A 115343-nucleotide genomic window follows, 5' to 3' on the forward strand; every position below is an offset into this window, starting at 1 on the left:
GAGCCGGGTAAAGCGATCCCATAGCCGCTTCCAGCTTTGGTTACATCATTGTCTCCGATATACGTTTTCCCGGTTGTTTTATCGTAGCCTGTAAAGTTCATTGGCTTGATACTCTCCGCATTTTTAATTGTCGGATTGACAGTGAGTACTTGAAACGCTTTTGTCGAGCCAAACCACGTACCATTACTTGCCACCATTGCCGACGCTGCCGGAGAGGTAGCAATCCACGTTAAGCGATCTTTTGACTCATCTGGTGTTTCAAAATCAGAGATATTGATTTTCCCAGTGCCAGGAGGGGACTCAATAGTTCCTTCATCCTCCACAGTCAACTTCCCAATGGAAATCAACCCTGTCGTTGTAGAAATTCCTAATCCGCCACCTTTTGATAAGTGAACATCGCCAAATTCATTGTAGGTTGTTCCGTGATTTGCTGCAGTTGCACTACTTCCGTTTTTAACATTTCCACCAGAAGCCATCAACTTAAGCCCATTCGTAATATTCATCGAAGTAAAATTCAGTACTCCTATTCCTGAACTATTAATTGGCTCTTTTTGATAGACACCTAGTCCATCTACATTTGCACCAATCGTAAAGACAGACTTGTTCGTACTTGCAGCGACAATCGCATTCGTAAAGTTATCAGATTGATTTCCCCCAGATAATCCATTGATGCTTTTTGCCCCCTGCAGATTAACTTCTACATCTCGAAGAATTTTAGAGTTTGAGAGGTTGGAATACTGTGTTGCATACAAATTCCCAATCGTAGAACCATCAGCTTGAATATTCATGATGATTTTTCCACTTTTCGTGTTTGCCGCATTTGTCCCGCCATCGCCATAAATATTGGCTCCAGCAAGTGAATCTACTCCAGGTTTTGCATAAATGTTTAACGTAATTGTATTGTTTTCGTCAGTTCCAAGGTTAGTGTTAACCCCAGCAGGACGTCCGCCAGTGACAGAAGTTCCGGTTGGCAATTTAAAATCGCCATCGTAATTTCTTAAATCAATCGTTAAATTCGCGTTTCCCGCAATGGTTCCACTATTAGTTACACCGCCTGAGAAACCATTGTTTCCTGAACGTGTTCTCCCAGAAAAATCACCGCCATAAACGTAATTATCTGAGTTTCCAGTAACCAAATGACTCCCAACTCCATAGGTTCCTCCCATAGATGCATTGATTACGCCATCGTAAACTTCCACGCCAACGTTTCCTACAATTTTACTATCGCTCCAGCCACCGCCAGATAGGAACCAGTCGACTTGACCATTCATTACGGTTGCATGCGTGTCACCGAAGATTCTATCGGTTTCAAAACCGCCACCTTCAAGAGTATCTACAAGACCTGCATTCATGATATTGGATGTGTTTCCTTCAACAACGCCAGAAAATCCACCGCCATAGGTCCAACGTGCAAACGTATTATTTTGAATGGTCTTCGTATTTCCTTTAATGTAAATTGGATAACGAACGCCTACATTGCCACCTGCACCCACAACGTCTAGCGGTACACCAAAAGGACGAGTATTCGTAGAGTTAGAATAGGCCATATTAGATGGCATAGAGCCTCTGTATACAAGTCCCTCTCCTCCAGCAGTTCCATCACCCTTGTATGTCCCAAGCTCGATGGTTGTATTTCCTTCGATATAGCCTGCACGACCTGCCGCAGTAACATAGTAACCAGCGCCATTACCAATTGAGCCTTTGGTAACCTTTGTATAAATGTTCCCATAGAGCTTAAATTTAGCAGCATCTTCCGCAAGCTGTTGTCGTTGCTCTGGAGTATAGGCATCGTAAGTAGTCAAATTGCTGGCGCCCATCGTTGATTGCGTTAATCTTGAGGCAGATTCCCCTGCTCCACCATTGAAATAGTTAATTCCTCCGTTACTTGCCGTTGGACCAGCCGTAACCGTACTTGTAATATTTCCTTTAATCGTTCCTGAAATATTATTAGCACCTTCAAATTGATCTAATGTTCCAGAATATAAGCTGATATCTAATAGGCTTGTGATGACATCTTTGCTTACATCCGTTCCAATATCGCCAGTACCAGAACCACCAGTAAATCGAACAGTTGTCCCTCTAAATCCGCCATATCCGGAGATACGAGAATTGATTGGTCCTGTGATATTCCCAAAAAGCGTTCCGCCAAAGAATTTATTAAATAAAAATCCTGAAGCTGAATCTTTAATATCTATGGTTGTATTAACTGTCCCCTCAGTATTCGCAGGAGCTGCACTTGTTCCCACACCTGCTCCATAAATTTCATTAATATATCCTTTTGTGTTTGTTACGGTTGTTGTAATATTTCCTTTGACTGTTCCAGATTTTGCGCCGCCACTAAGAGTTGCAATGTTTCCAGTGGTATTATTAATGACAATACTTGGATTTCCGGTTAAGGTTCCTCCAGCTTCATTCCCACCATAGAACTCCCACGTACCAGAGCCTGTCGCATCCAAGGTTAACGTCGGATTTCCCGTAATATCTTCATTATCTGCTCCGCCATATACACTAAATCCATTCCCTGAAGAACCACCTGTCAGAGTTAGATTGTGGCCATTCATGTACATCTTCGCACCTGAATAAGAGATATTCCGAAAAATAACTGACGTTCCAAAATAAACACTATTTGCTGTACCTGTACCAAATGTCAATGTTTTACTATTTGCAGGTACTGCAGTATCTGTTGTAATTGGATCATCTGAATTTCCAGTAATAGTCAATGTGCCAACTTTTCCAGCCAACGCATAAAACGTTGCATTTGTTGCATCTACTGTCGCAGGTACAACTTTTGCCTGAATACCAGTGCCAGTAAGAGATACGTTTGCACCTATGTATAAAACGTAGTCGCCACCTGCACCGTTTTGATAAAGATCATTTAATGCTGATCGAACGCCTGCGCTACTTGCTGCGTATTCTTTGTACGCATTGTTTGCATCCGTTGGGTCAGGCACAACAATCACTTTCGTTTTATCTGCTGCACTAATCACATCTTTAATAGAAGTGTTTACTGCAAGCTTTGCTGATCTCGCTTTTACTTCTTTAAACACAGAAATAATTGTTAAATCACTAGTAATTTTCAACGATTGTAGCTCTTTCGTTGAATAAAGTTCATCGCCAATTTTCCACCCTAAAAAATCCTCTAACTGGTCTGCTGCAGGAATTTCTTCAGAGGTTAGTTGGCTTGTATCCTCCTTTTCTACTTTGATTTCTGTAACATTTGACGAGAAATTGTGTTTAGCGTCTGTTAGAAATGTCACATGATGAACAAGTGTTTTTTCACTTTCATCAACCATTTCTTGTGAAGACTCTTCACTGCCTCCAACTATAGATTCGCTTGATTCCGAAGAGCTTGTAGAATTTGTAGATGATTGACTCGATACTGTTTTTTCTTCGGTTTCTATTACAGATGACTCGTCAACCGTTTCATCTGATGTAACAGTTTCGGCTACTGCAGTCGCAGACATCCAAACTGGACTTATCACCAAAACCAAGCTAAAAAATATTGTTGCGATTTTCTTCACTTTTTCTCCTCCTTTTTAAAAAATTTTGAAGTATATAAACAAATATCGTTATCAACGAACTCATCTACATTATTAGTCTATACTTTATGATGGATAAAATTTTAAACGTTTTTTTGTAAAAAAATCAAATTTCGTTTTTTTTTCAATATTTTTTGATTAAAAAACACCTATAAAGCTTATGGATAAGCGATTAATTTTTTTTTGAAAAATAATTCAATAACAAAAATATTTTTTATGAATTTTCAAAAAATTGATTATTTTCATTAAGTTGAACCGGTCTTACATTATATCTAGACATGAAGACATAACCATTAATAAAACAAAATCTTAATTTAAAATTGGCAAAAATTTGAAGAAAATTTAAGAAAACGTACGTTTTTAAAGAGATTTTGTTTAAAAAAAGAAATATTTTGTCTAAATTTTAAAAAAGTTGATTATCTCTACTTTCGATTACATATTTAAAAACAACTAAAATCGTCATTTTTTTAATTTTTACTATTAGAAGACACACACTATGAAAAAGTCATCCTTCAATTTAGTCAAAAAAAAAACAGTATCTCTGTTAAGAATACTGTTTCTCTTCTAATTTATATTTTATCTGTTTAGTTTTACTCTGCATCTAAAGGTAATTCTTCTTGTCCTTCTTCTACAAGCGTTGAGCCATCACCAATTCCATACGCTTCACGAACGCGCGCTGAAATTTCAGCCATCATTTCAGGATGCTCCGACATGTAAATCTTCACATTTTCACGACCTTGACCAATTCGTTCTTCTTTATAAGAGTACCATGCACCACTCTTATCAACGATGTCCTTCTCAACAGCCATATCTAATAGCTCACCTTCTTGAGAAATCCCTAAGCCATACATCATATCGACTTCAGCAACTTTGAATGGTGGAGCAACTTTGTTTTTTACCACTTTAATTTTCGTACGGTTACCTACGATATCCGTTCCTTGTTTTAATTGTTCTGCACGACGGACTTCTAAACGAATCGTTGCATAAAATTTTAATGCACGCCCGCCAGGAGTCACTTCTGGATTACCGAACATAACACCAACTTTTTCACGAATCTGGTTGATGAAAATAGCAATTGTCTTTGTCTTATTAATTGAGCCTGATAGTTTACGCAAAGCTTGTGACATTAAACGTGCTTGAAGCCCCACGTGACTATCACCCATTTCTCCATCAATTTCTGCACGAGGAACTAAGGCTGCTACCGAGTCAATAACAACAATGTCTACTGCACCACTCGATACCAAGGCATCAGCGATTTCCAGTCCTTGTTCTCCTGTATCCGGCTGAGAAAGTAGTAACTCATCAATATTTACCCCTAATTTTTGTGCATATTGAGGGTCTAGCGCATGCTCCGCATCAATAAATGCTGCTGTTCCTCCATTTTTTTGCACTTCAGCAATTGCATGGAGGGCTACGGTTGTTTTCCCTGAACTTTCTGGTCCATAAACTTCAACAATTCTTCCTCGAGGATATCCGCCAACGCCTAAGGCAACATCAAGGGCTAATGAACCACTTGGAATTACAGAGATTTGTTGGTCAATTTTTTCGCCTAGCTTCATAATAGAGCCTTTACCATAATTCTTTTCTATTCTTTTTAGTGCAGCATCTAAGGCTGCTTTACGATCATCTGCCAATCGGATAATCCTCCTTATAGTTTAAACATACTGTTTACATTTCTTTTCAATAAATCAATAATAGCTTTTTTTTTCAAAAAAATCAAGAAAAACCGAACAAATATTCGCATTTTTATTTTTCTGTTAAAATTGCCCGCCGAATTAAGTCTAAGCCTTTCATGACTGCACTTTGTTGGACGTACTGACGGTTTCGATTAAAGTGATAACAGCGTGCTTCCACTTGTCCATCCCTTTTTGCTAAGCCAATCCATACGGTTCCTGCTGCTTGTCCTTCCAATTCATCTGGGCCAGCAACACCCGTAAAGGAGAGCGCAAAATCCGTTTGTCCAAGTGCTAAGCTATTTACTGCCATTTCTTTTGCACATTCTTCACTCACTACGCCATATTTTTCGATAGTCTCCTCTTTCACCCCTAGAAGTGCAATTTTTAGTTTGGGTGAATAGGTGACAAGTCCTCCTGGGAACACTTCGGAAACACCAGAAATACTGCCTAAGGTTGACTGAAACATTCCAGCAGTCAGACTTTCCGCTGCTGTCACTGTTTTTCCATGGGCCCGCAATAAATCAACAACTACTTTTGCTAAACTATTATCATCACCATAGCCATAGAAAAATTCACCCACTCGCTGAAGTATTTTTTGCTCTAGCTCTTTAAGCAATTTTTCTGCTTCATTCTCATCGCCTGTTTTTACAGTGATTCGCAACGTGACTTCGTTTTCCTTAGCGTAAGGAGCAATTGTAGGATTCGTTTGCCCATCAATTAAATCAGCGAGATCAGTCACTAACTGCGATTCGCCAATGCCGTAAAAACGTAGAACTGTTGAATAGAGCTTTTCCTCTGTCGGAAAGACCTTTTGTAATTCTGGCACTGCATTTTGGCGAAACATTGGTTTTAATTCGCTTGGGGGACCCGGTAATAATAAATAGGTACTCTTTTCTCCTTGATACAATGACCCTACTGCCAAACCATTTGGATTTTGTAACGTAATACTATCTTGGATTGTTAACGCCTGCTGTAAATTATTTTCAGTCATCACTCGCTGTGAGTTTTCAAAAAAGTGTAGAAGAATCTGATAGCCCTTAGGATCCTGTACGAGAGACTTGCCTACATGCCTTGCGACAACCTCTTTTGTCAAATCATCCTCTGTTGGTCCCAAACCTCCGCATAACACAATCAAATCACTTCGTTTATCTGCTAAATTTAACAGCTCCTCTAATCGATTCCGATTATCTCCTACAACGGTTTGATAGTAGACCTCCATCCCCAAATCAGCGAGCTGCTCCGATAAAAATGTTGCATTTGTATTAACAACTTGCCCTAACAATAATTCTGTTCCAACTGCAATAATCTCTGCCTTCATTACTTTCCCTCTTCTCTAGTAACATACGCCTTTTCTACTTTTCTCTTTTATTTTATCAAAAAAAAGAAGCTAATACATGATTTAGCTCCTACTTCTCTTCATTCAATAGATAAAATGAATAGTTGCAAATGAATCTGCACCTTATTCATTCCGTATTACATTGATCCCTTAAACACATCACTATTTTTGGCAAAGTAATCTACTCCTGAGTAAATAGTAAATACTAAGCAAATATATAACATAATTTGTGCAACTGGAATTCCTGTAAGATTAAATGGTACATTGTCAATTAGTAATAAAATAATTGCCACCATTTGTGTAGCCGTCTTTACTTTTCCTGGCCATGCTGCAGCCATGACTTCGCCACCTTCGACTAACAATAAACGTAGCCCTGTTACTGCTAATTCACGACAAACAATAATTGCAACAACCCAACTCGGCGCTTTATCTTGCCCAACTAACATAATAAACGCCGTCATAACAAGCATTTTATCAGCTAATGGGTCTGCAAATTTCCCGAAATTCGTCACTAGCCCTTGGGAGCGAGCTATTTTTCCATCTAGCCAGTCGGTGATGCTTGCCACTGCAAAAATAATCGCTGCGACTAGTTGTGTAACCGCTAGATTCACCTCTCCCACATGGAGCGTTCCCCAGTCCAGATTAAGAACCATAATCAAAATAAAAACAGGAATCATAAAAATACGTAAAACCGTTAATTTATTTGGTAAATTCACTACAATACCCCTCTCTTACTCCCTATTATTCTACGTTAGGAAGTTAAAACTTTCCACTAAAGTCATTTTATTCATGTAAAAAATAAGAAAAGTCTGGGACATAACTATACTAGTTACTTCCAGAACTTCTAAAATATTGCTAAAGGTTGGAGAAGGAAGGGACTCAGCTCCACTTCGTTTCACTCTCAACAACTTCGACGCATGGAACATGCTGGAGTTGAAGGTATCGGAAACAAACTGAAAGTACCTCTCTTCATCTTTTTCTTTCAAAAGCAGATGAAGAGCTGTACCTGATGGGTTCTCAGAGCTGAATGCCGCTATCCCAATCTCTTAATTGTTTTCCTGGTAGGTGATTGTCATATTCACATTTTTTCTTAACGCTGTATTGGTTGGATTAAAGGCTAAACTCTCACCATTGGCTTTTATTTTAACATTTGCACCGGCACCAATAATTATCGTTGCGTTAGCTACATTGGCTGGCAATGTCGTTGATTGTTTTTCATCTGGTTGCAGTGTGTACTGATAAATATAGGCGCCATCAACCATTACCCCTAACCAGCAAGGACCCGTTTGACCTTCAAAATCAAGTTTGATTGGCTCTTTTACTTCGGCTAACGTCATGTTCACATCATCCCCAGATTCACTGTCCAGGCTAATCTTCATCTTAGATTCTTTCGATTCTTCTGTAGACGTTTCTTGTGTTGAACTTTCTGTCGATTCCACCGTTGAAGATTCAGTCGTCTGGCTTGATGTTTCTTTTGTTTGTGTATCAGAAATGCCATCCACACTAATAGAAGTGTTCGGACTTGCAATCATCGGATCAGATTGACGGTTTTGCCAAGTATAATAAAACACAACAATCAAGATAGCAAGTGCCACTAAGCCCAAAGCAATTGCAGGAAGACTTCGTATCAGTCGATTGGGTGTATGCTCTTCTTCATAAATATCTTTTCTTGAACCATTTGCAAGTTCAGGCTCAGGACGTTTGATACGTTCTACGGGATATAAATCCTCTTCCCCATTAAATACCGCTACTAGGTGTTCACCGTCTTCTCCTACTGCATTCGCATACTGTCTAATAAACGCGCGAACATAAAAAGTGCCGGGTAAAGAATCATAATTGTCTGATTCAATTGCCTCTAAATAGCGTTTTTGAATTTTCGTCATTTGCTGTAGTTCATCTAACGAAATATTTTTATCTAAACGGGCTTGCCGTAATTTTGCTCCTATATATCCATTGGCCACTCGCTCATCTTCTCCAGTCTATTTTTCGTTCAATCAGTTCCCCAAAAGGCAACTTCTGTCATTTAATTTGTCGTTTCAATCATGTTTCATTCGCATCGTATGCGGTTTTTTCTCACGATTTTTTTCTTTGTTTCCTATTCCATATAGCTATTGTCTAGCTTCTCAGCTTTCGTAACATCCATCAGCTTCTTAGTTAACAACGGCTATTTTTACTAAGTAATAGTTACGACTATCATCCAGTAACTCTTTTGAATAAAACATCTGTAAAATATAATAGCAGATAATGCAGGAATGCCAAAATCATCTACTTGTTTTTGATTTTTTTCTAAATGTCTTATCTCTGCAGATTCACCACAAGACAAGCTTGTTGACCGCTCAGAAAACAACTAATTCTCTATTTCCAACATCTCTAAGGATACCACAAAAAATTCTTGATTGGGATAGGTTTCTTACAAGTCTAAAACGAAACTTAATAGTTTTTTCTGGTTTGTAAGAATAGATGGAAAAAGATTGGAACCGAAGTGTTCAGCTTCGGAAACTGCGTAGAGACTGTGCATCATTAGAGGTGAACTATCATGGTTTGCAACACCAAATAGGGCCATCTCTTCCCAGCTTTTATTAAGATTTTACGAGGGTGGGTTATAACTATCCAAGTTATAGCCCACCCTCCTTGCTTCACTTATCACTCAACACGGTCTTCAAAGAATCAGTTTTTACAGGCACATGCTTCCTTGACTTTCATTTACTCGAAAAAAACGGTCTATCGACTAACTTATTTTTTAGGATACATAAAAAATCGGCTAAAGTTTTCTGGCTGAATAAATGAGTCTGCTACAGTGAATATATCGGACAATTCAATTGACTGAATAACCTCAGGCATGTCAAACAAGGTCGTTTCACCAAATAAACTTTGTGTGAATTGATTGGCAATATATTCCAACGAATTTAATGACTGGAAATATTTTCCCAGCATTTTTTTCTTCAAAAGAATTAAATTTTCTTCGTTAATTTCTGTATTTTCTTTATAATTTACTAATACACGTTCAATTTCATCGGCTGCTTCTTTAGGTAATTCCGCATCACCGCCAAAATCAGCAAAATAAAAGCTTCGATCTAAATTAAATTCAAAACCAAAGGAATCATCGATTACTCCAGAATTATATAACGTTAAATAATTTTGAGAGGTATTTCCTAATAGCAACTGCATGAGCAGACTCATCGCCAACTTAAATCGAAGAAGTTCACGCCCTTCTTCTGGCAGCTCCGCTGTTCCTTTTATGCCTAAAATAAACTTAGGTCGTGTGATGGCCATCTCAAGCTGACTCTCTTTTATGATGTCCGTTTTTTCTTCTTTTGGAAAGTGACGAACTAGCTCTTTTGCCGGAGCAAACTCTTTACTTGCCTGATTTTTACGAATGGTTTCCATCATTATCTCAGGCTCCATTTTTCCCACAACAAATAAAGTCATATTACTTGGGTGGTAAAATGTATGGTAACAAGTGTACAAATCTTCCGCCGTTATTTCTGCAATACTTTCAACTGTTCCAGCAATATCAATATGAAGCGGGTGTTTGGGATACAAATTTCCTAGTATGCCAAAAAAAAGGCGCCAATTAGCATCATCCTCATACATTTGAATTTCCTGCCCAATGATTCCTTTTTCCTTTTCCACGGTCTCTTCCGTAAAATAAGGCGCTTGAACAAAATCAATCAGCGTTTCCAAATTCTTTGTCACTTGATCTGTTGTTGAAAATAAATAACTGGTTTTCGTAAAACTGGTAAACGCATTGGCTGAGGCCCCTTGTTGTCCAAAAAGCTGAAAAACATCGCCTTCTTCTTTTTCGAACATTTTGTGCTCTAAGAAATGAGCAATACCATCTGGAACTTTTGTAAGTGCTGTTTCACCTAAGGGAATAAATTCATTGTCAATGGAGCCATAATCTGTCGTAAAGAGCCCATAGGTTTTATGGTAGTCATTTTTTGGTAATAAAAAGACACGTAAGCCATTGGGTAATGTTTCTTCATACAATACTTCATTTATTTGTTCATAGTAAGTTTTATTCATGGATTTTCTCCCCATCTAAAAAGAATATCGCTTGCAGTTTTACTTGTTTCGCTACGGCTTGAACTTCTTCAATCGTGATTTTATTCAAACGGTTTAACCATTCTTCATCAGTTAATGCGGTCTCTGGCAGCCAGTGATTTAAATAATTGGTTTCAATTGCTGACTGTGGACTATCTAAAGATAAAAGATACTGGTTTTTCAACATGGCTTTCGTTTGAGCTAACTCCAGCTCAGACACTTCTCCTTGACGAAGACTCTCTAACTGTTCGGCAACCAAATGCATCACTTTGTTTCTATTCTCACCATCAATGCCTGTTTGAACCGTCATATACCCTCTAAATGTGTCAACACTACTAGAAGCATAATAAGCCAGACTCTCTTTTTCTCGAACATTCATAAACAGCTTGGAGTGAGGAAATCCCCCAAAAAGTCCATTAAAGACCATCAAAGCAAACCGTTGGGCTTCCCCATAATAAATATTCGTTGTATAAGCAAGATTCAGCTTCGCTTGCGTAATTGGCTCCTGTTCTTGACGTTCGGCAATAATATTCTCAATTGGTTGACGGTAAAAAATGTCTGGACGACTCACTTCTCTTGGGGCAAAAGGTAGCTGTTTCATCAGAGAAGTCACTTCTTTTTCGTCTACATCACCTACGACAAATATATCTACCTGATCTTTCGTTATCATTTCTTGATAGTAGTCTGCCATCTCGTGTGCAGTCAGCTTTTGTAATGCTTCCACCGTACCAAAACTTGGTATTTTCTGGTGCTCATCTTTTCCAAAATATAACTCCTGTAGCGCGTAAGAAGCATAGGTTTGCTTGTCTTCTTTTAAGCTTTCCAAATAAGAGCGTAAGTTTTCTTTCTCTAGCGCAAATGTTTTTGGTTCAAAGGTTCCCTCTTGTATATTCGGGAAAAATAAAACCTCTTTCAGAAAATTAACGACCTCTGGTAACAGCTCTGTATCAGAAACATATTTTCCATTCACCACATTTAAACCAGCATTTAACCAGTGAAGATTTCCTTTTTTTCCAACATTTAGCCCAAAACTTGCGCCATAAAGCTCCGCTAACTGCGCACTTAATTTCGTTTGATCTGGGTAATGTAAGCTGTTGGTTTCCAATAAACTGCTAAGCAGCGTTCTTTTGGTTATAGTTGATTGGTCTAGTCTTGTCGTAAAGCGGACAAAGACTCGTAAGGTTTTATATTTTTCAGTAGGTAAAATATGAAGATTTACCCCATTTACTAATTCAGTCATCATCTATTTAAAAGCTCCTTTACACTTCTTTCAAGTATCATTAATTATAGCATAGCTAGACAATCTTTTATGAATTTCTGAACTATTTTAAATGTTTATTAGTTCAACTTTTTTCGGTTGTTAGTTATACTTAAACCAACGATTGTAAAGGAGGAAACAACGTGCTTAAAGAATTTAAAGAGTTTATCACTAAAGGGGATGTACTAGATTTAGCTGTTGGGGTTGTGATTGGGAGTGCTTTTACTGCTATTATTAATAAAATTGTTGAAGGCCTGATTACACCATTAGTTGCTTTATTCATTTCTTTGTTTACAAATGGCAAAGACTTACAAGAAGCAACTTCAATACTTGATTATTCACCAGTCAAGGGGGTAAAATTTGCCTTTGGTGATGTCATTACAGCGATTATTACCTTTATCTTAACCGGATTTGTTTTATTCTTAGTGGTTAAAGCAGCCAATCGAGCGAAAAATCTTCGTAAGAAAACAGAAACTGAAGAAGTAATTGAAGAAACACCTGCTGTTGAAATCTATTTAAGTGAGATTCGTGACTTGCTAGAAAAACAAACAGCAAACGAAACAGCTACACGCGAAAACTTACCAAAAGAATAAAACCCAAAAAATAAAAAAAGAACCTTAGAGTGATTCTACAATGTGATTTGTAAAATGACGGCTAAGGTTCTTTTCTTGCTTAAGGACGGATTTCCATATCAATGTGTGGAATATCATCTTCTAAATACACTTCAGAAGTTGGCTGAAACCCAAATGTACGATAAAAATTTTGCAAGTGGGCTTGGGCGCCTATAATGATTGGCGTATTAGGAAATACGGACTGAATCCAGTCTAATGTTAACTGGACAATCTTTCTTCCTAGTTGCTGATTTCGATAATCTTCCTTTACAAGTACACGACCAATGTGTACCCCATCGTTACTTTTATATACACGAGTATAGGCACATATCTCTTCACCGTTTCTCAAATACGTATGCCAAGCAACTGGATCTAACGCATCTACTTCCTGATAGGCACAATTTTGCTCGACAACAAATACAGCAATTCTTGTTTTGATTAATTGATAAAACTCTACTGTGGTTAATTCATCAAATGTTTTTACGGTATATTCCATAAAAAGGCCCCTTTCAAAAGAAAAAAAAGAAGAATGGATTCTCACACCCACTCCTCTAGTTTATATTGCTTCAGATAAGAATTCGATTTCGACAGTTCTTGTCAGTACATCAGAATAGCTGTAAGAAACACGCTCAAAAGAGTTTTCATCTGGATCTAAATCCACTACAAAAACAGAAGGATACGTTTCTGTAAGCACACCCTTACGTTCTGTTTGGCGCTTTCTCCCTGTTTGAGCAACTAACATAATTTGACTCCCGATACGTCCCTCTAAATCCTTTTTAATCGTTGCTAAAGTTGTTGGCATAAAAGTTCACCTCAAGTAACATACTATCATATATTATGAAAAATTACAAGTTTACCACAGAAAAAAACGAATTGCAATATTATTTTCTTTACAAAAAGATGAGGGACTCTTTTCTTTTTTTCATTTTCTATCGAGAGTCATTCATTTGATTGCCTATTTTTCTTTTCGCACGGTCATATGCACTACGAATTTTTTTAATATCCATAGATTTTTTTTCAGCAATATCTTCTAAACTTTCTCCTAACAGATAGGCATTTAGTACTTCTTTCTCAAAACTTGAAAAGATAGACTCATAGTCTCCTAAGGCTTCTCTAATTAATAAATTTTCAAGTGCATACGGTTCTTCAAAACCGCTACTCACTAGAAACTCTGACCCTTCAACTTCCATCTTTTCTTCCAATGATACTGATAACTCTGCTGTCCGTCTCTTTAATGCATGCTGTCTGCGCAGTAAACTGCGAATTCGATTTTCCATGGCCCGCTTAAAAAAACTGCCAAAGGTTGCACCATTTTTTTCATCAAATGCCTTCAGGGATTGATAACAAATGATTTGCCCCTCTTGTAACCAGTCATCCGAATCAAAATCCCGTATATAATACTTTTTCTGCAGATGATAAACAATTGGGCGATATTGTTGAAATAGTTGTGCAAAAGCATCCTCGTCCCCCTCCTTTGCCGCCTTAATAATGTCCATAAAAAAAGTGCTCCTTCCAAGTTTATTTCAGAAGAAGCATACCATTTAATTTTATTAGGAAAATTTGCTTATATTGGGTTTATTTATCTTTTGATAAATCTTCCAACTTTTCGGAAAGTTTTTTTAATTGGTCTTCATTCCACGGAGAGTTTCGTCGGAAGTCAATAAAATGCATATCTTTACTATCCTGAGCAATTGATTTTTCTGTTTTTTTAATGCTCTTATACAATTCATTGGCAGAGGTTCGCAAAGCGCCTTGTGAAAAGACTACCCATTGTTCTGCCAAGTCACTTGTCGCTACTGTCACTTGTGTTAATCGTGTATTTAATTCTCCGGCAATCCGTTCAATATAACTATCAGCTGTTTCCTCTTCTTTTGTAAAAACAACGGATAACTGATATTTCTTGTAATTTTGTTGAATACCAGGAACTAACTGAGCATCAAAAACAACAATAATTTTTATTCCTTCATATTTTGCATAATTTGATAAACGATTGAGCAAAGCCTCTCGTGCGTCTTCCAGCAGATCCTGCTTTTTTAGCTGTACTAGCTCAGGCCAAGCACCAATCATATTGTATCCATCCACAATCAGTAATTGACTCTTCATACTCGTTAGCCTCCATGGCGCTTTCGCACAACTTCATACATCAATAAGCCTGCTGCAACTCCTGCATTCAAACTTTGCACATGACCCACCATTGGTATTGTGAGCATTTCGTCTACCTCTTTTTTCAGCCCTTGACTCATACCACGTCCTTCATTTCCAACAATCAAGGCAATCGACCCTTTTGTATTCCATTTTTGGTAGTTTGTACCTTGCATATCCGTACCAAAAATCCAAAAGTTCTTTTCCTTCAATTGTTGAATTGCATGCGTTAAATTCGTCACACGAGCAATGGGTACATATTCAACTGCTCCCGTAGAAGCCTTGGTTACTACTGGTGTAATTCCTACTGCACGATGTTTGGGAATAATTACGCCTGTAACCCCGCTTGCATCGGCTGTTCTTAAGATTGAGCCAAAATTATGAGGATCTTCCAAGCTATCCAAAATTAAAAAGAATGGTTCTTCTTCTTTTTCTCCCACTTCTAGTAATTCTTCTAGAGAAAGGTATTCATAAGGGGTAATAGCCAGTACCATTCCTTGATGCACACCATGATCGCTCAAGGTCTCCAGCTTTTGTTTAGGTACCCATTTTACAGGAACAGATTGCTCTTTAGCTAATGCCTTCAATTCTTCTATTTTTTCTCCACGGGCATCCTCTTGTAAAAAGAGTTTATTTCCACGACCTTGCTGCAATGCCTCTGTAGTTGCATGGAAGCCAAAGACAAAATTATCTGCTAATTCTTCAGAACTTCCTGCAAGTTCTGAAGACTGATACGTTTCTTTTGGACGTTGCTGTTTAGTTTTCGTCTGGTAAGATGTCTGCTTTCGTTTCTCATCTTTTCCATGGAAACCACTTGATTTTCTTCGGTCATTTCCTCTATTTTTTGACTGCGCGTGCTCACGTTCATTCTTTCTTTTTTCGTTTTTCATTTTTGCTCACCCACCTTTTCTATACACCAGCCTACTAGCTCTTCTAACCGTGTCGTTTGTTTTGTTAAATGAAGATAGCCCATCAAGGATTCAAACCCTGTCGCAACTCGATACGTAGTAATATCCGCATTTTTTGCACTGGTATGACTCTTTGCATTTCGTCCACGCTTATAAAAAAGCTCTTCTTCTCCAGTTAACAGATTCTCTGCTAACATCGCTTGAATAAGCATCGCCTGTGCTTTTGCAGAAACATAGTGTGTCGCTGTTCGATGAAGCTGATTAGGCTTTGTTAACCCCTCTTCTACAAGGTAGTCCCGAATATAAATTTCATAAATTGCATCACCGACATAGGCTAGTGCCAAGCCATTTAGTTGTGTATGATCTCTCATAGCTCTCTTCTCCATCTCGTTCCTTGAGGCGTGTCTTCCAAGATAATCCCTTGTTCTTTTAGCTGATCGCGAATCTCATCACTACGAGCAAAATCACGATTCTTTCGTGCTTGAATACGTTCTTCAATCAATTGATCTACTTCTTCGTCCACTAATTCATTAGACAAAAATTCAATACCGAAAATACTGAGCCACTGACGATATTTTTCCAATCCTGCAGACAAAACAGTTTTAGATACCACCGCTTCCTCACTATACGTATTTAACCATTTTGCAAACTCATAAACAAGTGTGATGCCATTTGCAGTATTAAAATCATCATCCATCTCTTCTGTGAAACGATTCTCTAGTACGGTTAATTCTTCTAGCTTTTGTTCATCCTCAGGAGTAGTTTCTACTGCTGAAGCTAAGCGAAATTGACTATTTTCAAATGCTGTACGAAGTTTTTGAAGATTTGTTGCAGCTTCTTTTAGCGTCGTCTCACTGTAGCGAATTGGGCGTCGATACTGGGTAGTCGCCATGAAAAATCGCAGGACTTGCGGATCAACTTTCTTCACCAATTCATGTACTGTCACGAAATTCCCCAGAGATTTGCTCATTTTTTCATCGTCTTCACCAATCGTCACATATCCGTTATGCATCCAGTAATTGGCAAAAGTTTTCCCTGTTTTCGCTTCACTTTGTGCAATTTCATTTTCATGATGAGGAAACTCCAAATCTTGTCCGCCTCCATGGATATCAATTGTATCGCCAAGATGCTTTGTCGCCATAACAGAACATTCGATATGCCAGCCTGGACGTCCTTTTCCCCAAGGCGAATCCCACGAAATTTCTTCTGGCTTCGCTGATTTCCATAAAGCAAAGTCTAATGGATCTTCTTTTAGCTGTTGCTCTGCACCCATACGTTGACTTGCTCCTATCTCTAATTCATCGACAGATTGATCGCTTAGCTGCCCATATTGAGGGAATTTACGCGTACGATAATAGACATCTCCTGATGATTCATACGCATAGCCCTTTTCAATTAAAGCGTCAATAAATGTGATAATGTCAGGCATATGATCCATCACACGTGGATGTAAATTTGCAGGAAGAACATTCAATGCTTTTGTATCTTCTTCAAATGCTTCAATAAATCGATTCGCTACTTCTGGTGCAGTAAGGTTCAATTCTTTTGCTGCCCGGATAATTTTATCATCTACATCTGTAAAATTAGAGACATAGTTTACTTCATATCCACGATATTCAAAGTAGCGGCGAATAGTATCAAACGCGATTGTACTGCGCGCATTTCCAATATGAATATAGTTATAAACCGTCGGACCACAAACATACATGCCTACTTTGTTTTCTTGAATCGGTTGAAAGACTTCTTTTTCTCTTGTTAATGTATTATAAATTTGAATCATCTGTGTTCCTCACTTTCTCTCCATTTATTCGTACTACCTTTGCAGGAATGCCCACAGCTGTCGCTCCGTCTGGTATATCTTTAATAACAACCGCACTTGCTCCGATTTTTGCCTTTTCTCCAATTGTAATAGGTCCTAATATCTGTGCATTTGCTGAAATCAATGCGCCTTTTTTTACGGTTGGATGTCTTTTCCCGTGATCTTTTCCTGTTCCCCCCAAGGTTACGCCGTGGAAAAGAACTACATCCTCTTCAATCTCAGCTGTCTCTCCAATAACGACACCCATCCCATGATCGATAAACACACCTGCAGCAATTTTTGCACCGGGATGTATTTCAACTCCCGTAATGAAACGCCAAAATTGTGCATGCATCTTCGCCAAAAGATAGAAATGACGACGATAAAGAACATGAGAAACCCGATGCCAAAAAAGAGCGTGAAATCCTGGATAGGTCAACACGATTTCCATCGTTGAACGAGCAGCCGGATCATTTTTCTTTGCTGCTTCTATTCCTTTTTTAAACCAGCTCATCCTCTGACTCCTTTCTTTGTCACCACCGAGAGTGCACATAACTCAATTATTTATCCTACGCGTTTTACTGATGAATGGCGGGAACAAAGTCTGTGATTTCCTCTTAGTATTCCATTTTTTAATCGCTAAAAAATTCTAATAAAAAAAACGCCTTTTAAATAAGTCTCCTTATCTAAAAGACGCACTTTTCCTGCGTGGTTCCACTTTTTTTTACAGCTATCCATTTTTACAGCTGCCTCTAAGCGTGTAACGACGCCAATCGTTTTGAGCTACCTCTATTTCGCCCAAACCACTTCCAGATGCATTTCACAAAATCGTCACCAACTGTTTTCACCAACCACAGTCTCTCTAAAGGTGCTGATTTTGCTACTTCTTTCTGTTCATTGTGTTTATTAAAGAACTTTATTTAAATGATCTAACGCTTTTTCTTTTCCTAATAATTCGATCGTTTCTCCTAATTCAGGACCATGCATTTGTCCTGAAACAGCAACACGAATTGGCATAAAGAGATTTTTCCCTTTCACGCCTGTTTCTTTTTGAACCGCTTTGATGGCCGCTTTAATGCTTGGTACATCCACAACTTCTAGTGCTTCAAGCTGAGCTTTGAATGCTGCTAAAACAGTCGGCACGGTTTCTCCTGCCAATACTTCTTTTGCTGCTTCATCCAACACAGGATGTTCAATGAAGAATAGATTAGAGACATCGACGATTTCTGCTGCATAGCTCATTTGAGGTTGATACAAGCTGACAACTTTTTTCAACCATTCTAATTTTTCAGGTGTTAGCTCTTTTTCAATTCGTCCATCTGCTGCAAGATAAGGAATACACATGTCTGTTAAAACATCTAAATCCATTTCTTTGATGTAATGATTGTTTACCCACTCTAATTTTTTCGCATCAAATGCAGCAGGTGATTTGCTTAATCGACTTGGATCAAACATTTTAATCAATTCTTCTTGATTGAAGAGTTCTTCTTCTCCCACTGGTGACCAGCCTAATAGAGAAATAAAGTTAAACATTGCTTCTGGTAAATACCCCAGTTCGCGATACTGTTCAATAAATTGAAGAATAGACTCATCGCGTTTACTTAATTTTTTCCCAGTTTCTGTATTAATAATTAACGTCATATGACCAAACACAGGCGGTGTCCAACCAAATGCTTCATAGACCATCAATTGTTTTGGCGTATTGGCAATGTGGTCGTCTCCACGCAATACGTGTGTAATTTTCATCATGTGATCATCTACTGCTACGGCAAAGTTATACGTTGGCATGCCATCACGTTTTTGGATAACAAAATCGCCGCCGACATTATCTGATTCAAAAACAATTTCTCCTTTGACCATATCATTAAATGTAAATGAAGAGTTTCTAGGAACACGGAAACGAATCACTGGCTCTAATCCTTGTGCTTCTTTTTCTGCTTGTTCTGAAGGTGTTAGGTTGGCACATTTTCCAGCATAGTGGGGCATTTCTCCACGTGCACGCTGCGCATCTCTTTCTGCTTCAAGCTCTTCTTCTGTACAATAGCATTTGTAAGCATGGTTGCTCGCTAACAACTGATCAATTAGCGGTTGATAAATTTCTTTTCTTTCTGATTGACGGTAAGGACCATATTCCCCAGGATTTTCTGGTGATTCATCCCAATCCATTCCTAACCAAGCTAAGTTTTCTAGTTGGCTTTTTTCGCCATCTTCAATATTTCTTTTTTGGTCAGTATCCTCGATACGGATAATGAAATCTCCATCATTGTGACGGGCAAATAGATAGTTGAATAATGCTGTTCGCGCATTTCCAATGTGTAAATGACCGGTTGGACTTGGTGCATAACGTACACGTACTTTCGTCATAATTCTTCCTCTTTCCTTACTTTTCTCTAAGTATCTTTACAAAGAGAACGATAGATTCTTGTCAATAAAAACCTTTTCTTCCATTCAGATAGCAGTAAATAAAAATCGAGTTTTCTTTCCACTTATTCTTGCATGTTTCTCATTGACTGTTCAGCTAAAATTGTACAATCAATACGCAAATTAGTAAAGCTAAGTCTCTGAACTTTTCCTTCCTAATGAAGATTATTTTTCTTTTTTGTTCGCAGACCCTTTTGCTCCGTCAATCCCCCGACCAGAATGTGCAGGCTTTGCAAAAATCATTCGACCTGCTGCCGTTTGAAGTGCGCTTGTTACCACTACTTGAATACGTTCATTCATATAGTGCTGCCCATCTTCAACCACAATCATTGTTCCGTCATCCAGATAAGCAACTCCTTGCTGTCGCTCAGTTCCGGCTTTCACTAATAAGACTTCCATCGTTTCTCCCGGAATCACTACAGGTTTGACTGCATTGGCTAACGCATTGATATTTAACACCGGAACATTTTGAAACTCTGAAACTTTGTTCAAATTATAGTCATTAGTTACTACTACACCATCTAAAAGCTTCGCTAATTTGATGAGCTTACTGTCCACTTCTGTGATGTCCTCAAAATCTCCGTCGTACATTTCAACAGTGATTCCCTCTTCTTTTTGTAAAGAATTTAGGATATCCAGTCCCCGACGACCACGTACACGCTTTAAGCTATCTCCTGAATCTGCGATATACTGCAGTTCATATAAAACAAAGTTTGGAATCAATATCACGCCCTCTAAAAATCCTGATTTCGCAATATCATAAATTCGTCCGTCAATAATGACGCTTGTATCTAAGATTTTATATTTGTGGAAATGATCCTCCACTTTTCTGTCTAGCAGTTGGCTTTCTGGTGCGCTGTCTGTCTTTTTTTGTTTAGGAGTGAAAATTTTCTTCCATTCTTCAATTCGTGTTGTCCCCATTCTAAAGCCTAAATAACCCAAGATAATCATTAGTAAAATAGGAACCACGCTATTGATGAATGGTAGTTCTAAATTGTATAGGGGAGTAGAGAGTATCACTCCTAATGTTAAGCCAATGATGGCACCTACCGCACCAAACAACAGATAAGTTAAACTTACCTCGCTTAATTTTGTTTCAATACGTCTTAGTCCTGTCACAATGTATTTTGCCAATAGTAAAGATAATAAAAAGAAAATAAGTGCACCAAGCAAGCTATTGACTAAATAATTGTTGAGCCAGTTATTATTGCTGTAACCTAACGCTTTCCAAGCCGTTGGTAAAAAAGAAATGCCTAAACTTGCGCCGGCAATGACCATTAACAATGTAATTACTCGTTTTTGCATATTCATCCCTCCAGTTTATTTTTTATTGTATACGAAAACGCTCAATGAGTCTTTTTTCTATAGAAAGAATCAGAGGTTGGGACAGGATTTTCTTCTATTCCCAACCTACTAGTTAGATTTTAGAAGGTCTGGAGTAACTAATAACAGGTATGTCTCCGACTCTTCAACTGATTCATTTTACATTTTGTCTATTTCTTTAATTTGAAGCGCCAAAAACTTTTCTAAGGGTTTCTCCTATCGTTGCGACACCCACAACTTCAATTCCTTTAGGAGGCTCCCAACCGCTTAAATTATTTTTGGGCAGATAGACTTTTGTAAAGCCTAGCTTTTGAACTTCACGTACTCGTTGTTCAATGTGGCTTACCCGACGAATTTCTCCTGTCAGTCCAATCTCGCCAATAAAACATTCGGTCGTTTTGGTTCCTTTTTCCCGATAGCTTGAGGCGATACTTACCGCCACCGCCAAATCAATTGCTGGTTCATTAAGCTTTACGCCACCTGCTGCTTTTAAATAAGCATCCTGATTTTGCAACAGCAACCCTGCTCGCTTTTCAAGAACTGCCATGATTAACGAAACTCGATTAAAATCTAAGCCAGTCGTCGTTCGTTTCGCATTTCCAAACATGGTAGGAGTAACCAGTGCCTGAACTTCCACCAAGATAGGACGGCTTCCTTCCATCGCAACCACAATAGCAGAACCCGTTGCTCCTGCTAGACGCTCTTCTAAAAAGACTTGTGAAGGGTTCGCCACTTCGACTAGCCCTTGCTCGCGCATTTCAAAAATTCCAATTTCATTGGTGGAACCAAATCGGTTTTTGACTGCCCGCAAAATTCGAAAGCTGTGATGCTTTTCTCCTTCAAAATATAAAACAGTATCAACCATATGCTCTAACATCCGAGGACCTGCAATGGAGCCTTCTTTTGTAACATGTCCCACAATAAAAATGGCAATACCATTTGTTTTTGCAAGCTTTAAAAGTTCTGCGGTTGTCTCACGAACCTGACTAACACTCCCCGCAACGCTTGTAATATCTGGCTGCGTCATGGTTTGAATGGAGTCAATAATGACATAATCAGGCGCCATATTCTCGATTGCCCTGCTAATTTCATGCATATCTGTCTCTGCATACAAATAAAATTCATTATCAATCGCACCCAGACGCTCTGCACGCATCTTGATTTGATCCGCACTTTCTTCTCCTGATACATACAGGACTTTCCCACCTGTGGCTGCTAATTGCTGTGACACTTGTAAAAGTAAGGTTGATTTCCCAATTCCGGGATCCCCACCAATTAAAACAAGTGAGCCTGGAACAACTCCGCCGCCTAACACACGATTTAATTCAGAAAGCTTTGTTTTTACTCTAGGTTCCTTCTTAGGAATAACATCAGTCAGCTTTGTTGGCTGTGCTTTTTGTCCTGTTATACTTGTACGCACTCGGCGATCGGTTGTATCTTGAATAATCTCTTCTACCATGGAGTTCCATTGCCCACAGTTTGGACATCGTCCTAAATATTTTGGTGATACATACCCACAAGATTGACAAACGAATTGTGCTTTTGCTTTTTTAGCCATCTCTCGTCTCCTCACCTTTTGGATGTCTCTTTATTCTATCATATTCTTACTATAAATTACGCTTTAAACCCATTTTCTTCTTATTTATTTGATGAACCAAAGCCACCTGTCCGAACGTTTCCAGATACATCTTGATCTGCTTTTAAAAACGGCAGGAAAATCCCTTGTCCAATTCGTTCTCCCTTTTTAATTTGAACATCTCTGAGACCAAAATTAGTAAATTGAAACATAATGTGTCCTTCATTATCTGGATTATTGTAATAGTCGCTGTCAATCACGCCTACCCCATTTGATAAAATTAAAAAACGTTTCAATGGATTACTTGAACGATTGGCTAACTGTAAATACTCCTCGTCTCCCATATAAGACTTAATTCCAGTTGGAACTAATACTGGTTTCAGCTTCTTTTCTTCTTGGGTAATAGATTGTTCGTCTTTTCCCAAAAGTGTTTTTAATCCTTCAAAAATTCCCGACTTCCATATACTTGGGATCGTCACATCACTTGCTGCTTCAAAGTCATAGCCAGCCGCATGTTTTGTTGCTCTTTGTGGTAAATTTAACCCTTTATCTTCAAATGTAGAAACAATCTCAAATCCTCTTTTTCTCATTAATGTCCCTCCTAATTTCTCTTAAAATTATTTTAACATAGAGAGGTTACATTTCTAACTGCCTTAAGTAAATATTCAGTAAGTTTTCTTTTTTAAGACAAAATTTCCTCATTCTCTCTCTTTTTCTCGAGGAAAATTAGACTGTTATCATCTAACGCTTTCTGTTATAATTGTTTTCACATTTATTTTTATTCAATTTTAATTGAATAATGACAAAAAAGGAGAGATAGATGTATGAAAACTGTGTATAATTTTTCTGCCGGTCCCGCCGTTTTACCTAAACCTGTATTGGAAAAAGCAAAATCCGAACTTTTGAATTACCAAAACAGCGGAATGTCCGTTATGGAACTGAGTCATCGCTCCTCCTTATTTGAATCAATTATTCAAGATGCTGAGCAATTGTTAAGAGAGCTTATGCAAATTCCAAACAATTATCGCGTGCTATTTTTACAAGGAGGGGCAAGCCTTCAGTTTACAATGATACCATTAAATCTCGCACAAAATAAAAAAGCACAATATATAAACACAGGAACTTGGTCAAAAAAAGCAATTTCTGAAGCGAAGAAACTATCAAACGTCACTGTTGAAGTGATTGCCAGCAGTGAAGAAAAAAATTTCACTTATATTCCGGAAGTTACTGAAGAGATGATTGATCCAGATGCTGCCTATGTTCATATCACAACAAACAATACAATTGAAGGAACTGCCTTTACAACCCTGCCTAAAACAGGAAAGGTTCCTTTGGTCGCAGATATGTCTTCAAATATCCTAGCTAATGAATACAATGTCGAAGATTTTGGCGTCATTTATGCCGGGGCTCAAAAAAATATTGGTCCTGCAGGATTGACCGTTGTCATCATTCGAGAAGATTTACTAGGTCTTTCAGAAGTTCCAAGCGCCATGCTTGATTACAAAATCCAAGCAGAGAGTCATTCTCTTTATAACACGCCTCCGACATTTTCTATCTATATGGCAAAGCTTGTTTTTGAATGGATAAAAGAACAGGGAGCAGCTGCAGGAATGTTCAAACAAGATCAAGAAAAAGCTGCACTTCTTTATCAAGCGCTTGAGCGTTCTTCTCTGTTTTCAAGTCCTGTCAATCCCGCTAATCGCTCGCTAACCAATATTCCATTCATCACAGGAAATGAGACTTTGGATAAAAAATTCATTGCCGAAGCTACAGAAATGGGCTTAGAAAATTTAAAAGGACATCGTTTAGTTGGCGGGATGCGTGCCAGTCTATATAATGCATTTCCAATAGCAGGTGTCCACGCGCTCATTGATTTCATGCAAGCCTTTGAAAAAGAAAATGGAGGAAACTAACATCATGTATGATATTAAAACGTTTAATGAAATTGCCCCTGAAGGTTTAAATCGTTTTCCATCAGATGCATTTACTATGAATCAAACAGAGACCCCAGCAGGAATAATCCTGAGAAGCCAAAATTTACATTCATACGACTTTCCAACCTCAGTTTTAGCTGTTGCTCGTGCAGGTGCGGGAACCAATAATATTCCTGTAAAAGAATGTGCAGAAAAAGGAATCGTCGTATTTAACACACCCGGTGCAAATGCAAATGCTGTAAAGGAACTTGTACTAGCGAGTCTTTTGGTTTCTGTTCGCCCTCTTGTTCAAGGTGCTCAATGGGTACAAACACTTACTGGTGATGATGTAGAAGAACAAGCAGAGGCAAACAAAAAACAATTTGCCGGCCATGAGCTTGAAGGTAAACATCTGGGCGTTGTCGGCTTAGGCGCTATTGGTGCCATGGTTGCAAATGATGCCTATCGTTTAGGTATGGAGGTCACAGGGTACGATCCTTTTGTTTCTGTTGATACTGCATGGAGTATTTCACGACGTGTGAATCGCGCAAATTCGTTAGAGGAAATTTTTGCAAACTGTGATTTCATTTCTATCCATATTCCATTAAATGAAGAGACTCGTCATTTAATAAGTACGCAAGAATTACAGAAAATGAAAAAAAATGCCGTTCTTTTAAACTTTGCCCGTGGAGAGCTAGTAGATACATCTGCTGTTTTAGAAGCAGTAAACACTGGAGAAATCGCAAGCTATGTCACTGATTTTGCTGATGAACGTTTGCTTCATAATGATAACATCTTAGTTTTGCCCCACTTAGGTGCATCTACAGAAGAGGCAGAAATTAATTGTGCAAAAATGGCTGCACGAACCTTGAAAAAATTCCTTGAAACAGGAGAAATTAAGCGTTCGGTCAATTTTCCAACAGTAGAGATGTCTTTTAACTCTCCCTATCGATTTACTATTATTCATAAGAATGTTCCAAACATGCTTGGTCTCATTTCTTCAGGGATTGCCAACTTAGGGATTAATATTGATACAATGATTAATAAAAGCCGAGATGATTATGCCTATACGCTCATTGACATTGCGGAAACCGATGAAAAAAAGATTGCGTCTGTTGCTGAAAAAATTCAAGATTCTGATAAAATCATCCATGTACGTACAATTAAAAATCAGGAAGGGGTGCATTATTAATGGTTGTTGTTCGTCCATTTAACGCCATCCGCCCTAATGAAACATATGTCTCAAAAATAGCGACACTTCCTTACGATGTATTAAATTCTAGTGAAGCAGCGACACTGGCAAAAGACAATCCTTACTCTTATCTTCATATTGATAAAGCGGAAATTGACCTGCCTAGTGACATTTCTGCTTACGATAAACGAGTGTACCAAAAAGCAGCGGAAAATTTATCTCTTTTTCTAAAAAAAGGCTGGCTTCAAAAAGAAGAACACCCAATGCTCTACCTTTATCAGTTAACGATGAATGGAAGAAGTCAGACAGGGATTGTTGCCTGCACATCTATTCAAGACTATGAAGCAGGAAAAATAAAAAAACATGAATATACTCGTCCTGAAAAAGAAGTGGATCGCATCAACCACATCGATGCCTGTGATGCAAATACCAGTCCGATTTTTTTGACGTATCGAAAAGAAGACACGATTCAAGCATTGATGGATCAGTGGAAAGCACAGCATCATCCACTTTATCACTTTACTAGCTTCCATGATGTCACTCATCAAGTATGGGGGATTGATGACCCAGCAGTCATTCAAACTATTTCTCAAACTTTTGACACACAGGTTCCAGCTTTATATATTGCTGACGGTCATCATCGCACAGAATCTGCGGTAAAAGTTGGACAAAAAAGACATGAAGAATTTCCTGAAGCTGGTAAGGACGCTGCCTTCAACTTCTTTTTATCTGTTATTTTTCCAAAAGAAGATTTAGAAATACTCGATTATAACCGTGTATTAAAGGTCCCAATTCCTGAAAACTTCTTCCAACAATTAGAGAAATCATTTATTATAAAAAAAGTAGAGGAAGGAAAACCTGCTAAAGCGAAAACGTTTGGCCTGTATCTCAAAGGGGAATGGTATGCTCTTTTTGTAAAAGAAGCACTTATTCCAAATGATCCTGTTGAACAGCTGGATGTTTCTCTTTTACAAAAAATAGTCTTTGAATCTATTTTTTCAATCACGGACATTCGAAATGATCAACGAATTGACTTTGTTGGTGGTATTCGTGGAATGGGCGAGTTGGAAAATTTAGTGGACAGTGGTGAATGGACGCTAGCTTTTTCTGTCTTTCCAACTACAATGGATGACTTACTTTCTGTAGCAGATGCAGGACAGATTATGCCGCCAAAATCAACTTGGTTTGAACCAAAGCTATTAAGTGGACTTTTTTTACACGACTTAGAAAGTAACAAAAAATAATAAATTGAGAGCTGGGTACATCATTTATCCCAGTTTCTTTTCTGTATAAAGAGGTGTATCTATGCGAAAACAATTACAACAAGCCAATCGAATTGTCATTAAAGTTGGCACCAGTACATTGATTTATCCAAATGGGAATATTAATCTAGCTGCGATTGATCAATTAGCTTTTGTTCTTACTGACTTAAGAAATCAGGGAAAAGAAGTCATCTTGGTTTCCTCGGGTGCTATCGGTGTAGGATTAAACAAAATGGGCCTTAGCATGCGCCCTGAAACGATTAGAGAGCAACAGGCAGTGGCTGCGGTGGGACAAGCGGAGCTTATGAACATCTATACACAACGTTTTTCTACCTATAGCCAACTTACTGGACAAATATTAATGACACGTGACGTCATCGAATTTCCAACCAGTCGATTAAATGTAACCAACACTTTAGAACAGCTGTTAAAAATGAACATTATCCCGATTGTTAATGAAAATGACACCGTGGCAGTCGACGAGCTAGATCACCTAACCAAGTTTGGCGACAATGATCAGCTATCTGCTATTGTCGCTCAGCTTGTACAAGCCGATGTATTACTCATGCTTTCAGATATTGACGGCTTTTATTCTGATAATCCATTAGTTAATAAACAAGCAAAATTATATTCACAAATTTCGACGATTGATGAGCAATTGATGCAGCAGGCTGGAGGTTCAGGCTCATCTTTTGGTACAGGAGGGATGCAAAGTAAGCTGAAAGCCGCAAAACGCATCTTGAATAATCACAGTATGATGGTCTTAGCCAATGGAAAACAGCCGAAAATTATTTTTGATATTTTGTCAGGAAAAACGATTGGTACCTTATTTAAGGAGGAACCCTAATGGACTTACAACAGCTAGGAAAACAAGCAAAAGATAGTGCCCACACTCTTGGGTTATTATCTACCCAAGAAAAAAATCATTTATTGAATGAAATGGCCATTGCACTAGAAAAAAATACGACTCGTCTATTAAAAGCAAATGCGTTAGATTTGGAAAATGCTGTTGAAAATGGAATCAGTGAAACCATGCAGGATCGTTTGCGTTTAACGAAAGAACGAATTACTGATATGGCAGACGGAATCCGCCAAGTCATTCAATTAGCTGATCCAATTGGTGAAGTAGAAAAAATGTGGAAAAATGAAGATGGACTGATGATTGGCCGACAAAAAGTACCGTTAGGCGTAATTGGCATTATCTATGAATCACGTCCAAATGTGACCACAGATGCGGCAAGTCTCTGCTTTAAAACAGGAAATGCCGTGATTTTACGGGGTGGAAAAGAAGCTTTTCAATCCAATCAGCTTTTAGTTGATATTCTACAAAATGCTTTAAAAGAACATCATGGACCCGTGAATGCCATTCAATTTGTCAGCGATACCTCTCATGAAGTAGCAAATCAGATGATGCGTTTAACAGATTACTTAGATGTGCTTATTCCGCGCGGAGGAGCTGGATTGATTCGGCGAGTGAAGGAGAACGCAACGGTTCCAGTTATTGAAACAGGCACAGGAAACAACCACATCTATGTGGACAAGGATGCCCAGCTACAGATGGCCGTTGATATTGTAGTCAATGCAAAAGCTTCACGTCCGTCGGTTTGTAATGCTGCAGAAACACTGCTGATTCATGAAGAAGTCGCTTCGCAGTTTCTCCCTTTCATAGAAAAAGCACTGCTTGACAAACAGGTACAGCTTCGCGGCGACCAACGAGCATGTGCATTCCTTACTGAAGCTATTCCTGCTACCGAAGAAGACTGGGAAACTGAGTTTTTGGACTACATTTTAGCCGTGAAAGTCGTTTCTTCCATTGAAGAAGCCATTGCTCACATCAATCGCTATAATACGAAGCATTCTGAAGCCATTATCACAGATAATTACTTCGCTTCTCAAAAATTTTTACAGGAAGTAGATGCCGCAGCTGTTTACGTAAATGCTTCTACCCGATTTACAGATGGTTTTGTGTTTGGATTCGGAGCGGAAATTGGTATCTCTACCCAAAAGCTGCATGCTCGTGGACCTATGGGACTTGAAGAACTGACCTCAACTAAATACATCATCTACGGAGAAGGACAGATTCGAGCGTAAGATTGGGTAAAGTGCTGCTTTTATGTACTTTTAGGAGAGTTGAATATAACAATTACACTTATATCCCAGACTCATCTCCTCTTCGTTTTACACTACTGAAAAAAAAGATACGCCGCCAACGATTGATAAAACACAATCGTTGGCGGCGTATTATTCTTGACCTTCAATTCTCTCTTTTAGTTAACTTAAATAGGTCTTTTTTTCTACCAAAACCTTGCTCTTATAAAAAAAATCCTGCTAGTCATGATTCTCCAGATTTCTTCTTCCTAAAAACGTTTAAACTTACCGAGCTTTTTGCAACCAGCCAATAATCGCTTTCCCTAGTTCTTCTTGCTGTTGTCCATTATCAATCGTTGCCTGATTGTCCCCTTTTTGATTGCCATAACTTCCAAATCCCGCATGGTTCCCACCTTCTATAGACAAATATTCTGTCGCTTCTGGTAAATATTGTTTTGCTTCGTCATAGGTTTTCCAATTTAAGACACCGTCATTTGTTGCTGTAATCGATAAAACAGGTAGCCCGCTTTCCTTCAAAGAACCTTTTTCATCTGGATAACTTGCTAGAAAGATCATACCTGATATTTGGCTGGAATTTTGGGCTGCATATCGACTAGCCATTACGCCTCCTAAAGAATGTCCTGCTAAAATAAATTTCTCGTCAGGGTGCTGCTCCATCACTTTACTGGCAGCATTTGGGGAAAGAACAGCTAGGTTTAGAGGAACATGCAGCACATAGACATCGTAGCCAGCTTTAGCTACTTGAGATGCCCACAAGCTATAGCTTTCAGGTGCAACCAAAGCTCCTGGATAAAAAACAATACCCGTCGTTTGTTTTTTATTCCCCGCATATAGCGTATAGCCTGGTTCTTCTTTTGCTTTTTGACTAACGGTTAGTGCTTTTTCTGTCGCTTGATAGGTGTTTACTTTGAGATAAATACCTGAACCAACAATTAGAACAGTAATAAGAATAAGGAAGCCAAGCCCAATTTTTTTTGCTAAAGATTTCTTTTGTCTTGCTTTTTGCATGTGTCCACTCCTGAAAATTTTTTAGATGTTAATCCTTTATTACGCCATGTAAAAATAAATCTATACTTTCTTGTAATTCATATTCCTGCTCTCCTTTTTCCAAGTAAGAAGCAATAAGCATGAATAAGTAGCGAACAACAAATTCGAGGTTCATTTCCTTTCGCAGCTGACTGTTGTGTTTAGAAAATAGAGTTATGAATGGTTGTTTATAAGACGCTTCCCATAAAACATATAGTTTTTCAGAAAGTGCAGGTGACAACGTATGCTGAATATCATGTAGCATCAGGAATAAATTAAATGGGTGCTTAGCTTTTAAAAATTCAGTCATAGAGACAAGTTTTTCTTCAAGCGTTTTCTCTTGATTCTCGCTAATTGAACCTAAGTTTATTCTTACATCCTCTGACAAACGGAGCATCACGTGATAATAAATCTCTTCTTTATTCTTAAAATGATAATAAATGGTTGGCTGACTCACGCCAAGAATTTCTGTAATCTGTCTGGTAGATGTCGCTTGATAGCCTTTAGTCATAAATAGTTTTTCAGCCACATCTAAAATTTCTTCATACATATCGTTCATCCTCACTGTTTTAAAGTCAGTTCATAATACTCATCCAACACTTGATTGAATCGATAGTAATCATAACATAGGAATACTAAATGATTAAAGCACTTTTACCATCACAACTCTTCTTTGATGCAGTTACTCGAGACAATCGTAACAGGTACTTTATTTTGTAGAAGCTTTTCTCAATTTTAAGAGTAAAGGAAAGAAGAAGCTGAGTCGTTTGTTCTAACCCAGATTCCTCCTAATTTTTTATAATCCTTTCTTGCCAATTAAAGGGAAAAATTTTGCTGTCTTTTTTGCATATTGCTGAAAATCTTCTCGGTCTTTATATTTTTTTTCTAGTAAAGGAACACCAGAAACAAACAATAAGAGCAACGTAATCAATGCAGGACTAATGACTAACCAGACGTCTGAAACGGTCGTATAAGAAATCAAAAAGATTCCCCACCAACAAATACTCTCCCCAAAGTAGTTTGGATGTCGTGTCAAAGACCATAGTCCAGACGTTAGGAGTTTTCCTTTATTTGCAGACTCTTTTTTAAATTGTTCTAATTGAAAATCACCGATAGTTTCAAAGAAGAAGCCAAAGAGCCATACACCTACTCCAAGATATTGCCACCAATGAAACGATGTATTCTGATTCGCAAAGCTATGCATAATCGGCAGTGAAATGATGTAAAGAAGAACACCTTGAAGAACAAATACATTGAGAAAAGATTTTATCCCCACAAATGTCGTTCCCCACCGTTTTCGCATATTTACATACCGATAGTCTTCAGGTTTATTCCAGTTTCGTCTTGATAAATGCCAAAATAAACGAATCCCCCAAAACGTCACTAATACTAAAATCACAATAGTTTGTCGTGTTTGACCAATTGTCACTAAATAACTCACCCAAGCAACAACCACAAACCCAAGTCCCCAGGCAATATCTACTAAAGAAAAATTTTCCTTAATTCTCGCGATAAAAAACCAGACGAGAAAATAAACAAGCAGACTAGCTGCAACGATACTATAAATCATTTTTTGTCCTCCTTCTTCATAACAGCTACAGCGATACTGCCTGCTCCTGCACTGATTGCTATTGCCGAAGAGCTTTCAACGATATAATTAGCACAAGCACCTAACTGCTCGTTTAGCTCATACGCGCCCTCTGAATTTGCCACATGTGTAATTGCCAGCGCTTCAATTTTATTTGTCTTTGTCCACTTGCTGATTTTTTTACTCATCTTTTTTACACTTTGAGACTGACTAAATGAACTTCCAATGAGTTTTCCTTTTCCAGTCCCATCAAGGCTAACAAGAGGAAAAAGCGTAAGTTTTTTCGCTATTCTTCCCAGCCTATTTGGAATTCTCCCCGAACGTATCATAGGGGTTAAATCTGCTACTGAAACATAAATAAACGTCCGTTGAATTGCCTGCTCAACCGTTTCAATGACTGCTTCAAAAGGAAGATTTTCTTTAAGAGCTGCTACTGCTTTTTGGATAATCAGTCCTTGCGCAACTGAATTCACTTTTGAATCAATCACTTTGATTCGATGACTTGGAAATTTTCCTGCTTGAATTCTCTGTGTTATCAGTTGATTCGTCCCGCTTAATTTTGCTGACACTGTGATTACTAGAACCTGCTCATACTTATCCTCCAAATATGAAAGCAGCGCATCAACTGAGTTCATTGACGGTTGAGCGGTACTCACTTGCTCTTCTTCTATAATCTGCTTTGTCAGCTGCTGAGCATCAATCGTCAATTTATCAAGGAAGCTTTGATTATTCACTAAGATGTTCATCGGTAATACATGTACCTGTTCCTCAAGTAGATAACTTTGAGGGACATCTGCAACAGAATCTGTAACAATCGCAATTGGGTACTTTCTATTTTGTGAAATCGTGTATTGCAGCTGCATATCATCCACTTTTTGATTGCCGAGACTTCCATAGCTTGTCGTTATTTCCATAACTTCTTTTGGTCGATTGGTGTGAATGTGAACCTTTAGTTTCTTCTGATTTCCGGCAATAATTAGTGAATCCCCAAGTGACTGTAGACGAGTACGCAGTTCTTCTTTGGTTATGGTTGGTTGCCTAAGAATAAATTCTGTACAATAGCGAAATTCAGGACTGGTTGTTTCAATGATTCCATGAAAGGTTGGCTCTGAAAATTTTACCGTAGTCCGTTCCTCAAGAATCGTAAATTCGTTACAATAGCTTGCAGTAAAATGTGAAATAAAATAATAAAAACCTTGTGCACCTGAATCTACCAATCGATTTTTTCTTAAAAGTGTCAACTGAAATTCCGTTTCCTTCACTGCTTGCTTTGCTTCTTTTTGGGCAAATAAAAAGGACTCAGAAAGCTCTTTTTTACTTTCAAACTCTTGGAATAAAGCATCCGCCCATGTTCGCATAACGGTCAAAATCGTTCCCTCTTTTGGCTCCAAAAGTGCTTCATATGCCTTTGAAACAGCTTTTTTCAATGAAAGAACAAAGCCAAATGCACTCTTTTCAGCCTGACTGTATTCATCAGCTACAGCATGAAAATACTGCGCAAAAATAATACCGGAATTGCCTCGTGCGCCCGATAATGCTGCCTCTGCCACTTCATTTAGCAGCGTTTCAATTGTTGTACTCATTTCCACATGATCCACAATTGACTGCATGAGAGAAGCTAAATTGTTTCCTGTGTCATTATCTGCTACAGGGAAAACATTGATTCGATTCAGCTCTTCTCTTTTGTCTATCACTCCTTTTGCGCCACTCAAAAAGCTTTGCAATAACCGTTGACTTTCTATCTCTGCTGTCATCTTCTACTCACTCCTTCAAAGAAAACTGCGTTGATTGTATACACGATTCCTGCTGTACTTGCTGTAACAAACGTCCCCCAGCATAAATCAATCACGGTCATCCAAACAGGCCAGCCTTTTAACGTTGCTAGATTCGTCAAATCGTAAGTTCCGTAACAAATCAGGCCAAATAAAGCACCTGAAAAAAGAATCGTTGACAGACTGTTTTTTTCGATTCCAGGCAATAAAACAAAAAATACGACACCCACTATATAGAGAAAATAAAAAAGCAGCGCAGGACCCATTCGCGTCTCTCCCATCAAATGTCCGATAAACTGTTGATACATTTTCTTAGAAATAACGAGTAGCCAAAACAGGTCAAAGACCAAGAACACACCTGCGCTCATAATGAAAAGCTTTACGAATTGTGTCATTTTATCCTCTCTCCTTATCACTTGATAAGTGGAGTCTACCATAGAAAAAACTTCAAGATAAACTATTCTGCTCATAAATTTTATAAAATACTGTTGTTATTTTTATACAACATCTTGTTCACAAAAAAATTGCTTTGGCTAATTAGATTCCTGAAGCACTCTTCAAAAGTTAGACTAAAAATCTAACTTTTTGGGAGCTCTCTCTCTAGCCAAAGCAAGTATTTGTAATAGCTATACTACTCTTATTATCAAAGTTACATTTATCATAATGATTAATTTCTCTGGTGTATTTAGCTGTTGCTCACTAGCTTAAATACTTTTTGTTTTTCGCCTCGAAGATAGTAAACAATATTTTCAGTAGATAATTTTTGCAGCTCATCTATGGATGACTGCGTATAAAACGCAGCATGAGGTGTCACAATCACATTGTCTCGTCCAATTAAAGGATGGCTAGCCAAATCTGGTGTTTCATCCCTTAAAACATCTAATCCTACCCCTTTTAGATAGCCATTATCTAATGCTGTGATTAAATCACTTTCTACTACACAGGAACCCCGTCCCATATTAATAAAATACGGTTGTTTACGCATCTTTCGGAAATTTTCAAAGTGGAAAAAATCGGTGTTTGTTTCATTCGCATTCATATTATTTGTGATAATATCTGCCTTTGCATAGATTTCCTCCGCACCAACCATCTCAATCGACCATTCTTTCCCGCTTTCTTGATGAATAAATGGATCACAAGCAATAACCGTCATTCCCAAAGCTCGGGCACGTCTTCCAACTGCTTTTCCAATCTTACCAAAACCGAAAATGCCAAGAACCATATCCTCAATTCGTTTATTGGCAATCCCCACATCATACCGCCACTGATGTTTTTGCTCTACATCCTGTGTATAAATTTTAATATTTTTGACCAAAGTTAGTAATATCGCTATGGTAAATTCAGCAACATCAATTGTACAGTACTCTCCAACTGGACAAACACCAATCCCACGCTTGTTAGCCTCTTCTAAATCTACATTGTCAAATCCTGTAGCATTCATTGATATGACTTTCAGATTGGGTGCGTGATCCATCGCTTCTTTATCAATTTTTGTAAAAGCTGTCAATATTGCATCTGCATCCTTGATTATTTCATAAAATTCTTCTCGTTTCTCATCCTGATATTCATAAATAACTACCTCACATGAACCTAGCCCATTAATTAAAATTTCTTTTTCGTAATCATGTGTTGGCATCATCGAATCCTTATAATCTGTAATTACTATTTTCATCGTTTCTCCCCCTAACCACAGCACTGAGAATAGTGCCAAAGAAAATCCACCTACTTGTCTTCACCTAGGCACGACGAACAGGATAAGTCATACAGTGCGGTCCTCCACCTGCTTTTAAAATTTGCTCTAAAGGCAACTTAATGACTTCTAGTCCTTCTGCTTCCATCGCTTCATTGACGCTCTGATTGTTCTCAATTCCTAATACTTTTCCATTTCCCAAAGCTTGTACGTTACACCCATGTTTAAAGACTAATTCACTTGGTACATGAATGATTTTGAAGTTTCGACGTTTTAACATTTGAATAAAGTTGTGGGGCAGCTCGTCCGTCGCTGCGATACAGATTCCAGGAGCTACAATATTAAAGACCATATCTAAATGTAAATTTGCAGGAGCTACAGGCACGCCTACTACTGTATAGCCAAATTTGGCTAACTGCTCGCGTAAATTATGAAGTCCCGCTTCGTCGGTTCGGTCAACTAGTCCAAATGCTAATGTATGTTCATCTAGCATCCAAAAATCGCCACCCTCCATACATCCTGCATTCACTCTTGCTACAATTGGGACTCCTAGCTCTTTTAATTTTTCTTCATACAATTCTGTTTCTTTTTGACGAGCAGGATGACGAAATTTTCCTATAATGGCGCCTTCTTTCACCATACAACCAAAGTCTCTTGCAAATGTCTGAACCTGCAGTTGTTTTTTCGCTTCTACTTCATGCACAACTACCCCATTATCGCGATAGGCTTGAACTAATGTTTCCCATTCTGAAACCATTTGTTCATTGTGCTCCGTCTCCCCTTTTTCCATCCAGGACTTGGTAATTTCATTGATTGCATTGAAAACATAATACTTTGGTGAACAGACAATCACTTCTTTCAATTCATTTGTTGCATTACTGACAAAGATTTTTTCACTCATTTTTTACGCTCTCCTTTGATTTTTCAACTTTTTTTGACATAGCTAAAATACAAGAACATTTAGTAATAACAATGCCACACAGGCAACAAAAAACAACGAAATATACTTCCAGGAGGCCTTCAGCCAGGAGCCATAATCTACGTGAACAGCTTGCGTACACGTCATGACAATGATTGAAGTCGGTGCAAACATTTTTACTAAGCCCAATGCAAAATTATAAATAACAACCATTGAAGATTCTTGAATCCCTGCAAACACAGCTAGAGGAGCCATAATTGACATCGTAGCTGCAGCTAATCCTGTCGAACTTGGTATAAATGTTGCTAAAACGATATAAACAATAAAGCAAATAATGACAAAGAGAATTGTTGGTAAACTGCCTAATGTTTTTTCACAGCTATTTAATACGGTAGCCGTTATATTTCCCTTAGTCATCAGTACCTGAATCCCACGCGCTAGAGGAACAATGAACGCAGTCGAAACGAGACCTGCTGCTCCCTTAATTAAGATATTGATTGTTTTATCAATGGAGTAGCCCATGATAAAGCCTGAAATGATGGTCATCACGATTAATAAACCGTTGATTTCATTAAAATACCAGTCTCCCAGAGGAATCAAATCATTTCCAAAAATAGAGCCTGTAACCACATTATTGTTCAACCAATTTGTCATTGTTTCAAAAATAGTAAAATTCGCATTTAATGACTTCCAAGGAACTAATGAGACAATCATAATTAAGAAAGTCATCACAAATATGATAAAGACTTTTCTCTGACGAGCGGATAGCTTTTCTTCATCCCCATCAGTACTAGCAAATTCTTCTAAGTCTTGCTGATAGCGGAAATACTGTAATGAATTCTTAGGATTTTTTTTCACTTTTTTTGCATACTGACAAATCATAAATGAACAGAAGCCTACTAAAATAACAAACGTCAGTGCTCTAAAAATAATTCCTTCCCCTGGACTAATTCCTGCAATACCAGAAGCAATCCCTGTCGAAAATGGATTCACAATTGATGCTGCACATCCTGCTTGAGTACCGAAGATAACAATCATCAATGCGACGATAGTATCTAAGCCTAGGGATAAAATAATCGGTAAAAACATTAATAGATAAACAAAACCTTCTTCATACGCACCCTGAACTGTTCCAAAAATTCCCATAATAAATGTCAACACAGTAATCAAGACGGTGTAGTTGGTTTGATATTTTTTTGCGACCCCTTTTAAAGCGATATTAATCGCACCGACAGTATCCATCATTTCTAAAAAGCTGCCAAAAAGCATCACATTTAAAGAAATAGTAATTGCGCCAGAAACTTGATCGTTTCCTACCATGCCAATAATTGGCGCCATTATAACGTCCCATAATCCTTGACGATTAGCAGCTACTCGCGAATAGGTACCCGCAACGTTTCGTCCTGCTTCATCCAGTTGATATTGTCCGCCGGGAATAAACCATGTCATGATAGCAACTAAAATCAGTACGAAAAAGATAATGACATATGTGTTTGGTGATTTGAATTTTCTCTTTGGCGTTTGTTGTATTTCCATCAAAATCCCTCACTTTCTATAACCGTTCCGGCAACCCCCTTCAACGCATCTGTTAAGGAATCAAACGAGGTGATGATTCCACGATTTCCTTTTTTGGCTTCCACAAAACTGACAGCAGCTTTTACTTTTGGAAGCATTGATCCTGCACTAAATTGACCAAGCTTTTGATATTCGGTGATTTCTTTTGGTGTAATTCGTCCTAAGCCTTTTTGTGTCGGCTTTCCAAAATCGATAAATACTTGTGGAACCGTCGTTAAAATTACTAGCATATCTGCCCCAATTAGTTCGGCTAATCGCGCACTAGCAAAGTCTTTATCAATGACAGCCGCAACCCCTTCATATCCAGACTCTTCTTTCACTACAGGAACACCTCCACCCCCACAGGCAATAACAATATGTCCTGCATCAACTAATTGACAGATTGCCTTTTTTTCTAGAATATCTTGCGGGTAAGGAGAAGGAACTACCCGCCGATAGCCTCTTCCTGCATCCTCTTTCATCACATAATGATCTCGCGCACTGATTACCTCCGCTTCTTCCTTCGTATAAAAAGCTCCAATGGGTTTTGAAGGAGTTGTAAATGCCGGATCTTTCTTACTCACCTCTACTTGTGTAATCACCGTAACCGCTCGTTTTTCTATCGCTCGTCTTTGACATTCATTTGATAATGCACTTTGCAAATGGTAGCCAATATAGCCCTCACTCATTGCATTGCACTCTGGAAAGGGGAGCGTATCCTCGCTTTGATGACGTTCAAAGTATTCGGTAAATGCGAGGTTAATCATACCAACTTGCGGGCCGTTTCCATGACTCACCACGATCTCATTTCCATCAGAAATGAGATCAATTAATACGGGAACTACTTGATTGATAGCTGATTTTTGCTCAATAACATTGTTTCCCAAGGCGTTTCCACCAAGGGCGATTACAATTTTTGCCATTATTTTATCCTCCAACTAATTTGCTACAGCAGCGATAATTGCTTTAATCGAATGCATACGATTTTCTCCTTCATCAAAAATAACTGACTGAGCGCACTCCATCACTTCATCTGTCACTTCTTCCCCTCGATGAGCAGGTAAGCAATGCATAAATATAGCTGTTGGCTTCGCTTTTCTCATTGCTTCCATCGTAATCTGATAAGGCTTAAAGGCTTCTTTTAAATACGCCACCTCTTCGTCGGATTGACCCATACTGTATTGTGACATCCCATAAACAATATCCGCATCCTTTAATGCTTCATCAAAATCTTGAGTAAATACAATTTTTGCACCGCTAACCGCTGCTCGTTTTTCTACTTCTGCAACAATCTCTGCCTCTGGTTTCAGATTAGCCGGACAGGCAATAGATAAGTCTATCCCCAAAGTGGCGCAGAAAATCATCGTTGTGTATGCCACGTTGTATAGATTGCCTGAATAACACATCTTTAAGCCTTCATACTTTCCAAATTTTTCTTTTATCGTCATCATGTCTGCAATTCCTTGTGTTGGATGTTCCAAGGAAGTTAATCCGTTAATTACAGGATTTTGCATCCAACTTGCACATTCTTCAACAATTTCATGACCAAATGTTCTGATAAATAATCCATCAAAATAGCGATCTAATATTCGACAAGTGTCCTTTAACGGCTCTCCTCTAGTCATCTGCATCTCATCTGGACGCAAATAAACCAATTTTATTCCTAAATCTGCAGCTGCACGCTCTAACGCATTGCGTGTCCGTGTGCTATTTTTTTCAAATAACCCTGCCCAAACTTGCCCTTTACAGTATTCGTGCGGCTCTCTAGAAGCAAACTTCTTTTTAAAATCCAACGATAAATCTGTAATAAATTCCAATTCCTCTCTATCCATATCTTTGAATGCTAGGTAATCTTTTCCTTTAAATCGATTGCGCATGTCGCCACTCCTTCTTTCTATTTTTTAAGAAATTCCCAGACAAATAGTTCATTATTTGACTTTTATTTCTTTTTGACACCTTTATTTTAGTAAAAGGTTCTAGTAAAATAGATAGTACAAAACAACATTTAGAAAGCGCTTACTTTGTGTGTTTGAACAATTGACATTTTATTTGAAAGAAGGGATGAGGTATGGCAACAACTGTGACGATAAAAGATTTGTTAAAATTAAAAGAATTTCAGACTGCTGATATCATTAGTACACCAGTAAGCTTAAAAAAATCTGTCGGCGTTGTGACCATTATGGATTTGCCGACTATTGATGAGTGGTTAAAAGAAGATGAATTGCTGATTATGGGGTTTTATATGGATACTCACTTCAACCGAAGCTTTATTGAAAAGTTGGGCAATCGGAATGCGGCTGGTATTATTACAAAGAAAAAATTCAAAAAAAATATTACTCCTGATTTAGTCAATGCACTGCAACAAGCGAACATTCCCGTTCTAATCGTGGAAGACAGATATAGCTGGAGTGACATCACTGCTCCTATTCAAAGCTTAATCATACGCCATCAAACCACTGTCTTGAAAGAAACCGAACGTTTTCATCAGGCAATGATTCACTCGCTTTCCAATCAACACTCTTTTCACGATTTGTGTACAACTTTACATCATATGACCGGGCTTTCTTTAGCCATTACTGATGAACAATTTAGAATCTTAGATTATTCCAACGATTTTGACTGGTCTGATTATGTAACAGATTTGATTAGCCATACTCCTCGCAACTGGCAGACGATAGCGGTCACCCCAGAAGGTCGGCGAAAAGATGGGTTCATTGAACAACGAAGTACTTGGCCAAACACCCAATTAAGACTTTTTTTATTACCCGTTTATCAAAATCAGCAGCTCGTTAACTATTTAGTTGTGAAACAGCCTGCCTCTGTCGATTCTCTTCCATTGGATCTTTTAGCAAAGCTTGAAAGCTTTCAATCGATTTACCTGTTAAAAAAAGCATTTTATACTGAATTTCAAAAAGCAAATAGTCACTATCAAAATCTTATTTTAGAAGAGTTAATACGCATGGATACGCCAAATGATGAGGAGCGAAAACAGCTGAGTGTCACTTTAGGTGTTCATCTGGAAAAAAATTATCGTGTCCTTCTAGTCAAAAATTTAAATGAGGATGATTCTTCACTTACCATCGAAAGAAATGACCGCTATATTGCTTTTAGAAATAATTTGAAACAGCAGAGCTTTATGAATGATAATATTCTCGTCTTCTCCCGCAAAGATTACCTCGTGTTTTTGTTAGCAGAATCTTTTAAGCAAACGGATTTGTTTTTGAATCAACTAGTAGATTATCTGGATAGCTACAACGAAAAAGCTTCATGGGCTCTTGGAATCAGTGATTTAAATCCATACTGGCAGTTACATACTGGATGGAAAGAAGCCCAACAAGCGCTTCATTTTATCCGGTCAAATACGAGTAGCCAACGAATCCAATATTATCAAAATCTGGGCATTCTAAAAATGTTTGCTAACGATCAAGGACAACTAAATACACTCTACGTGCAGCAAATGCTGTCAGATTACCTTGCACCTATTTTAGCAAATGATGCCAAGCAACACTCTCAACTTTATAAAACGTTGGAAACTTTTTTTGAAACGAATTTTTCGCACATCTCCACGAGTAAAATTCTCTACATTCACAAAAATACCCTGCGTGCCCGTTTAAAACGGATTGAAGAGCTGTTAAAGATAGACTTAAAAAATACAGATCATTTAATGAATATCCACATCGCATTAAAACTGTATCAAATGATGGACGGTGCTAGCTGCCAAAAATTTTTCGATCTCGTATGAGTTTCTACCAAATGAGTACCATATTTTCAAAAGGTGATACATGTGTCTCATACGTAGACATCCATTTTCTCTAAAGTTCAACACTTCACAAAAAAATCTGCGTTCTCTTAAAAAATGTCTCGTTCCTCTTGGCTTCTCTTTTTTATTTGAGGTGATTCACGAAGATGACAGTCAACACCAAAGATCACCTTTCGATGTTGACTGATTCCGGGTGTTCCTCAAATCTTTGGCACCGAATAGATACCTCTCTACTTCTGGAGGATATAGATGTAGAGAGGAACTTTCGACTTATCTGTGAAGCCTTCAACTCTAGCATGTCTCATGCGTAGAAGTTGATGAGAGCGAAACTCAGTGGAGATGAGTTCCTTCCGTTCCCAACCTTTATTCATATTTTTAGGAGGGTAGGCTATAACCTAGACAGTTATAGCCTACCCTCCTATGTTTCATCTTAACGATAATGCTCATCCAAGTATGCAAGTATCTCTCCTGAACGGCTGGTTGTTGAATCATTTTCTTTTCGGTCTTCTAACAGGCTGACAAACATATACCCTGCAGTTTCAGGATTAAAGGCCATCAGAAAACTGTTTTCCTGTCCTTTTGTATCTTGCTTTGTTTTTATCTCTGCTGTTCCTGTTTTTGCAGCTAGAGAAATGCCAAGTGAACTAAGTGAATGTGCCGTACCATTTGTTTCGGAAACAACGGCTTGCAGATCATCCACAATTTGATTCACACTCGCTTCTTTTAGAACGCCATCTTTTGTTTTTGTTTCTGTATCCATCAACAGTTTAGGATAAACAAGGGTTCCTTTGTTTGCAAAGACTGAATACATCGCACTTTGCTGAATTGGATTTATTAACAGCTCCCCTTGTCCGTAGCCCGTATCAGCTAATAAAATTTCAGATTGAAAAGACTCTTCATTGGAAATTTGTGCAGGGGTCATTGCAATAGGAAGATTTAGCTCTTCACCAAAAATAAATTTATCCAGCCCTGATCTAAAGGTCTTTTCCCCCATACGTAATGTCTCTTGCGCCATATAAATATTATCCGAATTTACTAGCGCACTTCTCAAATTAACAGGAGATGTATCTGTCACTCGTGTAACAAAATAATCGCCCCAAGAAGCATCTTTTTGCCACTTTAATCCATCAATGGCGACTTCTTTTCCAGGATCCAGAGTCTGGCTATCTAACCCAATTCCTGCAGTAATTGCTTTGAATGTAGAACCTGGCGCATAGCCAGTTGCAAAGCGGCTAATAAACGGAAGATTTTCATCATTTTGATACGCATCATAAGCCTTTTGAGAAATACCATTTGTCATCGCATTCGGATCAAAGCTGGGTGAACTCGTAACAGCCAAAAGTTCCCCTGTTTTTGGCAACGTGACAACATTTGCCCCTTTATCATTTGCTAATTCATCAAAAGCAAGCTGCTGAACTTGGCTATCGATAGTTAATTGAATCGTTTTACCATCTTTTTTCTCTACCTCTTGTAGAACATTCTTTTCTTTATCCTCTTTTGAAGTAATTGAGATTTTTCCGCCATTTTGTCCACGAAGCTCTTTATCCAATGCCATTTCCAGCCCTGAACGCCCAATGGTTCCGTTCGCACTCAGCTCAGGATTTTTTTCTAAATCTTCTGCTGTTATTGTCCCCACATAGCCAATCAAATGCGAAGCCGCTTCTTTTAGTGGGTAATACCTAGCTGTTACCTCTTGAAGAGTGGCTCCATCAGGAATGGTTTCTGGACGAGTATCTAGTATTTTCAGTGGAACAAAATAATCTGGCTGCACCCAAGACTGGTTCAGTGCTTGTGTAATCTCTTCTTCTGATAAGGAGAAGGTTTTGGCAATTGCCTGAATTTTTTTTTCTTTCTCTTCTCCTTCACCTAACGCACTGGGTACAACACCTACCTGATTTAACCGAGCATTTTGTGCTAATTTATTATTATTTCTATCTGTAATTTCACCTCGAACCGCCTCGTTTAAGGTATAGCTTACTTTGTCCTCTTTTTCCATTTCTGGAAAAATTAAATTTGGTTGCCATTGGACTTTATAAGCGTCCTTTTCTTTCACCAGCTTACCCGTGTAGCTTTGTTTAGCCATCTCCCCTAAAGGTGTAGTCAGCTGTAGTTGATAGGTAAATTGATAGGTATCATTCGTCTTTTTCGTTGCCACAGAAGATACCTTTAGTGATTGTGCCGAAATACCAGAAAAAACGGTTTGGTATTTTTTTACAACTTCACTTGCTGTATAACCACTCATCTTTTTTGTATCTTTAGATAACAGAGTTTCCACCTTATCAAATTCTTGCTTTTCAATCGCTTGAGTAAACTGCTTAACGACTTGTTGACTTGCTTTTTCCTCTTGGTTTTTCTGATACATCCAATACCCGATGCCCCCGCCTGTTGCAAGAAGAATCACTGCAGCACCGCCAATAATCAAAGGCATTTTTGAACGTTTTTGTCTACGTTTAACTGATTTTCTTTCCATAAGTCCCTCTTTTTTCCGAAACGACTTCCGCCATTTCTTGCGATAGAAAAATTGAACCCACTTTCTATCCTATCTCCTCAAATTGTGACCTTTATTTCTATCAACAGTGTATAAAATTTAATGTACTTTGAAAAGACGAATCCTCTTAAAATAATCATTTCTTAACTTGCAAATTCACGGATATTCTTACGATAGTAAAAAAGCTGAGTTCTGGCTTATGTCCCAAGCGCCTCTTAAAACCTTATAAATGGTGAAAACAGAAACAGCTTATTTCTTGAAGCCACTTCCAGTCTATTCCACCTACCTAGACAGCTTCGTATAATTACGCCTGAAAAAACATCCCTATCTGATCGACGTATTGCAGCGATTCTTTTAGCGGATAGACCACAAAATCATGCATCATCTCTGGAACAATTGTTGTCTGTAAATTGGTTCCTGTTGATTGCTGGACTTTCTGCTGTAGACGAAGAACATCTGGATATAAAATTTCTGCTGTACCTGCAATCACTAAAAGATAGCCAAGAAAATCAAAACTGCCATAAAGAGGAGAAACTCTTGGATCATCAACTGCCCATTCTCCCGCGTAATTTTTTCCAGCTTCAACCAGTAATTCTTTTTCAAGAAGAACATCCTCTTCCTGTAAGCTGTTTGAGCGAGGGTCACTCACCGAAATATCCAACCATGGAGAAACCAGAGCAATTCTCTTCGGGCGCCGCTGAATATCCAAATCTCTTAAACGTTGTGCCAACGCCATTGCCAAGCCCCCTCCTGCTGAATCACCAAATAAATAAAAAATATCATCAGGATACAACGCCTGCAAGTGTTCAAAGGCTTCTTCTGTTGTTTTCAGGGTTGTTTTTGCCGTGTTTTCTGGTGCTAAAGGATAATCAAAATAGCTCACTTTGAGATTAAAGGTTTTAGCAAAACGCTCCTGAATATTTTTATGAAAGGGTGAGGCTTCTAATGAATAGCCCCCTCCATGTAAATAAAAAACATGCTTTTGAGTAGGTGCTTCTGGTACCAAGGTCAACAACTCTCGTGTTCCAAACGTTTGGTAAACAATATGTATATCTGTTTTCTCCAATTGTTTCTTTGTAATATTTCGACGCTTGGGTGGGGAGACCATCGCTTTGCCCACCAACTTTTTCATACGGACAACTTTAAAGACTTGCTTTACAAAATTTGCTGAATATCGCATAGGCTCCTCCGTTCTTTTCTCTAACTATATCATGGAAAGCTATCCACACTCTACAAAAATGTGTTACACTGCCACTACCTAGTATAAAGGAGGGAGCTCCGATTTCTCACACAGCTAACCGAAGTATTTTATTCGATAATATAAAAGGAATCTTAATTTTTTTAGTGGTTTTTGGCCACGCACTTGAATATTTTCGACTCGATAATCCAGTGATAGAAACACTCTATACATTTATTTATCTTTTTCACATGCCTGTTTTTGTCTTCATCTCAGGTTATTTCTCAAAAAATTTAAATAAAGGGCGGAAAACGGCCGTCACCAATTTTCTTGTGCCTTTTCTTTTACTAAACAGTCTACTCAGTATCGGACTGTTGCTAACAGGGAACATTGATTCGTTTACTATTTTAAATCCGGGATGGACGCTATGGTATTTTTATACGATGTTCATTTGGCGGTTACTTTTGCCAGATTTGATTCGTCTACGGCACATCTTCATTCTTAGTCTAATTGCAGGGATTCTTGCTGGATTTGTTACAGAGTTTGGAACCTTTATGGCACTCGCCCGCACACTCAGCTTTACTCCTTATTTTTTAGCCGGCTATTTTCTAAATGACTCCTCCGTAGAAAAAATTCGTCAATTCAAGTGGCGAAAAATAATTAGCTGGGGAATTATTCTCTTAGGTGCGGTGCTGGCAGTCTCATGGACATTGTTAGACTTTCCTCCTGAAATATTATGGGGCGATCGACCTTTTAGCTTTTTCCAGCTGCCACTTTATCAAAACATTCTCCTTGATGTCATTGAATATCTTATAGGCTTCGGGTTTGTCTTTGTTTTTCTTTCACTAGCAAAAAAAAGAATGCATTTTTATACCCCATGGGGAGCAAATACCTTATCTGTGTATCTCCTTCATATTTATTTCATTGGGCCTGTTCTTTATTTTGCTCAATGGATTCAAAATCCATGGCTTCATTTTGGATTACTTCTCATCGCTTCTTTGCTAACCACGCATATACTGTCTAAGCAAACAGTGGTTACGGTCGTTCGAAAACTCTTAGCAAAGATTATTACTACGATTATGCCACCAAAAAAAGAACATTAATCAACTAGATGCAAAAAAACAGGAACCCTCATGCAGACACTTTGTGAGAAATTTTCTCTAACGAAGAGTCTGTCAGGATGTTCCTGTTTTTTTTTATGCTTTTTTCTTAATCAGTCTTGCTAAAAATGGTAGCTATCTTTTCTGCAAAAGAGAAGGAACTAATCTCCACTGCGTTTCGCTCTCATCAACTTCTAGGCATGGAACATGCTGAAGTTGAAGGCTTCTGTTCTACATTAACTTCTATGGTTCATTTTTTTGATAAAGAATCAAATTTATTTACACATTTTCCTGTATTTCATGTAAAATATTTTATCTTTTTTGTTTTCGCTGATTGATAAACAGTATGCCTAATCCACTTACGATAAACAAACCAATGAGCGTTAATTCAATGTCTGATTCTGAATTTGTTTTTGGAAGAGCGCTATATTTTTTCACAGGAATATAAGAAATTGCCCCCTGTGAATTATTATTTACCGGTTTTTGTAAATCTAGTGGCTTTCCTTTATCAATTGTATCTGTCGGTGTCTGTTCATCAGGTAAAATTGTCACAGCTTTTTCGTATACATAGACGACTTCTATCGTATCCTCTGTAAATACGCCTGATTGATTCATCGGTGTTGCAACAAGAACATAGCCTGGGATAAGTTTTGCAGTTGTCTTGTAAACTTCCCCTAATTTCCCAAATAAGCGCTCTTCTTTTGTTAAAGTATCTCCATCTTGATTCACATAGCGTACGATAACCATTCCAGTATTTTCTGGAATCTCTTTTAGTACATAAACGTAGTTTACTTCTATTGCATCGTAACCAACTGTTCCTTGTGCGTTATCTGGTGTTGCTGTTAATACATAGGTTTTTCCGTCAACAATAATTGTCGCTGGCGCATCTGTTTCATACGCTGTATTGACTCTTTTGCTCATTTCTGTTGATACTTGTAGCTCATTTCCAGCTTCATCTTTGTACGTTACTTTGATTGGTGTAACTTTCACGTATTCCAATGGTACTTCCGTATCTACATTTGGATGAGTCGTTGGTAACTCCTCTGGTTTGGTTACTAGTTCATACCCTGGTATGCTTGGTGGGGTAATTTCTAGCTCATCTCCTGGTTTCCCTGGATACTCTACAGATGGATACCCTGGTATTGGGTCGCCATTTTCATCTTCTGGCGTTGCCGTTACTGTTACTTTTGATGTATCTTTAATAATTTTTATCTGATTATCAGCTGATTCTACTGGTTCTTCTGTACTTGATCTACGTGTACCTACAGAATTATTTGCTAATTTGCCAATTCCTACTTCTGTTGGTATTTTCCCATCATACTCAAATACGATTTGACTGTTTGCACTTAGCACTGTATTCGAAGAAGATTTTATTTTAATTTTTTTGATTTTATCAAAACCTACTTGAGTAGCTTCCGTTTCTGTCAACCAGCTTGAAGCAAAATCTTCTATATAAGTCGCTTGTTGATTCTCCACAGAATAAAAAACTTCATACCCTTTAGGTCCACTTACCGGTCCATCTAGCACCACAGAAAACTCTGAATTTCTCAACTCATTGGTATTATTTAAACGATGATCCCCTACATAAGGCAAGACATCAATACTTTCAATATAATCAAAATTGGAACTGGTTGAATTTGAAATAATAATTTGATATGTAACAGTTGCTCCTGGAACAATATCTGTCGTAGAAAGATATGGTGTATCTGCTCCTTTTTCCTTCACTAATTTATAGGTAGTCAACGCTTCTGCATTCTCTACTTGTAACTGATATTCTGTATACAGTAAAGAATCCTCTGGTGTACTTCCTGGGATTTCTGGAAATTGATTCAATTCAATACTGGCATTTGCATTGGCTTTTCCAACGAAATAGTCTTGTTCACTCCAGTAAAAAAAGCTATCAATTTTATGAGTCGTTAATGCCGCATTGTGATTGATATAGATTTGTAATTTTACTGTCGTAAATGTATTTGAAAGATCTGGCACGTTAAAGAAATAGGCATTTTTCCCTGATCCTTGATAGTTCTCAATAATTTGATCAGGAGTAACATTGTTTCGAGTCTTTGCTTCTAGTCCAGTTGGCAACAGATATACTTGATAAAGGCCTTTTGCTTGTTTATACGTTTGCCCATCCATTGCTTCAAATGTTCCCATCCAATTACTGAAACTGAATTCTTCAGTAAGCTGTACCGTTGACCCTGTGTAAGCTTCTGTAGAACTAATACTTGATGAACGCTTCTCTACTGTATTTCCTAAATATGAAAAATAATTGACAGCAGTACCACTACTTTTTCTCTCACTACCATCTAACAAGATCATTGTACTTTTTATATTTCCATTGAAGTATCCTATGCTTTTATTTGGTGCCAGCTGTCCTACCCTCTCATAGAGGTCATTACTTATCTCTTCAGGAACATCAAAAGTAAATTCAATTGTTACTGATTTTTCAAAAACGTCCCTATTTAAAAATTTCACTGGTGTCTTAAATTTCACTTCATAATTAATAAATTTATCTGATTGAATAGTTATAGGCGTCTCTACATCTGCTGGTAAATCTTCATAGATTTGGGTACGATTTCCATTTGCATCAATCCCATAAACAATATTTTGAGAATATTTAGGAATTTCTTCTGCGATTAATAACTGGGACCCATGATTCAAAGTAATTTTTAAGCTTTTTAAACTTCCGTGTTTTGTCGTTGTATCATAAGAGACAGAATCCAATTCTGTTGCCACGGTATAGTCCTCAGTAGCTGAGTTACCTGCTCTAGGACTAAGCATTACTCGATAATCAAAATCATAGACTTGATCAGTTAGTATAACACTACCCTCTCTATACGTTCCATTGTACACTACACCAGCTTTTACATAAACACTTGTTGCCATAGTAGGTGTAGGTTTTATACTAATTTTTTGATCAAATGGAAACGTATTTTTTAAGTCTAATGTTTGATCATCATTCACATAAGAAAAGGTAGCATCAAAATGAAAAGTATCATTATTTTTTGCACCTTCGTAGTTTACCATTACTTTTGGTTGATAATAGAAATTCCCCGTAAATGTGTTTGCTATTTCTTCTGGCGTTTTCTCCCAAATCACTTTATTCCCTACGATTTGACCCCCCCAGTCAGCAGATACAATGTTCACACCTTCTGGTACAATTAATTCCCAATGATGCAGTCGATTTTCAATACCAATTTGTGCTTTTATCTGCTTTCCATTAAACTTCATTTGAGTTAATAGCTTGATTTCTTTTGCAGAATCATCCAGTTCACCTAGCTCATTGGTTTGATTCTCATAGAAATCTGGTGCGGAAAGTTGTTGAATAAATTCAAATGGATTTGTTTTGGCAATTCCCGTAATTTCACTTTCTTTGAGTAAAGTGCCATCACTTGTATGAAGTTCCTGTTTTACCGTAAATATTTCATTATCTCTAAATGTACTCTTGTTCGTATCCAAATAAAAAGGAAGACTTATGCTACTTCCTGGTGCAAATGTTGTTAGTTCAATATCAACAAAAATTTCCTCAGAATTATTCGGATTATCTGACATTCGCTTATCTGAAATCCCAGCATTTCCTACCAGTGGCCAATTCCCTACCGCCACATTCTGAAACGCTGATTTCTTTAACACGTAACGGATATAAGGCTTAGTATAAACTTCTTGTGAGCCTCCTGTATCTTGTGAATAGCTTAAGGCAGTTTTGAAATTTGCCCGTTCTCCACTCATATATGTATTTCCTGAAAAGTAAGCAGAGCCCGCAAACGAAGAATTATATTCGATTCCAAGTGCAATCTGAGCATTTCTTGAATTCGATTTAACATCTTCCTCTTCTTTTGGTAAACTACTTTCCGTCTGTGCCTCCTCATTACGCTCTTCCTCAACCGTCTTAAATTGAACAGTTGGCTCTTCAATCATCGAAGAAAGCTCCGTAGATGTTGCTACTTCTTCTATAGAAAATTCCGTCACGCTCTCCACATTTTGTGTAGGTATCTCAACTTGTTCTTCACTTTGCACGCTTGGTGTCTCTTCTACTTGATCCGCCAGTGCGAGCACCGGTGCACCAATTGATTGACCCAATAGAATACCTACTAGAATAAGGGAGACTATTCTCTTTTTGATTTTCATTTTTCTTTCCTTCCATTCTTCATTTCAAGTATAAAGCGAGCTCTCCTTCAACAAACAAAGAATATCCCCAAAACATTTTTGTTCGATTTCCCATGAAAGAAAGTCGTTTGTACCTAATTTATATAACTATCCTTATGTGAAGAATTAAATTTCCGATAAAAAATGTTCGTTATTTTTCCACTATAAAGATACATTTTCAGTCTATCATTTTACAAATATCGAAAATTATCAAAAATTTACAGAAAGTAAAAATCACTGAAAAACAACTTCCCATCCCTTATTTGTTACGTTATTCGCAAAACCTGTAAAAGATTCAATTTCTTACGTTTCATGTGAAACATTTTCCCCTTTTCGCTGACTGACAAAGAATGCTAAAACAAACAAACTCCGCTCATTCTGGTAAACGGCTTTGCAGCAACTTACCAGAATAAACGGAGTTTTCCTAACTAATTTCATGAGAGGACAAACCAGGTTTCCCATTGTATTCAGTCAATCTATGAAAATGAGGTATTTTTACTATAGAAAAGAACCTACGATAATAATAATACATTCAGCTACTAACGTACTTCCGAATACCGTAATAAATGTTTGTTTAAATCCAGTTTTATGGTTAAGTCCAGTCAAACTCAAGAAAGTTAACAAAACACCACTTTGAGGGACAATAGTTAGAATATTAGAAGCCACTGCTGCCACTCGATGAATCATTTCAGGATTAAGCCCAGCATCAAGATAATATTGGGCAAAGTTTGGCATCACAATCCCTAATGCACCAGATGAAGAACCTGTAATGGCAGACATTGCTGACGTTAATACAGTCAAACTAATCAACGGGCTCCCCGGAATATTTAAAATTAAGTCTGAAAAGATACCGAATCCTGGAGCAATCATAACGACTGCACCAAAGGCAACAGCAGATGCAGTAGCAAAAATTGGTCCTATTGAGCCGCTTGCGCCAACGCTTAATGTAGAGATTTTATTATCTATATACCCATAAAACAAGATAAATGCCGTAACAATTCCTGTCAGTAAAGCGATATAAATAATATTTTTTTTCATGAACTCATTTCCGACAATACTCCCTACAATTGCTACAATAATCAGCAATGCCAGTGGAGCAACACTCGCAATAAACGAAGGGGTTTTCTTGTCGACTACGTCTTCTTTCTGGCCATTTGTGTAAGTTGCGTAGGTTTCACCTTTTGCCAAGCTCTTTTTTAAACAATACTTCATATAAACTAAGCCAAATACAATACAGCCGATACTCCCTAAAACACTTGGTATTAGAGCTGCTGTTAATGATGTGTTTAAATATTGAATGGGAATAACATTTTGAATTGCGGGCGTTCCAGGTAAGATAGTCATTGTAAACGTAGCAATCCCTAACCACAATGGAACCTGAATCAAGTTCCAGGATAAATCCATTTTCTTAAATAATGATCGAGCTAATGGGAGAACTGCAAACATTACGACAAAGAGACTAATCCCACCATATGTCAAAAGTGCACTAATCAAAAAGATAGCTACCAATACACGGTAAGGATTATCATATCCTACTTTGTTTAAAATAAATTCTGCTATAGAGACTGTTGCACCACTTGTTTCCATTAATTTGGCTAAAATCGAGCCTAGTAGAAAAATAGCAAAATAATTCATAATATAGGTAGATAATGCACCCATGTAATTATTTGCTTCTTTTCCCAATAAGGAATCAACAATAGACATATTATTCAATAACACTACTAAAATCGTTGCCATTGGTGCGGCAATAATAATATTGATTTCTCTTATTGAAAAATAAATGATAGCAGCTACACCTAGTAACACACCAATTGGGGCGATAATTTCCATAAATAGACTCCTTTTTATCTAGAAGAAGAGACAAGAAACTAGGTCTCGTCTCACCTCTTCCTTTATTCATACAAACAAGTTATTGTGCTGTGTACCCGCCATCCAGCAAGACTGGTTGACCAGTAATTCCTTTAGCTTTTTCACTTGCTAAGAATGAGACATAATCAGCAATCTCCTGCACATCAATTAAACGTTTTTGAGGAACAAGTGGGTAAAGGACTTCTTCTAAAACTTTTTCTAATGGAATATTTCTTGTTTTTGACAAATCGTCAAACTGTCCACGAACTAATGGTGTATCAACATACCCTGGACAAATAGCGTTTACTGTCACACCTGTATCCGCCGCTTCTAGCGCAGCAACTTTTGTTAAGCCAATCAGTCCGTGTTTTGCAGAATTGTATGCTGATTTACCCGCAAATCCGATCACACCATTGATAGAAGCCATATTAATAATACGACCGAATCCTTGTTTTTTCATTATTGGAAAGGCGCGCTTGATGGCGATAAATGGTGCAACCAGCATGATTTTCAACATAAATTCATATTTTTCTGTTGGAAAGTCTTCAATCATCGCCACGTGTTGCAGGCCTGCATTATTTACTAAAATGTCTAAGCGCCCATGTTTTTCAACTGTTGAATCAATTGCTTGATTAATCGCTTCTTCACTTGTTACATCACATACTACGCTATCTGCTGCATAACCTTCTGCTGTGTATTCTTTAACGACTTCATTCAATTTTTCTTGATTAATATCTGAAAAGACAACGATCTTTCCTTCCTTTAAAAAAGTTTCTCCAATTTGTTTTCCAATTCCACTTGCTGCACCTGTTACAAATACCACTTGTTTAGTCATAATATTTTCCTCTTTTCACTTTTTATTTTTTTATTAATTGTACTTCTGTCGCTTCTTGAACTTCTTCAAATGTGTAATCTGGATGGATTTCCTCTACAACAATTCCTTCAGGTGTTACATCAAACACACCCATTTCTGTAACAATTTTATCTACAACCTGTGTAGCAGTCAGCGGCAGGGAGCATTCTTTTAAAATCTTCCACTTGCCTTTATTTGTGTGCTCCATCGCAACAATTACTTTCTTGGCACCGACAAGTAAATCCATAGCACCGCCCATTCCAGGAACCATTTTCCCAGGAATCAGATAATTAGCTATATTGCCCTTTTCATCTACTTGAAGAGCCCCCAAAACAGTAGCATCTACGTGTCCTCCACGAATAATTCCAAATGAGGTAGCACTATCAAAAAATGCACCGCCTGGAGCGATTCCCACTACCTGACCTCCTGCATTTACAATCGTGGGATCGGGAATTTCTCCCGCTTTATCTAGACCAATAAACCCGTTTTCTGATTGCAGTGTAATCGATATCCCTTCAGGTAGGTAATTTACCACTTTGGTAGGTAAGCCAATCCCTAAATTCACTAATGAATCATTGGGTAGCTCTAACGCAACACGTCGAGCAATTCGCTCCTGAATTTCATCTTTAGTTAGTTCCTTCATTTTTCCCACTCCCTCCATCAACAAGATAATTTACAAATATATTCGGTGTTTGGACGGTAATCGGATCAATTTCTCCTATTGGCACAATTTTTCGTGCTTCAACAATAGTTGTTTGTGCATTCGCAGCCATCAATTGATTGAAATTATTTTCTGATCCTCGATAGGTCAAATTACCCAGCTCATCTGCTACATCCGCTAAAATAAGTGCAACATCCGCTTTCAATGGTTTTTCTAATAAATACATCTGACCATCTACCTCAATTTTCTGCTTACCTACCTCAATTAATGTTCCAATACCCGTTGGTGTTAAAAATCCACCCAATCCAAATGCTCCTGCACGAATTTGTTCAGCGAGTGTCCCTTGGGGAACTAAGTCAATGATTGTTTCTTTCGCGTTCATCTGGCGTCCAGCTTCTTTATTTAATCCAATATGAGAGGCAATAATTTTAGAAAACTGATGTGTTTCAATCATTTTACCTACCCCTTTACCCGGTAAGCCTGCATCATTACAGATAAGCGTTAAATCTTTTATTCCTTTTTTTACCAGAGCATCTATTAATAATTCAGGCGTGCCATTCGTCATGAAGCCACCCACCATTACCGTGTCTCCGTCTTTTACTAAATCAACGGCTTGTTGAATTCCAATCACTTTTCCCATAATTTTTCCTACCTATCTTTCTACCAGTACGGAAGTCCCTTGCCCGCCACCAATACAAAGCGTCGCAAGTCCTCGTGTTACTGATCGTTTTTCCATCTCATGTAATAAAGTTACCAAAATTCTTGCACCACTTGCACCAATTGGATGACCGATGGCGATTGCTCCCCCATTTACATTGACGATTTCTGGATCTAATCCTAATTCCTGAACCACGCTCAATGCTTGTGATGCAAAGGCTTCATTTGCCTCTACTAACTCTAAATCAGAAATTTTCCAGCCAGCTTTTTCTAAGGCTTTATTTGTTGCTGGAATGGGACCTGTCCCCATAATTTCAGGTGCTACTCCTGCACTTGCATAGCCTTTGATTGTGGCTAGTATAGGTAGACCTAATTCTTCTGCTTTGCTTCTCGTCATCAAGACCACGGCGGCGGCTCCATCATTTAACCCAGAGGCATTTCCTGCTGTAACTGTTCCTGTTCCATCTCTTAGAAAGGCAGGTCGCAGTGACTGAAGCTTTTCAAAAGTTGTCCCTGGCTTTATGTATTCATCCTCTGTAACAAGAATTGGTTCGCCTTTTCTCTGGGGGACTGAAACGGGGATAATTTCTTCCTTAAAACGCCCGCTTTGACTTGCCTGTGAAGCACGATTTTGACTAGTTAATGCAAATTGATCTTGCTGTTCACGAGTAATGGCATATTTTTTTGAGATATTTTCTGCAGTTATGCCCATATGATATTGATGAAATGCATCTGTTAATCCATCATTTACTAGCGTATCAACAATTGCTCCATCACCTAATCGACCACCCCACCGATAATCTTTTAAAACATAACCCGCTTGACTCATATTTTCTGTTCCACCTGCAACAATAATTTCTGCATCTCCGCAAAGAATACTTTGTACAGCTAATTCAATTGCTTTTAAGCCTGATCCACATACCATATCCACTGTGAACGATGGCTTCGTATCAGGAATACCAGCGTGAATAGCTACTTGCCTAGCCACATTTTGCCCTAGACCGGCATGAAGAACATTCCCAAAAATAACTTCATCGACTAAAGATGGATCAATCCCGTTTTTTTTGATTAATCCTTTAACTACTGTCTTTCCTAGTTCAACAGCCGAAACTGTTTTAAATACTCCGCCAAATGATCCAACGGCAGTTCGTAACGCACCAGTAATTACTACTTCTTTACTCATTGCACAAAACTCCTTTATTCTTTTTAAGAAAGCGTTTCCTCTACGTTCACAGAATAACAACTTTTACTTGAAATGAGAAATATATATTTCTTTAGTATATATAAAAATTTTTTATACCCTGAATCCATTGACTTTGTCTTAACAAATGTTTAGTCTTTGTTTTAGAAACTCAATTGGAGGTGTTTGTAGTGGATATTAAGCATTTACGTTATTTCATTGCCGTTGTTGAAAATGACTTTAACCTCAGTCGTACTGCGGAAAGTTTATATATTTCTCAACCCACATTAAGTATTATGATTAATGATTTTGAGGCAAGGCAAGGCATAAAACTATTTAATCGTGAACAAAGCAAGCTTTTAGGATTGACACTTACTGGCAAGCACTATTATCAAGATGCCTTAGAAGTTATAAAAAAATATAATGACATGCAGGAAAACCTACATCGCCATGAACAAAATATAAAGGGCGCCATCACTATTGGAATTCCCCCCTTAGTTCTATCTGTTGTCTTTTCAACGATTATGCCAAAATTAATTTTAAAAAATCCTGATATTCAGTTTACCATTAAAGAATCTGGTGCGTATCAACTACGTCAAGATCTTTTGTTAGAAACAGTCGACATTGCTATCTTACTGCACCCAGAAGGTATTTCAAAAAAAATGATTGATTCCTATCAAATACAATCTTCTGAATTAGCTGTCTTTATGTCTACAAAACATCGTTTAGCAAACCATACCTTACTAGACTGGCCGGATTTACATAATGAAAAAATGGCAATTTTTGATGAAACCTTCATGATTCATCATTTGGTAAAAGCGAAGTTTGAACAGCATAATATTCGCCAAAACATTGTCCTTCAATCTGGTTCATGGGATTTTTTGGTCAACTCCGCACGAATTAATCATGAACTGCTTTCTATTCTTCCTCTTCCTATTGCCGAGCAATATTCATTTGAGGATATTGTCGCTGTCCCAATTAAACAAGCTATTCCTTGGAAAGTGATGTTATGTCGCTTAAAAAAAAGTAATTATAACAGGGTAGAGGAATATATTCTTGATGCACTCTTGGAAGAATTTGATACACAAGCATAAAAAACAATGTCCCTCATCAACATTTGGTTAGGGACATTGCTTTTCTTGTACTATTTACTTTTCCTCTTCCTGATTAAGTAGACAAATTGGTGAAAATTTTTAAGCGCTGCTCTTCACTTTCTATTAACGATTCTAAACTTATTATGATTTACTGACTATTGGTGAAGAGCCCATTTTCTAGTGATTCAAGTCGATAACTGATTTGGTTTTGCTCCTCCTCTGTAAAGTAATGAGTAAAGTAGGGATATAGTTTTGCTAGCCAATAGCGTTCATTGGGCTTATAGCCATATAAATAAATCCCTCTTATTAATACTTCCCCATGCAGCTCTTTACAAACTTCCCCATAATATTGACAACGAATTTGTAAGCACCGATGTTGCTGCAACGCTGCTTCAGCAGAGCCGTCTTGCATATAGTGCTGATAAATTTTCTTTTCAATTTTTTGAATGTCCCACTGGAAAATCTGGTTTAGTGAAATTCTTGATAGAGTCATCCATTCTCCTCCTTTAAAATTTTTTCTTTCCTCGATGTGTCTATAAGTAGTAACGAATGTTTTTATGAGAATGGTAAAGAATAAACCTATTTTTAAGTTTCACGTGTAACAAAAAAAGTCCCATACAAAGTAGCTAATCTCTACTTAATATGGAACAAAATAATACATGTTCTTTGTCTATGAAAAATATATTTTGGGAATTTCCTTCAAAAATGACGTTTTTCTTTAGATTGTCACAGCTTTCTGGTTAGTCCACGAAAGCCATGTCTTACTGTTAACCAAGGGTGCACTAAAAGCATTCTTGGACCTGAATAGCGCATAATCTGCTTCATTTGGTTACGATATACTTCCTGATAACAATGGACTGGACATTTTTGACAGGTTGTTTTTTCTTCACCAAACTGACAAAAGGCTAAGCGCTGATTCGCATAGCTAGCCATACGTTTTTCAGGGATTTCACCTTTATTTTTCTTATAGTATAATTCAATCATACAGGCAATTAGCTTCATTTCTTCTCGAATGATTGGCCCCTCATTCTTCGTTCGAACAGACCTAGACATTAAATTCAAAGTCCACTGGTTCTATTTTAAATAAGGTACGCAAAATCTCATTGGTTTTCTCAGCAAGCAGCGTATAATCTTCTATTTCTTTCAACGCTTGAACCGCTTGGCCATTCGCTGTGTAGATTACTTGTCTATAGTCTTCAGTAAGAAGGACTTTCTGTTGGTCTTTCTTAAATTGAATCGCATCTTCAAAGTCATCTGTCATTACCATTTCTTGCTTCCAGCCTGCTTTTAATGCAAAAATCATCACAAGTGATTCTACATCTAATGCTTCAATTGTTTGAGGACGTCCTTCAGAAAATTCTATCAGATAGGTAACACTATGGACAGGGCCACAAGCATTACAGCCTCCTTCTGTCAAAAAATCTTCGCTCATAATGGTTGCTTTCATATTACTCCTCCCACTTTCTCTTATTCTCTTTTCTCATTATAAGCCTATTTGTGGTATATTTCACTTGTTTTTTACTTAACAAAGAGGTTCACCTATCGATGTAGAAATGGACCTTTTTATGTTTTTTTGAGAAAAGTACCGATACAGAAAGAGGCATATCAACGAATGGATGCTCTCATTCGGATTGAAAAACATCCTACGATTAGCCATTATCCACTCAACTTCTGATTGTCTGCTGTTTCTATTGCTAATGCGAATATACCGCTTTTCATTCTGCGAACATTTCTAAAAGAAAACTCACTTCCTGTGGAATCTTTAAAGTTCGTTAAATGCAGTTACTATTGCTTCTACGGTAAACCCATATTCTTTGATGACTGTCTCTCCTGGAGCACTTGCCCCAAAGGTATCAATAGCAATAATCTTGCCCTCATTTCCAGCATACCGTTCCCAACCAAAACTTGAGGCCATTTCAACAGCTACACGCTTCTTCATTTCTGAGGGGAGAACACTTTCTTTGTACTCTGCTGATTGTGCTTCAAAAATATCGAAACTTGGGATAGAAACAACAGAGACATCTATATTTTGTTTAGACAGCTCTTGTTGCGCCTTGTAAACAAGATTGACTTCTGATCCTGTTGCAATCAAAATCCCCTCAGGTTTGTCACCCTTAGCTGGTGAAAGAATATAACCGCCTTTAGCCAAATTTTGATCTGCATTTTCCTTTGTTCCTGGAAGAACAGGCAGATTCTGACGACTCAAAACTAAAACTGTTGGGGTGTCAGTTGACTCCATGGCAATTTTCCACGCCGCTCGAGTCTCATTTCCATCTGCCGGACGGATAACATGAACATTAGGAATACAACGTAAGCTTGCTAGTTGTTCAACAGGTTCATGCGTGGGGCCATCTTCTCCAACTGCCACAGAATCATGGGTTAACACATACGTCACTGGTGTCTTTTGAATAGCAGCTAGTCTGAGTGCTGGACGTAAGTAGTCTGCAAAAACAAAAAATGTTCCACCATATACTTTAGTCCCTCCATGAAGTTGGATACCATTCATAGCAGCAGCCATTGCAAATTCACGAACACCAAACCAAATATTTCTACCTTCGTATTGACCTGGTTCAAAATCTTTTTCAGTAGCCACCATGGTATTATTTGATGAGGAAAGGTCAGCAGATCCACCCCAAAATCCTGGGATTTTCTGAGATAAGCTCTGAATCATTTCTTTTGAGGAGACTCTGCTTGCTTGACTAAATCCTTCTTCGTAATCTGGCATTTTTGACGCCCAATCTATTGGCAGCTTTCCTGCAAATGCCTGACTAAATTCTTCTGCTAAGTCTGGAAAGTTTTGGGTGTATTCTGTAAATAAGTTCTGCCATTGTGCTTCAGCTTCTGCCCCGCGATTAATAACTGTCTCTTTAAAACGAACCGCAACTTCTTTTGGCACTGAGAACTCTGAATAGCGCCAGTTATAGGATTCTTTAGCCACTTCAACACCTTTAGAACCTAATGGTGCACCATGAACTTTATTTGTTCCTTCATTTGGAGCGCCAAAGCCAATCACCGTTTTCACTTCAATCAAAGTTGGTTTTTCTGTTTCTTTTTGAGCTGCTTCAATCGCATCAGAAATTGCTTGCAAGTTATTCCCATCACTGACTAAGATATGCTGCCAACCGTATGCTTCAAACCGTTTACCCACATTTTCAGTGAATGATTTTGAGGTAGGTCCATCTAGTGATATATCGTTTGAATCATATAAAACGATTAGTTTGCCTAATTTCAAATGACCAGCCATAGAAGCGGCTTCTTGAGAAACGCCCTCCATTAAGTCACCATCTCCACAAATCGTATAGGTATAGTGATTAATGATTTCATAATTTGGCTGATTATACTTAGCTGACAGATGCGCTTCTGCCATTGCCATCCCCACCGACATAGAAAAACCTTGCCCTAAAGGACCTGTAGTAGCTTCTACACCATCTGTATGGTGCACTTCCGGATGTCCTGGAGTTTTTGATCCCCATTGACGAAACTGTTTTAAGTCATCAATCGTTAGTTGATAGCCAGCACAATGAAGCAAGCTATACAAAAGTGCTGAACCATGCCCCGCAGATAGTATAAATCTGTCACGGTCTGCCCAATTTCTAGAAGTTTTGGGATTAATTTTTAGAAATCTACTCCATAACGCATACGCCATTGGTGCTGCTCCAAGAGGTAATCCTGGATGACCCGAGTTCGCGGCTTCAATGGAATCCATACTCAAAGTTCTTAACGTGTTCACTGCTAATTGATCAATTTTATCAAACAACATGTCTTCCTCCTTCGCTCATATAAAAACTGGAACAAGCATCTTGACTCAGCTTCAAGAAGTACCAGTTATCGGAAAATTCATCCTCTGTTCGAAAATAAACTTATGAATAACCTGCTACATTTTTGAACTGCAACGTCACAAGAATTCTTGTTCCAGTATATTTTTACTTATTCAATGACTTTTCCTGTCATATCGTTATAGTCTTTTTTCATGATTTCCCATGATTTTTTTATGCTGCTATCCAATCCGAATAACCCACTTCGACCAACAATGTAGATATCTGGCCCTGCTTCATCAATCCGTTTAAATGATTTTCGATTAGAGGACCCATCCATTTCAATGACATAATTGTATCCTTTTTCTTCACGAAGTTTACGAAGCTCTACGATTTTTTGTAAAGTAGATTCAATAAATCGTTGACCAGCAAACCCCGGATCAATAGTCATAATCGTTATTTTATCGACTAACTCAATATAAGGAAAAATCACTTCAATCGGTGTTTCCGGATTTAAGACAACACCTGCCTTCAAACCTGCCTCATGAATGGAATCAATCAACCGAAAAGCCATTGCGTCCAACAATTCAACATGCATACAAATCCATTCACACTTCATGTCAATTAATTGATTCACCCAAAAACTTTGATCGGTAACCATTAAGTGAGCAGACATAGGCAACTTACTGATTTTTCGTACTTCTTCAATAAACCAAGGTGATAAGGTAATATTTGGTACATAGTGACCATCCATAATATCAATATGGTATGAATCAACATGGTCATTTAAAAATTCAATTTGTTCTTTAAATTTATCGAGATCCATCGTCATTAATGATGGAGAAAATTTTACTTTAGTCATTTTTTACGACTCCCTTATTTGTTCTGGAATGATTGCCAATCTTCCATAAATTATTCGTTACCTTTATCCGTTAACGGATGATTCCATAAAGCTTTATACAACGCTGGAGGTATTGTTACAATGTGGGCACCTTGTAAGGATAGCTTTTTCCACGTGTTCTGGATTGTGAACACTTGCTGTAGCTAGAAAAAATTCCATTCCTTGTCCTCCGCTTTGAAATTAGTTTTATTCTCGTGTTCATTTTAGAAAATTTGAATATCGTCTAAGCTGATATCCTCCTCTTCTTTTTCAACCACTACATCCCTATCTTCCTCTTTGATATTTTTCTTGATTACAGCCAACACTACTGCAGTTACTACTACGTTTACTAAAATAGCAATCACACCAGCCCACGGTTTAGACATTGTTGGTATCATTAATACGCCGCCAAACGGAACTGTTGCGTCAGCGCCTAGAATCATTGTGGTCGCTCCACCAGCAAACCCACCAATTGCTGTTGCCACTACACCGCGGACGATGTCGTTCATTACTAATGGAATCACGCCTTCAACGATATTGATAACTCCCATAGGAACTGCTGATTTCAAAGTTTCTACTTCCAATTTTGAATAGATATTCTTACCAAAAAGTTTTGCGATAAAGTAGGCTAAGCCAAAACCGATAGGAGTAGCCGTATTCACTAACTGTAATGCCGTGATTGGCCCATTTAATCCCTCTGCTTGCATTGTTAGTACGAAGGCAAAGACTGTTTTATTGATTGGTCCTCCGTAATCAACACCACTTAGTACACCGATAATCCCTCCAAAGATTAGTAAGGAAGAGTTTCCTAAACCATCTAAAAAGTTTGTTAATAACGAGGTTAAGAAAGCTACAGGCGTACCAATTAGATAGACCATTACTAATCCACCTAAAATAGATGCAATAAATGGAATAATTAATGTTGGCATCAATCCTTTTGCCCAATTTGGAACTTTTACATAGTTTAAAATTGCTAATACAAGATATCCTGCAAGATACCCACCTAAAATACCACCAATAAAGCCAGCTCCAACAGCATTTGCCGTCAGACCAATAATGAACCCAGGTGCAATACCCGGTTTAGCTGCAATTGAGTAGGAGATACCCGTTGCAATAACAACAGGTAGTAAACCTAAAGCTGCACCACCCATAGTTGCCAATGCATCAAAGATACCAAACTTCCCAGGCTCTAATGTTCCTTGAGCTGTACCACCAAACGCCATACCTAGTGCAATCAAGAATCCTGCCCCACAAACAATGGGGATCAAATAAGAAATTGCAGTTAACAAATGTCCTTTCAAGTTAAGCTTTTTTATTGTATCCATGAATCTTTCCTCCTTATTATTTATACCGTTACTTATTTCTTTACGACTTCCATTACTTTTTCAATCAAATTTGTCTGATGACTTTATTGCTACTTCTGTCTATTTCTATAAGCGTTGCCTATTCCTGTTACAGTATTTTCAAGCTTTTTGATTCAATATATACGTATATACGGTAATTTCTGTGCTATACATAAGGCTTTTTTTACAAGTTTCATGCGAATATCACTTTTTTTCTATACGAAAGCTGCAACAACCTGCTTTGCATCTTTCGCTTGAATTAATTGTTCAACGACTTCATCATTTCCTAATTTTCGTGCAAATAATGACAACAATTTTAAATGATTCTGAGCGCCATCGTTATCATCGCCAACTACGAATAAAATAATCCCTTTAACTCCTTTGCCATCCAATGTTTCCCAAGGAATTTCATGCTCTGTTACACCAATAGCAACACCTACTTTAGTAACGAACCTACTTTTCCCATGAGGAATAGCAATGTAGTTGCCAATACCTGTTTGTCCTTCAGCTTCGCGAGCATAAATATCCTGAATGAAGCCATCAATATTGGATATATAGCCATTTTCTAAAAGCATACTTGCTAATTCTCTTAGGACTTCATCTTTATTTGTGCCAATTAATTGTGTTTTTATAATGTTTGGATCAATAATTTCTTTTACGTCCATTTACTACCACTCCCTTTTATTGGTTATTCACTACTTCCACAGCTTTTTCAATTAATTTGTTGGGTGATTTTACCGCTACTTCTGTTGGTACTTGAATAACTTTTTTCCCGTCGAACCGTTCACGACCACTGATTTTCACATCAATAGCTAAAATAACTATGTCTGCCTCTTGAATTTGTTCAGACGTTAAGGCATTTTCAACACCAATCGTTCCTTGTGTTTCTACATGCATTTCATAACCAGCTTTTTTTGCTGCATTTACTAATTTTTCTTGTGCAATATACGTGTGGGCAATCCCTACTGTACATGCGGCTACTCCTACGATTTTCATAATAATTTCCTCCATAATTTAGATAGTTTTTATCGTTTTTAAGCGATCAACAAACTCTTCGTCCGCTAACTTGCGCATAAAATCAATAATTTTATGTTTACCTTCCTCACTTTCGTTTGGAGAAAGAAGGATGACAATGAGTAATTCAATATTGGCTATTTCACTACTCCAATATTGAATTCGTGCTTTTGGTTGAATGATTGCTACAAAACTCTGATTTACTAATTCAGACTCAATATGAGGGAGAATAACCCCTTCATCTATTTGAATATTTCCTGTTTCCTCTCTTTCATATAAAGCATGTTTAAGTAATAGTGCCTCTGCACTCCCTTGTGAAAAAAGTTGACTACTAATAAATTCATAAGCTTCTTCTCGATTAGATATTTCTGTCTCAGAAAATAATTGAATAAGGTTATCGTTCATTGTAGATGTCCTCGATTTTCTTTTGAATTCGCGTTTGATCATCAGCAGTCAACATCGCGCTAACTACTAATGAATTCACCGGCAGCGCTTCTTTAATTCCGATTGTTGTTAAAATTAACTCTATCTCTGGCGACTTCTCTAAGGATTTTTTATAATTTTTAGTAGCAATCACATCTATCACATTTAGCTCAGGGAACTTTTTAGCTACTTTCGCTTTCAAAAGTTCTGATGTTCCAACACCTGTTGTGCACATAATCAGTGTTTGGATAGGTAATTGATGTGTTTCAATGATTCTAGCGAAGTAGAGGGTAATAAATCCTACCTCATCTTGGTTAATTTTCGGTAATCTATATTTCTCACTTACCTCCAAAGCAACGTCTGAAACAAAGTTGAAAATCGTCTCATAGGTCAGTTTTATTTGATCTAATAACCCATTTTTCACTCGAATTTTATTTTCTAATCGATTAAGCATGGGCTTGATATGATTGGCTAAATCCATATAAATAGACTCATTTTTGGTGTTTATTTTTAAACGCTTGCCTACTTCATCTAAAAAATAATTTGTAATCTCTTCCACCTCAGAACTAAATGTTTGTTTCTTATCGGACTCATTTTTCATTCTTGATGAAAGAAGATACTGATAAAGATAATAAATCTCGCTAACCGGTAGTTTTGTAGACATATAAGCTTCTACATTTCTAATGATCTCTATGGCAATATCTCTAATTTGTGGGTTATCATCTAACGCTTTTAACTGGGTAACAACTAGTTTTTCACCACTTATTTGGTGATTCATTTTTCTAAATCGACTAATCATTATGTATAAGTGAGAAAAAATATTTACGTTGTACGGATATGGAATATCTCCACCTAGCTGTTTCTCAATCGTTCTAAGCTGATCGGATACAAATAACACATCATACCGATTAAAATTCCATTCATCAGAAGACTTTATTTCATCTAAATCAATAATATTTAAACGCTGAATCAGCTCTGCTATTGCATGGCGAATATTTTCTTCTTTACCTCTGATAGCTAAAGTACGATTTTTCCTCATAAGTTTTAAATCAAATTTTTTTATTTTTTGAGAAATCATCTTCTCATCATTTGAAATAGCAGAATCCCCAACATAGAAATCACCAAAAAGGTCTAATATCCGTAATGCTTTAGGAGAGGATAAAAGGAGCTCTTCCATTACTCGATCTTGCCTTTGATTTGGTGAAATATCGTCAGCTTGCTTCACAGCCGGTTCATCCAACTCGATATATTTTTCATAATCAAGCTTATATCCACGACCTTTTTCAGATAACACTAAATTTCCATTTGGAAATTCATCATTTATCTTTTTAACTAAACGGTAGACAGTTTTGGTCGAAGTTTCTATTAAACATGCAAGCTCTTCTGCAGTAATATAGTCACGCTGTTTAGAAAGTAAGAGCTTTAATTTATTCATTCGATCAATTTGACTGGTCATCTGTTGTCCCCCCTTTGCCTCTTCATCATACGATAGTTCCTCTTGAATCTCCCACTGTCTTTTGTCCATTGCAACAGACACTTATGTATACGTTTGCATTTTTTGTCATTTCTAACCTTTTTATTCTATCAATGATTTAGCTTGAATAGTTTGTTAGGTTAAAGATTAAAAGAGGACCTCACACAGCAGTACTAGACATTCTCCTCACTACACATCCTCATTCTTAAGGACTGTAACCAAACTGGATAAAAAAGACGCCCCTTTTTTCCAAGGCGTCGATTGTTTGTTTTGTGGCTGATCTCTGTTTTCTTCTATAAGTTGCGTACCCTACCTCATAAAATTTTCTTATTGATGCTACCAACATTCTCAGCACTATCGTTCATCTCTTCCACCGTTCGAATAACTCTTTATCTACTAGATACTGTGAGACTGCTGATAAAAGATTTTTAACTACATATAAAAAAAAGTGAGATATAACTATCTAAGTTATGCCCCACCTCGTAAACGCTTAATAAAGGTTAGGAATAGAAGCACCTCATCTCCACTTCGTTTCGCTCTCATCAATCTCTAAAAGCGGGACGGAGAATTGAAGATCTCCACTTCATTTGTTTCTCAACAACTCTTACGCATGGACAGGCTAGAAGTTGAAGGCTCCGAAAATAAGCTGAAGGTACATCCGATACACTATTCCTGAAAGAAATAACTGTAGAGACGTATCTACTTGGTGCTGTAAATCACGTAGTTTCACTTTCGATGATGCATAGTACCTGTTCTCGGAGCTGAACATTTCTGTCCCGACCTCTTTCTCAATATATGACTGTCTACTTAGAATTTCAAAAAAAGATCCGTTATAAATACAATAACCAAAGCTAATATGCTAAATATTAACGTAAATGTAAATACAATAAGTATTTTTTCAGAAATATACTTTTTCTTATTTCGTTTCTTTTGTAACTCTTCTAAATTTGAATTTCCTTCTGAAAAAGCGATAATTTCTTTATATGTTTTTATATTATGTTTCTTTTTCGCTCTTTCTATTTTCATCGCAAAATACATACTGATTGCCCATAAAATGGCAAAAGGAATATACCCTTTTACACCAAAAATAGTAATGCTCGGAACCCCTATTATCAATCCCAATACCATAAATAACAGCATTCCTTTAACATCTTTATCCATTTTTTCGTTTGCAATAGCATTCTTCATAATTATCATGTCTCCTTTAACTAATTCATCTAAGGAGATATCAAAAAGAATACTTAAAGCGACTAAATTATGAATATCAGGATAACTTCTATCATTTTCCCATTTAGAAATAGTTTGCCGAGTAACATATATTTTTTCTGCTAACATTTCTTGTGAAAGGAGATTTAGTTCCCGATATTTTTTTAATTGTTTGCTAAAGTTCATTTTGTTTCCTCCTAGTGAGTTCAGAATAGAATAAAACAAGATAATTGTCTGTCTATTATCGTGGACAATAGCTGGCTGTCCCGTGTATACATTCGTTTACCTAGGTAATTTACCCAGGTACAATCGAGCATATTTACTTACTGTATTAAATAACTAATTCAAGTACTTCTGTTGAACGGGGATTTCCTAACTGATCTTTCCAGTTATTTTCGATTCTTTTAATCCGTTTAAATCCAACCGATTCATACAGGGCTAATGCTCTTAAATTTTCAGGAGCTACATGAATTTCTATTCTTTTCGCATTCTTTTGTAGTTTAATTAGATTTATTCCTTCTAAAAGAGCTTGCTTGCCATAGCCTTGACCTTGATAGCTATAATTCCCTATTTTAATATCGAACGTATATGTATCTTTTGATAATTTAGAATATGCAAATTCGCCTATTTCGACTCCTGAATCACTTAAAATAATCAAAAACGCTGAATCCTTTGTATCTTCATATCGCTTAATCGCCTGACATACATCCGTAAGTGTTATAGAAAGCCCATTTGGAAATCCTACTGGTTCCATTACTTTTCCATTTGTCCACCATTCATATAGTTTAGCAACATCTTTTTGTGTTACTTCTCTTAAGCAGACCTTTCTTTTTTCAGTCATATTTACAGTCCTTTCCCTATTAAAAAAATAGCCTCATACTCAGAACATTTTTTATCAACTACTAGTCACCACTCGCTTACCCATTCTTTTTAACCCCACTTCACTCTCATTACTCTCTAAAAGTGGGATACTTTAAGAAGTGAAAATCTCCTCTACGGTTCTCGTTCTTCTTCGCATGAAGCATGCTTTGGATGAAAATTTCTCTTGCATATTGGTATGGATAATAAAGACTCTCATTCAAATTATACCCTATAGCTATACTAACGGAAGCGTTTTTCAAACAAAAAAAGATACCATCAAATGATTGGTATCCGGAATTTCTCAGACAGTCCAAGTCCTCAATTTTTTCTAAATAGACTATTAATAACTATTATTCTCTTTCTGCCAGCTCCATGATTGTTCTTTGAATTTTCTTCAATCGATCAGCCGAAGGGTATGATTCTACTGCAAGAATCGGCTTTGTCACGTTTGAAATGCTTAACGTAAAACTTGTAAGAATCAAATCATAGGCTTGAATAATCTTCCTCCACTCTTTTTCTGGGTAATCATAGAGATTCACATGTGAAATTTCATAATTTCCCATCAAATTATTTCTCAAATAACTAGATAAATAATGCTCATGGGTTGGGCTGATAATAGAGATGATTAATAAATGAATTTTTTTCTTGTAATAAGACAATTTCTCTAAAATATTAGGACATGAGGTAAGTAGAATGTAGATTTGATTAAATACCCCATCCTCAGCAACTTCTAACTCATTTTCTACTAAAAATCTCTGGTAAATTTTGAATAGTCTTTGTATTTGACAAGGATATCGTTCTTCCATAGTTGATACAAAATTATAACGCTGAGTCGCAATAAGGTATAAAAAGTCTCTCGTTGGCCGATAGATAATCAATTCGTTTAGGATGGTTGTTTTTAGATGGATGTATTGATCTTCTGTCCAATTTACCTGTAAGTTTCTCTTCAAATAGATTAAATATTTATCTGTATTATCAGAAATTTCATCTATACTTTTTGACTCCTTCTGAGCTATTTCAAGTTGTTTTTTTGTATAGATTATGTACTTCCCATAATATAGCCATAAACATTCCTTTTGAATAGCAGGTGACCATTCTATCCCGTATTCCTGCCGAATGATGCTGGCATACTGGTCATTTAATTTATGTACAGGTGAACAAATACTTTGTGTTTCCAATGTCTTTTCTTCAAACGGATGGTTATTTTTCAATCGAAGTAAACTAATATGAAAGTTATATAATAAGCGTAGCTGCATAACTGAGGAATGAGTAAATCCATTTGCTTCTTTAAAAGCATGGATTATGAATTGAGCTGCTGCTGCTGTTTCCTCTCTAGGATATAACTGTTTGACGCTTACTTTCTTTTCTCTATAGTATAAATAAAACAAATGACGAATCATCGCTTCATTTCCAACCATACGCAATGGCATCTTTTGAATCGTTATATTCCATGGACGTAAGCAATCTGATAAACGATTTAAAATTCTATGTGCTGAAGGAATACTAATGAATAGGTAATTAGCCGCACGTTTCACTGTAGGAAATTTTTCATATAACAATAATTCAAGTAGCTGAAATTCTACAGATTGAGATAAAAAATAGGCATAGGCTGTATCTATCCCTATATAATCAGGTCGATTCAATTTGAAGGAATTGTTCTTTTTCTCAATAGAAAAAAAATCAAGTGAATCATTAATACTAGCTACATCATTCAATACTACAGGTCCAGAACAATGATTCAACTCTTGAATTTGCTCAACAGAAACAACTTCTTTTGAATAGTAAAGACTCTCGATAATAGTCAGCTTTCTTAGCAATTCACGATTTAATAAACTTCTTAAATTCATCAGCCAACTCCTCTTTCTTTTTAAATAACCATTTTTACTTTATGTCTACATTCTAATATACTTCTATTTATATAGCTTGCTTTTTGCCTATTATAAAAAAAGTAGATGAGTTCAACTCATCTACTTGCTTATCTTATTCGTTCAAACATAGCAATAAAAAACTGCATAAGTTGACTATCTACTACGTGCTTCCACCTGATTCTTTCATCCATGCAAAACAAATATAATTTCATTTTTCTCCGTATATCTGAGCGAGATTCGCTCGCTTTCATTTACAAAGGCCAACAAAGTAAACTTCTCTCTCTTATTCATGGGCTGCATCGCATTATTTGGGTACTGTTTACTAAATGCTTGTAATGAAATAGACCCATACTTTTCTAAATACTTCTCTAACTCCTTTAAAATCTGTCTATCCATATACATCCCTTTTCCATCACATCTTCTTTTTATTATCATATAGTAAAAAACAGAGACCGTTGAATCATTTTTTTTATAAAAAAACATGAAAACTGATATATATTTTTTTATTTAAATAAAAAAGATAAAACAGCTCGTCAATTATGCATAAATATGTATATTTATACTTTTCAAGCTAAAAAATTAAGAAATTCAATTCTTTTTTAAAAAAACAAAAATTCCCATCATATGATTTCTATTTTTAGAATTTATTCAGGATAAAGTAAAGAAAAATACTATTTCAGCTGTTTTTATAGACTATTTTAACCAACTTTTCACTAAAAACACCTACTATTCAACTTTTTTAAAATAACATTCTTATATTAACTCAAAAAATAGTAAACTATCTATTTGATCCATCAAATTTTTTTGAATCGAAAATAAAATAACAATAATAGAATAAAAGAAGGGAATTGTTGTACTTTTGATAAATAAACTCTTATTTGAACTTAACTTTGATATTTTTTTAGAATCATAAAATTATCAACAATTTTTTAAAATTTTTTGTTTTGATCAAAAAATGACTTCCTATTAAATTTATTTATCAACAGGAATATATGAGTCTAATTCTCCAATTAAAATAACACTCTTATTTAGTAATTTTTTTATTTCCATCCTTATTCTACAAATCTCAAAAAAATAATAAAAAATGAATAGTTATCCACAGTGGATAACTATATTCAAACAAACTATTTCTTTTACTTTTTTTCTGAAGACTTATAATAACCTATTTCCACAGATTTCCTAGCCAGGTGAACTCTATCTCATGTTTAATTGCTTTTTCCCTCTTATTTTTCGTACTAGTCTTTTTTCCTTATACATTCCTATCTGTTCTTATCTATACTTATGCACAGGGTTGTGTATAAGTCATTATCCCTTGCTATAACTACTTTAGAGTCTATAAAAAAGCACTTTTTATAGACTTATCCACACCTGTTAATGAACAGAATTGTTTTCCAAAAAACTATTTTCTCGAAGTCTTCCACTGTGGATATCTCAATAAATCGTCTTATTCTAAGTGGCTTTTTTAGCTGCTATGTCTTGTAGATATACAGCTTTCCCTCCTCCCGTTCAGAACTTTAGCCTAATCTTCCCTCTCTGAGATCTTTCCTAATTCTTGGTGTCTATTTACTGTAAGTAGTTTTACAACCTTTCTTATTCAAGTTCTCGTTACATTCCCATTAGAAGAAGAAAGAGACGAAAAAACAGACACTAACAACCATTGACTGCATTCTCCCAATCGACTTCCAGCAGCTGCTTATCCACGTGTTTCTCTAACGTAGCAAAAAGAGCCTTAGATAACAGACATTTGCAAAGCACGTGCTTTGCCATATCTATTTCTTAAAGCTCTTTTATATTTAGAGTCATTTTTCTTGAATAACGGTTGCTTACTTACTCATTTCCTGATCTTTTGCAATTGTTGCGTCAATTCCTTTTATCACAGTTGAAATAAATGCATTGTTTTCCAATTCCACTAATCCTGCAACTGTTGTTCCTCCTGGTGAGCATACACGGTCAATCAAGGTCCAAGGATTTTCTTGACTTTCAATAATCATTTTTGCACTTCCTAAGACAGCTTGTGCGGCAATTTCCAATGCTTTATCCTTCGCCATACCATTTTTTACTCCCGCACGAGCAATAGAATCTATAAACAGATAGGCATATGCTGGAGAACTTCCTGCTAAAGCTGTAAAGTTTGAGAAATAGTGTTCTTCTAATTCCCATGCTTGTCCCACCGCATTAAACATCTCTACAATGAGCGAAACCTCTTCTTTTGTTGTGAAATCATTTCCACATATAGCCGCCGCTCCCTCACCAACTAATGCATTCACATTTGGCATCACGCGAACAATTTTCACTGGATTGGTCGTTTCAAATACTTCATACAATGCATCTAGTGGTGTTCCTGCCGCTATAGATACAATCAGTGGCGAATTCTGTTGGATAGTCTCTTTAGATGCATCTAACACACCTTTTATTACGTTCGGTTTTACAGCTAGCACTAAGACTTCTACTGTCTCGATTAACTCTTTGGGTTCTGCTACCGCATGCGCACCAAGTGAAGCGGCAAATGCCTGTACTTTATCCGTTAAAATATCATATAAGTATACTTCGTCCGCTTTCACAAACTCTTTTTTAATGATTCCTTCGACAATTGCCGAAGCCATATTTCCTGCACCTAAAAATCCAATTTTCAAAACTTTACGCTCCCTTTTCTACGCTTTTTCTACAGATTCAATTGGCTCTGCAACCTTCTTTTTCATTGGCTTGTTCATTAATACAATGGATAAACAAACTAACACCAATCCTACAGCCAACGGAATCGTAAAGCTTTCTCCTAATATTACAGCAAGAACACTTCCCGAAATCGGCATGATAAATTTATATACTGATAATTCTCCAAGATTGGCATACTGCGCACACCAATACCATAGGCTAAACGGAATCGCAGATGCAGCAGCTAAAATAATTAATAGGATCACGCCCATTGGTGTCCAGTTAATCACGGACAATCTACCGCCCATGCCAAAACCAATTAGATATAACACGATTGCGCCAATCACTAAATTCCATCCAGTTAATACAAATGAATTCAGGCTTGAACCAATTTTTTTTGCCAACATTGTTGCTAGTGCAGCTAATAAACCATAAATCAACATGAATCCTTCCCCAGTCAATGTAAAGGAAAACATATCTTGAATCGTTGTCCCACCAGTTAATTGAGAAATGATTAATCCTGCAAATCCAATCAACAATGCTACTGCCTTCATTGATGTCAGCTTATCATTTTTATAAGCGAAATGCGCCAAAATCACCGCAAAGAAAATGGTTGATTGCGCTAAAATCGTTGAATTAATCGTTGAGCTAATATTAACATTTCCAATATTAAAAAAGAAGTAGGCAGCGGTTGTTGAAACTAACCCCATGATGGTAATCTCTGACCACTGCTTCTTTTTCACCTGGAAAATCTTCTGACCTATAACCATCGCAAAAATTAACGTCATCACTCCTGCTAACAAAAAGCGGATACTAATGGTTGCTAATACTTGGCCCAGATAGTCTTGTCCCAAAGCATCCTTACTGATGCCCATCTCTTCATTCATAATCTTAATTAGTTTAAAAGGTGTTCCCCAAATAACATTGGTTACAATTGCAGCAACTGTAATTACCGCAACACTAGGTGCTGCTTTTTTTGCTAAATCTGTCATTTTATCCTCCTACATGAGTGTCTTTTTCTCAATAAATTATTTTTTGAACCTCTTGATTGTTAGTTTTTTCACAATATGTTAGAATACAGTACAACTTGCAAGTTAGGATTAGTATAGGTTCAAAACCTAGAGAAAGAAATAGTCTGCACAAAGATAAAAGTAGCTTATTCAAAGATTGGAGAATATATGTATTATTTTAGCGAAGAACAGCACAACCATTTTTTTAGCTATTTAGAAACACTGGATTGTTATATTACTTCTGGGGATTGTATGGAAGATGAGCTTGAAGCCTTTGGAAAAAATGACCAGCGACAAATCGCAGCTCTTGTCTGCCAAGATACGAAAGGACGCTTAATTTTTCCCGCTCCTTATATACGGATTCTCTATGTTTTACAAGGAGAAGTGATGCTTTTGATTGATGGAAAAGAGTTTTATTATGCTGCAGGAACACTTATCTTATCAAATAAACACACACATATTGATTATGAGGAACTTTGTCCTGATACTAAGATGATTTGCTTTTACTTTAAGCCCACTTATTTTACAGATTCTTTGCTTGCTCAATTTTCAGAAGAAAAATTACTTTATCGTTTTTTTGTTGAATCGTTAAAAAAAGAAGCAGAACAAGTAAGTCGTTATTATGTATTTGAATTTGATACGTGTGACGATATCCATTTCTATTCCTTGTTACTTCTAAAACAGGTGGTAAAAATGCGCTACTTTAATAACAAAGTAACAAAGTCTGCTTTCCTGCTCTTTATTGTTGAAATTAGCCAGTTGGCAGATGAAGCGATTCGCCTAAAGGATTCCGTAGTTTCCAGTGAGCTGTTGGCATTTGAAGTACTTGCTTACATGGAGAATCACTTAGCAACCATTACTTTGGAGCATACCGCAGAAGTCTTCCATTTTCATCCGAATTATCTGTCTAGTCTTTTGAAAAAAAATACAGGATTAACATTTACCCAGTGTTTAATTGACTTGCGATTAAAATATGCAAAAAATTATTTGGAGCAAACCGAGCTTTCCATTCAAGAAATCGCCGAAGAGGTCGGATATACGGACAAAGCCTTCTTCTTTCGAATATTCAAAAAAAATATAGGGACTACGCCAGGAAACTATCGCAAGCAATCACTGTCCTCATAAAACTACAAAGCAACTTTTTCCATAAATCATTCATTCGCTTAACGTATAAATTTGAATGATAGGACAGAGTTGTTTTTATTGATGTTTCTTTTGTTTTGCACAGATAATCGTCATAACTAAACAGACTATCGCAACAACAGGAACATGTTGAGGAAAGAGCAATAATGTCACACCACTAGCTATTCCCCCTGTATAAAATTCCTTTTTATCCATAAAAAAACACCTCTTTAACAGAAGTATCTCGCAAAAATGTTGAATAAATTCATTATTTTTTTTATGTTTTTATTAAGAAGAGAGTGAGACAAACACCCATGAGGGCTCTATCGCCTTCATGGGTGTTTGTCTCTCGAACCTCATGCTCTAACTCTTGGGCATTGTCCGAATAAATTAAGGTACAAAAACTCTTCTTCAAGAAGCAATTTAGCTATTTCTTCTATGAATGATTTTCTTCAAAAGTTTCATGTGAAACAATCTTAGTTTTCTTTATAGTGGATTTCTACCTTTTTCTCTGGTATTAACCAAATAAATAAAATAAGGACATTGACGATTAAGACACAGATTGGTGCAATTAACCAGCCTAAGAGAAGCGCTACTACGTTTAATGCAATTGATAGATACATTTTACGATAACCTTTAAAAAGGGTGGCTACGGTTGATTGATGCCCATTTGCTCGAACTAGCTCCTTTGCTAAAATATAATAGGCAAAATTGGCTAACAACACAATAAATCCATAGGTAGCCTCTGGTGCCCAGCTGTATAAATGATCGCCTATCCAAGCCGTTGAAAAGGGAAATAAGGACAGTGAAAAGATAAGGAAATTATTTGCCCATAAGACTCGACCATCAATTTTGTGAACCACCTGAAACATGTGATGATGATTGTTCCAATAGATTCCCAGCGTAATAAAAATAACAATATAAATTAAAATTTTGTGTTCCATTCCCGCAAGTGCAGACCAGCTTGCCTTTTCAGGTGCTTTTAATTCCAACACCAAGATAGTCATAATAATGGCGATAACTGCATCCGTAAATGCTTCAATTCTTGTTTTTGACATAACCCACAACCCTTTCATTTTTTCTATGCACTGTATTGTACAAAAAAAGTACGTTAAAAAGCAACTATTTGATTGAAATAAGTCGTAGCAAAAAATCAGACTTTAGTTTGACGTAACTTTCTTTTCTTTTTGATAAACTAAATACATATTAGAAAACAAGAAAGAAGGAAGTTCCCATGAAAAAAAATAATCCAGCTCTGATGATCCTTGTATTTGTTGCCCTATGTATCGGCGGCGGAATTATCCTAAGCGCCGTTCTAGGTCTATTAAGCGGATTACTTTGGTTAGCCATCAAAATCCTTATCCCTCTTGCAATTGCTATCTGGCTTGTTCGTGCAATTACCGGAAAAGGACGCTCACGACGTTACTACTAAGTTTTTTATTTATGAATAAAACAGGAAAAAAAGAGCCTGCCTCTCACCTACTTCTCTAATAGAAACAGATGAGGCTAGGTTCTTTTTTTATGTATAATCTTAGGATATTCCCTTTTCCATTATTTTATTGATAACTTCTTCTAAATTGGACGTCTGTTAACATTTGATAAAGCTCGCTTATCTTTTTTAACAATCGTTTAGCTTAACAGAATGACAATTACTCTATATAAGAAAACTATTTACTAGTTTTCGCTCTGCAAATACGTCTACTCCTTTCCCCTTTCCATTAGTCAACTGGTTTATCATTTCTACTATCTTTTCTGTTCAAAAAACATATAATTGAATGATTTAAAGGCACATACTTCATTAATAGTCTTACATCCGTTTTCCTCAATTCACACCTATTTCTTTCTCGTCTGGCCTATAACTTACTCATAAATACTCTTTATAATCATTAAAATTTATTTCACCCTTGTATATTTATATTATCATTTATATAACTGAGTTTTTTATTTCCCGAAAAATACATAATAAAAAGCCAGGAACAAAATTCGCTTTGCCCTGACTTTAATTCCTTTGTCCTCTACCCTAACGCAACATCCAAGACCATCATTATAATGAATCCTAGCATCACGCCAAAAACAGCAAAGTGTCGCTTACTAGAAAGCGTCTGCTGCGCTTCTGGAATCAATTCTTCAACAACTACATAAATCATCGCTCCGGCAGCAAACGCCAGTGCATATGGAAGCAATAGATTCACTCTTGTGACCAGTAATGCACCTACAACCCCTGCAATCGGTTCAACAATACCTGAAGCTTGTCCGTATAAAAATGCTTTCCAGCGACTAAGCCCTTCTTGACGTAATGGAATAGAAACAGCTGCACCTTCTGGAAAGTTTTGAATACCAATACCGAGTGCTACGGAAATAGCTGCTAATACTGCCGCTGTTGGATTTTGCGCATTTGCCGCTGCACCAAAAGCTACACCTACTGCTAATCCTTCTGGAATGTTATGTAGGGTAATTGAAAAAACGAGTAAAATCGTTCTCTTCAAATGGCTAGGTAAGCCTTCTTTTTCTTTATTTGGTCCAAAGTGCATATGGGGAATCGTTTTATCTGAAATATAAAGAAATAATCCGCCCAGCCCAAAACCAATACTCACAACTAACCAGGCAATATCACCATTTTCTGTTGCTTTTTCAATCGCTGGATCCAGCAAAGACCAAAAACTAGCGGCAATCATTACACCAGAAGCGAAGCCTAACATTAGGTTTAATGCCTCTTTTTTTATCTCTTTAAAAAAGAAGACTAACGCAGCGCCCAAAGCGGTCATAAAATACGTAAATCCCGTGCCTACCAAAGCTTGTTGCCACGGCTCTAAGCTTAATAGCCAATTGACCATTCATGAATCTCCTTTCATGTATTTTCTCTCTTTACTTTAGCATATTATTATCAATGAAACCACTTTATTTCGGTTCCCCTAAAAAACACTTTACTTGGTACCTTTTTTTATAAAGCGTATAATAATACTTGTAATAAATATGAAAAGAACGGAGAACCGCATATGTCAAATAAAATAAATGCAGGAATTGCAATGATAAAAGTTTTTGAAAGCTGGGGAGTCGATCATATTTATGGAATTCCTGGTGGATCGTTTAATTCCACTATGGATGCACTCTATCACGAAAGAGAATCCGTCAAATATATTCAAGTTCGACATGAAGAAGTCGGAGCACTTGCAGCGGCGGCTGATGCAAAATTAACTGGAAAAGTTGGGGTTGTCTTTGGTTCTGCTGGTCCTGGAGCCTCACACTTAATCAATGGCTTGTATGATGCTCAAATGGACCACGTTCCAGTAGTCGCTTTGTTAGGTCAGGTTGCTTCGACTGCTATGAACTACAATTCTTTCCAAGAATTAAATGAAAATCCAATGTTTGCTGATGTGAGTGTCTATAACCGAACAGTAATGACACCAGAGAGCTTGCCTCATGTGGTAGATGAAGCAATTAAAGCGGCCTATGAGCATAACGGTGTAGCTGTTGTAACCATCCCAGTTGATTTTGGCTTTAAAGAAATAGACGATACCTTTGTTTCTACTGCTCACAATCACCGCACAGGGGTTATTCTTCCACAAGAAGACCAACTCAACGAAGCATTACCACTTATTAAAGAAGCCAAACAACCTATCCTCTATATTGGACAAGGAACACGTGGTGGCTGGGAGGCAATTAAGGCATTTTCTGAACATTTTTCTATGCCTGTTGCAGCTGCGGTTTTAGCAAAAGGAATTGTTCCAGATAGTTATGAAAACTTCTTGGGATTTGCAGCTCGTGTGGCAACAAAACCTGCTAATGAAGCATTAGCCGTAGCAGATTTAATTGTTTTTGTAGGTAGTGATTTTCCATTTGCACGCTATTTCTTTAATCCTAAAGCAAAATTTATTCAAATTGATATTGATGCAACAAAATTTGGGCGCCGACACAAGACAGACGTATCCATACTTGGTGACGGAGCAACTGCCTTACGTAAATTAGTCGAACTGGGTACGCAAAGACCCAAAGATGAGTGGTTGTTAGCCAATCAAGAAAATAAACGAAATTGGGTTAACTGGCTAGCAAGCTTCTCTGATTCTAAAGATGAACCCTTACGACCTGAGCCTGTTTATGCACAAATCAATCGCATCGCAGAAAAAGACGCTATTTTTGTCACAGATGTAGGAAACACGACGATTCATTCCATCCGTCTACTTGATTTAAATGGACAACAAAAGCACACGACTTCTGGTTGGTTTGCTACCATGGGAAATGGCGTGCCTGGAGGAATTGCTGCACAGTTAAGTTATCCAGATCGCCAAGTCTTTACATTGAGTGGAGACGGGGCATTCGCAATGGTTATGCAGGACATTATTACTCAAGTTAAATACAATCTTCCAATCATTAATGTTGTCTTTTCAAATGAGTCATTCGGCTTTATTGAAGCAGAACAAGAAGATACAGAACAAAAGAAATTCGGTGTATTTTTAGAAGGAGCTGATTTTGGAAAAGTCGGCGAAGCACTTGGTGCAGTCGGCTTCACCATTACACGTTATGACCAATTACAGCCTGCTTTTGAAGCTGCTAAAAACAGTAAACGACCTGTAGTCATTGATATAAAAATAAAAAACCAACGTCCTCTTCCAGTCGAAGAACTCGTCTTAGATCCAGATAAATTCTCCGAACAAGAAATTAACGCATTTAAAGAAAAGTATGACGTACATGATATGCCTGCACTTTCTGAGTTATTAAAAAAATAACAAAAATAAATAAACAATCTGATTCTACTTAAAATAAAAAACCACATGAAATCAATTTGATAACCAATTGGTTTCGCGTGGTTTATATTTTTTTATAAATAAATAGTTATTTCCTGCAAGAAATTTTTCGTTTTAACGAAATGCATACACAATATGCGTGATACCAAACATCATAAAGTAAAATCCTACCAAAAAGCTAAGTGTGAGTGCTGCAGATAATGGATTGAATAACAAAATAACTCCTAGGAAAATTCCTAGTACATTCACTAGTAATGTAAACCAATAATAGCCGTTACTAATCGACTTTGCTAAGTCTAACGCAAACAACCCCAGTACTGAATCCATAATAAACCAAATAGCAAAGACAAACGGCAAAGCCAAAACACCAGCACGAATATTAAACAAGAAAAATACGCCAATAAGAATGTCTACTATCCCTACAAGTAATGGCATTTTAGCTTTATAGCCTGTTAATTCTTTCCATTTATTTCGTGCAAAAATTTCAAATATTCCTTTCAAAAGTGCGAAAATTGCAAAAACCATAACAATTGCAATCAAGTCTCCTGCTGGATTTTGAAAAGAGAATAGGGCAACGATAACAAATAAAATACCCATGAGAAGATTTCCCCAATCCACGCCTCTTTTTTGTTCCATCATATTTTCCTTCTTTCTTATTGCTTTCTCTTTTATCCTACTCCTATCAAAAAAACTCGTCAAAAAATATGTAATCTTATTTGATTCTTTTTTGCTTTTTGTTGATTTTTATAGGTGAACTCATTTTTTCCAAACGTTTCACGTGAAACTTCAAAAGAATATTAATTTTTCAGTACTTTTTACAGGAAAAAATCATAGTTATCTTGAAACTTTCACGTATCACCGATATAATGCTAAGAGACCGAGCGTCAATACTGATTAAAGTGAGGAAAACAATTGATTACTGTAAATGATGTCAGTTTGAATTTTTCAGATCGCAAACTGTTCGATGATGTAAATATTAAATTCACTCCTGGGAACTGTTACGGCCTGATTGGGGCAAATGGTGCAGGAAAATCTACCTTTTTAAAAATATTATCTGGTGACTTAGCACCTACGACTGGGAATGTGAGTCTAGGACCAGATGAGCGTATGGCTGTTTTAAAGCAAAATCACTTTGACTATGAAGAATATACTGTGCTGGAAACGGTTATTATGGGACACAAGCGTCTTTATGAAGTCATGAAAGAAAAAGATGCTATCTATATGAAAGAAGATTTTTCTGATGAAGATGGTATCCGTGCGGCTGAGCTAGAAGGGGAATTTGCTGAATTAGATGGCTGGGAAGCAGAACCTGAAGCAGCTGTCTTACTACAAGGCTTAAATATTCCAGAAGAATTTCACCATCAAACGATGAGTGAGCTGACTGCTGGACAAAAAGTCAAAGTGCTACTTGCACAAACACTTTTCGGAAAACCAGATGTCTTACTTTTGGATGAACCAACCAATGGATTAGATATCCAATCAATCAATTGGCTAGAAGAATTTTTAATTAACTTTGAAAACACTGTTATCGTAGTTTCCCATGACCGTCATTTCTTAAACAAAGTATGTACACACATGGCAGATTTAGACTTTGGGAAAATTAAACTTTTTGTTGGAAACTATGATTTTTGGTTAGAATCAAGCCAGCTGGCTGCAAAACTTCAAGCAAATTCTAATGCAAAAAAAGAAGAACAAATCAAAGAATTACAAGACTTTATTGCACGATTTAGCGCGAATGCTTCTAAATCAAAACAAGCAACTTCTCGTAAAAAAATGTTGGATAAAATTACCTTGGATGATATTCAACCCTCTTCACGTCGTTATCCATTTGTTGGATTCAAACCAGAACGTGAGATTGGAAATGATTTACTTCAAGTAGAAAATGTTAGTGTTACTATTGATGGAAAGAAAATTTTAGATAATATCTCTTTCACATTAAACAAAGAAGATAAAGTAGCCTTCATTGCAAACAATGACATCACAACAACAACATTATTTAAAGTGATTATGGGCGAAATTACTCCCGATACAGGATCTGTTCGTTGGGGTGTAACAACCACTCAATCTTATCTTCCAAAAGATAACTCTAGAGAATTTGACAACGAATTAACCATTTTAGACTGGCTGCGACAATATGCAAGTAAAGAAGAAGATGACAATACCTTCTTACGTAGCTTCTTGGGACGTATGCTCTTTTCTGGGGAAGAAGTCTTAAAACCAGTGAATGTTCTTTCTGGGGGCGAAAAAGTCCGTTGTATGCTTTCTAAATTAATGCTCTCTAAATCCAACGTCTTAGTTCTTGATGATCCAACCAACCACTTAGACTTGGAATCTATTACTGCATTAAATGATGGACTAATGGCCTTCACAGGTGCGCTATTATTTGCTTCTCACGATCATCAATTTATTCAAACACTAGCAAATCGTATTATTGCAGTCTCTGATAAAGGTGTAGTAGACCGTGCAGAAACAACCTATGATGAGTTCTTAGAAAATCCAGACGTAAAAGAACGTATGGCAACATTATTTGCTTAATCAGTTTTCATACCAAAAAAGATGTTTCTTGAGACCTCAAGAAACATCTTTTTTACTTATTTAATGAGTTTTTGCTGAATAGAACGAAGCTTTTCCTTTTATGATTGTTCAATGCCTGACCCATCTACACCTCACAAAACTATCATTTTCAGTGAAGCACGTCCTCTTTATTTTTTTGTAGCTGAACACTTTTCCCTTGATTTTATCTCGTAATTCCCATTGAAAAAACGGCAATACAACCGTATCCTGTATGACTTGTAATCGTAGGTCCTAAAGGATAACAGATAACACCCTTCACATTTTTGGTCTCTAACAACTGCTCTTTAACTTTTTCTGCAGCTTCTTTATCTCCTGCATAAGCAATATAGATTGTTTGAGAAAGCGGAGCAACAATTGTTTTCATCGTTTCATCTACCACCGTTTTTAATGCACGGTTTCTTCCACGAACTTTGTCTACGTTTTGTAATTTTCCTTCAGGACTCACATTGATAATAGGTTTCACATTTAACAAACCACCTAATGCAGCAGCTGTTTTAGAAATTCTGCCCCCTCTTTCAAGGTGTTTCAAATCATTCACCGTTACCCAAGAATGGACTTTTCCTTTGTTTTCTTCCAGCCAGTCCACGGTCTCTTCTATGGACTTTCCTTCTTGTCGCAAACGATCTGCTTCTAAGACAAGAATTCCCTCTCCAAGGCTAGCTGCTTTTGAATCAACTATATGAATTGGGACTTCATCATATTCTTCTTTAAGCATTTCTATCGCTTGACGCGCACTGTTATAAGAACCGCTCAATCCTGAAGAAAAAGCGACATAAAGAAGAGATATATTTTTATCAGCGTATTCTTTAAAGTACTCTAGATAACGTCCCACATTAATTTGTGTGGTTGATGGCTGACCACCCTCTTTTATCTTTTCTAAAAAGTCCTCTTGGTTAAATGATTTCCCTAAATCATCCACATATTCTTTACCATCTAGGGTGATAAACATGGGGATAAAGGCAATTTTATGTTCTTCCAAGACCTCATATGGCAGGTCACAACAGGAGTCTGTAATAATTTGATACATATTTTTCTTCCTCCTTGCTTTACTCTTTCCTACATTTTACCATTATCAAGAAAAAAACACCGAGAAGAACTTCTCTCTTCTCAGTGTTTTTCAATCAAACTCACTTAATTATCTAAGTTTTTCCTAATAGCTCAAAAAATAGGCTAGATTTGCGCCCAAACACTTTCTAAGATGTTTGTTTGGTTTCTATCAGGTCCAACTGAAAACGTCGAGATACGCACGCCTACAAGCTCAGAAACACGTCTTACATAGTTGCGAGCATTTTCAGGTAATTCAGCAAGTGTTTTACATCCGGTAATATCCTCAGACCAGCCTGGTAATTCTTCATAGACAGGCTTACAACGATTTAGTTCTTTTAAGCTAGCTGGATAATGATAAATCAGCTCTCCGTCTAATTCGTAAGCCGTACAGATTTTCACTGTATCTAGTCCACTCAACACATCAATTGAATTTAATGATAGATTCGTAATCCCTGATACTCGTTTTGAATGACGCATCACAACAGAATCAAACCAACCCACACGACGTGGACGCCCTGTAGTTGTTCCATACTCTTTTCCAACTGTCCGAATTTGTTCTCCTGTTTCGTCAAACAGCTCTGTAGGGAATGGACCATCTCCTACACGTGAAGTATAGGCTTTACATACACCCACAACTTTATTGATCTTAGATGGACCTACACCACTCCCAATAGTTACTCCACCGGCTACAGGGTTAGAAGAAGTAACAAATGGATAGGTTCCTTGGTCAATATCCAGCATAACCCCTTGTGCGCCTTCAAAAAGTACACGTTTACCTGCATCTAACGCATCATTTAAAATGACTGATGTGTCTGTTACATATTGTTTAATTTGTTGACCATACTCATAATACTCTTCAAAAATATCATCAAAACTCATTGCTTCATCGTCAAACATTTTAACAAACTGACGATTTTTTTCTTCTAAGTTAATCTTTAAACGTTCTTCAAAAATTTCTTTGTCTAAAAGATCTGCTACACGAATACCCACGCGAGCTGCTTTATCCATATAAGCGGGTCCAATTCCTTTAATGGTTGTCCCAATCTTATTTTCACCCTTTGCATCTTCTTGCAATTGGTCTAATTTGATATGGTAGGGTAAAATAACGTGTGCACGATCAGAAATACGTAAATTATCTGTTGTTACGTTATGCTCTTTTAAATAAGCGAGCTCTTTTACTAATGATTTTGGATTGACTACCACACCATTTCCAATCACACTAATTTTTTCCTTGTAAAAAATCCCAGAAGGAATCAAGTGTAATTTATAGGTTACGCCGTCAAACTTAATTGTATGCCCTGCGTTGTCTCCGCCTTGATAGCGAGCAATGACCTCAGCATTTTCACTTAGAAAATCAGTGATCTTTCCCTTACCTTCATCGCCCCATTGAGTTCCTACAACTACTACAGATGACATTCAAGCACCTCATTCTTTATTTTTTTAATCCTGAATAATTGTACCAAGAAAACCAACATATTTCAATGAAAATCGAATATTATAAAAAAATACTTTTATTTAAAAAGCAAAACACGAACATTTTTTTGTTTTATAAAATATTTTTCCGATTTACTTTGACAATAATCGGATTTTCAACTAGCTATTTTTATCCAAAATAAAAAGAGACCAGAACATAATCTAAAAAAGTTATGCCTGACCTCGTCATATTTAAATAAAAGATTGGAACACAAGAAGCTTATTTTTATTGCTGAAAATCATGGAACTAACCGTTTCGATGGTACGAACTAACCGCTCTTTTTTTAGAGCACGCTCGCCAACGTCAGCCCCTCATCTAAAAAGCATGGTGAAAATTCTTCTACTGACTATTAATAGAATTCTTCTCTTGGTGATAGAGAAGAAAACTTATTATATTCTTTAATGAATAGTAACTCAACAGTACCTCGTGCACCACTCCGGTTTTTCTCAATGATAACCTCTACAACGTTATCATTTTGCGGAGCTTCTCGCTCTTCTCCCTCTTCGCCACCTTCTCTATCGTAATAATCATCACGATATAAGAATGCAACGATATCTGCATCCTGCTCAATAGACCCTGATTCACGAATATCACTTAATACGGGACGTTTATCCTGACGTTGCTCTACACCACGAGAAAGCTGTGACAAGGCAATTACGGGAACCTTTAGTTCTTTTGCAAGTTTTTTCAATTGACGAGAGATTTCAGAAACCTCTTGTTGTCTATTTTCTCTTCCAGTTCCTTCAATTAATTGCAGGTAATCAATTAGAATTAGACCCAAATTTCCTTTTTCCTGAGCAAGCTTTCGACATTTTGCACGAATCTCAGAAATCTTAATCCCCGGAGTATCATCAATATAGATATTTGCTTTTGACAGACTGCCCATTGCAACAATCAAATTAGACCATTCTTCTTCTGACAGCTGCCCTGTTCGTAAATGACTCGCTTCAATCGATCCTTCAGCACATAACATACGGTTTACGAGAGACTCTGCCCCCATTTCCAAACTAAAAATAGCTACAGATCGATCTGTTTTCGTTCCAACATTCTGTGCTATGTTCAAAGCAAAAGCTGTTTTCCCTACCGCTGGACGTGCAGCTAAGATAATTAGTTCTTCTGCTTGTAAGCCAGCAGTCATTTTATCTAAGGCCTGATAGCCCGTAGGAAGTCCAGTTATTTCTTCATTATTTTTTGACAACTGGTCAATATTTTCAATTGTCGTATTTAATACATCTGCGATAGAAAGGAAGCCACTACGATTTCGCTTTTCGGAAACCTCTAGAATACTCTTTTCTGCATCGTCTAAAATTGTTTGAACATCTTCTCCTTGCTCAAACCCTTTGGTTACAATTCCAGTAGCTGTTTGTATCAGACTTCGCAACAACGAATTTTCTTCAACAATTTTTGCATAATACGTAATATTAGCTGCTGTAGGAACGGCCATTGCTAAATCAGAAAGATAGCTTAAACTGCCTACATCTTCTAATAAATTTTCTTGCTCTAATCGTGACTTTACCGTGATTACATCAATCGCTTCATTTCGATCGTTCAGAGCAATCATAGTCTGGAAGATGATTTGATGACTCCGCCGGTAAAAATCTTTTGGCTCAATATATTCCATAGCATCAATAATCGTTTCCGCATCTAGAAATATTGAACCCAAAACAGCCTGTTCTGCTTCGATATTTTGAGGTGGAACACGATCTTGCCAAACTTCGTTCATATCTATCGCTCCTATATTTTATCAGTCTATCTATTTTACAAGAAATTAATCCAAAGTACAATAAGAGCCTGGAACAATCACTTTTAATGTCCCAGACTCTTGTATATACATTGAATATGAAATGGCTTATTCCGCTACTACATGAACTTTGATGGTCGCAGTCACTTCTGAATGTAATTTAACAGGAACTTTTGTGTAGCCAAGTGTACGAATTGGATTCTCCAATTCAATTTTACGTTTATCTAGTTTTACTTTGTATTGTTTATTCAGCCCTTCAGCAATTTGCTTTGAAGGAATTGAACCAAATAAACGGCTATCTTCCCCTGCTTTTGCTTTCAATTCAACAACTGTTTCTTCTTTTTCTAAGAAATCCTTTAATTCTTTTGCTTCTTCCAGGACTTCCTCATCATGTTTTTGTTGTGCTTTTTTCTTACCTTCTAATTCGCTGATGCTGCCTTTATTTGCTTCTTTCGCCAAATTATTTTTTAATAGGAAATTTTGTGCATATCCTGTTGGTACTTCTTTCACGTCACCTTTTTTGCCTTTTCCTTTAACATCCTGTAAAAAAATTACTTTCATATGCGTACTCTCCTTCATTAAATTTCATAGAATGGATTCATTAAAATAAATCTTTTACCAAATCCTCTTATCACTTAGTTGAATATAAACACTTACTGCTCTTCTTAAAATAAAATTTATCTCTTACATCCAGCATAAGCTTCCCCTGTTATTGTACTAAAGAACATGTTTGTTCACAAGTTTTCTTCTCTTCAAAACAGAAAATAAGAACACACGTTCTTCCTATAGAGGTTAGCTTATTCACTTAACAAGTCTTCATACGCATATCTCCAGTTCTATTTATTCATTGTAGACTTGTAAAAAAAATTTCTGTGTTTAAATGTTTCACGTGAAACATCATTTATAAGCTAACAGTCAACCTGTTTCTCAAATTTAAATAATTTACTGGAAATCAGGGATCTAACTATTTTATTTACGTTTTACCTTTATTAAAGACTGAATAGCAGAACATATTTTTACTACTGGAAATCATGAAAATTCACAAGGTCAATACAGAAGTGGTTAGCTCCGATAAATAAGCAGAGTGTGACTCCATAGGAAGTGGAACTTCCATAATCCGCAACACCAAGTAGATACTGTTGCTCCATTGAAAGTCAAATTCCCGTGATTTACAGCACCAGGTAGATACTATAAATCATAGGAAGTGAAGCTTCCATGATTTATAGCAATATGCAGCTCTTCACAAAAACAATAGGAAATATTAAGAGTGTCTTCTATATTGACTGATTTCTAATAGATGTTTCTCAAATTTCGGGAACCAAGTAGGTACGTTTCTACATCTGTTTCTTTCAGAAAAAGTGTATCAATGTAATTTCTATCTTTGAAATCATCAACTCTATATCCTTATGCTTAGAAATTGTTAAAAGTGTGAAATACAGGGGAGATGCTCAATTCTAAAAGCTCATTCAACTTTTAGAGATTGAAGAGAGCGAAACACCGAGAAGATACGTCTCCCCCTCAGCACATAGTGGAGATGTATTTCTCCTCTTCCCTTTATATTAACCCAATTAACAAAGAATGTGCATCCTCATCGAACGTGCCAATTGAAAAAATATTTTATGTATAAAAAAAAGAGATTTCCTAAGAAATCTCTTTTGAAATTATTATTGTTCTTCGCCTACGAAAGGTAGAAGTCCCATAATACGTGCGCGTTTAATAGCAATCGTAACTTTACGTTGATTTTTCGCACCAGTACCAGTTACACGACGTGGTAAAATCTTTCCACGTTCTGAAATAAATCTTTTCAATAATTCAACATCTTTATAATCGATGTGATCAATATGGTTAGCAGCGATATAGTCAACTTTACGACGTTTACGCCCGCCTCTTCTTTGTTGTGCCATCCTTATTTCCCTCCTATCAAAATTTCTTTAGAATGGTAAATCATCGTCTGAAATATCAATAGTATTACTTGATCCACCAAATGGATCGCTGTCTCTATTGAAATCAGGCATACCGTTGTTAGATGATTGAGCTGGTTGATTAAAATTGTTTTGCCCTTGGCTTTCGAATTGGTTCGTAGATTGTTGATTTCCAAAACTATTTCCGCTATCTTGCTGGCGCTGTTCTGAAGTTGAACGAGATTCCAATAATTGGAAACTTTCAGCAACAACTTCTGTAACATAAACTTTTTGACCTTGTTGATTATCATAAGAACGTGTTTGAATACGTCCAGTTACACCTAAAAGAGTTCCTTTACGTGCATAATTTGCCATTGTTTCAGCAGATTTTCTCCAAATCACACAGTTAATAAAGTCAGCTTCACGATTTCCACTTTGGTTTGTAAAATTACGATTTACTGCTAAAGTAAATGACGCAACAGCTGTTCCACTAGCAGTATAACGCAAGTCAGGATCTTTTGTTAATCTTCCTACCAATACAACATTATTAATCAAATTTGTCATCTCCTCTCATCAATTGTTTCATGTGAAACAATTCTTACGCTTCTTCTTTAACAATCATGTGACGGATAATATCGTCATTGATTTTTGCAAGACGGTCAAATTCATTGATTGCATCTGCACTTGATGGAGAAGAAACTTTTACGATGTGATAGATTCCTTCACGGTAACCGTTAATTTCATACGCTAGACGGCGTTTTTCCCAATCTTTTGATTCGATAACTTCTGCTCCGTTATCTTTCAAAATTGAGTCAAAACGTTCAACTAAAGCGGCTTTTGCTTCTTCATCAATGTTTGGACGAATAATGTACATAACTTCATATTTCGTATTTTCCATTGATCTTCACCTCCCTATGGACTTTAGGCCCTTGTTCTAACAAGAGCAAGGAGAACAGGTTAAAAACCTGTTCACAAACATGTATTATACACCTTTCTCCCTGTGAAATCAATGGATTCATCAAAAATAATCTTGTCTTCTTTTCCTATTTCATCATTACAACCGTATTATTTCTTAAAGAAGATTTCTCCTCTTCATTAATTATATACGCAAAAAAAAAGAACTTTTTTATTTGATAGTTTATAGTTCATTTTTAATTTCAAGCGTGTTCTTCCTGTGATAGTATATAGAAAAATAAACTAGGAGACAGCTATGATTACTAGAGATGAACTTATTGAATCAATTACTGAAATTTTTAATAGTCAACCTGAATATCCCTTCAAAAAATTTCCTACCTATGCTGTTTTTAGACATAAACGTAATAAAAAATGGTTTGCTATTATTACTGATGTAGCAAAAGAAAAAATTGGTTTATCAGGAAAAGAGAAAATAGATATTATAGGTATTAAGCTAAATTCTGACCTCATTGCTCTTCTATTAACTAAAGAAGGGTATTTTCCTGCGTACCATATGAATAAAGAGCATTGGGTATCCATTTCATTGGAGGCAGTAACAAAAAAAGAGTTATTGCAATGGGTTGAAGAAAGTTATTTATTAACAAAATAACTAAACGTATGTACGGTTTAACTCTGTTAATACTTTTCATTTAAGAATGTCTTTCACCATCCATGACATAAATCTACTCAAGTAAAAAAATTCTGTTTAATTGAACAAAAAAAGCCACCGTTTAAACAGGTGACTAAGAGAAATCTATTGCTTGTATTATAAAAAGCTATTGAAGTTTACTTCTGAAGCTTATTGAGTAACGGCCGTTCACTTACTTGTGCTCAACTGTTTATTTTTTTAACGCACTTAATTTCCCACTAGAAATAGGTTGAAAAATAAACAGGACAGCTATTGACTTGCAGATACCAATCAGTCAAGTCTGATATAGTCAGACTACACCAGTAATTAGTAATGTTCTGACAGACTGTTTTTGCACCCCTACTCTAAACCTGTACCTTCGCTATCTTCCCTTGTTCAATATAGACCATCAAAATACTTAAATCAGATGGATTGACACCGCTGATTCGGCTTGCTTGAGCGATAGTTTCTGGTTGAATTTTTTGTAGTTTTTGCTTGGCTTCTGTTGCTAATCCATTGATGGCTTCATAATCAATATTTTCTGGAATCCGTTTTGCTTCCATTCGTTTTAGCTTATCTACTTTTTCTAAGGCTTTCTTGATATAGCCTTCATATTTTACTTGAATTTCAACCTGTTCAATTTCTTTTTTGCTTAATGCTTCATTTGCAGGAATGAATTTCATTAATTCTTCGTAACTGAGTTCTGGTCGCTTCAAGAAATCAATTGCCAAGAGTCCATCCTTTAGCTCTGCAGAATTTTTTTCTTTTAAAAATGCTTGTACTTCTTGAGTAGGTTTAAGTCGAATCTTCTTTAGACGAGTTAATTCTTCTTCTACTGCTTGTTTTTTATTTAGATACGCTTCATATTGGTCTTCCTTTACTAGCCCCATTTGATGCCCCACTTCGGTAAGACGCAAATCTGCATTATCATGACGTAAAATTAACCGATATTCTGCTCGTGAAGTTAGTAAACGATACGGTTCAGTTGTTCCTTTTGTCACTAAATCATCAATCATCACACCGATATATCCATCGCTGCGCTTCATGACAAATGGTTCTTTTCCTTGAACCTTTAATGCTGCATTGATTCCGGCAATCAATCCTTGACCTGCGGCTTCTTCATATCCACTAGTCCCATTTGTTTGTCCTGCAGTATAAAGATTTTCAATCACTTTTGTTTCTAAGGTTGGACGTAACTGATGAGGGACAACTACATCATATTCAATAGCATATCCCGTCCGCATCATTTCTACTTTCTCCAACCCAGCAATAGAGTGAAGCATCTCCACTTGAACATCCTCTGGTAAAGAAGTAGACAACCCTTGTACATAGACCTCTTCTGTATTTAAGCCTTCTGGTTCAAGGAATAGTTGGTGCCGTGGCTTATCAGAGAAACGGACAATTTTGTCTTCAATTGATGGGCAGTAACGTGCACCCACACCTTCAACAATTCCTGTAAACATAGGCGCACGATGAAGATTTCTTTGAATAATTTCATGTGTCCCTTCATTTGTATAAGTTAACCAGCAGGGTTCTTGATTCAAGTTATAATCACTATCAGGCGTGCTGAAACTAAAATGATTTGGCTCTTCATCTCCTGGCTGTTCTTCTGTCACGCTATAATCAATTGAACTTGATTTTACACGTGGAGGAGTTCCTGTTTTAAAACGAGCTATTTCAAAGCCCAATTCTCTTAGATGATCGGCTAAATTCACAGATGGCTGAGAGTTATTCGGACCTGAAGAATATTTCAATTCGCCAATAATGATTTCTCCTCGCAGAGCTGTTCCAGCAGTAATGACCACTGCCTTTGCTGCATAGGCGGCACCCGTGGCTGTAACCACACCTTTACACACACCCTCTTCGACAATTAGCTTATCTACAATCCCTTGACGCAGGGTTAAATTTTCTTCTTTTTCAATTGTATGCTTCATTTCAGTTGCATACGCTTGTTTGTCTGCTTGAGCACGCAACGCACGCACAGCTGGACCTTTCCCAGTATTTAACATACGCATTTGGATATAAGTTTTATCAATATTTCTTCCCATCTCTCCACCTAATGCGTCAATTTCACGCACAACGACTCCTTTAGCGGGGCCTCCTACAGATGGGTTACAAGGCATAAAAGCCACCATATCTAAATTGATAGTCAATAAAAGTGTCTTTGCGCCCATACGAGCAGATGCCAAAGCAGCCTCTGATCCTGCATGACCTGCTCCCACGATGATGACATCATAAGATTCTGCATTAAATTGTGTCATTTATTTACTTCCTTTCCTATTTTCCTAAACAGAATTGACTGAATAACTGTGTAATTAATTCATCTTGGACACTGTCACCAACGATTTCTCCCAGATAATCCCAACAACGCGTCATATCAATTTGTACTAAATCAACTGGCATTCCAGCTTCGATTCCATTAACAACTTCTCCTAATGAAATAGATGCCTGCTCCAAAAGAGCAATATGGCGAGTATTTGAGACATATGTTGCATCTTTTTCCCCTGTTTGTCCGCCAAAGAATAAGTCAGCAATCGCTTCTTCCAATTTATCTAACCCATCATTTTTTACGACAGAAACAGCAAAAACAGGCTCATCCTTAAGATGTGACTGAACTTCCTCCAATGTAATTTGAGCAGGTAAATCTGTTTTATTTAACAAAATGATTCGTTTTAACCCGTTTGTCGCTTCAAATAAGTTTTTATCCTCTAGTGTCAAAGGTTCGCTCTGATTTAAAACTAGTAAAATTAAATCCGATTCTGCTAACGCTTTTCGACTCCGTTCCACTCCGATGCGTTCAACGATATCCTCTGTTTCACGGATACCTGCCGTATCAATTAGCTTCAATGGCACACCGCGAACATTAACGTATTCTTCAATAACATCTCGAGTGGTTCCCGCAATATCTGTTACAATTGCTTTTTCTTCACGCAACAAGTGATTAAGCAAGCTGGATTTCCCAACATTAGGACGACCAATAATCGCTGTGCTTAAGCCTTCACGGAGAATTTTTCCTTGTTTTGCCGTAACCAATAATTGATCAATCTGTTTTTGAACAAAATTTGCTTTCTCAAGTAAAAGCTTGGTGGTCAGCTCTTCCACATCATCGTATTCTGGATAATCAATATTCACTTCCACTTGTGCAAGTGTTTCTAAAATTTCTTGTCGTAATGTACGAATCAAATGAGAGAGATTTCCATCTAATTGATTTAAAGCTAAATTCATTGCACGATCCGTCTTTGCGCGAATCAAATCCATCACGGCTTCTGCCTGTGAGAGGTCCACACGACCATTCAAGAATGCACGCTTGGTAAATTCCCCTGGCTCTGCTAAACGCGCGCCTTCACGCAAAACAAGCTGTAGTAATTGATTCACTACCACGATTCCTCCGTGACAATTGATTTCTACCACATCTTCTCTTGTAAAGGTCTTCGGCGCCTTCATTACAGAAACCATCACTTCATCAATAATCTGTTCACTCTTAGGATCAATAATATGACCATAGTGAATCGTGTGTGAGGGAACCTCAATCAGTGATTTACTCCCAGATTGATAAACTTTATCTGCAATTTGTACTGCTTGATCCCCACTTAATCGGACAATACTGATTGCACCTTCCCCTGGCGGCGTCGAAATAGCAGCAATGGTATCAAACTCTAATGTAATTTCAGCCAATTTATATATCCTCCTATCTAAGCGCACAAAAAAAGCGCCCACTCCACCCCTTAAACTAAAAAGGTAGACTCGCACTTTGACTGCTGTCTGTTCAATTTTCTTGTCATAGAGTAGCATAATTTTCTACGTCTTGCAAGTGATTTTACTGCTATGAAAAAGATTTCCAGAACTCATTTGCCTTTCTTTTTCTCCAACTGACACGTAAAATAGAAACTAAGAATAGAAAAAGGAGTGGATGACCATGAGTTTCTTTCATGACGGTTTGACCGAAGACGAAAAAAATAATGAGCAGATTCAGGATGTAACCTTATCTACAGGCAATGTAAATGTAAAATATATAGTACGTGATGTCATTTTTATCGCTGAACGACACCAAATTGATTTGTTTGATGAACAATTAGATCTAAATGAAGTGTTCTCATCCATTATGTTCAAATTAAAGAAAAAAGCATTTAGTTATGGTGCTGATGCAGTTATCAATTGTCACTTTGAACACGAAGCAGTCAAAGAAGAGGGCCTCCCTTATCTAGAGCTCTTTGCTTATGGAACAGTTGTCCAATTTACGCAGACAACGATTGGATAAATTCGACGCAGATTCTTTTTTTCTAGAGAGACTATACAAAAATAAAATACACAGATAAATAACAATGGATCAAATTCTGAGGAATACGCACAAAATTTGATCCATTGTTTTGTTTAGTATAAATAAGCGACTCTATTTATTTCTGCGCTGTAACTACTGCTTCACTGTTGTCGTAGTTATCTATCGCTTTAAAAAGAAATTGGGTGAACGCTATCCACACTCAAATTTTCTATTTATCGCTGCCTATAGCCACCTTATCGCCCTTCCAGTTGTTCATTTAAAGAATGGCTTTAATAGATACACCTTTCTTCTACTACTGAAAATTAGTGGAAAAGAATAAACCTACAGCGTTTCTCCATTAGATTGAATCACATCTTGATACCAGTAAAAACTATCCTTCTTGATTCGTTGCCCCGTACCGTTCCCTTCATCGTCAAGATCAACATAAATATACCCATAGCGTTTACTCATTTCAGATTGCGAATAACTAATAATATCTATGGGTCCCCATGAAGCATATCCGATAATGTCTACTCCTTCTTTCATCGCTTCCTTCATTGCCTTTATATGGGCTTTTAGATAAGAAATTCGATAGTCATCGTGAATCTTTCCATCCACCACTTCATCAAGAGAACCCATCCCATTTTCTGCAACAAATAAGGGCTTGTGGTATCTCTCCCAAAGAAAATCAAAGCTATATTGAAATCCTATTGGATCAATTGCCCACCCCCAAATATTTGCATCAAGATTGGGATTTGGTTTGACGCAATTTGGATGCTTTGCGCTGACAATTTTACTATCATAATAACTGAAGGCAATATAATCAACCGTATTTTTTTTAATCAAATCGAGCTCTTGTTGTGTCGTATTGATTTCAATTTCGTGTTGATTAAAATAATGAATCATATAGCCAGGATATTCTCCATTGACCAAGACATCAGAAAAGAAAAGATCCTGTTTCCTCCAAAGCTCGTATGCGGCCATGACATCTTCTGGTTTATCTGTTTCAGGATATAGCGGATTTAAGCCAAGCATCATCCCAATTTTCATTGTAGAATTTATTTCACGTGCAATTTCAACGATTTTAGCGTTCGCAATAAACTGATGATGCACCGCTTGAAATTTAACAGTTTCTTGTTTTTCCCCATATTCTTTCAAAATGCCCAGTCCTGGAAATTCTCCCCAGCCATGCACATCATTTACCTGATTAAAAACAATCCAGTAGTTTACTTTATCTTTGTACCGTTCTAGTAGAACTTTGGAAAATCTGACAAAATACTCGATAAGCTTAGGATTACTCCACCCTCCGTACTTTAAAATCAAATGAGTTGGCATTTCATAGTGAGAGAGCGTCATTATCGGCTCTATCCCCAGTTCTAACATCTTATCGATCAAACGATCATAAAATGCTAATCCTTTTTCATTCGGTACTTCTTCATCCCCCATTGGAAATATTCTTGACCAGCTAAACGAGGTTCTAAAGCAAGTAAATCCCATTTCAGCCATCAACGCTAAATCTTCTGCATACGTATGATAAAAATCAATTCCTCGACGGCGAGGATAATTCCCTGTTTTATCTTCTAAAGCTCGTTCAACTTCTTCTCGAGTAACATTTTCTCCAAAAGAACCTTTACGGCTGTATTCCTTAGGTAGCTCCATAATATCAGCCTGCGAAGGCCCCCTTCCGTCAACATCCCAAGCACCTTCCAGCTGGTTTGCTGCAACTGCTCCTCCCCAAAGAAAATGGGGAGGAAATCCTTTTATCGGCTTCATTAAATTTAATAAGTTGGTCATTTATTATCCCTCCATTTCTGCGTCTTCTTCTGCCATTGCTTGTTTGTCGTAGACTTTAAAGAATGGTAAGTAGACAATCCAAGAAATGGCAAATAAAACAAGCGTGTAGATGAGCCCATTAATTGATTTTGTTGAAATATAAGAAAAAATCGGCGCTGGCAAATACCATAAATCAAAGACATTTTGAGGAATCGGAACAAGACCTATCTTCATCACAATCCAAGCAGATACTGGACCTAACAGCCCCATAATCCACATGGGAATCATCAACGTTGGATTAAATGCTACTGGCGCACCAAAAACAACAGGCTCATTAATATTAAAGATTGAAGGAATAATTGCTGCTCGCCCCACCATCTTCATACGAGCTGATTTAGCCATAAATGTCATCATAAAACAAAGAGCTAATGTGGCACCTCCACCACCGATAACAAATGTCCCCACCACTTCTTCTGTAAAAATGTTCGTTGCCGGTAAACCTTGTGCAGCATTTCTAGCATTTTCTGCAATCCCTGGAAGAGCAATGGCCATTTCAATTGGATAAATAATCCACGAAGAAATTCCAAATGAATACAGGAATGAGTAGCCAAGGAAAATAATCAGAACAAATCCTCCAAAACTACCACCTATGTTTACCAATGGATGCAGAGCCGTCATAATCGCTTGACTCATGTTAAAATGCAATTGGAAGGTAAAGAGCCAACCAATGAGTAATATCAATGCAATAGGCAGGATAGTATTAAACCATGCCGCTACAAAATCTGGTAAAGCAGAATCCTCACTAATCAATTGATGTCTGGAAGCAAGAGACATCACAAACCCAACAAATAATCCTGCAACTAGAGCAACAAGCATACCGCCTGTTCCCAGCTCAGCTGTCATAAGAGTGATGACCCCTTTGTCTGTATCAATGGTTGGATAAACAAGTAATAAAAAGAATGCGATGCCTGCTAATCCAGCCGGTTTTGCCGCTGACTTGTAGCCTTTATTATTCATAATTGCTTCAGGTAGTAAATAAGACATAAAAAGTGAGAACAAGCCAAAACTAAACGTGCTCAATAGAGAAAAATCCGGAAATTCTGCCCAAACATTTTTAACAAGTGATAAAACTGTAACAAACGACCCAATGAATATCATTGGCATACCTGTCAAAATTGATTCTTGAATGGATGCAATCCAAGGATTCTTGACAAGTTTATTTACTTTTGGTGCAAAGCTGTCTGTCATCCAATTCGTCAACTTATCCATAATTTACTCCTCCAAATTTTTAAGAATAGTAACTATTTTTTCAGTCATCATCACTTCACTAGTGATGGTCATTAATGTGTCTTGGGCATGAATAAACAAAACCGAAAAAGGAACTTCTTTGTCATTCGCCTCAAGTTGAATCATATCTGTCTGTAATTTATGTGCTTGATTTATTTCCTTTCGTGCACTGTCCATCTTCCGTTTTATTTCATCATAATCTTTGTCGCTCTTCGCTAACATATCAAGTGCAGACATGTTAAGGTCTCTAGCATTACCAGCATGTAAAATAACATTCATAGAAATGGTAGTAAGTTGGTCCCTGCTAATTCCTAGCTCCATTTCAACATCTCCTTATTCGTAATAGTTTCCTTCACCTAATAAATGTATTAGTCTACTTAAAAACTGTTTTGGATTCTCTTGTTTGCTTAACATCAAGACATTTTCTTTCACAGATACAACTTCCACAAATCGTTGAAAAATCTTATTAAATATTTTTCGATCTTTCTTACTAATCGAGAGACCAACAATTAATCTAACGTTAGTTTCTCCCCATGGAATACTTTCTTTTGGAATCAGAATTACCACATCTGTTTTCTTTGCATCCATGGCTAGTGTATGAGGAATAGCAATGCCACTTGGAAAGCTTGTGTAAGAAGCATTTTCTCGTTCAATTAACTGGTCAAAATAGTTGTCAGAAACTGATTGACTCTTGCGTAATTTGTCAGCAATAGCTCTTAAAGCCTCCTCATATGTATGTCCTGTATAATGAACAATAAAATGATTGTCTCTAATAACTGCTGTTAAATGACTGGTTATCTCGTTGATATAATACGTATTTTTAATTGCACGAATCGCTTCCCAGATAGCATTTTTTTCAATTGGTAAAAGTTGATCATGGACTGCCACTTGTTTGGAAGAACTAATCTTCAGCTGTTCAAACTCAGAGATTGGAAAGCTAGTGATAATCAAATCGTAACGTTCCGTTAGTTGATGAAAAATATTCCCCTCTAAAATCTCTGTGACTAACAAATCATCTTTAAATTCCCGCTTAATCTGCTCTGCTATTTGTGCTCCTTCATTTAGGTACCCCGGCGTGATAATGGCTGTTTTCAAGCGTAGACTGGGAATAGGATCATTCTTCAAAAAAGATCCTATGTGTAAGGTAAGAAAAGCAATTTCATCATCATTAATCTCAATGCCAAGTTTTTTTTCAAGACAAGAAGCAAGATACACAGCAATATCAAATAGAATCGGATATTTCGCTTTAATTTTTTCGAAGCTCAAATTTCTTGAAAAAATATTTTTTTGGGCACGCTGATAGAGATTGCTGATATGAATAATTAATCGATCTTTAAAATCTTTATTTTCAAAACTTATCCCATAAACGTTCTCGAGCTCCTTCAATACCTCTCCAATCTCTTTGATACGTCTATTATCTTTTAACGCCGATATATCTGTGCTCCGGTGATAAATATGCTCAAAGAGTTCGTCAAACTCAACTAAGTCTTCCTTGAGAAAATATAATGCGTAGCGAGTTTGAATTTCATCAACAATTTTTTGCGCTGTCACACTAGTCATTACTTGATGGGTCGTTTGTTTCGTCGTCGCACGATCTAAGGCAACTGCAATGTGAAAAACAAGACTTTCAACAAAATACGTATTCGTAGCTTCGGAATCAAGATATGTCAGAGACAGACTGTATAAATCATCTAATTTAATCGTTGGCCCAAGTATTTCTTGAACATCATAAGAAATATCAAAATTTTCAAAAGAAGATTGATTTAAAAGATTCATTAGTAAATGACGAATCGCATACGGGTCGCCATCAATATACAATTTTGAGTCTCTTGTCTTAATTGACAGGTTCCATTGTCTGATATCCTTATTAATGAAATTGATTGTTGATTTTAATGTGGAATCAGAAAGATATAAGCTATCTGCCAAATCATATAAATCTAGACCGCGATCAACATTTTTAATCAAACGACGAAGAATATAAATTTTACGTTGATTCTTAACATTTTTATTATTCATTTCTGCAAAACTTTTATCAGGATTAGCCGTGTAGCCTTTAGAACTAGAAATAATTAAATCTGGATCGATAACATTAAGTCTTTTGATATAGTTTCTGATGGTTCGAGTGGATACCTCAAACTGCTCTGCTAATTCTTTCGAGGTACAGTAATTTCCCATATTACGTTTCAAATATCTGAGTAGCTCCCATTCTTTATTCAAAGATGACCCCCCAAATCAATTTTCAAGTAACTGCTTTACCTCATTTACAAGCCCTTTTCCATCAAGTGCACCATAAACTTTTTGCGGGATAACTGCGACTTTAACTTCAGCAGCTTCTGCTTCTTCTCTGACTTCATCCAACATATATTTCAGATGCGGTGCAACCAAAAGAACATCAATCTCATTGAGATAGTCACCGATTTCTGATTCACTCTTCGCTTTGATTTCAAAATCAAGCCCTTCCTTTTTTACTGCTTTTCTTGCATTTGCTGCCATAAACCCTGAAGATGCACCCGTTCCACATATCAATAATACTTTTGTTGTCATTTTGTTCTCCTCCTTCTTTTCTTTATAATTCAAGTATACAGTGCCCTTTAAGGGATATCATTTTGATATTTTTCCTATCTTTAGGAAATTCATAACATCTATCTGTAATGAAAAAAGAAGGAAATCATTCAGCTAGATTTTATTTAGTGATTCGAAAATGAAAGAACTACATCCACAACAAGTGGCACATAAACGACAGGAATCCCTTCATTAAAAAATGTTGAATCTGCAAAAAAAACAACGCCCTCTCCTAATGGTTGGTCGTTGCTTCATTTGCTTATATAAAAAGCCTTTACTCTGTGTGTAAGGAAAAATAGAATAGCTTGGTTTTAGAAATAAACGAATGCTAGACTTCTATACTATAAAAATAGAGACAGAGACGCACTACTTCTCAATAATTTGAGGAACACGGTAGAAATCTGCTAACCCGAAAGAACCTCTTGCGTCTTTTTTGTAAATTCCTTCCTATGCTCCTCTGTACTTGGCTATTTTTATCTCATCTTCTGCGAATATACGCAATAATCAAAAAAATAGAAGGCTGAGCATCATAAAATGATTTTCAGCCTTCTATTTTTGTTTGAAATTTAGGTTTCAAACAAATTTTAATCAAAGTAAGAGACTACCGTCTTCATCGCATGTTTACTTCGATAAGAATGATTTCTAGTAAAATATACTTGGTTTTGATTTCTTTGTCAATCTATTTTGAAAGCGGCATAAAGGAAAAAAAAGCTTTAGAATTCAAAGATAGCGACATCACTGACTTTTGCTTTAAAAAAAATCAATGATTCATATTTTCTTATTACATAGATAAGTAAATATCCACCCGCATAGCGGGTGGCTTTTTAATAGCCCTAGAAGGGCTCACTACTTGCTGCTCCCTTCAAGGGAGCTTTTTTAAGAGACCGCCAACCGCTATCTCTCTATTTTTTTCTAGTCTTTATTTGCTAAATGGATCATTGTACTCTCTTTTACTTATACTATCTCTACCTCTTTCATTTCACACAGTTTTCTCAATATTTTCCCAATATCTTGTCTTAACTTTCCATAAATGACTTTTCGTCTGTATTTTGGCGTAAACACAATATGATACTTACAATTCCATCGAGTATGTGCTAAACTTTTATCGTCATTTGACATAAAAAAACTCCTTTCGATTTGATAACGGTTGGTAGCCTTTATCTAGTATATCCAAAGGAGTTTTATCGCTAAAGCTACTTCTTCCACGCGCAGTACGCGTGGTTTTTTTGTTTCAATCACTTTAGCGATTGAAACCGACTAAAGTCATTAAAAAATGAAGGGGCTGTGACATAAGTCCCTAACAGAAAAGTGCATGAAATGACGAAAAACCGTTCATTTCATGCGCTTTTTTAGTTAAAATAAAAGAAGCACAGGTGGCACCCTGTGCTTCAAACATTTAATCCTGAAAGGACTAAAAATATGCATACCTATTATAACATGAATCAACTCACTTTGGACTTATCAACTTCATTTTCTCCCAAAGAAAATCACGTCGCTGTTTTCATCAATGAATTAGTGGAATCTCTTCAAATCAATGAGCCGTATCTTTTTGGACGCCCTAGAGAGCATGATCTAGGTGCCATGATGAAGCTAGTTCTGTTTGCCTATACGAGAGAAACCTTCACCAGTCGCAAGATTGAGCGATTGGCTGAAGAAAATTTATATGCCCGTTGGTTGACTCAAGAACGTGTACCTTCTTATCGAACGATTGCCCGTTTCTGCGTGTCCAATGATGTGCAGGAATTGACGAATAAAGGATTAACACATCTGACCGAGTATCTTCGCGCGCGCAATCTGATTGATGATGCGTTGTTTATCGATGGCACGAAAATTCTAGCCGATGCGAATAAATACAGCTTTGTCTGGAAGAAAAACACGATCCGTTTTGATCAGATGAATCGTGAAAAACTCCTTTTATTGATGACGGAATTAAAAGAAGCTTATGCAGTAAAAGAGATTCCCGAAGGGACTTCCCTTACACTAGACATGGTAGATGAGCTGTTGACACGAATGGAACTGAGATTGGAAGAAATTGAAAAAAAAGTCCAGTCAACGAAACGAATTTCACCTAATCCCGCAAAAAAACAGCACCGAACGCTAAAAAGTCAAGTACGCAAATTAACTGAAAAACGAGAGAAGCTGATTGAACACCAAGATCAGTTTTCTATTTATGGTGCCAGAAATAGTTACTCAAAGACCGATCATGACGCTACTTTCATGCGCGTGAAAGAAGATCATATGATGAATGGTCAATTAAAGCCAGCCTACAATTTACAAATCGCTACTTGTAATCAATTTGTTTTAGGATATGATGTTTTTCAAAACCCAACTGACACTAGAACCTTACAACCATTACTTGAAAAAATGAATGTGATTAACCAATCACATCGATATATTGTCGCAGACGCAGGGTATGGCTCTGAAAGTAATTATCGATATCTAGAAGATGAACTCCCTCAACATACCGCGCTTATTCCCTACGGGACCTTTTTAAAAGAGAAAAGTAAAAAGTGGAAAACCGATGAGCAAAAAATAATGAACTGGACTTACAATGAACAGGAAGATTACTATATCGATCCTAAAGGTGTGCGATTTAATTTTCATGCCTATCGCAAAAGAACCGATAAAGATGGATTTATTCGAGAGTTTAAAGAATATCAAGCAGAAAAAATCGATCTAAATCAAGAAGTGATTCCTGAAGCTCTAACACCGAAGGGGTATATTAGAAAAATTACAGTAAACCCTGCTTGGGAATATCATAAAGCCAAACAAAATGAGCTTCTTTCTACCCCTGAAACCGGAAAGGTTTATAGTCGCAGGAAGATTGATGTAGAAACAGTCTTCGGATTTATGAAGGCTTGTTTAGGCTTCACTCGATTCACAGTTCGAGGGTTAGATAATGTAAGAAAGCAATCAGGTTTACTGATTACGGCAATCAATATGATGAAGCTGGCAAAAATAAGTAATTAAACCAACCAATTATACTAAAAAAACAAAATGCACGCGAAAATATTTTTATTTTCGCGTGCATTTTGTTTTTATCGAGGACGTAACTAACTAACTTATGTCACGCCCCCTTCGTAACATTTTAATAAAGGTTTGGAAGAGGAGAAACTCATCTCCACTTCGTTTCGCTCTCATCATCTTCTACGCATGGGACATGCTTGAGTTGAACATTTCTGTCCCGGCCTCTTCACTACAATAAATTAAAAATGTTTTTTCTCTGGTTCAACGACTAAATAACGATAAGGTTCGTCTCCTTCAGAATGGGTCTTCACATAATCTTTTTTGCTTAATACAGAATGGATTTGTTTACGTTCAAACGCAGGCATTGGCTCTAGAAAAACAGGCCGGCCTGTTTGTTTTACCTTTTCAGCTGTTCGTTCAGCTAAACGTTGTAAAATAGCTTGACGTTTTTCACGATAATCTCCTACATTTACAACAACAGATAGTTTATTTGAAGCCGCGCGATGGATAAATACTTGTGCTAAATACTGCAGCGCATTTAATATTTTCCCATGCTTTCCGATTAAGATTCCTTGTTTTTGCGTATCCAAATGCATAATAATCAAGCCATCTTTTCGTTCCATACGAACAAGTGCTGGAGCATTTAATTCTTTAGAAATAGCTGTAAGGTATAGTGCCAACTCCGTTAAAGCAGATTCATCATCTAAATCTTCTAACGGCTTGTTTGATTCATGTATAGACGGTTCAACTTCAACAGCAATTTCGGTGATAACAGGTGCTTCTTCGGAAATAACTTCTTCAACAGCTTCTTCAACTGCCTCTGCGATTTCCTCACTGACAGTCGGTTCCATTGAAACTTTCGCTTCTTTTTTCCCGATGCCCAGAAATCCTTTTTTCCCTACCTCTATTACATTCACTTCAACATCATCTCTTGTTAATTTAAGAGCCATCAAGCCTTTTTGAATGGCTTCTTCAACTGTTGCGCCTTCATAAACTGGCATCTTTCATACCTCCTTTTATTTCTTGCGTTTTTTCTTAGGATTTTGTGCACGCTGTAATGCACGTTCCTTATCACGAATTTTTTGTGCCTCTTCTTCACGTTCTTTACGAATCTTGAATGGATTGTTTAGTAGTAATGTCTGACCTACTTGGAACGCATTTGAAATTACCCAATAAAGGGAAAGTCCACTCGCCAAATTAATCCCCATTACCAAAATCATAAGCGGCATTGCAAAATTCATTATCTTCATTGATGGATTTGGTTCTATTTGACTCATGCTTGATAGATACGTACTTGCAAAAGTAAAGACAGCAGCTAAAATCGGTAATAAGAAGATTGGATCAGGATTCCCTAGATTCAACCATAAAAATTGACCAGATTTCAATTCTGGTACACGAGAAATAGATTGCCATAATGCCATTAAAATTGGCATTTGAACCAATAACGGTAAACAGCCAGCATATGGATTTACATTATTTTCAGCGTATAATTTTTGTTGTTCTTCTCGTAATTTTGCTTGTGTTTCTGGATCTTTTGATGCATATTTTTGTTGAATTGCTTTTAATTTTGGTTGCAATTCTTGAGTTTTACGCATGCTTTTTGTTTGGAAATGCATTAACGGTAAAAGAATCACTCGGATAATTAATGTAAATAAAATAATCCCAATTCCTGGATTTCCAAAAGAAAGAGCTTTAATTGCTTCTGCAAAATAGTAAACAATATATCGATCCCATACTCCTGTACTTTGCGCATTTACCTCACCGGTAGCGCCACACGCAGATAATACAATAACCAGCATCACTAAGCCAGCCATTAAAAGTAAACGTTTGTATTTCTTCACTTACTTTTTCCCCTTTATTCAATTATTTTTGCAAGCTTTAAGACATGTTCGAGGTTTGAAAGAATTTCTTTTGAGGATAACTCATTTGTTTTTGGACGAGCAATCACAATAAAATCTAGCTCTGGATCAATTCTCTCTTTTATTTCGAACAAACTAGCACGAATTTTTCGTTTCACAGCATTTCGTTCTACCGCATTCCCGATTTTTTTTCCTACCGAAATTCCTACACGAAAATGTTCTTGAGCAGGTTTCTCTAAACGATAGACAACAAATCGACGATTCGCGAAAGATGTTCCTTCTTGGAAAACCCTTTGAAATTCTCGTTCTTTTTTAACTCGATACGTTTTCTTCATCTAGTTTCCTTCGCTTCTTTCCTTATCTTTCACTCACCCAACAATCATACCATATTTCACTAGGTTGAATCACCTGTTTTCTCGTAAAAAAGGTACAAAAAAAACCACTGAAACCCAGTGGCTTAAGCTGAAAGAACTTTTCTTCCTTTAAGGCGACGGCTAGCTAGCACGCGACGACCATTTTTAGTGCTCATACGTTTACGGAACCCGTGAACTTTTTGACGTTTACGTTTGTTTGGTTGGTATGTTCTTTTCATTTATTCCACCTCCATGAGAGTATTACTATCCATATACACAGACATACTTTGATAGTATACCTAGTATCACTACGTTTTGTCAATAATAAATTACAGAAAAGCACCACTAAAATAGAGCCGCTAATTATCCACAACCTGAAATTCTTTGAGGAGTATCCTGTGGAATTTCTTATTTATTCAAAAAGATGTGGAGAAGTTATCCCTGCACTTTTACACAAATTAACGGCATGTAGATAAGTTATCCTCAGGAGTTTTAAACATGTGGAAAACCGCGTTTATCTATTGATATGACAACCTTAGTTATCCACACTCCATGTTTATTTTTTTCACTTACACTTAGTTATCCACCTGTTGATTACTCTTGTGGATAACTTTTTTTTACTCTTGGGGATTTCTTTTCTTCTTTTTTCCCCAATTTGTGGATAAATTAAAAGAAATTTTTATTTTCCTTCAAGAATCTGTGGAAAACTTCTCTAAAAAATGCTAAATTAGAACTACCTATTTCTATTTATAAGATAAGGAGGACTCCTGATGGCATCCCTTGAAGATATTTGGCTAGACCTTCAAGAGAGTTATCGTGCAGAACTTAGCCCCACAAGCTATAATGCGTGGATCGATACTGCACAACCACTTTCTTTGCAGAATAACCAATTAATTATTGAAGTGCCCACTAGTTTACACAAGAATTACTGGGAAAAAAATCTGGCAACTAAAATTGTTGAAACCGGCTTTAAGCTAACTGGACAAGAAATTATCCCTTCATTTGTCACTGCAGATGAAGCACCATTGCTTGAACCTGCCGCAAAGCCAAAAGAAGAAGCACCAAAACCTGTTGAAGTAACAAAGAAGGCGATGCTCAATCCAAAATATACATTTGATACTTTTGTTATTGGAAAAGGCAATCAGATGGCCCATGCAGCCGCACTTGTTGTTGCAGAAGATCCTGGATCAATGTATAACCCACTATTCTTTTATGGAGGCGTTGGTCTTGGAAAAACTCACTTGATGCATGCAATAGGGCACCATATGCTACTCAATCAGCCAAATGCAAAAGTAAAATATGTCAGCAGTGAGACCTTTGCCAATGATTTTATTAATTCCATTCAAAACAAAACAGCTGAAGAATTTCGTCAAGAATATCGTAATGTTGAATTGTTATTAGTGGATGATATCCAATTCTTTGCAGAAAAAGAGGCGACTCAAGAGGAATTTTTCCATACCTTTAATGCACTCTATAATGATGGAAAACAAATCGTTCTAACCAGTGATCGTTTACCAAATGAAATTCCTAAATTACAGGAACGTCTGGTCTCTCGCTTTGCCTGGGGACTTTCAGTAGATATTACACCGCCTGATTTAGAGACAAGAACGGCTATTTTACGAAAAAAAGCAGCTGCGGAACGGTTAGAAATTCCAGATGATACACTCAGCTATATTGCCGGTCAGATTGATTCAAATATTCGTGAGCTTGAAGGAGCTTTGGTTCGTGTTCAAGCATTTGCTACAATTAATAGCTCTGATATCACCACCAGCTTAGCTGCGGATGCTTTAAAAACATTAAAGTCCGGACGTGGACACAGTCAGTTATCCATTCTACAGATTCAAGAAGAGGTGGCAAAATACTATCACATTCAAATGAAAGATTTGAAAGGGAAAAAACGAGTGAAATCCATTGTTGTTCCCCGACAGATTGCAATGTATCTTTCAAGAGAACTGACAGATAACTCTCTACCAAAAATTGGTGCTGAATTTGGCGGAAAAGACCATACTACGGTTATTCATGCCCATGAAAAAATCCAGCAGCTTATTGATTCAAGTGCAACTATGCAAAATGAAATTTCAGAAATTAAGAATTTTCTGTTAAACTAGCGTGTGGATAACTTTTAAAAAAAGTCCAATCTTTTCCACAGGTTATGCACAGCCGAAAAGTCTTTTGTCTGACGCCTATTTCCAGTTTTCCACAAGATTAACAGGCCCTACTACTTTTATTATCTTTTACTAATAAATAAAACAAAGGAGTTACCCTCATGAAATTCTCTTTAAAACGAACCGTCTTTATGCAAGAACTACAAACAGTCCAACGAGCAATCTCTACAAAAACAACGATTCCAATTCTTACAGGTGTAAAAATTGTTGTGACAGAAGAAGGAATTACGTTAACAGGAAGTAATGCAGATATTTCAATAGAAACATTTTTAAGCATTCAAAATGAAAGTGCACAGCTTCAAATTGAAGAAACTGGAAAAATTGTTTTACAAGCTCGCTTCTTTAGTGAAATTGTTCGTCGATTACCAGAAGAAGAATTTACGCTAGAAGTCATTGAAAATAACCAAGTCGCGATTACTTCAGGAAAAGCGAATTTTACAGTCAATGGATTAGATGCAGATAACTATCCTCATCTACCAGTGATTGAAAGTCAAAATCAAATGAAGCTCCCTGTACACGTATTCACTAAATTAATTAATGAAACAGGTTTTGCTGTATCTCAACATGAAAGTCGTCCTATTTTAACAGGGGTTCATTTTGTCCTAAATGATCAAAAGCTATTAGCTGTTGCAACTGATTCTCATCGACTAAGTCAACGAATTATTCCAATTGAACAAGCAGTTGAAAATTTTGACATTGTTATTCCTGGAAAAAGTTTAACTGAACTTTCTCGTTCATTAACCAATGAAGAAGAGCTAGTGGAAATTAGCATTATGGAAAACCAAGTACTTTTTAAAACAGAAACCATGTATTTCTACTCTCGATTACTGGAAGGAAATTATCCTGACACGAATCGTTTAATTCCATCAAGCTTCAATACAGAAATTGATTTCTATGTACCACAGCTGTTAGCTGCGATTGAACGTGCTTCTTTGCTTTCTCATGAAGGACGTAATAATATTGTTCGATTATCGATTCAATCTGATTCTGTTGTTCTTTATGGAAACTCTCCTGAAGTTGGGAAAGTAGAAGAAAGCTTGAGCTACGAGAAGGTTACAGGCGATCCTTTAGAAATTTCCTTTAATCCTGATTACATGAAAGCAGCTTTACGTGCTTTTGGTGATATGAGCGTGACGGTGAAATTTATTTCAGCTGTTCGTCCATTTACTTTAGAACCAACAGAAAATAGCCTAGAGTTCATTCAATTAATTACGCCAGTTCGTACAAATTAATTTTTATTTTCATGAATTTTGGAAATGAATTGAAAAAAGTTAAAAAAATAGTATATCTGCAAAAGGTCTTAAAATCGATTTTAAGGCCTTTTGCTTTGTTTAAATACAAAATGCTTTTTTCCTCTAGAAGCTCTTAGATTTAAAAATATGTAGTCAAATTTGTTTTATTCTACTTAAAAGGGTATAATAGAGTGTATGTTTATCAGAGAAAATGAGGGATGCTAATTGAAACAAAAAGTCATTTTGAAAACAGATTACATGACTTTAGGACAAGTGCTAAAAGAAGTGAATGTTATTAGTAGCGGCGGACAAGCAAAATGGTACTTGGCAGAGCATACAGTGTTTGTCGATGGTGAACCTGAAAATCGGCGAGGTCGCAAGCTATACCCAGGCATGATGCTGGAAATACCTGATGAAGGTACTTTTTTTATGAAAAAAAAGGAAATGACGTCTGATGAAGCTGAGTAATATCCACCTTAAAAATTATCGTAATTATGAAGAGTTGTCGTTAACTTTTTCAAAAAATTTAACGATTTTTTTAGGTGAAAATGCTCAAGGAAAGACCAATATTTTGGAAAGTATCTATGTTTTAGCAATGACTAGAAGTCATAGAACAACGAATGAGCAAGAATTGATTCAATGGGAAAAAGATCAGGCCTATATAACTGGAACCGTTCAAAAAAAAACAACAAAGACACCGTTAGAATTAACTTTGTCAAAAAAAGGACGGAAAACGAAAATCAATCATATTGAGCAAAAACGATTAAGCAGTTATGTTGGTCAATTAAACGTGATTTTATTTGCGCCTGAAGATCTTTCCTTAGTAAAAGGAAGTCCTCAGCTAAGAAGAAAGTTTCTGGATATGGAAATAGGACAGATTGATCCCATTTATTTGTTTGATCTTGTTCAATATCAATCTGTCTTAAAACAGCGAAATCAATATTTAAAACAATTAGCTGAAAAAAAACAAACAGATTTGATATATTTAGATATTTTGACAGAACAGTTGGCAGAGTTTGGCGGAAAAGTTTTATTTGCCCGAAAAAAGTTTGTTAAACGGTTAGAATTTTGGGCGAACTCGTTGCATCAGCAAATCAGTCATCAAAAAGAGCAACTCCGCATTTCTTATGTAGCGACGGTTCCATTTGAAGAAGAGGCGACAGCAGAAGAAATTCAAGGCACTTTTTTGCAGGAGCTTCAACGAAATCGTAAAAAAGAATTATTTAAAGCTTCCACCTTTATCGGGCCTCATAGAGATGATTTACAGTTTTTTGTTAATGAACAAAATGTTCAAACCTATGGCTCACAAGGACAACAGCGGACAACAGCTTTGAGTATTAAATTAGCTGAAATTGATTTGATGAAAGAGGAAACGGGCGAATACCCGATTTTACTTTTAGATGATGTAATGAGCGAGCTAGATGATTCTAGACAGCTGCATTTATTGGAAACAATTGAAGGAAAAGTACAAACTTTTTTGACTACAACTACGCTTGATCATGTAAAAAATAAAATGACTGTTGAACCCGAAATTTTTTATGTTCATCAGGGAGAAATAAAAGGAGCAGAGACTGAATGACAGAAGAAGAAAAAAGTTTAGTAGAACGCGCCAAAGAATATGATGCCAGTCAGATTCAAGTTCTAGAAGGCTTAGAGGCCGTTCGAAAACGTCCAGGGATGTATATTGGTTCAACGAGTGGTGAAGGACTACATCATTTAGTATGGGAAATCGTTGATAACTCAATCGATGAAGCCCTAGCAGGATTTGCGACATCCATTCATGTTATTGTAGAAGAAGATAACAGTATTACCGTTATTGATGATGGTCGTGGGATTCCTGTTGGGATTCAAGCAAAAACAGGAAGACCTGCCGTTGAAACAGTCTTTACTGTTCTACATGCCGGAGGAAAATTTGGCGGTGGCGGATATAAAGTATCTGGAGGACTGCACGGTGTGGGTTCTTCTGTTGTAAATGCATTGTCATCTGTCTTGGATGTAAAGGTCTTTAAAGAAGGCAAAATATACTTCCAAGAATACCAGCGTGGCGTGGTTATGAATGATTTAAAAGTCATCGGTGATACTGACCGACATGGGACAGAAGTTCATTTTATCCCTGATTCAGAAATTTTTACTGAAACAACAGAATTTAACTTTGAAAAACTAGCAACACGGATACGAGAATTAGCTTTCTTAAATCGCGGACTGCATATTTCAATTGAAGATCGCCGTGAAGAAAAACCTGTTCTTCGTGAGTATCACTACGAAGGTGGGATTAAGAGTTATGTTGAGCATTTAAATGCCAATAAAGATGTTATTTTTCCAGAGCCTGTCTTTATTGAAGGTGAGCAGCAAAACATTATCGTTGAAGTGTCTATGCAGTACACGGACGGTTATCATTCAAATATCTTAAGCTTTGCTAATAATATTCATACCTATGAGGGTGGAACACACGAATCTGGTTTTAAAACATCATTGACTCGTGTGATTAATGATTATGCACGTAAGCAAAAACTGATGAAAGAAAATGACGAAAACTTAACAGGAGAAGATGTTCGTGAAGGGTTAACAGCTGTTATCTCTATCAAGCATCCAGATCCACAGTTTGAAGGTCAAACAAAAACGAAGCTAGGAAACTCTGAAGTTCGTACAGTAACTGACCGCTTATTCTCAGAACACTTTGGAAAATTCCTAATGGAAAATCCAACAGTAGGTCGTCAAATTGTCGAAAAAGGAATGCTTGCTTCTAAAGCACGTCTTGCAGCAAAACGAGCACGTGAAGTAACACGTCGTAAAGGCGCATTAGAAATTAGTAATTTGCCAGGGAAGCTTGCTGACTGTTCAAGTAACGTTCCTGAAAAATGCGAACTGTTCATCGTCGAAGGGGATTCTGCCGGTGGATCTGCAAAACAAGGGAGAAATCGTGAATTCCAAGCGATTTTACCTATTCGTGGGAAAATCCTGAATGTTGAAAAGGCAAGTATGGATAAAATTTTAGCCAATGAAGAAATTCGTTCACTGTTCACAGCGATGGGAACTGGTTTTGGCTCAGATTTTGATGTCTCAAAAGCTCGTTATCATAAGCTCGTTATCATGACCGATGCCGATGTGGATGGCGCTCACATTCGTACATTACTATTAACGTTATTTTACCGTTATATGCGTCCAATCGTTGAAGCAGGCTATGTTTATATTGCGCAACCACCATTATATGGCGTGAAGCAAGGAAAAAATATTACCTATGTTCAACCAGGAAAAACAGCAGAAGAAGATTTAAAACAAGTAATGAGTGAATTACCTGCTAGTCCTAAAGCAACGGTTCAACGATACAAAGGGCTTGGGGAAATGGATGACCATCAGTTATGGGAAACCACGATGGATCCAGAACGCCGCATGATGGCACGTGTAAGTGTTGATGATGCAATTGAAGCCGATCAAATTTTTGAAATGTTAATGGGAGACAAGGTAGAACCTCGTCGTGCGTTTATTGAAGAAAATGCCCATTACGTGAAGAACTTAGATATTTAATCTTGAAGGAGGAAATTTCGTGAGTGAAGAAATGAAAGAAAATATCCATGACGTCAATCTGACGAGTGAGATGAGAGAATCCTTCATCGATTATGCTATGAGTGTTATTGTTGCTCGTGCACTGCCAGATGTTCGTGACGGATTAAAGCCAGTTCATAGAAGAATTCTTTATGGAATGAATGAACTAGGTGTGACACCAGATAAGCCACATAAGAAATCAGCACGTATTGTTGGGGACGTTATGGGTAAATACCATCCTCATGGTGATAGTGCGATTTATGAATCAATGGTTCGGATGGCGCAACCGTTTAGTTATCGCTATATGCTAGTGGATGGTCATGGAAACTTCGGTTCAGTCGATGGCGATGGCGCAGCGGCTATGCGTTATACCGAAGCAAGAATGAGCAAGATTGCGATGGAAATGTTGCGTGATATCAACAAAAATACGGTTGATTATCAAAGTAACTATGATGATACAGAAAGAGAACCTAATGTATTGCCTGCTCGTTTCCCCAATTTGTTAGTGAATGGGACAACAGGGATTGCAGTTGGGATGGCAACAAATATTCCTCCACACAATTTAAATGAAGTGGTTGCTGCGGTGAACCTGTTAATGGACAACCCAGAGGTAACAACTAACGAATTAATGGAAGTATTACCTGGACCAGATTTCCCTACAGGTGGATTGGTTATGGGAAAATCAGGCATCAGAAAAGCGTATGAGACTGGGAAAGGTTCTATCACCATTCGTGCAAAAGTAGACATTACAGAAATGCCCAATGGAAAAGAACGAATTTTAGTTACTGAACTTCCTTATGTTGTTAATAAAGCAAAATTGATTGAACGTATTTCTGAGCTGCATCGTGAAAAACGTATTGAAGGAATTACAGATCTTCGCGATGAATCTTCACGTGAAGGTATGCGAATTGTCATCGATGTTCGTCGGGATGTTAGTGCCTCAGTTATCTTAAACAACTTGTACAAAATGACGTCGTTACAGACTTCATTTGGGTTTAATATGTTAGCTATTGAAAATGGCGTGCCAAAAGTTTTAAGCTTAAAACAAATTCTTGAAAATTACATCAAACATCAACAAGAAGTAATCGTTCGTCGTACCGAATTTGATAAGCAAAAAGCAGAAGCAAGAGCACATATTTTAGAAGGTTTACGTATTGCCTTAGATCACATTGATGAAATCATCCGGATTATCCGAAGTGCAAAAGCAGAAGATGAAGCAAAGAAAACATTAATCGAACGCTTTGATTTCTCTGATCGTCAAGCACAAGCAATTTTGGATATGCGTCTACGTCGTCTAACTGGTTTAGAACGTGACAAGATTGAAAATGAGTACCAAGAATTATTAAAATTTATTGCTGATTTGAAAGATATTTTGGCACGTCCTGAACGTGTTACTGAAATTATCAAAACAGAATTAGGTGAAATCGGCGCACGTTTTGGTGATAAACGGAGAACAGAGCTTCTTGTAGGTGAAGTGTTGAGTCTTGAAGATGAAGACCTAATCGAAGAAGAAGAAATCGTGATTACGTTAACGAACAATGGCTACATTAAGCGTGTTGCAAATAGTGAATTTAGAGCACAGCGACGTGGTGGACGCGGGGTTCAGGGAATGGGCATTCATAATGACGACTTTGTGAAAAACCTTGTCTCATGTTCTACGCATGATACGTTATTATTCTTTACGAATAACGGAAAAGTGTACCGTGCAAAAGGCTATGAAATTCCAGAATATGGACGAACAGCCAAAGGTATTCCAGTGATTAACCTGCTTGGAATCGATTCGGCTGAGAAAATCCAAGCGATTATCGCAGTGGAAGGACAAGCTGAGGATGGACATTATCTGTTCTTTACAACTCGTCTAGGTACAGTAAAACGTACAACTGTTACAGCGTTCTCTAATATCCGAAGTAATGGATTAATTGCTATTGGATTGAAAGAAAATGATGAGCTAGTAAACGTCTTGTTGACGGATGGAAATGCAAACATCATCATTGGGACACATGCAGGCTATTCTGTAACCTTCAAAGAAGAAGTTGTTCGCGACATGGGACGTACTGCTTCAGGCGTTCGTGGTATCCGATTAAGAGAAGACGACTACGTTATCGGAGCAGCAACCATGGATGAAGACAAGGAAGTTCTTGTGATTACTGAAAATGGTTATGGAAAACGAACAAAAGTTTCCGAATACCCAGTAAAAGGTCGTGGGGGTAAAGGAATTAAGACCGCAAATATTACACCGAAAAATGGTCCATTGGCTGGATTAACTACCGTAACAGGTGAAGAAGATGTAATGTTAATTACAGATAAAGGTGTCATTATTCGATTTAGCGTAGGTACAGTTTCTCAAACAGGCCGTTCCACATTAGGTGTTCGTCTGATGAAGATGGAAGCTGAAGCAAAAGTGGTTACAATGGCCATTGTTGCACCAGAAGAAGAGGAAGTTATTGAGGAAGTCATTGTTGAGGCTGAAGAAACAGTCCAAGACATAGAAGAAACAGAAACAATTCAAGAAGTAGAAGAAACAGAAGAATAGAGTATTTCTGAGCGACCGATAGAATTCTATCGGTCGTTTCTTGTGTCTTTATCCCCAAGAAAAAAGTAAAAACGTACCTAGTCCCAAAGATTTGGGGAGAACCCGAAAGCAATCAACGTTGAAAGACACTCTTAAGTGTTTCCAATCATCATCGTGAATGACTTCTGATTGCTGTAAATCACGGAAGTTTCACTTCCGATGATGCACAGTACCTACTCGGTGCTGCAAATCCACGAATTTTCACTTCCGATGATGCACAGTACCTACTCGGTGCTGCAAATCCACGAATTTTCATTTTCGATGAAGCAGAGTACCTACTCGGTGCTGCAAATCCACGAATTTTCATTTTTGATGAAGCAGAGTACCTACTTGGTGCTGCAAATCCACGAATTTTCACTTCCGATGAAGCAGAGTACCTATTCTCGGAGCTGAACACTTCTGTCCCTCCTCTCATAAACAGATAGAAATTCCTAAGCTCATTCACCCTGAAAGAGGAAAGTGAATGAGCGTAGTTTTCGTATAATTGAGTGAAGCTGCTTAATATAAAAGAGAAAAATTAAGTAGTTGGCTGTTAACATTTTACGATGGAGAGCTGTGTTACTTTCTTATTATGTTATTTTATCTTTATAAGAATTTTTTCTACTAATGGCTCAGATACACCAGACTACCAGATAGTCAAATCTTGGCTAGCCAACCTTCAATTGCTAAATCTGTGATGGAATCCCTAGTTAAATAAAGCAAAAAGAAAGAATCTTTTATTTTATTTATGATATGATAAATAAAAACAAATGAAAGAAAAAGAAAGTAGGATTTACATGGATGAAAAGCCGGTTTTGTTTGCAGAAGAAAGAAAAAAAGTCATTTTAGATCTGCTAGACAACCAGGAGCGTGTTGAGGTAGCTGATTTAGTTGAACGATTCAATGTATCAGGGAGTACAATTCGTACCGATATGAGAGAGTTGGAAAAAGAAAATAAACTAATCAGAACCCACGGCGGTGCTATTGGAAAGCCTAGAGAAAATCGTGAAGATAATCCAAAAGTCAGAATGTTGACAAAAGAAAAAATAGCTATTGCTAAATACGCAGCAGGCTTAATTCAAGAAGAAGATTCAATTGTTATTGATACAGGTACATCCTGTCTGGCATTTACTGAGGAACTGGTAAAAAGAGATCTTGATAAAGTGAAGGTGCTTACTTACGATTTACAAATTGCTACAATATTAAGTGAAAAAACCAATTTTGAAATTTATTTTATAGGTGGATTAGTAAGAAATAAATTTCAATATGTCGCAGGAGAATCAGCATTAAATGAAATTAAAGAGTTTGTGGTAGATAGAGCAATAATAAGTACGACTTCTTTTGACGTAAAACATGGGTATTCTACGCCGAATGTTGGAACAGGGCAGATAAAACAAGCGGTATTGTCAATAGCTAAGCAAAAAATAATGTTGTGTGATTCAGCTAAATTTGGGAAAAAAAGCTTTAAACTATTTGCTAAACCAGAGAATATAGACATATTAA

Annotated in this window: 97 protein-coding genes, 3 pseudogenes and 1 other annotated feature (1 of these 101 running past the window's edge); of the genes and pseudogenes, 23 read left to right on the forward strand and 77 right to left on the reverse strand. The window is 37.0% G+C overall.

The genetic code is table 11. The annotated features are described in order from the left end of the window. The 7 genes from I589_RS16250 to yfmF all read right to left on the reverse strand — a co-directional run. A partial coding sequence (locus I589_RS16250) for a beta strand repeat-containing protein (protein WP_016250114.1) occupies nt 1-3521 on the reverse strand: 3521 nt, incomplete at its 3' end. A gap of 608 nt (nt 3522-4129) precedes the next feature. After that, nucleotides 4130-5173 carry a recombinase RecA gene (gene recA, locus I589_RS16255; RefSeq protein WP_010766884.1) on the reverse strand — a complete coding sequence of 348 codons (1044 nt, stop codon included), beginning with the start codon at nt 5171-5173 and terminating at the stop codon, nt 4130-4132. A 112-nt stretch (nt 5174-5285) separates the two neighbouring features. Further along, nucleotides 5286-6533, reverse strand: a complete 1248-nt coding sequence (locus I589_RS16260; RefSeq protein WP_010766883.1) for a competence/damage-inducible protein A — start codon at nt 6531-6533, stop codon at nt 5286-5288. A gap of 155 nt (nt 6534-6688) precedes the next feature. Next, nucleotides 6689-7267, reverse strand: a complete 579-nt coding sequence (gene pgsA, locus I589_RS16265; RefSeq protein WP_010766882.1) for a CDP-diacylglycerol--glycerol-3-phosphate 3-phosphatidyltransferase — start codon at nt 7265-7267, stop codon at nt 6689-6691. A gap of 330 nt (nt 7268-7597) precedes the next feature. After that, on the reverse strand, nt 7598-8512 hold the full coding sequence (locus I589_RS16270; RefSeq protein WP_010766881.1) for a helix-turn-helix domain-containing protein: 915 nt from the start codon (nt 8510-8512) through the stop codon (nt 7598-7600). Nucleotides 8513-9284: 772 nt separating this feature from the next. After that, complete coding sequence (yfmH, locus tag I589_RS16275) at nt 9285-10577, reverse strand: EF-P 5-aminopentanol modification-associated protein YfmH (RefSeq protein WP_010766880.1); 1293 nt, start codon at nt 10575-10577, stop codon at nt 9285-9287. Next, nucleotides 10570-11838 carry an EF-P 5-aminopentanol modification-associated protein YfmF gene (gene yfmF / locus I589_RS16280; RefSeq protein ID WP_010766879.1) on the reverse strand — a complete coding sequence of 423 codons (1269 nt, stop codon included), beginning with the start codon at nt 11836-11838 and terminating at the stop codon, nt 10570-10572. Before yfmF ends, yfmH begins: the two co-directional genes overlap by 8 nt. Before the next feature lie 158 nt (nt 11839-11996). Between yfmF and mscL the strand changes: the two genes are divergently transcribed. Then, nucleotides 11997-12446: a large conductance mechanosensitive channel protein MscL gene (mscL, locus tag I589_RS16285; protein ID WP_010766878.1), complete on the forward strand. Its 450-nt coding sequence runs from the start codon at nt 11997-11999 to the stop codon at nt 12444-12446. Nucleotides 12447-12525: 79 nt separating this feature from the next. On the opposite strand, the gene I589_RS16290 is transcribed toward mscL, so the two are convergent. From I589_RS16290 to I589_RS16345, 12 genes and pseudogenes are all read right to left on the reverse strand, one after another. Then, entirely contained in the window at nt 12526-12960 is a 435-nt protein-coding gene (locus I589_RS16290) for a GNAT family N-acetyltransferase (protein ID WP_034685537.1), read from the reverse strand. Nucleotides 12961-13020: 60 nt separating this feature from the next. After that, the gene (locus I589_RS16295; RefSeq protein ID WP_010766876.1) at nt 13021-13266 is read right to left on the reverse strand and encodes a Veg family protein; all 246 of its coding nucleotides are present in this window, start codon (nt 13264-13266) and stop codon (nt 13021-13023) included. 127 nt (nt 13267-13393) lie between these two features. Continuing rightward, nucleotides 13394-13960, reverse strand: coding sequence for a sigma-70 family RNA polymerase sigma factor (locus tag I589_RS16300; protein ID WP_010766875.1), 567 nt, complete (start codon nt 13958-13960; stop codon nt 13394-13396). Between the two features lie 79 nt (nt 13961-14039). Beyond that, nucleotides 14040-14567: an NYN domain-containing protein gene (locus I589_RS16305; RefSeq protein WP_010766874.1), complete on the reverse strand. Its 528-nt coding sequence runs from the start codon at nt 14565-14567 to the stop codon at nt 14040-14042. 5 nt (nt 14568-14572) lie between these two features. Further along, nucleotides 14573-15310 (reverse strand): annotated as a pseudogene (gene rlmB, locus I589_RS16310) (23S rRNA (guanosine(2251)-2'-O)-methyltransferase RlmB); the annotation flags it as partial. Nucleotides 15311-15492: 182 nt separating this feature from the next. Continuing rightward, a complete protein-coding gene (locus tag I589_RS16315; RefSeq protein WP_010766872.1) occupies nt 15493-15885 on the reverse strand; it encodes a Mini-ribonuclease 3 in 393 nt (130 codons plus the stop codon). Further along, a complete protein-coding gene (gene cysS, locus I589_RS16320; RefSeq protein WP_010766871.1) occupies nt 15882-17294 on the reverse strand; it encodes a cysteine--tRNA ligase in 1413 nt (470 codons plus the stop codon). The genes I589_RS16315 and cysS overlap by 4 nt, the downstream gene beginning before the upstream one ends. Then, complete coding sequence (gene epsC, locus I589_RS16325; protein WP_010766870.1) at nt 17278-17826, reverse strand: serine O-acetyltransferase EpsC; 549 nt, start codon at nt 17824-17826, stop codon at nt 17278-17280. Before epsC ends, cysS begins: the two co-directional genes overlap by 17 nt. Nucleotides 17827-17998: 172 nt before the next feature. Continuing rightward, nucleotides 17999-18219 (reverse strand) — a binding site (T-box leader). Beyond that, the gene (gene gltX / locus I589_RS16330) at nt 18219-19676 is read right to left on the reverse strand and encodes a glutamate--tRNA ligase (protein WP_010766869.1); all 1458 of its coding nucleotides are present in this window, start codon (nt 19674-19676) and stop codon (nt 18219-18221) included. Its footprint overlaps the feature before it by 1 nt. A 222-nt stretch (nt 19677-19898) precedes the next feature. After that, nucleotides 19899-21038, reverse strand: coding sequence for a PIN/TRAM domain-containing protein (locus tag I589_RS16335; RefSeq protein WP_010766868.1), 1140 nt, complete (start codon nt 21036-21038; stop codon nt 19899-19901). 196 nt (nt 21039-21234) lie between these two features. Next, nucleotides 21235-22614, reverse strand: a complete 1380-nt coding sequence (gene radA, locus I589_RS16340; protein WP_010766867.1) for a DNA repair protein RadA — start codon at nt 22612-22614, stop codon at nt 21235-21237. A gap of 80 nt (nt 22615-22694) precedes the next feature. Further along, nucleotides 22695-23222 carry a dCTP deaminase/dUTPase family protein gene (locus I589_RS16345; protein ID WP_010766866.1) on the reverse strand — a complete coding sequence of 176 codons (528 nt, stop codon included), beginning with the start codon at nt 23220-23222 and terminating at the stop codon, nt 22695-22697. A gap of 234 nt (nt 23223-23456) precedes the next feature. Here I589_RS16345 and serC point away from each other — a divergent pair, with 234 nt between their 5' ends. The 5 genes from serC to I589_RS16370 all read left to right on the forward strand — a co-directional run bounded on the left by serC (nt 23457) and on the right by I589_RS16370 (nt 29090). Further along, the gene (serC, locus tag I589_RS16350) at nt 23457-24545 is read left to right on the forward strand and encodes a 3-phosphoserine/phosphohydroxythreonine transaminase (protein ID WP_010766865.1); all 1089 of its coding nucleotides are present in this window, start codon (nt 23457-23459) and stop codon (nt 24543-24545) included. 4 nt (nt 24546-24549) lie between these two features. Further along, entirely contained in the window at nt 24550-25737 is a 1188-nt protein-coding gene (locus tag I589_RS16355) for a 3-phosphoglycerate dehydrogenase family protein (RefSeq protein ID WP_010766864.1), read from the forward strand. Next, entirely contained in the window at nt 25737-26981 is a 1245-nt protein-coding gene (locus I589_RS16360; RefSeq protein ID WP_010766863.1) for a DUF1015 domain-containing protein, read from the forward strand. The genes I589_RS16355 and I589_RS16360 overlap by 1 nt, the downstream gene beginning before the upstream one ends. 61 nt (nt 26982-27042) lie before the next feature. Further along, nucleotides 27043-27846: a glutamate 5-kinase gene (gene proB / locus I589_RS16365; RefSeq protein WP_010766862.1), complete on the forward strand. Its 804-nt coding sequence runs from the start codon at nt 27043-27045 to the stop codon at nt 27844-27846. After that, nucleotides 27846-29090 carry a glutamate-5-semialdehyde dehydrogenase gene (locus tag I589_RS16370; protein WP_010766861.1) on the forward strand — a complete coding sequence of 415 codons (1245 nt, stop codon included), beginning with the start codon at nt 27846-27848 and terminating at the stop codon, nt 29088-29090. The genes proB and I589_RS16370 overlap by 1 nt, the downstream gene beginning before the upstream one ends. Before the next feature lie 282 nt (nt 29091-29372). Here I589_RS16370 and I589_RS16375 read toward each other — a convergent pair whose 3' ends face one another. The 10 genes from I589_RS16375 to argF all read right to left on the reverse strand — a co-directional run bounded on the left by I589_RS16375 (nt 29373) and on the right by argF (nt 39534). Continuing rightward, a complete protein-coding gene (locus I589_RS16375) occupies nt 29373-30116 on the reverse strand; it encodes an alpha/beta hydrolase (protein WP_010766860.1) in 744 nt (247 codons plus the stop codon). 28 nt (nt 30117-30144) lie between these two features. Continuing rightward, nucleotides 30145-30684 carry a TetR/AcrR family transcriptional regulator gene (locus tag I589_RS16380; protein ID WP_010766859.1) on the reverse strand — a complete coding sequence of 180 codons (540 nt, stop codon included), beginning with the start codon at nt 30682-30684 and terminating at the stop codon, nt 30145-30147. Between the two features lie 246 nt (nt 30685-30930). Then, on the reverse strand, nt 30931-31704 hold the full coding sequence (locus I589_RS16385) for a DUF1295 domain-containing protein (protein WP_010766858.1): 774 nt from the start codon (nt 31702-31704) through the stop codon (nt 30931-30933). Then, nucleotides 31701-33476 (reverse strand): DAK2 domain-containing protein, encoded by a 1776-nt coding sequence (locus I589_RS16390; RefSeq protein WP_010766857.1) that lies wholly within the window; start codon nt 33474-33476, stop codon nt 31701-31703. The genes I589_RS16385 and I589_RS16390 overlap by 4 nt, the downstream gene beginning before the upstream one ends. Beyond that, the gene (locus I589_RS16395; protein WP_010766856.1) at nt 33473-33889 is read right to left on the reverse strand and encodes a DUF2177 family protein; all 417 of its coding nucleotides are present in this window, start codon (nt 33887-33889) and stop codon (nt 33473-33475) included. The genes I589_RS16390 and I589_RS16395 overlap by 4 nt, the downstream gene beginning before the upstream one ends. Before the next feature lie 290 nt (nt 33890-34179). Beyond that, the gene (locus tag I589_RS16400; RefSeq protein WP_034685552.1) at nt 34180-35166 is read right to left on the reverse strand and encodes an NAD(P)-dependent oxidoreductase; all 987 of its coding nucleotides are present in this window, start codon (nt 35164-35166) and stop codon (nt 34180-34182) included. Nucleotides 35167-35230: 64 nt separating this feature from the next. Beyond that, complete coding sequence (locus I589_RS16405) at nt 35231-36085, reverse strand: dimethylarginine dimethylaminohydrolase family protein (protein ID WP_010766854.1); 855 nt, start codon at nt 36083-36085, stop codon at nt 35231-35233. Between the two features lie 42 nt (nt 36086-36127). Beyond that, nucleotides 36128-37639: a YfcC family protein gene (locus tag I589_RS16410; protein ID WP_010766853.1), complete on the reverse strand. Its 1512-nt coding sequence runs from the start codon at nt 37637-37639 to the stop codon at nt 36128-36130. Then, nucleotides 37639-38580, reverse strand: coding sequence for a carbamate kinase (arcC, locus tag I589_RS16415; RefSeq protein WP_010766852.1), 942 nt, complete (start codon nt 38578-38580; stop codon nt 37639-37641). The genes I589_RS16410 and arcC overlap by 1 nt, the downstream gene beginning before the upstream one ends. A gap of 15 nt (nt 38581-38595) precedes the next feature. Next, the gene (gene argF / locus I589_RS16420; RefSeq protein ID WP_010766851.1) at nt 38596-39534 is read right to left on the reverse strand and encodes an ornithine carbamoyltransferase; all 939 of its coding nucleotides are present in this window, start codon (nt 39532-39534) and stop codon (nt 38596-38598) included. 191 nt (nt 39535-39725) lie between these two features. On the opposite strand from argF, the gene I589_RS16425 reads away from it, so the two are divergent. Beyond that, on the forward strand, nt 39726-41399 hold the full coding sequence (locus I589_RS16425) for a helix-turn-helix domain-containing protein (protein WP_010766850.1): 1674 nt from the start codon (nt 39726-39728) through the stop codon (nt 41397-41399). 448 nt (nt 41400-41847) lie between these two features. On the opposite strand, the gene pbp4 is transcribed toward I589_RS16425, so the two are convergent. Both pbp4 and I589_RS16435 read right to left on the reverse strand, forming a co-directional pair. Then, nucleotides 41848-43887 (reverse strand): penicillin-binding protein PBP4(5), encoded by a 2040-nt coding sequence (pbp4, locus tag I589_RS16430; RefSeq protein ID WP_010766849.1) that lies wholly within the window; start codon nt 43885-43887, stop codon nt 41848-41850. A gap of 322 nt (nt 43888-44209) precedes the next feature. After that, nucleotides 44210-45085 (reverse strand): alpha/beta hydrolase fold domain-containing protein, encoded by an 876-nt coding sequence (locus I589_RS16435; protein WP_010766848.1) that lies wholly within the window; start codon nt 45083-45085, stop codon nt 44210-44212. Between the two features lie 125 nt (nt 45086-45210). On the opposite strand from I589_RS16435, the gene I589_RS16440 reads away from it, so the two are divergent. Continuing rightward, a complete protein-coding gene (locus I589_RS16440) occupies nt 45211-46185 on the forward strand; it encodes an acyltransferase family protein (protein WP_425386983.1) in 975 nt (324 codons plus the stop codon). 309 nt (nt 46186-46494) lie between these two features. On the opposite strand, the gene I589_RS16450 is transcribed toward I589_RS16440, so the two are convergent. The 6 genes from I589_RS16450 to I589_RS16475 all read right to left on the reverse strand — a co-directional run bounded on the left by I589_RS16450 (nt 46495) and on the right by I589_RS16475 (nt 55530). Continuing rightward, a complete protein-coding gene (locus I589_RS16450) occupies nt 46495-50310 on the reverse strand; it encodes a MucBP domain-containing protein (protein WP_010766846.1) in 3816 nt (1271 codons plus the stop codon). Nucleotides 50311-50826: 516 nt separating this feature from the next. Further along, on the reverse strand, nt 50827-52158 hold the full coding sequence (locus I589_RS16455) for a GntP family permease (RefSeq protein ID WP_010766845.1): 1332 nt from the start codon (nt 52156-52158) through the stop codon (nt 50827-50829). Nucleotides 52159-52237: 79 nt separating this feature from the next. Further along, nucleotides 52238-53011 carry a 3-hydroxybutyrate dehydrogenase gene (locus I589_RS16460; RefSeq protein ID WP_010766844.1) on the reverse strand — a complete coding sequence of 258 codons (774 nt, stop codon included), beginning with the start codon at nt 53009-53011 and terminating at the stop codon, nt 52238-52240. A 22-nt stretch (nt 53012-53033) separates the two neighbouring features. Beyond that, on the reverse strand, nt 53034-53672 hold the full coding sequence (locus I589_RS16465; protein WP_010766843.1) for a 3-oxoacid CoA-transferase subunit B: 639 nt from the start codon (nt 53670-53672) through the stop codon (nt 53034-53036). Further along, entirely contained in the window at nt 53656-54330 is a 675-nt protein-coding gene (locus I589_RS16470) for a CoA transferase subunit A (protein ID WP_010766842.1), read from the reverse strand. Before I589_RS16470 ends, I589_RS16465 begins: the two co-directional genes overlap by 17 nt. A gap of 12 nt (nt 54331-54342) precedes the next feature. After that, nucleotides 54343-55530 (reverse strand): acetyl-CoA C-acetyltransferase, encoded by a 1188-nt coding sequence (locus I589_RS16475; RefSeq protein WP_010766841.1) that lies wholly within the window; start codon nt 55528-55530, stop codon nt 54343-54345. A gap of 188 nt (nt 55531-55718) precedes the next feature. Between I589_RS16475 and I589_RS16480 the strand changes: the two genes are divergently transcribed. Beyond that, nucleotides 55719-56621 carry a LysR family transcriptional regulator gene (locus I589_RS16480; RefSeq protein ID WP_010766840.1) on the forward strand — a complete coding sequence of 301 codons (903 nt, stop codon included), beginning with the start codon at nt 55719-55721 and terminating at the stop codon, nt 56619-56621. A gap of 148 nt (nt 56622-56769) precedes the next feature. Here the strand turns inward: I589_RS16480 and I589_RS16485 are convergent, their stop codons facing one another. From I589_RS16485 to I589_RS18250, 16 genes are all read right to left on the reverse strand, one after another. After that, nucleotides 56770-57114 (reverse strand): hypothetical protein, encoded by a 345-nt coding sequence (locus I589_RS16485; RefSeq protein ID WP_010766839.1) that lies wholly within the window; start codon nt 57112-57114, stop codon nt 56770-56772. A 233-nt stretch (nt 57115-57347) separates the two neighbouring features. After that, complete coding sequence (locus I589_RS16490) at nt 57348-57674, reverse strand: nitrous oxide-stimulated promoter family protein (protein ID WP_010766838.1); 327 nt, start codon at nt 57672-57674, stop codon at nt 57348-57350. Next, complete coding sequence (locus tag I589_RS16495; protein WP_010766837.1) at nt 57667-58068, reverse strand: DUF4809 family protein; 402 nt, start codon at nt 58066-58068, stop codon at nt 57667-57669. Before I589_RS16495 ends, I589_RS16490 begins: the two co-directional genes overlap by 8 nt. A 315-nt stretch (nt 58069-58383) precedes the next feature. Further along, entirely contained in the window at nt 58384-60378 is a 1995-nt protein-coding gene (gene tkt / locus I589_RS16500; protein ID WP_034685554.1) for a transketolase, read from the reverse strand. Between the two features lie 170 nt (nt 60379-60548). After that, on the reverse strand, nt 60549-61238 hold the full coding sequence (gene alsE / locus I589_RS16505; protein ID WP_010766835.1) for a D-allulose 6-phosphate 3-epimerase: 690 nt from the start codon (nt 61236-61238) through the stop codon (nt 60549-60551). Nucleotides 61239-61480: 242 nt separating this feature from the next. Next, entirely contained in the window at nt 61481-62581 is a 1101-nt protein-coding gene (locus I589_RS16510; protein WP_010766834.1) for a PTS fructose transporter subunit IIC, read from the reverse strand. A 233-nt stretch (nt 62582-62814) separates the two neighbouring features. Further along, nucleotides 62815-63264 (reverse strand): PTS sugar transporter subunit IIA, encoded by a 450-nt coding sequence (locus I589_RS16515; protein WP_010766833.1) that lies wholly within the window; start codon nt 63262-63264, stop codon nt 62815-62817. Nucleotides 63265-63280: 16 nt separating this feature from the next. Next, nucleotides 63281-63595: a PTS fructose transporter subunit IIB gene (locus tag I589_RS16520; RefSeq protein ID WP_010766832.1), complete on the reverse strand. Its 315-nt coding sequence runs from the start codon at nt 63593-63595 to the stop codon at nt 63281-63283. Between the two features lie 18 nt (nt 63596-63613). Beyond that, on the reverse strand, nt 63614-64018 hold the full coding sequence (locus tag I589_RS16525) for a PTS sugar transporter subunit IIA (RefSeq protein WP_010766831.1): 405 nt from the start codon (nt 64016-64018) through the stop codon (nt 63614-63616). Further along, a complete protein-coding gene (locus tag I589_RS16530; RefSeq protein ID WP_010766830.1) occupies nt 64008-65492 on the reverse strand; it encodes a BglG family transcription antiterminator in 1485 nt (494 codons plus the stop codon). The genes I589_RS16525 and I589_RS16530 overlap by 11 nt, the downstream gene beginning before the upstream one ends. A gap of 825 nt (nt 65493-66317) precedes the next feature. Beyond that, nucleotides 66318-66902, reverse strand: coding sequence for a helix-turn-helix domain-containing protein (locus I589_RS16535; RefSeq protein WP_010766829.1), 585 nt, complete (start codon nt 66900-66902; stop codon nt 66318-66320). Between the two features lie 145 nt (nt 66903-67047). Beyond that, nucleotides 67048-67557: a GNAT family N-acetyltransferase gene (locus I589_RS16540; protein WP_010766828.1), complete on the reverse strand. Its 510-nt coding sequence runs from the start codon at nt 67555-67557 to the stop codon at nt 67048-67050. Between the two features lie 370 nt (nt 67558-67927). After that, the gene (locus tag I589_RS16545) at nt 67928-69424 is read right to left on the reverse strand and encodes an AcpB/EbpR/MafR family transcriptional regulator (protein ID WP_010766827.1); all 1497 of its coding nucleotides are present in this window, start codon (nt 69422-69424) and stop codon (nt 67928-67930) included. A gap of 204 nt (nt 69425-69628) precedes the next feature. After that, nucleotides 69629-69841 carry a hypothetical protein gene (locus tag I589_RS16550; RefSeq protein WP_034685544.1) on the reverse strand — a complete coding sequence of 71 codons (213 nt, stop codon included), beginning with the start codon at nt 69839-69841 and terminating at the stop codon, nt 69629-69631. Between the two features lie 1427 nt (nt 69842-71268). Beyond that, nucleotides 71269-72078, reverse strand: coding sequence for a pyrroline-5-carboxylate reductase (gene proC / locus I589_RS16555; protein WP_010766825.1), 810 nt, complete (start codon nt 72076-72078; stop codon nt 71269-71271). Between the two features lie 18 nt (nt 72079-72096). Further along, complete coding sequence (locus I589_RS18250) at nt 72097-73089, reverse strand: DMT family transporter (protein ID WP_010766824.1); 993 nt, start codon at nt 73087-73089, stop codon at nt 72097-72099. A gap of 186 nt (nt 73090-73275) precedes the next feature. On the opposite strand from I589_RS18250, the gene I589_RS16565 reads away from it, so the two are divergent. Next, nucleotides 73276-74232: a helix-turn-helix domain-containing protein gene (locus tag I589_RS16565; protein WP_010766823.1), complete on the forward strand. Its 957-nt coding sequence runs from the start codon at nt 73276-73278 to the stop codon at nt 74230-74232. A 75-nt stretch (nt 74233-74307) separates the two neighbouring features. Here the strand turns inward: I589_RS16565 and I589_RS18400 are convergent, their stop codons facing one another. Both I589_RS18400 and I589_RS16570 read right to left on the reverse strand, forming a co-directional pair. Next, nucleotides 74308-74445 (reverse strand): hypothetical protein, encoded by a 138-nt coding sequence (locus I589_RS18400; protein WP_010766822.1) that lies wholly within the window; start codon nt 74443-74445, stop codon nt 74308-74310. A 260-nt stretch (nt 74446-74705) separates the two neighbouring features. Beyond that, nucleotides 74706-75287, reverse strand: coding sequence for a TMEM175 family protein (locus I589_RS16570; RefSeq protein ID WP_010766821.1), 582 nt, complete (start codon nt 75285-75287; stop codon nt 74706-74708). A gap of 176 nt (nt 75288-75463) precedes the next feature. Here I589_RS16570 and I589_RS16575 point away from each other — a divergent pair, with 176 nt between their 5' ends. Then, complete coding sequence (locus I589_RS16575; RefSeq protein WP_010766820.1) at nt 75464-75661, forward strand: hypothetical protein; 198 nt, start codon at nt 75464-75466, stop codon at nt 75659-75661. 583 nt (nt 75662-76244) lie between these two features. On the opposite strand, the gene I589_RS16580 is transcribed toward I589_RS16575, so the two are convergent. Beyond that, nucleotides 76245-77063, reverse strand: a complete 819-nt coding sequence (locus tag I589_RS16580; protein WP_010766819.1) for a ZIP family metal transporter — start codon at nt 77061-77063, stop codon at nt 76245-76247. A gap of 162 nt (nt 77064-77225) precedes the next feature. Here I589_RS16580 and spxB point away from each other — a divergent pair, with 162 nt between their 5' ends. Beyond that, nucleotides 77226-78953 (forward strand): pyruvate oxidase, encoded by a 1728-nt coding sequence (gene spxB, locus I589_RS16585; RefSeq protein ID WP_010766818.1) that lies wholly within the window; start codon nt 77226-77228, stop codon nt 78951-78953. A gap of 132 nt (nt 78954-79085) precedes the next feature. Here the strand turns inward: spxB and I589_RS16590 are convergent, their stop codons facing one another. Then, entirely contained in the window at nt 79086-79607 is a 522-nt protein-coding gene (locus I589_RS16590) for an HdeD family acid-resistance protein (RefSeq protein ID WP_034685546.1), read from the reverse strand. Nucleotides 79608-79883: 276 nt separating this feature from the next. Here I589_RS16590 and I589_RS16595 point away from each other — a divergent pair, with 276 nt between their 5' ends. Then, nucleotides 79884-81506: an ABC-F family ATP-binding cassette domain-containing protein gene (locus I589_RS16595; protein ID WP_010766816.1), complete on the forward strand. Its 1623-nt coding sequence runs from the start codon at nt 79884-79886 to the stop codon at nt 81504-81506. A 202-nt stretch (nt 81507-81708) separates the two neighbouring features. Here I589_RS16595 and I589_RS16600 read toward each other — a convergent pair whose 3' ends face one another. The 7 genes from I589_RS16600 to rpsF form a co-directional block, all read right to left on the reverse strand. Further along, nucleotides 81709-82572: a DegV family protein gene (locus I589_RS16600; protein WP_010766815.1), complete on the reverse strand. Its 864-nt coding sequence runs from the start codon at nt 82570-82572 to the stop codon at nt 81709-81711. 143 nt (nt 82573-82715) lie between these two features. Further along, nucleotides 82716-84008 (reverse strand): adenylosuccinate synthase, encoded by a 1293-nt coding sequence (locus I589_RS16605; RefSeq protein WP_010766814.1) that lies wholly within the window; start codon nt 84006-84008, stop codon nt 82716-82718. A gap of 407 nt (nt 84009-84415) precedes the next feature. Next, nucleotides 84416-85789, reverse strand: coding sequence for a replicative DNA helicase (gene dnaB, locus I589_RS16610; RefSeq protein WP_010766813.1), 1374 nt, complete (start codon nt 85787-85789; stop codon nt 84416-84418). Nucleotides 85790-85915: 126 nt separating this feature from the next. Then, the gene (rplI, locus tag I589_RS16615; RefSeq protein ID WP_010766812.1) at nt 85916-86368 is read right to left on the reverse strand and encodes a 50S ribosomal protein L9; all 453 of its coding nucleotides are present in this window, start codon (nt 86366-86368) and stop codon (nt 85916-85918) included. Between the two features lie 1103 nt (nt 86369-87471). Next, entirely contained in the window at nt 87472-87711 is a 240-nt protein-coding gene (gene rpsR / locus I589_RS16620) for a 30S ribosomal protein S18 (protein ID WP_010766811.1), read from the reverse strand. Between the two features lie 27 nt (nt 87712-87738). Continuing rightward, the gene (ssb, locus tag I589_RS16625; protein WP_010766810.1) at nt 87739-88263 is read right to left on the reverse strand and encodes a single-stranded DNA-binding protein; all 525 of its coding nucleotides are present in this window, start codon (nt 88261-88263) and stop codon (nt 87739-87741) included. Between the two features lie 43 nt (nt 88264-88306). After that, a complete protein-coding gene (rpsF, locus tag I589_RS16630; RefSeq protein ID WP_010766809.1) occupies nt 88307-88606 on the reverse strand; it encodes a 30S ribosomal protein S6 in 300 nt (99 codons plus the stop codon). A gap of 312 nt (nt 88607-88918) precedes the next feature. Between rpsF and I589_RS16635 the strand changes: the two genes are divergently transcribed. Further along, entirely contained in the window at nt 88919-89272 is a 354-nt protein-coding gene (locus I589_RS16635; protein WP_010766808.1) for an MmcQ/YjbR family DNA-binding protein, read from the forward strand. Between the two features lie 383 nt (nt 89273-89655). Here the strand turns inward: I589_RS16635 and mnmG are convergent, their stop codons facing one another. Further along, entirely contained in the window at nt 89656-91551 is a 1896-nt protein-coding gene (gene mnmG / locus I589_RS16640) for a tRNA uridine-5-carboxymethylaminomethyl(34) synthesis enzyme MnmG (RefSeq protein ID WP_010766807.1), read from the reverse strand. 16 nt (nt 91552-91567) lie between these two features. Next, nucleotides 91568-92965: a tRNA uridine-5-carboxymethylaminomethyl(34) synthesis GTPase MnmE gene (gene mnmE, locus I589_RS16645; RefSeq protein ID WP_010766806.1), complete on the reverse strand. Its 1398-nt coding sequence runs from the start codon at nt 92963-92965 to the stop codon at nt 91568-91570. 241 nt (nt 92966-93206) lie between these two features. Between mnmE and I589_RS16650 the strand changes: the two genes are divergently transcribed. Further along, on the forward strand, nt 93207-93548 hold the full coding sequence (locus tag I589_RS16650; RefSeq protein WP_010766805.1) for a heavy metal-binding domain-containing protein: 342 nt from the start codon (nt 93207-93209) through the stop codon (nt 93546-93548). 342 nt (nt 93549-93890) lie between these two features. On the opposite strand, the gene I589_RS16655 is transcribed toward I589_RS16650, so the two are convergent. The 6 genes and pseudogenes from I589_RS16655 to I589_RS16680 all read right to left on the reverse strand — a co-directional run. Next, nucleotides 93891-95342 carry a glycoside hydrolase family 1 protein gene (locus I589_RS16655; protein WP_010766804.1) on the reverse strand — a complete coding sequence of 484 codons (1452 nt, stop codon included), beginning with the start codon at nt 95340-95342 and terminating at the stop codon, nt 93891-93893. A gap of 3 nt (nt 95343-95345) precedes the next feature. Then, nucleotides 95346-96590, reverse strand: a complete 1245-nt coding sequence (locus I589_RS16660) for a PTS sugar transporter subunit IIC (RefSeq protein ID WP_010766803.1) — start codon at nt 96588-96590, stop codon at nt 95346-95348. 3 nt (nt 96591-96593) lie between these two features. Next, nucleotides 96594-96929, reverse strand: coding sequence for a PTS lactose/cellobiose transporter subunit IIA (locus tag I589_RS16665; protein ID WP_010766802.1), 336 nt, complete (start codon nt 96927-96929; stop codon nt 96594-96596). 12 nt (nt 96930-96941) lie between these two features. After that, nucleotides 96942-98825: a BglG family transcription antiterminator gene (locus tag I589_RS16670; RefSeq protein ID WP_010766801.1), complete on the reverse strand. Its 1884-nt coding sequence runs from the start codon at nt 98823-98825 to the stop codon at nt 96942-96944. A gap of 15 nt (nt 98826-98840) precedes the next feature. After that, complete coding sequence (locus I589_RS16675) at nt 98841-99152, reverse strand: PTS sugar transporter subunit IIB (RefSeq protein ID WP_010766800.1); 312 nt, start codon at nt 99150-99152, stop codon at nt 98841-98843. Nucleotides 99153-100127: 975 nt separating this feature from the next. Continuing rightward, nucleotides 100128-100289: pseudogene (locus I589_RS16680) on the reverse strand (transposase); the annotation flags it as partial. Nucleotides 100290-100589: 300 nt separating this feature from the next. On the opposite strand from I589_RS16680, the pseudogene I589_RS16685 reads away from it, so the two are divergent. Beyond that, nucleotides 100590-102131 (forward strand): annotated as a pseudogene (locus tag I589_RS16685) (IS1182 family transposase); the annotation flags it as partial. Between the two features lie 245 nt (nt 102132-102376). Here the strand turns inward: I589_RS16685 and jag are convergent. The 4 genes from jag to rpmH form a co-directional block, all read right to left on the reverse strand. Further along, nucleotides 102377-103138, reverse strand: coding sequence for an RNA-binding cell elongation regulator Jag/EloR (gene jag, locus I589_RS16690; protein WP_010766797.1), 762 nt, complete (start codon nt 103136-103138; stop codon nt 102377-102379). A gap of 15 nt (nt 103139-103153) precedes the next feature. Continuing rightward, the gene (locus tag I589_RS16695) at nt 103154-103978 is read right to left on the reverse strand and encodes a YidC/Oxa1 family membrane protein insertase (RefSeq protein ID WP_010766796.1); all 825 of its coding nucleotides are present in this window, start codon (nt 103976-103978) and stop codon (nt 103154-103156) included. Nucleotides 103979-103992: 14 nt separating this feature from the next. Then, nucleotides 103993-104331 (reverse strand): ribonuclease P protein component, encoded by a 339-nt coding sequence (gene rnpA, locus I589_RS16700; protein WP_010766795.1) that lies wholly within the window; start codon nt 104329-104331, stop codon nt 103993-103995. 122 nt (nt 104332-104453) lie between these two features. Beyond that, a complete protein-coding gene (gene rpmH, locus I589_RS16705) occupies nt 104454-104588 on the reverse strand; it encodes a 50S ribosomal protein L34 (RefSeq protein ID WP_010766794.1) in 135 nt (44 codons plus the stop codon). A 531-nt stretch (nt 104589-105119) separates the two neighbouring features. Here rpmH and dnaA point away from each other — a divergent pair. The 6 genes from dnaA to gyrA all read left to right on the forward strand — a co-directional run bounded on the left by dnaA (nt 105120) and on the right by gyrA (nt 113822). Then, nucleotides 105120-106457 carry a chromosomal replication initiator protein DnaA gene (gene dnaA / locus I589_RS16710; RefSeq protein ID WP_010766793.1) on the forward strand — a complete coding sequence of 446 codons (1338 nt, stop codon included), beginning with the start codon at nt 105120-105122 and terminating at the stop codon, nt 106455-106457. Between the two features lie 158 nt (nt 106458-106615). Further along, on the forward strand, nt 106616-107746 hold the full coding sequence (gene dnaN / locus I589_RS16715; RefSeq protein ID WP_010766792.1) for a DNA polymerase III subunit beta: 1131 nt from the start codon (nt 106616-106618) through the stop codon (nt 107744-107746). Between the two features lie 225 nt (nt 107747-107971). Beyond that, a complete protein-coding gene (yaaA, locus tag I589_RS16720) occupies nt 107972-108214 on the forward strand; it encodes a S4 domain-containing protein YaaA (RefSeq protein WP_010766791.1) in 243 nt (80 codons plus the stop codon). Then, nucleotides 108201-109325 carry a DNA replication/repair protein RecF gene (recF, locus tag I589_RS16725; protein WP_010766790.1) on the forward strand — a complete coding sequence of 375 codons (1125 nt, stop codon included), beginning with the start codon at nt 108201-108203 and terminating at the stop codon, nt 109323-109325. Before yaaA ends, recF begins: the two co-directional genes overlap by 14 nt. Next, complete coding sequence (gyrB, locus tag I589_RS16730) at nt 109322-111271, forward strand: DNA topoisomerase (ATP-hydrolyzing) subunit B (RefSeq protein ID WP_010766789.1); 1950 nt, start codon at nt 109322-109324, stop codon at nt 111269-111271. Before recF ends, gyrB begins: the two co-directional genes overlap by 4 nt. Nucleotides 111272-111290: 19 nt before the next feature. Then, the gene (gene gyrA, locus I589_RS16735; protein ID WP_010766788.1) at nt 111291-113822 is read left to right on the forward strand and encodes a DNA gyrase subunit A; all 2532 of its coding nucleotides are present in this window, start codon (nt 111291-111293) and stop codon (nt 113820-113822) included. A 178-nt stretch (nt 113823-114000) separates the two neighbouring features. Here the strand turns inward: gyrA and I589_RS16740 are convergent, their stop codons facing one another. Then, the gene (locus tag I589_RS16740) at nt 114001-114258 is read right to left on the reverse strand and encodes a hypothetical protein (protein ID WP_016250115.1); all 258 of its coding nucleotides are present in this window, start codon (nt 114256-114258) and stop codon (nt 114001-114003) included. Nucleotides 114259-114637: 379 nt separating this feature from the next. On the opposite strand from I589_RS16740, the gene I589_RS16745 reads away from it, so the two are divergent. Continuing rightward, nucleotides 114638-115343 carry the 5' portion of a DeoR/GlpR family DNA-binding transcription regulator gene (locus I589_RS16745; protein WP_010766786.1) on the forward strand. 74 nt of this gene lie beyond the right edge of the window, so the window shows 706 of its 780 coding nt (coding positions 1-706); it begins with the start codon at nt 114638-114640; its stop codon lies beyond the right edge, outside the window.

The organism is Enterococcus phoeniculicola ATCC BAA-412 (genome assembly GCF_000407505.1).
GTDB classification, from domain to species: Bacteria; Bacillota; Bacilli; order Lactobacillales; family Enterococcaceae; genus Enterococcus_K; species Enterococcus_K phoeniculicola.

What these genes read in the sequence shown, in the direction of transcription:
- I589_RS16540 (WP_010766828.1), bottom strand. Translation starts at nt 67,557, where the DNA reads ATGACTGAAAAAAGAAAGGTCTGCTTAAGAGAAGTAACACAAAAAGAT.
- I589_RS16425 (WP_010766850.1), top strand. Translation starts at nt 39,726, where the DNA reads ATGGCAACAACTGTGACGATAAAAGATTTGTTAAAATTAAAAGAATTT.
- I589_RS16370 (WP_010766861.1), top strand. Translation starts at nt 27,846, where the DNA reads ATGGACTTACAACAGCTAGGAAAACAAGCAAAAGATAGTGCCCACACT.
- cysS (WP_010766871.1), bottom strand. Translation starts at nt 17,294, where the DNA reads ATGATTCAAATTTATAATACATTAACAAGAGAAAAAGAAGTCTTTCAA.
- I589_RS16395 (WP_010766856.1), bottom strand. Translation starts at nt 33,889, where the DNA reads ATGACACAATTCGTAAAGCTTTTCATTATGAGCGCAGGTGTGTTCTTG.
- yfmF (WP_010766879.1), bottom strand. Translation starts at nt 11,838, where the DNA reads ATGATGACTGAATTAGTAAATGGGGTAAATCTTCATATTTTACCTACT.
- argF (WP_010766851.1), bottom strand. Translation starts at nt 39,534, where the DNA reads ATGCGCAATCGATTTAAAGGAAAAGATTACCTAGCATTCAAAGATATG.
- I589_RS16300 (WP_010766875.1), bottom strand. Translation starts at nt 13,960, where the DNA reads ATGGACATTATTAAGGCGGCAAAGGAGGGGGACGAGGATGCTTTTGCA.
- I589_RS16390 (WP_010766857.1), bottom strand. Translation starts at nt 33,476, where the DNA reads ATGACAGCAGAGATAGAAAGTCAACGGTTATTGCAAAGCTTTTTGAGT.
- gyrB (WP_010766789.1), top strand. Translation starts at nt 109,322, where the DNA reads ATGACAGAAGAAGAAAAAAGTTTAGTAGAACGCGCCAAAGAATATGAT.
- I589_RS16565 (WP_010766823.1), top strand. Translation starts at nt 73,276, where the DNA reads ATGTATTATTTTAGCGAAGAACAGCACAACCATTTTTTTAGCTATTTA.
- I589_RS16375 (WP_010766860.1), bottom strand. Translation starts at nt 30,116, where the DNA reads ATGCAAAAAGCAAGACAAAAGAAATCTTTAGCAAAAAAAATTGGGCTT.
- dnaA (WP_010766793.1), top strand. Translation starts at nt 105,120, where the DNA reads ATGGCATCCCTTGAAGATATTTGGCTAGACCTTCAAGAGAGTTATCGT.
- I589_RS16315 (WP_010766872.1), bottom strand. Translation starts at nt 15,885, where the DNA reads ATGAGAGATCATACACAACTAAATGGCTTGGCACTAGCCTATGTCGGT.
- recF (WP_010766790.1), top strand. Translation starts at nt 108,201, where the DNA reads ATGAAGCTGAGTAATATCCACCTTAAAAATTATCGTAATTATGAAGAG.
- I589_RS16490 (WP_010766838.1), bottom strand. Translation starts at nt 57,674, where the DNA reads ATGTCTAGGTCTGTTCGAACGAAGAATGAGGGGCCAATCATTCGAGAA.
- rpsF (WP_010766809.1), bottom strand. Translation starts at nt 88,606, where the DNA reads ATGGAAAATACGAAATATGAAGTTATGTACATTATTCGTCCAAACATT.
- I589_RS16515 (WP_010766833.1), bottom strand. Translation starts at nt 63,264, where the DNA reads ATGGACGTAAAAGAAATTATTGATCCAAACATTATAAAAACACAATTA.
- proB (WP_010766862.1), top strand. Translation starts at nt 27,043, where the DNA reads ATGCGAAAACAATTACAACAAGCCAATCGAATTGTCATTAAAGTTGGC.
- dnaB (WP_010766813.1), bottom strand. Translation starts at nt 85,789, where the DNA reads ATGAACGAAGTTTGGCAAGATCGTGTTCCACCTCAAAATATCGAAGCA.
- radA (WP_010766867.1), bottom strand. Translation starts at nt 22,614, where the DNA reads ATGGCTAAAAAAGCAAAAGCACAATTCGTTTGTCAATCTTGTGGGTAT.
- rplI (WP_010766812.1), bottom strand. Translation starts at nt 86,368, where the DNA reads ATGAAAGTAATTTTTTTACAGGATGTTAAAGGAAAAGGCAAAAAAGGT.
- I589_RS16400 (WP_034685552.1), bottom strand. Translation starts at nt 35,166, where the DNA reads ATGAAAATAGTAATTACAGATTATAAGGATTCGATGATGCCAACACAT.
- I589_RS16355 (WP_010766864.1), top strand. Translation starts at nt 24,550, where the DNA reads ATGTATGATATTAAAACGTTTAATGAAATTGCCCCTGAAGGTTTAAAT.
- I589_RS16460 (WP_010766844.1), bottom strand. Translation starts at nt 53,011, where the DNA reads ATGACTAAACAAGTGGTATTTGTAACAGGTGCAGCAAGTGGAATTGGA.
- I589_RS16290 (WP_034685537.1), bottom strand. Translation starts at nt 12,960, where the DNA reads ATGGAATATACCGTAAAAACATTTGATGAATTAACCACAGTAGAGTTT.
- I589_RS18250 (WP_010766824.1), bottom strand. Translation starts at nt 73,089, where the DNA reads ATGACAGATTTAGCAAAAAAAGCAGCACCTAGTGTTGCGGTAATTACA.
- arcC (WP_010766852.1), bottom strand. Translation starts at nt 38,580, where the DNA reads ATGGCAAAAATTGTAATCGCCCTTGGTGGAAACGCCTTGGGAAACAAT.
- I589_RS16570 (WP_010766821.1), bottom strand. Translation starts at nt 75,287, where the DNA reads ATGTCAAAAACAAGAATTGAAGCATTTACGGATGCAGTTATCGCCATT.
- yfmH (WP_010766880.1), bottom strand. Translation starts at nt 10,577, where the DNA reads ATGAATAAAACTTACTATGAACAAATAAATGAAGTATTGTATGAAGAA.
- I589_RS16335 (WP_010766868.1), bottom strand. Translation starts at nt 21,038, where the DNA reads ATGCAAAAACGAGTAATTACATTGTTAATGGTCATTGCCGGCGCAAGT.
- epsC (WP_010766870.1), bottom strand. Translation starts at nt 17,826, where the DNA reads ATGAGCTGGTTTAAAAAAGGAATAGAAGCAGCAAAGAAAAATGATCCG.
- I589_RS16650 (WP_010766805.1), top strand. Translation starts at nt 93,207, where the DNA reads ATGAGTTTCTTTCATGACGGTTTGACCGAAGACGAAAAAAATAATGAG.
- I589_RS16530 (WP_010766830.1), bottom strand. Translation starts at nt 65,492, where the DNA reads ATGACCAGTCAAATTGATCGAATGAATAAATTAAAGCTCTTACTTTCT.
- rpmH (WP_010766794.1), bottom strand. Translation starts at nt 104,588, where the DNA reads ATGAAAAGAACATACCAACCAAACAAACGTAAACGTCAAAAAGTTCAC.
- I589_RS16485 (WP_010766839.1), bottom strand. Translation starts at nt 57,114, where the DNA reads ATGACTCTATCAAGAATTTCACTAAACCAGATTTTCCAGTGGGACATT.
- I589_RS16525 (WP_010766831.1), bottom strand. Translation starts at nt 64,018, where the DNA reads ATGAACGATAACCTTATTCAATTATTTTCTGAGACAGAAATATCTAAT.
- gltX (WP_010766869.1), bottom strand. Translation starts at nt 19,676, where the DNA reads ATGACGAAAGTACGTGTACGTTATGCACCAAGTCCAACCGGTCATTTA.
- I589_RS16590 (WP_034685546.1), bottom strand. Translation starts at nt 79,607, where the DNA reads ATGGAACAAAAAAGAGGCGTGGATTGGGGAAATCTTCTCATGGGTATT.
- I589_RS16345 (WP_010766866.1), bottom strand. Translation starts at nt 23,222, where the DNA reads ATGAGAAAAAGAGGATTTGAGATTGTTTCTACATTTGAAGATAAAGGG.
- I589_RS16550 (WP_034685544.1), bottom strand. Translation starts at nt 69,841, where the DNA reads ATGGATAGACAGATTTTAAAGGAGTTAGAGAAGTATTTAGAAAAGTAT.
- I589_RS16510 (WP_010766834.1), bottom strand. Translation starts at nt 62,581, where the DNA reads ATGGATACAATAAAAAAGCTTAACTTGAAAGGACATTTGTTAACTGCA.
- mnmG (WP_010766807.1), bottom strand. Translation starts at nt 91,551, where the DNA reads ATGACACAATTTAATGCAGAATCTTATGATGTCATCATCGTGGGAGCA.
- I589_RS18400 (WP_010766822.1), bottom strand. Translation starts at nt 74,445, where the DNA reads ATGGATAAAAAGGAATTTTATACAGGGGGAATAGCTAGTGGTGTGACA.
- rpsR (WP_010766811.1), bottom strand. Translation starts at nt 87,711, where the DNA reads ATGGCACAACAAAGAAGAGGCGGGCGTAAACGTCGTAAAGTTGACTAT.
- I589_RS16655 (WP_010766804.1), bottom strand. Translation starts at nt 95,342, where the DNA reads ATGACCAACTTATTAAATTTAATGAAGCCGATAAAAGGATTTCCTCCC.
- I589_RS16405 (WP_010766854.1), bottom strand. Translation starts at nt 36,085, where the DNA reads ATGAGTGAAAAAATCTTTGTCAGTAATGCAACAAATGAATTGAAAGAA.
- alsE (WP_010766835.1), bottom strand. Translation starts at nt 61,238, where the DNA reads ATGACTAAAGTAAAATTTTCTCCATCATTAATGACGATGGATCTCGAT.
- I589_RS16520 (WP_010766832.1), bottom strand. Translation starts at nt 63,595, where the DNA reads ATGAAAATCGTAGGAGTAGCCGCATGTACAGTAGGGATTGCCCACACG.
- dnaN (WP_010766792.1), top strand. Translation starts at nt 106,616, where the DNA reads ATGAAATTCTCTTTAAAACGAACCGTCTTTATGCAAGAACTACAAACA.
- I589_RS16580 (WP_010766819.1), bottom strand. Translation starts at nt 77,063, where the DNA reads ATGGTCAATTGGCTATTAAGCTTAGAGCCGTGGCAACAAGCTTTGGTA.
- jag (WP_010766797.1), bottom strand. Translation starts at nt 103,138, where the DNA reads ATGCCAGTTTATGAAGGCGCAACAGTTGAAGAAGCCATTCAAAAAGGC.
- I589_RS16475 (WP_010766841.1), bottom strand. Translation starts at nt 55,530, where the DNA reads ATGAGTAAAGAAGTAGTAATTACTGGTGCGTTACGAACTGCCGTTGGA.
- serC (WP_010766865.1), top strand. Translation starts at nt 23,457, where the DNA reads ATGAAAACTGTGTATAATTTTTCTGCCGGTCCCGCCGTTTTACCTAAA.
- I589_RS16675 (WP_010766800.1), bottom strand. Translation starts at nt 99,152, where the DNA reads ATGACAACAAAAGTATTATTGATATGTGGAACGGGTGCATCTTCAGGG.
- rnpA (WP_010766795.1), bottom strand. Translation starts at nt 104,331, where the DNA reads ATGAAGAAAACGTATCGAGTTAAAAAAGAACGAGAATTTCAAAGGGTT.
- I589_RS16295 (WP_010766876.1), bottom strand. Translation starts at nt 13,266, where the DNA reads ATGCCAACAACTTTAGCAACGATTAAAAAGGATTTAGAGGGACGTATC.
- I589_RS16260 (WP_010766883.1), bottom strand. Translation starts at nt 6,533, where the DNA reads ATGAAGGCAGAGATTATTGCAGTTGGAACAGAATTATTGTTAGGGCAA.
- I589_RS16495 (WP_010766837.1), bottom strand. Translation starts at nt 58,068, where the DNA reads ATGAAAGCAACCATTATGAGCGAAGATTTTTTGACAGAAGGAGGCTGT.
- I589_RS16410 (WP_010766853.1), bottom strand. Translation starts at nt 37,639, where the DNA reads ATGGAAATACAACAAACGCCAAAGAGAAAATTCAAATCACCAAACACA.
- I589_RS16360 (WP_010766863.1), top strand. Translation starts at nt 25,737, where the DNA reads ATGGTTGTTGTTCGTCCATTTAACGCCATCCGCCCTAATGAAACATAT.
- I589_RS16435 (WP_010766848.1), bottom strand. Translation starts at nt 45,085, where the DNA reads ATGCGATATTCAGCAAATTTTGTAAAGCAAGTCTTTAAAGTTGTCCGT.
- I589_RS16305 (WP_010766874.1), bottom strand. Translation starts at nt 14,567, where the DNA reads ATGAAGAGTCAATTACTGATTGTGGATGGATACAATATGATTGGTGCT.
- I589_RS16545 (WP_010766827.1), bottom strand. Translation starts at nt 69,424, where the DNA reads ATGAATTTAAGAAGTTTATTAAATCGTGAATTGCTAAGAAAGCTGACT.
- I589_RS16380 (WP_010766859.1), bottom strand. Translation starts at nt 30,684, where the DNA reads ATGTATGAAGAAATTTTAGATGTGGCTGAAAAACTATTTATGACTAAA.
- I589_RS16605 (WP_010766814.1), bottom strand. Translation starts at nt 84,008, where the DNA reads ATGTCATCTGTAGTAGTTGTAGGAACTCAATGGGGCGATGAAGGTAAG.
- I589_RS16665 (WP_010766802.1), bottom strand. Translation starts at nt 96,929, where the DNA reads ATGGAGCTAGGAATTAGCAGGGACCAACTTACTACCATTTCTATGAAT.
- I589_RS16660 (WP_010766803.1), bottom strand. Translation starts at nt 96,590, where the DNA reads ATGGATAAGTTGACGAATTGGATGACAGACAGCTTTGCACCAAAAGTA.
- I589_RS16535 (WP_010766829.1), bottom strand. Translation starts at nt 66,902, where the DNA reads ATGAACTTTAGCAAACAATTAAAAAAATATCGGGAACTAAATCTCCTT.
- I589_RS16450 (WP_010766846.1), bottom strand. Translation starts at nt 50,310, where the DNA reads ATGAAAATCAAAAAGAGAATAGTCTCCCTTATTCTAGTAGGTATTCTA.
- spxB (WP_010766818.1), top strand. Translation starts at nt 77,226, where the DNA reads ATGTCAAATAAAATAAATGCAGGAATTGCAATGATAAAAGTTTTTGAA.
- I589_RS16465 (WP_010766843.1), bottom strand. Translation starts at nt 53,672, where the DNA reads ATGAAGGAACTAACTAAAGATGAAATTCAGGAGCGAATTGCTCGACGT.
- I589_RS16600 (WP_010766815.1), bottom strand. Translation starts at nt 82,572, where the DNA reads ATGTATCAAATTATTACAGACTCCTGTTGTGACCTGCCATATGAGGTC.
- pbp4 (WP_010766849.1), bottom strand. Translation starts at nt 43,887, where the DNA reads ATGGAAAGAAAATCAGTTAAACGTAGACAAAAACGTTCAAAAATGCCT.
- I589_RS16575 (WP_010766820.1), top strand. Translation starts at nt 75,464, where the DNA reads ATGAAAAAAAATAATCCAGCTCTGATGATCCTTGTATTTGTTGCCCTA.
- I589_RS16385 (WP_010766858.1), bottom strand. Translation starts at nt 31,704, where the DNA reads ATGATTTATAGTATCGTTGCAGCTAGTCTGCTTGTTTATTTTCTCGTC.
- I589_RS16635 (WP_010766808.1), top strand. Translation starts at nt 88,919, where the DNA reads ATGATTACTAGAGATGAACTTATTGAATCAATTACTGAAATTTTTAAT.
- I589_RS16470 (WP_010766842.1), bottom strand. Translation starts at nt 54,330, where the DNA reads ATGGGAAAAGTGATTGGAATTCAACAAGCCGTTGATTTAGTAAAAGAC.
- I589_RS16455 (WP_010766845.1), bottom strand. Translation starts at nt 52,158, where the DNA reads ATGGAAATTATCGCCCCAATTGGTGTGTTACTAGGTGTAGCTGCTATC.